The sequence below is a fragment of the Trichlorobacter thiogenes genome, assembly GCF_900167465.1.
GTDB lineage: Bacteria > Desulfobacterota > Desulfuromonadia > Geobacterales > Pseudopelobacteraceae > Trichlorobacter > Trichlorobacter thiogenes.
In genome coordinates this window covers 1-115,343 of sequence record NZ_FUWR01000004.1, presented here as the reverse complement: position 1 = coordinate 115,343, position 115,343 = coordinate 1, and the positions used below count along the sequence as shown (strand labels likewise).

Here is a 115,343-nt window from a genome sequence, read left to right as displayed (position 1 = left end):
ATCGGTCAGGCAGACCAGCGCCCACATCTCTTTACTGAAATCAAGCTCTGTCACCGGGGCAGGCAACGGCTTATCCCGGTCGATCTCACGATCAAAAAAGGTGACCGTCCCGGGGGTTTTACCGGCACAGAGATCTGCGGCCTGAACAGCAGCAGCGGTGGTCAACAGAGTAGCCAATACAGCAACAGCCAGTGCAAGTCTCTTCATCGTCTGATCTCCTTTCATACGCGCCTATTTGGTTATCTCCGTCCCGATACCGACGTCCGTGAAGATCTCAAGCAGAACCGAATGCTCCATCCTGCCATCAATGATATGGGCCTTCTTCACGCCATCGTTCAGTGCCTCGCCACAACAGACCACCTTCGGTATCATACCGCCGGTGATTGATTCATCTTCAATCAGGCCATGCATCTGAGCAACACTGATCTTCTGGATCAGTTTTTTATCCTTGTCCAGCACACCAGGGGTGTCAGTCAACAGGATCAGCTTCTCCGCATTGAGGGCCGCAGCAACCCGTCCAGCCACCACATCGGCATTGATGTTGTAGCTTTCCCCCTCAAGCCCGACACCAACCGGCGCAATCACCGGCAGGTAGCCGCCCTGTTCAAGTGCCTTGATCAGATCGGTATTAACCTTGACCACATCACCCACATAGCCGATATCTATCTGCTCAACCGTGCCGTTCTCGCTGGTTACTTCCTGCAGCAGCTTTCTGGACAACAGCAGACTGCCATCCTTACCGCACAGGCCAACCGCCTTGCCACCATGCAGGTTCAGGTAGCCAACCACCTCTTTGTTGACCTGTCCCACCAGCACCATCTCAACCACCGACATGGTCTCGCTGTCGGTCACCCGCATACCACGTACAAATTCAGAGACGATCCCGTACCGCTTCAGGGTTTCATTGATCTGGGGACCACCGCCATGCACAATCACAGCATTGATTCCCAGCGACTTGAGCATGATCACGTCCAGGGCGAAGGACTCCTTCAACCGCTCATCTGACATTGCATGGCCGCCATACTTGATCACAAAGGTTTTACCGGCAAAACGCCTGATATAGGGCAATGCCTCCATCAGATTATTGGCTTTTTCTATCAGATGCTTCACTGTTTGATCACTCCTCTAAACAGCTGAGATTAATGGTTACCGTTGTTCCCTGACCTGGTTGACTACTCAGCGCTATCGAACCACCATGCTGCCTGATTATTTCCCGAGCACAAAACAGGCCCAGACCAAAACCAGGAATCTGGCCCGTGGCATCCGGGTCAACCTGATAAAACCGTTCAAAGATCTTGGGCAGCTCATCTTCAGCAATACCACAACCAGAGTCTCTGACAATGATCGTGGCATGCTGACCGTCAGACGCCAGGCCAATCGCCACGGAGCCACCCTCGCTGGTAAACTTAAACGCATTTTCAAGTATCTGTTGCAGCGCAAAAATAAGTCGGTCACGGTTACCACGCACTGCAGGGACAGCTTCCAGATCAAGCGTCAGAGTAATGCCACTCTTGGCAGAGGCCCGTTCCACTGACTCTGCGGTACTTTTCACCACCTCAGACAGGTCGCAGCTGACCTGACCACTACCCGGTGCTCCCAAGGCCTGATGCATACGGACCAGCGATGTCATCAATCCAGAAAGCGCACCCAGGTCTTCCCGCATGGATGCCAGCCGCAGGTGGCAGGCCTCTGTCTGGTGGAGTCGAGACGCATACCGTTCAAGCTCTTCAAGCCCCAGTGACAAGGAGGTCAAGGGTGTCTTCAGCTTGTGGGAAACAAGCGAAAGAAATGCCCCTTTCAGGCTGTCAAGATACTGCATGGCAGCCAGTTCTTCCTTTAAGGCTCGCCTACTCAGGGCTTTTTCAATTGCTGTCTGCAGGTGCAGCAGATTAACCGGCTTCTGGATAAAGTCATCGGCATCAGCCCGCAACGCCTCCAGCACCGTCTCTTTGTCACCAAAGCCGGTCATAACCAGAACCAGGGCATTGGGATCAATCTGCTTAATCCTGCGCAGCAGGTCAATTCCACTGCCACCGGGCATCTGTATATCTGTTAGAACCAGATCAACCGGTTGACTGGTATAGCAGTCCAGTGCCTCTTGAAGCGAGCCTGCCTGCAGAATCCGATACTTCCTCAGCCCCTTGCTACAGAGGTCGCGGATGACCAGTTCATCATCCACCACCAGTATCACAAGCTGTTGCCCGGAGCGATTTGGCATCGGCTACCCCATAAGTTCTGCTACGGCAGCAAGGGCTTCCGGCAACTTCTCCGGCTGGCTGCCACCGGCCTGAGCCAGTTCAGGCTTGCCACCACCCCGACCACCAACAATCGGCGCCAGTTTACCCACCAGCTCACCAGCCTTGAAACGGTCAGTCAGATCCTTGGTTACCGTGACCAGCAGGTTGGCCTTGCCATCCAGCTCTGCCCCCAGCGCAACGACACCTGATCCAAGCTTGTCACGTAACTGGTCAGCCAGATCTCGCAGCGCCTTGATATCCGCAACCTGCACCTGCACCGCAAGCAGCTTCACCCCGGCCACCTCCTGCGCCTGACTCAATAGATCGCCGGACTGGGCTGCATTCAGCTTACCCTGCAGCGCCTCAACCTCCCGCTGCAGTTCACGTTGACGTTCCACCAGTTTTTCAACCCGGTCAACCAGCTTGCTGCTGTCAGCCTTGAGCAGCTCAGCCACTGTCTGACGTTCACCTTCAAGACGGCGGACAAAATGCAATGCATTAAATCCGGTGGCGCCTTCAATCCGGCGCACCCCGGCAGCAATCCCGCCTTCGGACAGAATCTTGAACAGACCGATATCACCGGCTGCCCGCACATGGGTACCACCACACAGCTCGGCACTGACCTCGCCGATCCGCACCACCCGTACGGTGCTGCCGTACTTTTCATCAAACAGTGCTGTGGCGCCGCTCTCCACCGCTTCCTGCATCCCCATTTCACGTATGTTCAGCTCGGCGTTTTCCATGATCCAGCCATTGACCAGATCCTCCACCTGTTGCTGATCTTCGTTTGTCATGCCGGTAAAATGGGTAAAGTCAAAACGGAGCCGATCAGGCTCAACCAGCGAACCAGCCTGCTTGATATGCTCGCCCAGTACCTTGCGCAGGGCAGCCTGCAGCAAGTGGGTTGCGGAATGGTTACGGGCGGTTGCCCGTCGCTCTGAGCTATCAACGGTCAGATTAACGGCGTCTCCGGTCTTGAGAGCCCCCTCTTTAACCAGGACATGATGCACCACCAGATCAGTGAAAGGCCGGGAGGTTGCCAGCACTTCAAGGTAAGCACTTCCGGAGGAGATCAGACCAGTATCGCCAGCCTGGCCACCAGACTCACCGTAAAACGGGCTGGTTTCACAGATCAGATCAATCTTGTCTCCGGCGGTTGCTGACTGCACCTTGCTGCCATTGCGCAGCAGTGCAGTGACCGGTGAAAAGGCGGTCAGGCTGCCGTAGCCGACAAAATTGGTACGCAGGCCATGGTTGTGCAGCTCCTTATAGACATCGGCAATACCGGCAGCCCCGGAACCTTTCCAATGCTCACGCCCCAGCTCCCGCTGATGCTCCATACAGGCCTCAAAACCCGGTTCGTCCACACTGAACCCTTCGGCCCGCACAATATCCTCTGTCAGATCAACCGGAAAACCAAAGGTATCATACAGCTTGAACAGGGTCTCACCCGGAATAACCGAGCTGCCGCTGGCACGCAGGCTGGCGACCTCCTCATTCAGGATAGCCAGGCCACGGTCAAGGGTCTCGTTAAAACGTTCTTCCTCGGCCAGCACCACCTTACGGATATAGGCCTCACGTTCTGCCAGCTCAGGATAGGCATTGCCCATCATCTCCCGCACCGCATCCACCATCTTGCACAGCAGCGGCTCTGCCACCCCCAGCATCTTGGCATGGCGGGCTGCCCGGCGCATGATCCGGCGCAGCACGTAGCCGCGGCCTTCGTTGCTGGGCAGGGCACCGTCGCAGATCAGGAAGGTCACTGCCCGGCAGTGGTCAGCAATCACCCGCATTGAGACGCTGTCCTTCTCGTCATCACCGTACTTTTTGCCGCTGTGACGCTCGATATGACGGATGATCCCCTGCAGCAGATCAGTATCATAGTTGGAACGAACTCCCTGCATCACGGTGGTGATCCGCTCCAGTCCCATGCCGGTATCCACGGCCGGCTTGGGCAGTGGATGCAACACACCGTCTGCAGTGCGGTTGAACTGCATGAAGACGTTGTTCCAGATCTCCATGTAACGGTCGCAATCACAGCCCACGGCACAGTCCGGTGAGCCACAGCCCACCTCCGGGCCGTTGTCCCAGAAGATCTCGGTGCAAGGACCGCAGGGGCCGGTGTCACCCATGGACCAGAAGTTATCCTTTTCACCAAAACGGTAGATCCGGTCGCGAGGTACCCCTTCCTGCTGATGCCAAATGTCGGCAGCTTCATCATCATCGGTATAAACCGTTACATACAGACGACTGGTATCCAGCCCCAGATCCTTGGTCAGAAACTCCCAGGCAAAGGCGATCGCCTCTTTCTTGAAATAATCACCAAAGGAGAAGTTACCCAGCATCTCAAAAAAGGTATGGTGCCGCGCTGTCCGTCCCACGTTTTCCAGGTCATTGTGCTTGCCACCGGCCCGAACGCATTTCTGGGAAGAAGCGGCCCGGTAGTAGCCCCGGTCCTCCATCCCCAGGAAGCAGTCCTTAAACTGGTTCATACCGGCATTGGTAAACATCAGGGTCGGATCATTTTGGGGAATCAGCCCTGAGCTGCCCACCACAACGTGTCCTCGATCCTCAAAATACTTCAGAAAACGTGCGCGAATCTCATTACCGGTCATGTACTATACCTCTGATAATTTTATAGAACGTACTCATTCAAAACTACTCGATGCCCTGTTGAGCAACGTCATTACAACCCTGGAAGGGAATCCCCTCCGTTGCAGAAAACCAGCGATCCGACGTCGCTGGCGATCATCTGCCACCTGCGGATTGAAGCCGGCATAGCGACGTTCAATCAGCTCTCTGGCTCGCATAAGATCATCTCCGTCATCAGGAGCATCCTGCAACACCTGTTCAACCAGCTCGGCATCAACCCCCCGACGACGCAGTTCCTGCCGCAACCGGTAGCCGACATACCGCCCACTGTTCCGAGCTGCGGCAACAAAACGTTCAGCGTAGCGCTGATCCTGCAGATAGCCTTCTGAAATCAGCCGTTCAACCGCCTGCTGTGCTTCTTCAGCAGAAAACCGTTTCATCTGCAACTTACGTCTCAAAGCGGCACAGGTATAATCCTGTCCGGTCAGCAGCCTGAGCGCTGCCAGATAGCAGTCGCTAGGCTGACTAGAACCGGTCAACGTTGATCTTATCCTCGTTCAGCACCTCATTAACCTTTTCTTCTTTGTTATCAAAGTTATCCCAGGTTGCATCAGAGGTAGATGAAATACCGGACACCTTAAGGGCAAAGTCATCGGGGTTGGAGCTCTGGCGCAACGCCTCTTCATAGGTAATCAGTTTTGAGGTAAACAGCTTCATCAGAGACTGATCAAAGGTCTGCATACCATAGGAGACAAAGCCCTGGGCAATGGCATCCTTGATCTGCTTGGTCTTGTCCTTGTCGTCAATACACTCTTTGACCCGTGCCGTACCCAGCAGTACCTCAACCGCAGGCACCCTGCCCTTGCCATCAGCCCGGGGCACTAGGCGCTGGGAGATAATCCCTTTGATGATACTGGCCATCTGAATCCGCACCTGCCGTTGGTGGTACGGAGGAAAAACCGAGATAATCCGGTTGATGGTCTCCGGCGCATCCATGGTATGCAGGGTGGACATAACCAAGTGGCCGGTCTCGGCAGCGGTCATGGCGGTTTCAATAGTCTCGTAATCCCGCATCTCACCCACCAGGATAACATCCGGGTCCTGACGCAGGGCACCTTTCAGCGCGCTTGAGAAGGTAGGGGTATCAGTACCCACCTCCCGCTGGCTGATGATACACTTGTTATCACGATGCAAAAACTCCACCGGGTCCTCAATGGTGATGATATTGCTGGTCCGGTTATTGTTGATCTCATTGATCATAGCAGCCAGGGTGGATGACTTACCGGAACCGGTGGTGCCGGTCACCAGAATCAAGCCACGCTCTTCTGCACAGAGTTTTTTCAACACCGGAGGCAGGTTCAGCTCCTCCATGGTCGGAATCTTCATTGAGATCGCCCGGAAGACCAGGGCAATGGTCCCCCGCTGGCGATAGCAGGCCACCCGGAAACGCCCCAGGCCTGGCACCGCATAGGCCATATCCACCTCGGAGTTCTCCTCAAAGATCCTCCGCTGGCGGTCATTCATCATCATATTGGCAATACTGGCAACCACATCTGGCCCAAGCCGTTGGGCATTGGGAATCGGGTGCAGTTTGCCGTCAATCCGGACAATAGGTGGCAGACCGGTCTTGATATGAACGTCAGATCCACGGGCCTTGACAGCAATGGTAAGAATTTCGTTCAGCTCCACGGGGTACCTCCGAAATCCTGCTTTGGTTTATTCAGCTTTTTCTTCCTTGGGTGCTGGCTTGATCAACTCCATCAGTTTTGCTTCAATCTCAGCCAGCATGGCAGGATTTTCTTTCAGGAACTGGCGGGAATTCTCACGCCCCTGGCCGATCCGCTCTTTGTTGTAGGAGAACCAGGCACCGCTTTTATCAACAATATTGCGGTCTACCGCCAGATCCAGCACATCGCCGGTACGGGAGATACCTTCTCCATAGAGGATATCAAATTCAGCCTCTTTAAAGGGTGGTGCCACCTTATTCTTAACCACCTTGACCCTGGTACGGGAACCGATCACCTGATCCCCCTGCTTGAGGGTAGCAATCTTACGGATATCCAGACGAACCGAGGCGTAGAACTTCAGCGCGTTACCACCGGTGGTGGTCTCAGGATTGCCGAACATCACCCCGATCTTCATCCTGATCTGGTTGATAAAAATCACGCAGCAGTTTGATTTTGAGATGATGCCGGTCAGCTTACGCAGTGCCTGAGACATCAGGCGGGCCTGCAGGCCAACGTGGGAATCCCCCATCTCACCCTCTATCTCCGCCTTGGGCACCAGAGCTGCCACTGAATCGATTACCAATATATCTATGGCACCACTACGCACCAATGTTTCAGCAATCTCCAGGGCCTGCTCGCCGGTATCAGGCTGCGAAACCAGCAGATCATCGGTCCGCACCCCCAGTTTCCGGGCATAGCCAACATCCAGGGCATGTTCTGCATCCACAAACGCAGCAATACCACCGACTTTCTGCGCCTCTGCCACAATATGCAGGGCCAGCGTGGTCTTGCCAGAGGATTCTGGGCCATAGACCTCAATCACCCGACCACGGGGTACTCCACCAACCCCCAGAGCCAGGTCAAGAGAGATGGCGCCGGTTGAAATTGACTCAACACCGGGCAACGCCTCATCATTACCGAGACGCATAATGGCACCCTTACCGAACTGTTTTTCAATCTGGGAAAGGGCCAACTCTATGGCCTTATTCTTATCACTCACAGGAGTACCTCCTTGGTACGGGAAAAATTGGAAAGAGTTGCGAAACGTACCACATCAAAACAACCAGCGGCAAGCTAATTTGGGCCTATTCAAGCCGTTTCTGACACCATAAGTCGCTTTTTAAGCATCAAAAGCCCCATTTCTACCGTCTGTTGCCGCACGGCAGCACGATTGCCATTAAACTGGCACCGAACAACCTCGCAGCCATCCTGATCGGCAAGGGCGATATAGACCGTACCGACCGGTTTTTCGCTGGTCCCCCCCTCCGGTCCGGCAATACCGGTTACCGCCAGGGCCAGGTCACTGCCAATGACCCTTCGTGCGCCTTCAGCCATGGCCCGGGCAACCGCTTCGCTCACCGCACCATACTGTTCCAGAAGCGTGCCGGAGACCTGCAGCAACTGCTGCTTCACCTCATTTGAGTAGGCCACAACGCCGCCCCTGAACCAGGCAGAGCAACCTGCGCTATCTGTCACACGTGCTGCAATCATTCCACCAGTGCAGGATTCAGCCATGGCCAGGGTCATCCCTGAGGCCAGAAACAGCCCTGCCAGCTCCTGATCAGCGGTCATGGCCATTCTACCTGCGTTAGAGTTGATGCAATGGTCTGGCATACTATCCTCTGTTCATCAAACTGGCAGCGCAGGCAGCACCAATGCCGTTATCGATATTCACCACGGTAACTCCGCAGGCACAGGAGTTGAGCATTCCCAGCAACGCCGCTATCCCGCCAAACGAGGCACCATATCCCACCGAAGTAGGCACTGCAATCACCGGTCGATCAACCAGACCGCCCACCACCGAAGGAAGCGCCCCTTCCATACCAGCCACCACGATCAAGACCGTTGCTGAACGCAGCTGCTCTATGCGGGACAACAGCCGATGCAGCTCTGCAACCTCAACATTACAGAGCAGTTCTGCACGATTACCCATAAATCGCGCCGTTACCAGCGCCTCACTGGCCACCGGCAGGTCAGAGGTACCAGCTGCGATAATCAGGATAGTGCCCCGCCCCTGTTCCTGCTGGGGTGTTATCTCAAGGGTCAGACAACGTGCATCGGCATGGTAAAAGGCTTTGGGAAAGGCGGCCAACAGTTCAACCGCCCGGGTCTCATCCAGCCGGGTCACTAGCAGATTACTGCCGCGGCTACTGATCGATTCCATGATCATGGCAATCTGCTCAACGGTCTTACCCTGCCCAAATATTACCTCTGGCTGGCCTTGACGCACATTGCGGTAATCTTCAACCGGAAGGTGGCGTAACTGTTCCAGCCCCTGCTCCGGCGTTGTCGCACCGGACGCAATAGCCTGCAGTAGAGCCTGCAATTCTTCTTGATCCATAGCTATCACTCCATCTTCTATCCTTAATTTCTCTACCTGACCTTTTCTTATAGCACCTTCCTGGCAATTTACCATTGCACAGTTCTTCAAAAACCGGTTTATTGATACGAAAACAGGATGTTATCAAACCAAAGCAGTAGACTTGCCGGCCATTTTCTGCTACATCTGTCCAACCTGAAACATCGGAAAGGAAGGACAGAAGAATGGGTAAGACCACTGCAGAAAAGATTTTTGCCGCCCACCTAGTGGATGAGCCGTTCAGCGGTACCAAGGTACTGAAGCTGGATGTGGTACTCTGCCACGAAATTACCACCCCGATAGCCATTGATGATCTGATTGCCAGAGGTAAAGACCGGGTATTTGATCCAACCCGAATCAAGGCTGTTATTGACCACGTTACCCCCTCAAAAGATTCCAAGACCGCCACCCAGGCCAAGATCCTGCGTGACTGGGCCCGTCGCCAAAACATCAAGGACTTTTTCGATGTGGGCGCCAATGGCGTCTGCCATGCCCTGTTCCCGGAAAAAGGCTTTATCCGACCCGGCAACACCGTCATCATGGGTGACTCCCACACCTGCACCCACGGTGCATTCGGTGCCTTTGCCGCCGGTGTTGGCACTACGGACCTGGAAGTGGGCATCCTGAAGGGTGTCTGCGCCTTTCGCGAACCAAAATCAATCCGTGTTAATGTCAATGGACAGTTGCCCAAAGGCGTCTATGCCAAGGATGTAATCCTGACCATTATCGGCAAGATCGGCGTCAATGGCGCCACTGACCGGGTGATTGAGTTCCGTGGCACCACCATTGATGCCATGACCATGGAATCCCGTATGACCCTCTGCAACATGGCCATTGAGGCAGGCGGCACCTCCGGTATCTGCATGCCTGACATGACCACCGTGGAGTACCTCTGGCCGTTTATTCAGGACGAGTTTGCCTCCAAAGAGGCTGCACTGGCTGATTATCAGCAGTGGACTTCAGATGCTGATGCCACCTATGAGCAGACCATTGAGATTGATGCTGCTGCTCTGGTTCCGGTTGCCACCTTTAACTTCAAGCCGGATCAGGTTAAAGCGGTAACTGAATTCAGCGACAACCGGGTTGATCAGGTTTACCTTGGTTCCTGCACCAATGGCCGTTTGGAAGACCTGCGGATTGCTGCCCAGATCCTGAAGGGCAACAAACTTGCCGAGAATGTACGTGGCATCCTTTCCCCGGCCACTCCCAAGATCTACCGTGAGGCCATGAAGGAAGGCTTGATCGATATCTTCCTGGATGCCGGTTTCTGCGTCACCAACTCCACCTGTGGCGCCTGCCTGGGGATGAGCAACGGCGTGCTGGCTGATGGCGAGGTCTGCGCTTCTACCACCAACCGTAACTTTAACGGCCGGATGGGTAAAGGCGGCATGGTACACCTGATGTCACCGGCAACGGCTGCTGCCACCGCCATTGAGGGCAAGATTGCAGACCCTCGTAAGTATCTGTAGTTCACACACTTAACAAGGAGCTTTCCATGAAAACTTTTGGCGGGCCGGTTCTGTTTCTGGATCGTGCCGATATCAATACTGACGAAATCATTCCGGCAAAGTATCTGACCGAGATCACCAAACAGGATCTGAAACCGTACATGCTTGAAGACCTGAAGCTGGACGGATTTGACCCAAAGGGCGAGAAAACACTGAACGCCAGGGTTGTTGTGTCCCGTGAAAACTTCGGATGCGGTTCTTCCCGTGAGCATGCACCATGGGTCTTTGAAGTCAACAACATCACTGCGGTTGTGGCAGAGTCATTTGCCCGGATCTTCCGCCAGAACATGTTTAACTGCGGCATGGCTGCCATTGAGCTGCCAAAGGCAGACCTTGATCTGATATTCTCACATGCCCAGGACGCTGACGCTTCCATGTCTATCGACATTGAGGCTCAGACCCTGACTATGACCGGTGGTGGTAAGCAGAAAAGCTTTAGTTTTGAACTGTCGCCCTTTGACAAGGCCCTAGTTCTGGCTGGCGGCTGGGTGGATTACGCAGACACCAAATATTGATTTTTCATGCAGCACCTGCCATACTCTCGTCACAACGCTCGTAAGGAGGCTGTAATGTTTGGATTTGGCATGCCGGAACTGATTGTTATTCTGGTGATTGTACTGGTGGTATTTGGGGCAGGACGCCTGCCTGAGATTGGTGCTGCCTTTGGCAAGAGTATCAAGAATTTCAAGAATGCTTCAGATGGCAAGGATGAGATTGAGATAAAGCCGAAGAAGGATGATGAACACAAAGCGTAGGTTACGACTATAGATGTTTTTCTGACAGCCGGCAGCCCTGCCGGCTGTCTCTTTTTACAAGCTCTGCATCAATACAATTCAGGACTTCCAATTTACGGCGTGACCAGTCCGGCGCAACAAGCTCAGTGCGACCATCCCCCATCAGGCGATGAATCAGAATTCTAGGATCAAGCAGTTCCAGTGCATCCACCAGCAGCGTAACGTAGGCATCACGGTCCATCAGTTGTAGTGCTCCGCTTCTGTACTGTTCCTCCAGCAGACTGCCTTTTAATACATGTAGATGGTGCAGCTTAACGCCATCAACACCGAGGCGATTCAACTCCTCCACCGATGCCAGCATCTGGTCCCGTGATTCACCGGGCAGCCCCAGTATCAGATGGGCACAGATGCGTAATCCCTTCTGCTTACAACGCTTGACCGCCTCTACAAAGCAGGCGTGATCATGCCCACGGTTGATCGCCTGCAGGGTCTGATCATGCATGGTCTGCATCCCCAGTTCAAGCCAGAGATAGGTCCGCTGGTTAAGCTCAGCAAGCAGGTCCAACACAGTATCAGGCAGGCAATCAGGTCGAGTGCCGATAATCAGCCCGACAATGTCTTTGTCGGACAGGGCGGTTTCATACAGCTGCCGCAACTCATCTGCTGCTGCATAGGTGTTACTGTAGGCCTGAAAGTAGGCCAGAAACTTTTCAGCCCTGAACTTTTTAACCAGATACGCTTTGCTCTTCTGCAACTGCTGCTGTAACGGCAGTTCAGTAGGAACACCTACCGCCGCAGCTCCACGATCTCCACAGAAGGTACAACCACCTGTTCCCAGGCTGCCATCACGATTGGGACAGCTAAAACCTGCATCCAGGGAAACCCGCTGCACCCGGCAGCCGAATTGGTGCCGCAGCTCTTCTGTAAAGGTTGTATAGCGTTTAGTGGTCATGGCAATAAAAAAGGAGCGACATTGCTGCCGCTCCTGTATTCCTCGGTTGTGTTAGCTGTGTTACTTGCGTGCAGCCTTGCCGGCTACCTGCATCCGAATCAATGCACGTTCCAGCGCAGCTTCGTATACTTTGAACTGCTTGTCCTCTGCTGTCAGCTTCTTAAGGGCATCCTCTGCGCGGCCAAGAGCAGCTTTGGCACGCTCAAGATCGATCTCGTCAGAGCGCTCGGCAGTTTCCACCAGGACAATAATCTTATCATCCTGAACCTCGAAGTAGCCCCAGTTAAGAGCCATGCTGACAGCAACACCATCTTTTTTGTAGCAAAGCTCACCGATATTAAGTGAGGTCAGAAAGGGTGCATGACCCGGCAGTACGCCAAACTCACCCATTTTACCGGTTGCGGTCACTTCATCCACCAGCTCATCCAGCACCTTGCTGTATGGTGTGACTATTTCAAGCTTCATCTTTTCAGCCATTGTATGGAGCTCCGTTGGGACAGAGGTTCTGCCCTGCCAGGTAATAAATTATACAGCTGCCAGTTTAGCGGCTTTTTCAATCGCCTCTTCAATGGAACCGACCATGTAGAAGGCCTGCTCAGGAAGGTTGTCGTGCTTACCGGCAACGATCTCCTGGAAGCCTTTGATGGTATCTTTCAGTTCAACGTACTTGCCTGGTGAGCCGGTAAATGCCTCAGCAACGTGGAATGGCTGGGACAGGAAGCGCTGAATCTTACGGGCACGGGCAACAACCAGCTTATCCTCTTCGGACAGTTCGTCCATACCAAGGATGGCGATGATATCCTGAAGATCCTTGTACTTCTGCAGCACGTACTGTACGGAACGGGCTACTGCATAATGCTCATCACCGATTACCTGTGGATCCAGAATCCGTGAGGTGGAGTCCAGCGGATCCACTGCAGGGTAAATACCAAGTTCTGCAATCTGACGGGAAAGAACGGTTGTTGCGTCCAAGTGAGCAAAAGCCGTTGCAGGAGCGGGGTCAGTCAAGTCGTCAGCAGGAACGTAGATAGCCTGAACCGAGGTAATGGAACCCTTCTTGGTTGAGGTAATACGCTCTTGCAATTCACCCATTTCAGTTGCCAGCGTAGGCTGGTAACCAACCGCAGAAGGAATTCGGCCAAGAAGGGCGGAAACTTCGGAACCGGCCTGGGTAAAGCGGAAGATGTTATCAATGAACAGAAGTACGTCCTGGTTCTCTTCATCACGGAAATATTCAGCAACAGACAGAGCGGTCAGAGCAACCCGTGCACGGGCACCTGGGGGCTCGTTCATCTGGCCGTACACCAGAGCGGCTTTATCAAGAACGCCGGACTCTTTCATTTCCATCCAGAGGTCGTTACCTTCACGAGTCCGCTCACCAACACCGGCGAACACGGAATAACCACCGTGCTGCTTGGCGATGTTGTTGATCAGCTCCATAATCAGAACGGTCTTGCCAACGCCGGCACCACCGAACAGACCGATCTTACCGCCCCGAGCATAGGGAGCAAGCAGGTCAACAACCTTGATACCGGTGGTAAAGGCCTCAACCTTGGTAGACTGGTCTTCAAAGGCTGGTGCTTCACGGTGGATACCGTACTCTTTTTCATTGCCGATCGGGCCCATTTCATCAACAGGCTCACCGATAACGTTCATGATCCGGCCCAGGGTCTTGCGGCCAACCGGTGCGCAAATCTGCTTGCCGGTATCGATTACAGCCTGGCCACGCTTGAGACCGTCGGTGGAATCCATGGCGATGGTACGAACAGAGTTCTCACCCAGATGCTGTGCAACTTCAAGCACCAGGTTGTTCTCACGGTCATCAATGGCCGGATTGGTTACTCTCAGGGCGTGATAAATCTCCGGCAACTTACCGGGCTCAAACTCGACGTCAATAACTGCGCCGATAACCTGTGAAATTTTACCGATATTTTGACTCATGGAACCATGTCCTCCTGCGGCCCTGGGGCCTCATATAGTGATTCGTTTGTAATTATCCCTTAATCGATTCAGCGCCTGAGATGATTTCCATCAGCTCGGTGGTAATGGCAGCCTGACGCGCACGGTTGTACTGCAGGGTCAGCTTGCCAATCATCTCTGAGGCGTTCTTTGATGCACTGTCCATGGCGGTCATACGAGCGCCATGCTCACCAGCCACCGACTCAAGCATCGCCTTGAAGATCTGTACTTCTATATTCTTTGGCAATATTTCAGTCAGCAGGTCGCTAACTGATGGCTCATAGATAAACTCAACACCGACTTCATCAACCGTAGCCTTTTCTTCAGGTTCAATCGGCAGCAGCTGCTGGAAGGTAATATCCTGGGTCATAACGGTACGGAAAGAGTTGAACAGCATGACAACCTGATCATACTCTTCCGAGAGATAGCCCTCGATCACATCCTGAGCAAGCATTGCTGCTGTCTGATAGTTAGGCTTGGAAAGGATGTTTGAGAAATTTTTGTAAACCGTATGACGGTTTTTCAGAAATTCATACCCTTTACGGCCAACCGTCATGATCGAGATCTGCTCAAACTCGGCCTGTTTCTCTTTAATGTAACGCTCACCAGCCTTGCAGAGGTTTGAGTTAAAACCACCACAGAGACCTCTGTCAGAAGTTACAACGATCAGAAGCAGTTTTTTTGCATCGCGCTTTTCCAGAAGGGGATGCAAATCACCTTCCAGGTTACCGGCCAAAGACTGCAGCACTTCTCCCATCTTCTGGGCATAGGGACGTGCAGCTACCACGTTCTCCTGTGCGCGGCGCAGTTTGGCAGCCGAAACCATCTTCATGGCTTTGGTTATCTGGCGCGTATTTTTTACGGATACAATCCGTTTTTTAATGCTTTTAAGGCTCGCCATGTCTCAAACCGTCCTTGTTTAAGCGGTAAATTCCTTCTTGAACTGATCAAGGGCACTAACCAGCTTGGCCTTCAGGTCATCACCGATTGCCTGCTTGTCACGCAATTCAGCGAGTACATCTGCCTGACGGTTATCAAAGAATGCGTACATTTCAACTTCATAACGCTTCAGTGCTGATACTGCATAGTCATCCAGGTAGCCGTTGTTGGCGGCAAAGATAACCAGAACCTGCTTCTCGTTCGGAATTGGACGATATTGAGGCTGCTTAAGGATCTCAACCAGACGCTCACCACGGGCAAGCTGCAGCTGGGTAGCGCGGTCAAGGTCGGAACCGAACTGGGCAAAGGCAGCCATCTCACGGTACTGAGCCAGGTTAAGACGCAGTGTACCGGCAACCTGCTTCATCGACTTGGTCTGTGCAGAACCACCAACCCGTGAAACCGACAGACCGACGTTGATCGCCGGACGTACGCCGGAGAAGAACAGGTCTGATTCAAGATAAATCTGACCGTCAGTAATGGAAATTACGTTGGTCGGGATGTAAGCGGAAACGTCACCTGCCTGGGTCTCAATGATAGGCAGGGCGGTCAGAGAACCGGCACCGCACTCATCGGACAGCTTACAGGCGCGTTCCAGCAGACGACTGTGCAGATAGAAAACGTCACCAGGATATGCTTCACGACCTGGCGGACGACGGAGCAGCAGGGAAAGCTGACGATAAGCAACAGCTTGCTTGGAAAGGTCATCATAGATGATCAGAGCATGCTTCTTGTTATCGCGGAAGTACTCACCCATGGTTACGCCGGTGTACGGTGCGATGAACTGCAGCGGTGCGGACTCGGAAGCGGTGGCGGCAACAACAATGGTGTAATCCATTGCGCCGTGCTCGGTCAGCTTGGAAACAACCTGTGCAACGGTTGAACGCTTCTGGCCGATGGCAACATAGATACAGACAACATCGCCACCCTTCTGGTTGATGATGGTGTCAATGGCTACAGCGGTCTTACCGGTCTGACGGTCACCAATGATCAACTCCCGCTGACCACGACCGATTGGAACCATGGAGTCAATCGCCTTGAGGCCGGTAGCCATCGGCTGATGAACCGATTTACGGGCAACAATACCAGGTGCCTTGATCTCTACCTTGCTGAAGGTGCTGGTGTTGATCGGACCTTTGCCGTCAATTGGCTGACCAATGGCGTTAACAACGCGGCCTATCAGTGCATCACCAACCGGTACCTCGGTAATCCGGCCGGTACGTTTAACCGTATCGCCTTCTTTGATCTCGGCAAATTCACCAAGAATAGCGGCACCGACGTTATCTTCCTCAAGGTTGAGAACCATACCGGATACGCCGCCGGGGAATTCCAGCAGCTCACCGGCCATGGCGCCAGCCAGGCCATGGATACGGGCAATACCGTCTCCGATGGAGATAATGGTACCGGTCTCCGATACCTCTACCTCTTTGCCATACTCGTTGATCTGTTTCTTGATGATTTCGCTAATTTCTTCGGCTCTGAGTTCCATAGAAGCGTTTACCCCTTCTGTAGTATATCGTGAATCCGTGCTAACTGAGTTTTAACACTGCTATCATAGGCGATATCGCCGATCTGGGTAACAACACCACCGATCAGAGATTGGTCAACTTGTACCTGTGGCACTACCTTCTTACCGGTCTTCTGCTCTAGCGCACCTTTAATGGCATTGATCTGGGTATCATCCAATGCAAAGGCAGTCGTAATTACCGGACGAATGACACCGGACTGTTCATCAGCCAGCTTCTCATAGGTCTCAACAATTTGCGACAGACAGGCAACCCGGTTTTTATCCACCAGCAGCAACAGGAAGTTTGCCACCAGCTCCGAGCATTGCATACGTGCAATCAGGTCACGCATGATCTGCTTCTTTTGATCAGCAGTAAAGGCAGGATTACCAAAGGCTGCTCGCAGTTCTGAACTACCAGCAAACACCCCGTCTACCACCTTCAGCTCCTGACTGAAACGATCAATCAAATCTTTTTCCGAGCCAAGCTGGACCAGCGCCTTGGCATACCGTCTGGCAATGGCGTTATTGATCACAGTTGCACCACCTTCCCAAGGTAATCCTGTACAAAGCGGTCATGATCAGCCTTCTGCACGGCACCACCAAGTTTACCTCCGGCCAGTTCAACCGCAAGCCGGGCAGCCTCTACACGCAGTTCTGTGCGAGCCTTCAAGACCTCTTGATCAGCAGCCTGAGCAGCCTGCACCGCAACCTTGGCAGCAGCAGCCTGAGCTTCAGCAACAATACGCTGCTTCTCGGACTCTGCCTCCTTCAACATGGCGGCACGCAGTGCATCAATCTCCTGATTAGCCTTTTCAAGCTTGTCAGTATATTCTTTCAGCTTGGCCTCAGCAGCTTCACGAGCCTCAGCAGCCTCACGAAGATTTTTTTCAATCTGCTGCTGACGCTCAGCCAACGAGCCTTTTACATTAGCCTTTTTCAAGGCCCAGACCATGATACCAACAAGCAGCGCAAAATCGACTACCCGCCAGCCAAAGTCTTTCAGCTGTGCACCGCTATCAGCATGATGCTCACCACCGCCTGAAGCAATGGCCAGCACTGGAACCAGGATGGCGACAACAACAGCCAGACCGGAGAGGATTCTTTGCATACGGCGATCATTCTGAATCAGCATGGGCTTACAGACTCCTCCCCAGAATTTTCTCACAAATATCGCCAGACAGGACGTCCACCTGCTTTTGCAGCAGGGTGCGTGCCTCGGCAGACTCTTTGGCTACCCGCTCACGAATCGAAGCGATTGATGCCGCAGCATCCTGGCGTGCCTTGTCCAGCAACGACGCCTCTTCTGCCTGAGCTTCTTTCACCAGTTCAGCCCGCTTGGCGCCGACTTCAGCTTTGGCATCACGCAGACGAGCCTCGTACTGAGCTACTTTTTCCTGCACCTGCTGATCCACAGAGACTGCACGCTCACGGGCAGACTGGATCTCCTGCCGACGCTGGGCCAGCAGTGCCCTGATCGGCTTGTACAGAAAGATATTCAGAACAAGAACCAGAAGTCCGAAGTTTACAATCTGGACAGCAAATGCGAGATCGAGATTGATCACGGCCTACCCCTTAACCTACGGTGAATTGTATACTGTATCCCACAAAAACATGCCTGACTGAGTGGTCAGGCGTAAACGTTGGTTAGCTATCATGGTTAAACACAGACTGTCAATCAAAAAAAGCTGTTTTTTTGTTGTAGCAACGGGTTACGACTGCAACAGGTCAATAATGCGGGTCAGTTCATCCGATGAATTGAAGTGTATTTCCAGCGCACCTTTTCCACCACTGTTACGACGAATGGCGATCCTGGTCTGGAACTGTTTCTGCAGCTGCTCCTCCAGAGAAACCATCAGAAGGTCAGGCTGACGGGCAGGCTTCTGAACAACCCGCGTGCCCCGCTTAAGCTTGTTAACCAGCTCTTCCGTGGCCCTGACACTCAGCATCCTGTGCAGGATTTCATGGCGTGCCTTTTGAATCAGCTCTTCACTGTCAAGCCCCAGCAATGCCCGGGCATGTCCCATGGAAAGCCGCTCTTCAACCACATCCTTCTGAATTTCATCCGGCAAGCGCAGCAGACGCAACGCATTGGTGACCGTTGTACGATTTTTACCAACCCGTTTTGCCACCTCATCCTGGGAGATACCGAAATGCTCCACCAGTGATTTGTAGGCCTGGGCCTCTTCAATGGCGTTCAGATCTTCACGCTGGATGTTTTCAATCAGGGCCAGCTCCATGACCGCATCTTCGCTGGCCTCACGAATCACCACCGGCAGTTCGCGTAGCCCGGCCTTTTGCGAAGCGCGCCAACGACGCTCACCGGCAATGATCTCGTAGTAGCCATCCTTCTTGGTGACCACCAGCGGCTGAATAATCCCTTTTTCGCGGATTGAGGAGGCCAACTCCTCCAGCTTATCGGCAGTAAACTGCTTGCGGGGCTGATTGCGATTAGGCCTGATCTGCTCGATTGGACAGAGGAAATAGTTTTTATCTTCAGCAACCGACATCACCGGCAACAGTGCCGCCATCCCCCTGCCCAAACCACCTTTTTTAAGCATTGGCAACCTCCCGCTGAATCAGCTCACGGGCCAGCTGCAGATAGGCAGTGGCACCTTTGGAGGTAATATCATAATAAATGATCGGCTTACCATGGCTGGGAGCCTCTGAAAGCCGGACGTTACGGGGTATTACCACCTCAAATGCCTCTTTGGGGAAGTGAGTCCTGATCTCATCCTCCACATCCTTGGACAAGCGGTTACGGGCATCAGCCATGGTCAACAAGATACCCTCAATCGTAATGCGGGGATTCAAACCTTTTTGCACCAGACGGATGGTATTAAGGATTTGAGACAGCCCTTCCATCGCGTAAAATTCGCATTGCAGGGGAATTAAAACCGTATCGGCAGCGGTCATGGCGTTTACGGTCAAAAGACTCAAAGATGGCGGACAATCAATCAGGATATACTGGTAGCGATCCTGCAACAGCGACAAGGCGTTCTTTAACTTCTGCTCACGCCCGCTCTCGGTGGCCAGTTCCAGCTCCGCACCGGCAAGATCAGCGGTGGCCGGCAGGATATGCAGATAGGGGTGACCGGTATCAACCACCAGCGAAGCTGGCTCTGCGTCGTTAATCAGCAGATCATAGACCGAGTGCTGCAGCTGGGTCTTATCAACTCCAACACCACTGGTTGCGTTACCCTGGGGATCAATATCCACCAGCAGAGTTGGCCGCTCAGCAGCAGCCAGCGCAGCAGCGAGGTTGATGGCGGTGGTGGTCTTGCCCACACCACCTTTCTGATTTGCAATGCAGATAATTTTTGACATAACCTATTGTTCGATCTGAGGAAATTTGGAATTGAACGAGTCAGGTGCGAGTTCGGAACCCTACCATAAAGCAGTGGAGCCTGCAAAGAACTTTTTATGATGTAAGCGCGGTGTCCCAGCACAGACCACACCGCGCAATAAACGAGCAATCCGGCAGCGCCTCCAGGCTACAGGGCTGCCCGTTCCGTCCGGCAAACCGCAACCCGACACAGTGCAGCATGAGTCTTTCAGACACCAATCCACCGTAGGTTGTATCACCCACAATCGGCAGGCCGGCTGCAGAGAGGTGAACCCGAATCTGGTGTGTACGACCAGTGCGCGGGAACGCCTCAACCAGTGCCAGCCCGTCTGCCTGACTCAGCAGACGAAAATCGGTCAGGGCTGCCCGGCCTTCAGGCATGATCCCCCACCGCGCACTGCCCAACTTACCGATCGGTCCATCTGCTGACCAACGCTGTTCAGCAGACTCACCGGCAACTAAGGCTAGATAGCGCTTATGAATGTCGCCCTGCTTGAACAGCTCCGAGAGCCATGCTGCTGCCTGACGATGCTTGGGAAACAGCATCAGCCCCGAGGTACCCCGGTCAAGCCGATGCACCACCCGCACCGGTTCCTTAATCCCCTGACGGGCAAACTCTTCGGCAACCCAGTACTCCAGCGTCCCTTTCAGCTGATAAGGGGTGCGCTGACTGGCAACCCCGGATGGCTTATTGACTGCCAGCAGATCCTTATCCTGATAGACGATCGCTTCAGGCGGCAGCACCAAATCCTTAAACCGGCCCTGCTCCATAAAACCAACTGTCAGCTGATCTTCGGCCTTCATGCCGCGGGAAGCCACCCGCACCATGGACTGGTTGACCGCACAGCCGCCCCGGTCAATGATCCGCCGAGCCTCACCCTTGCTGATTCCTGCCAACTGCGCCAGGACTTCGTCAAGGCGCTGGCCTGCCATAGTTGATGACACACTGAATATCTTGATCATAGCCCTCTCTACCACGAAGCACGCTTAAATCGCAAATAAACCTGTTGGCAGCTGCCCGATGAGTTTGCTACCCTGCCTGCCCATGTCAGATCATCTGTCCCCATACCCTGCCCTGCGCGGACCGGTCCCGCTCAGCCATCTGCTGCTGCGCCGCTTCATCCAACCCGGCAACCGGGTCGCTGATGCCACCTGCGGCAATGGCAAGGACACCCTTCTATTGGCCGATCTAGTTGGAGAAACGGGACATGTCTGGGCCTTTGACATCCAGCAGGAAGCCCTGAACCGCACAGCCCAACGCCTGGCAGAACTAAACCTGCAGCAACGGGTATCCCTGTTGCATGTAGGCCATGAACGGATGCTGGATCTGGTGGAGCCACCACTGCATGGGGTTATCTTTAATCTGGGCTGGCTACCAGGTGCCCCCCGGGAGGTTGCCACCTGCACCACCACCACCCTGACCGCCCTCGAAGCATCGTTACAGTTGCTGGCACCGGCAGGGCTGGTGCTGATCACCTGCTACCCAGGCCATGCGGGTGGAGACCAAGAGGCAGCCGCAGTACAGGAATGGGCAACGTCTCTCTCCTCCCGCAGCTATTTTGTCTGGCGGATGGGACAGCTGAATGTAACCTCTGATGCACCATTCTGCCTGCTGATTCAAGATGGAAGGCCCTCTGATGTCCGCTAATCTGCTGCCGTTTATCGCCATTCTACCTGCCAGCATTTATTCACTGCTCACGCTGTGGTGCGGCTGGCAATTTTTTAAGGATCAAGGCGTTCCAGCCAAACAACAGGACACGGCGATCTCAATCCTGAAGCCGGTCAAAGGGATGGATGAAGGCAGTTATGAAAACTTTGCCTCCTTCTGCAGACAGGACTACGCTGCACCGCTGCAGTTGATCTTTTGCGTGGCCGCTGCCGACGATCCCGCTGTTGAGGTCATCCAACAGCTGATGGCTGATTTCCCCCACCACGACATCAGCCTGAATATTGACCCGACCATCCACGGCCCTAATTACAAGGTCTCAAACCTGATCAACGCCTTTCCCAGGGCAAGGCATGACCTGCTGATGATCTGCGATAGCGACATCAGGGTGGAACCGACATTTCTGCAATCCGTCACTGCCCATTTCTCCACACCGGAAGTCGGCCTGGTCACCTCCCCCTACCGCAGCTCAACCGTGCATGGTGCCGTCACCGCCTTTGAGGCACTGGCCTTTACCTCTGAGATGGTTCCTAATGTGGTGACCGCGCTGAAACTGGAGGGGCTCTCCTTTGCCCTGGGGGCAGCCATGACCTTCCGCAGACAGGCGCTACAGGATATCGGCGGCCTGGAAGCATTGGTGGACTATCTGGCAGATGACTACCAGCTGGGCAATCAGATCCATCGCGCTGGCTGGCAACTGAAGTTGGATCATCAGTTTGTGGAAAGCATGCTGAAACCTGAAAGCCCGGTCACCATCTTTTCCCGCCAGCTGCGCTGGGCCCGTACCATGCGGGTCAGCCGTCCTGGTGGCTACCTGGCCTCCGGCATTACCTTGCCGGGCCTGGCAATTGTTGCCGCCTTCCTTATCGGACCGCCTCTCCAGGCTCTGTCTGCCATCTGCCTGTTCTATCTTATCCGTCTGACAGTGACCTCGCTCTTCAGTCGCCGGTACCTCCGCGACAATCTGCTGCCTGGCTGGGCCTGGCTGCTCCCCCTGAGGGATCTGCTGGCCTTTGGCACCTGGCTGCTGGCCTTTGCCGGAAATCGCGTCAACTGGCGTGGACACTGTTTTTTGATCTCATCAAACGGAAAACTTAAAGAGCTATAATCCTATTACTTTACAACGCCGTAACTTCCCTCTATAGTATCCAGTCGCTTAAATCAGACTAAAGGTATCCAACACAGCAGATGACCAATTTTTTACGGGCAATAGGTCGCGGGACCATTAAGCAGCTGCAAGAACTGGGCAATTGCGGCCAGTTTCTGGCCTATGCCCTGTACTCCATCCTGCGCCGTCCCGGTCGGCCGGTACATATTCTGAAGCAGGTCAACTTTATCGGCACAAAATCCCTGTTTGTGATTGTGCTGACAGCCGCGTTTACCGGCATGGTACTGGGGCTGCAAGGGTACTACACCCTAACCAAATTCGGTTCTGAAGGGATGCTGGGCACCGCCGTTGCCCTGTCACTGATCCGTGAGCTGGGGCCGGTTCTCTCTGCCCTGATGGTAACCGGTCGGGCAGGCTCGGCCATTACCGCTGAAATCGGCATCATGCGGATCAGCGAACAGATCGATGCCATGGAAACCATGGCGCTTGATCCCTACAAATATCTGATATCGCCAAAATTTATTGCTGCCATGATCTCAATGCCGCTGCTCTGCGCTATTTTTGACGTGGTTGGGATTTATGGTGGCTGGGTAGTGGGCGTTAAGCTGCTGGGAGTCAACCCCGGAGCCTACTTCAGCGAAATGTATAAAGCTGTCGAGTGGAAGGACGTCTATTCAGGGTTCGTGAAATCGTACTCCTTCGGCATCATTATCGCCTGGATCGGTTGCTACAAAGGCTATTACGCTGGACACGGTGCCGAAGGGGTCTCCAAGGCAACCACAGAATCAGTGGTACTCACCTCCGTCCTGATCCTGGTTTGGGACTACTTCCTGACCTCAATACTACTATGATCGAACTTATCAATATCCATAAAAGCTTTGGCAGCCAGACCGTCTTGAACGGCCTGAACCTCACCATCCCGGTTGGCAAGACCACCGCCGTGATCGGCCCCAGCGGCGAGGGCAAGAGTGTGCTGTTAAAGCATATGATCGGGCTGCTGCAACCTGATCAGGGTGATGTACTGGTGGATGGCAAGAGCATCGTGGGGCTACGCCGCTCACAGCTCAATCAGGTGCGGGAAAAATTTGCCATGGTGTTTCAAAATGCAGCACTGTTTGACTCCATGACCGTCTATGAAAATGTCGCCTTTCCGCTGGAGGAAAAAACATCCTTAAGCCGGAGCGAGATCGAAGAACGAGTGGCCATAGCCCTGCAGGAGGTTGGCCTGAAGAAGGTGAATCATAAATATCCTGACGAACTTTCCGGCGGGATGAAAAAGCGGGTTGGGCTGGCACGTGCCTTGCTTTTACAGCCACAGATTGTGCTGTTTGATGAGCCAACCACAGGACTTGATCCGGTCATCCGGCGTGCGATTCATCAACTGATCAAGGAAACTCAGGAGAAATTCGGTTTTACCGCTGTCATTGTTTCCCACGACATCCCTGATATCTTTGAGGTAGCACACCATATTGCCATGCTGTACCATGGTGAAATCCTGCAGTTTGGTACACCAGAAGAGATTCAAAACTCTGATCACCCGGTTGTACGTCAATTCATCAGCGGCAGCCTTGATGGCCCGATCAATAGCGGAGTAGCATAACTTATGAACAGTGCAAAACTTGAACTGACCGTTGGTATCTTCATGCTGATCGGCATCCTCTGCCTGGGCTACCTGTCCATCAAACTGGGCAAAATGGAGCTGATTGGTAGCAACAACTACCGTATTTCAGCACGATTTGACTCGGTATCAGGACTAAAACCTGGCGCGCGGATTGAACTGGCTGGCGTTGAAGTTGGTACGGTTGAGCGGATCGGCCTTTCAAATGCCAGTGGCGATCAGGCTGAAGTAACCATGAAGATCAAAGACGGCATCAAAATAACTGATGATGTGATCGCTTCAGTACGAACCAGCGGCATTATAGGTGACAAATTCATTAAACTGAAGCCTGGCGGCTCTGACCAACTGTTAAAAAATGGCGGCAAAATCCGGGAAACAGAATCTGCCATTGATATCGAAGAGCTGGTAAGTAAATTTATCCACGGTAAAGTGGATTAGGAGCATAGAGAACAATGAAACGGTTTACACAGCTTCCGCTGACTGCGTTACTCACGACTATCCTGGCGGCTTCACCCGCCCTGGCTGGCAGCCCTGGCCATACCACCCTGGTGCTGGATCTTGAGTCCTGCATCAGCACAGCCCTGCAGGCAGCCCCTGAAATCGGCGAGGCCCAGGCTGACCTTGCCCTCACCAGCAGTAAACTTGATGAAGCAAAATCATATCGCTACCCACAGATCAACGTCATGTCACTTTTTGGACCAGCACCAGGCGCTCATAAGGAAGACCTCAACCCGATCAACACCAATAAAAGCTTTTCCATCAAGGACCTGACCTGGTTTGCCAGCACCGATCTGCTGGTAACCCAGCCACTCTGGACCTTTGGCAAGATCAGTGAAAACATGAAGGCTGCAACCCATGGCACTGAAGTTGACAAGGCGAAAAAGCAGCAAAAGGGGAGTGAAGTTGCCCTTGAGGTCAAGAAGTACTACTACAGCGTGCTGCTGGCCCGTGAAACCCAGGGCGTTCTTACTGAGCTACAGCAATATATGCAGCAGGGGAAACAGAAGATTCAGGAGCTGATTGACAAAGAGTCTGATTCCGGCGACCCGATGGACCTCTACAAGATTGACGCCTACGCCGGCGAGATCAACAAATATATGGAAGAGGCATTAAAAGGCGAGCGCCTGGCTACTGCGGCCTTGAAAGCCAGACTGGGCCTGGCTGATAACGTTGATGTTAGTGTTGCAACGGAGCGACTGGAGTTACCAAACGACACTATCCCTGAACTGAACGGTGTTATTGAGAGAGCAAGGACACAGCGGCCTGAATTCAAGCAACTGAAAGAAGGAATGGCAGCTCGCACGGCCTTGGTCGAGGCAGCCAAGGCAAACTACTACCCGGATGTTTTTCTGGCCGGCATGGTTTCCTGGGCCTATGCAGACAACCGGGACCGGATCAAAAACCCCTACATCAGCGACACCTTTCAACACACTTACGGCGGTGTGGCACTGGGACTGAAATGGCACCTTGATTTCGGCATTACCTCCGCAAAGGTTGCCGCCGAGCAGGCCCAACTTAACCGCCTTTCCAGCACCAAGTCCTACGCCGACAGCTATATCCCCTTGCAGACGCAAAAGGCCTGGTTAGAGATGCAGGAGGCAAAAAAGAATGTCACGATCACCCAGAACGCATTCCAAAGCGCCAAGAAATGGGGAGCTGCAGCACTGGCAAACTTTGATTTTGGCATCGGCAACCCCCGTGATGTCTTTGATGCCGTTGGCATCTATGGCAAGATGAAGGCTGCCCACTATCAGGCAATCTTTGACTACAACATGGCCAAGGCCAATCTCGAGTACGCAATGGGTGATACTCCGGTCGCATCCAGCAAATAATTTAACTGCCCACAAGGAGTCCAATCAATGTTGAAACGTATAGCTCTGCTTGCAATCCTCTGCCTTTTTGTTGCCACCACCGCCTTTGCTTCGGTAACTGACACCATCAAAAAGACAGTTAACGATGTCATCCATATCGTGACCGATAAAGAGTTAAAAAAGAAAAGCAATGAACAACGGCGGCGTACGGCCATAAAGAAATCAATTGCCACTATTTTTGACAGCCAGGAGATGGCTAAGCGGACCCTTGGTAAACATTGGAATCAACGCACACCCGCTGAAAAAAAGCAGTTTGTTGATCTGTTTGCCACCCTGCTGGAAAACTCCTATGCCGGCAAGATTGAGTCTTATAACAATGAAAAAATTGTCTACACCAAAGAGACCCTTGACGGCGATTTTGCTGAGGTAAAATCCAAGGTCATCACCCCGAAGCAGGATGAGTACACCCTTGATTACAAGCTTATGAAACATGGAAACGGCAGCTGGATGGTGTATGACGTGGTGATTGAAGGGGTCAGCCTGGTATCCAACTACCGCACCCAGTTTAACAAGATTATTTCCACCAATGGCTACGCTGAACTGGTCAAGAAATTACAGGCCAAGAGTAACGAACTAAAAATGTAGCCAGCTCAATTATCTTGACAGCCACATCGTGTTATGCTACAGGGACGCAGCGATAAGTTTCGGACGTGACAGCAGTACTCACGAAGCACCCGCTGGATTGGCCTTGCTTGGCGACACTCCTGCAACAGCTCCGGAAACTTAGAAATCTTTTTGATCCGGCGCTGTCCGGCAACACACGAAGGAGGAAGTAAAAGATGGCTCAAGGCAAGGTCAAGTGGTTTAACGACACCAAGGGGTTTGGCTTTATCGAGCAAGAAGGCGGCGAGGATGTTTTCGCGCACTTCTCAGCTATTCAAAGCGAGGGATTCAAGTCCCTGGCTGAGGGTGAGTCTGTAAGTTTTGACATTGTTCAGGGTCCGAAAGGTCTGCAGGCTGCAAACATTGTAAAACTGAAGTAAATTCCAGACACAAACCAACCAGAACGGCCCGTTGAGCAATCAGCGGGCCGTTCTTTTTTTCTGAGGCCCTTTTCTCTGGCGCTGTTGCTGCCCCCCGCCGGATTGCTGTCCTTCATCAAGCAGCCTGAGCAGATCTGCCCGCCCCAATTCCCGCAGCAACTTAACCACACGTTGCCGTTCCTCAGGCAGGTGCCAGAGCAGGATCGACTTCTGCAGGATCTTCTCCCGATCAGTTCGAGCAACATAGACCGGCTTGCCGCTGTCCGGATCCAGTCCGGTGTAGTACATACAGGTGGCAGCCGTACCAGGCGTGGGAGTAAACTCCTGTACTTGCTCAACTTTAAGCTTTAAACGCTGCAACTCCTTCAGCAGCAGCACCATCTCATCCACCCGGCAGCCGGGGTGGCCTGACATCAGGTAGGGCACCACCGCCTGAACCTTGCCTGCCTTGCGACTTTCATCTCTGAAACGCTCAAGGAAGCGGGCGAACAGCGCTTTGCCAGGCTTACGCATCAGCGTGGTAACGGCATCCACCAGATGCTCCGGTGCAACCTTTAAAAGGCCACCAACATGCTGTTCAATCAACGCTTTACAGTACTCAGGCTGCAGCTCCAGAAGATCATTACGAATACCCGAGGTAACCGTCAGGGTCCGCACACCGCTGCAACCGGATGCTTTGCGCAGCAGGGCCACTGCAGGACGATCATCAGCCTTCAGGTTTGGACAGGGCTTGGGATGCAGGCAACTGGGTCTCCTGCAACTGTTGCCACCATCAGGTGCACCACAGCAGGTACCGTACATATTGGCTGTCGGGCCGCCCAGATCACTGATCGTACCACGAAACCAGGGCTTTTTAGTCAGGATCTGCAGTTCTGCAGTCACCGAACCAGTAGATCGTGACTGGATAAATTTGCCCTGATGTGAGCTGATGGCGCAAAAAGAGCAGCCGCCATAGCAACCACGATGGCTGGTCAGCGATGTCTTGATCTGCTCAAAGGCAGGAATTGATTCACGGTAGGAAGGATGCGGTTCACGGCTGAATGGCAGGGCATAGACCGCATCAAGCTCTGCGGTTGTCAGCGGCAATGCAGGCGGATTACAGACCACGAAACGTTCAGCATGGGCCTGCACCAATGTCTTGCCACAATAGGGGTTCTGTTCAGACTCTGCCTGACGAAACGCCTCCAGATAGATCTCTTTTGAACCACTCACCTGTTCAAAGGATGGTAGCTCAACACAGTTTTCAGGCAATTGTTTGGCAGCATAGACCGAGCCTCGCAGATCACGGATCTGCTCAAGTGGCTCCCCACCCTTCATCCGCCTGGCAAGCTCAAGCAGCGGCTGTTCTGCCATGCCATACACCACCAGATCGGCCTTGGCATCTAGAAGAATAGAGCGCCGCACCTTGTCGTCCCAGTAATCATAGTGGGCAAGCCGACGTAACGAGGCCTCTATGCCGCCCAACACCACCGGCACATCCCGATACGCCTCTTTGAGGCGAGAGGTATAGCTAAGTGCCGCCCGGTTAGGGCGAGCGCCGTACTTGCCGCCCGGGGTGTAGGCATCATCGTGACGCAGCTTCTTGCGGGGGGTGTAGTGAGCCACCATCGAGTCCATGGCACCGGCTGATACGCCAAAGAACAGACGGGGACGTCCCAAGGCCATAAACGGCTCTTTTGACCGCCAATCAGGCTGCGCAATGATGCCAACCCTGAAGCCATGGGACTCCAACCAACGTCCTAAAAGTGGCACACCAAAGGCCGGGTGGTCAATATAGGCATCGCCGGTCACCAGAACAATGTCCAGCTCATGCCAGCCACGACCGCGGGCTTCATCCAACGTTATTGGCAGGTGACGGCTCAAGGGAAGATCGCAAGCCCTTCCAACCCGGCGGTTTCAGAAAATCCGCTGATCAGGTTCATGTTCTGGATCGCCTGACCGGATGCCCCTTTGACCAGGTTATCAATGGCCGAGACCACCACAATCCGATTGGCTCGGCTGTCCAGGGTGATGCCGATATCACAGAAGTTTGAGCCCCGCACAAAGGCAGTAGCAGGAAACTGCCCCTTGGCTAGCGGACGCACAAACGGCTCATCCTTGTAGGTATCAGCATAGAGTGCTACCAGTTCATCAGTCGTCACCGTTCTGGTTGGTGTGGCATAGATGGTGGAAAGGATACCTCGATCCATCGGCACCAGATGAGGCGTAAAGGTAATAGTAACCAGTTTACCGGCAAGTTCAGACAGTTCCTGCTCGATCTCGGGGGTATGACGGTGGGCACCACCCACGCCATAGGCCTTAAAGGAATCGTTGACCTCACAGTAGAGTGAATCAACCTTGGCACTGCGTCCGGCTCCACTGGTACCGGATTTGGAATCAGCAATAATGGTGGTTATGTCAATCAGACCGTTTTCCAGCAGTGGCTTCAGGCCCAGGATCACACTGGTGGGATAACAGCCGGGATTGGCCACCAACCGCGCCTGTTTGATGCTCTCGCGACGCAGTTCAGGCAGACCGAAGATCGCTTCCGGCAACAGTTCAGGGTTCAGGTGGGGTTCATACCAGGCGCCGTAAACCGCTGGATCATGCAGACGATAATCGGCTGACAAGTCGACCACCTTCTTGCCAGCTGCCAGAAAGTCAGGCACCACCTTCATGGCAGCCTGATGTGGCAGGGCAGTAAAGATCAGATCAGCCTTGGCTGTAATGGCTGCCGGATCCAATGGTTCCAGAATCAGGTCGCAACGTCCCCGCAGGGTCGGAAAGATCTCAGAAATCCGTTTACCGGCACTCTGTTCAGAGGTAACACAACTGATCACCACACCGGGATGACGATCCAGCAGACGGATCAATTCAAGGCCGGTATATCCACTGGCTCCGACAATCGCAACATTCAACATGGTACTATTCTCCCGATTCAGAAACATACGGAGCCGCAGCAGTGGGCACCGGTTCAATCACATACAGTTCATACAGAATGGCCAACAGCAGTGGGCCAAAGATGGCACCCAGCACCCCGAAGGCTGCCAGACCTCCAAAAGCCCCGAGCATGATCGGTAATATTGGCAACGTGACCCGGCTGCTCATAAAGATCGGCTTAACCACGTTATCTGACATACCGACGGCAAGAAAACCCCACAAAATAAGTATAATAGCCTTGACTGCTGATCCTTGCAGGTAGAGATACAGGGCAGCTGGCAGCCAGATAATGGCCGTACCCACCACCGGAATCAAGCCGCCAATGGCGGTTAACACTGCAAGTAACAGCGGAGACGGAATACCGAACAGTAGATAGGCTGCCCCAGCCAGAATCCCCTGCACTAGACAGGTCAACAACGTACCAAAGATAAAGCCGGACAGCACATCCCGCACTACCCTGGACAGCTTTTCCTGCAGGCCACTCTCCATAGGTAGCCTTCTATGTAACCAAACCAGGGCCCGTTCACCATCAAGATAGACAAAAAACAGAATAAACAGCATAAAGACCATATCCATAAGAAAACTGAATGAGTTTGCCAAGATAGAGGTCAGAAAGCCAAGCAGCTTTGCCAGTCCCTCCTTGGAATTGGCCATGACACTATCAGTTAGATTAAAGCTGCTACTACCGATCAAAGACTTTAGTTTAGCCACGTAAGGGGCTAACTGAGGCTGAGCCGACCACTGCTGGAGCAGCTTGTCTGCACCACCACTGGTTAATGAACTGCTTACAAACTGATAGACCTGGGCAACTTCCTGCGCCAGGACCGAGAGCAGGCTGATCACCGGCAGGACAAAGATCAGCATAACCGCCAGGGTCATCAATCCTGCTGCCCACCCCTCCCGCTGTTTCAAAAGCCCAAGCAGGCGGCGATAGGCCGGAAAGGTTATGATACCGATGATCAAGGCCCAGGCAATGGGGGATAAAAACGGTAGCAGGATCTTGCCCAGCAGGTAGATACCAAGCAGGATAGCGACAAAGGCAGACAATGTCTTCAGCAGGGTACGGTCCATGATGACCTCTCAGGCAGATGCAATACAAAAGGGGGAAGATCCTTGCGGATCTCCCCCCGTGTAGCACACCTTGCAGTGTATAACCAGTATCCGATTAGCGCTTGGAGAACTGGAAGCGGGCGCGTGCAGCCTTGCGACCGTACTTCTTCCGCTCCTTAACCCGTGAGTCGCGGGTAATAAAACCAGCCTTCTTCAGCTCTGCACGTTGTTCTGGATCAGCCTCAAGCAGCGCCTTGGTAATGCCATGCTTGATAGCGCCGGCCTGACCGGAGTCACCGCCACCACAAACATTAACGAATACATCGAACTTGCCGACGTTCTCGGTCAGTTCCAGTGGCTGACGAACAACCATCTTGGAGGTTTCACGACCAAAGTACTCATCAAGGGTCTTGTTGTTAACAACGATACGACCTGCGCCGGGCTTGAGCCAAACGCGAGCTATCGAACTTTTTCTTTTGCCAGTGCCGTAGAAGCTGACTGCTGCCATATCTTTATCTCCTCAAAAATGAAACGTGTAATCTGTACGGTTACAGGGACAGCTGAGCTGGCTGCTGTGCCTCATGGGGATGGCTGCTGCCACTGTACACTTTCAGCTTCTTCAGCATGTGACGTGCCAGCTTGTTCTTGGGCAGCATACCCTTAACAGCCTTGCGAAGCAGCTCTTCAGGCTTTTTAACCAGCAGCTCACCAGCGGTAGTGGACTTGATACCACCGGGAAAACCGGAGTGGCTGTAATACACCTTGTCGGCAACTTTATTACCGGTCAGAGCGATCTTCTCGGCATTCAGCACCACCACAAAATCACCGGTGTCTACACTGGGGGTATAAATCGCCTTGTGCTTACCACGCAGTACGTTAGCAATCTGGGTAGCCAGGCGACCCAGCACAACATTTTCAGCATCAACCACAAACCACTGGTGGTTAACGGTTTCTTTTTTAGCAACTTCTGTTCTCATTACGAACCTCACACACGGTCTCGACGAGCTTTACAGCTGGGTCGTAGCGCCGCCTTAGTTTTACGAAGAGGTGTACCATACGTGACCACCAAAACAGTGTCAAGCAAAAAATATATCCCGCATCCCGAACGCAGTTGCCAGGAAAGTGGGTTCTGTGCTACAGAGACAGAACTTTTACCGCCGTTTTTGCAAGGAATCAACCATGAGTATCAATCAGCACGAGATAGAACATGTGGCAAAGCTTGCCCGACTTTCACTGCGGGATGACGAAAAGCAGCTCTTCACCGGCCAGATGGAGGCAATTCTGGCCTATGTCGAGACCCTGAACGAGCTGAATACCGATGGCATCTCCCCCACCTCCCACGCGGTACCGATGGAGAATGCCTTCCGTCCTGACTGCGTGACCCCGTCCATTGGCCATGATCGCGCCCTGGCCAATGCCCCTGACAAAAACGAGACCTACTTCCGGGTTCCCCCGGTTATAGAATAACTACGAGAATACATCTATGGAACTCTACGAACAGACTATCCATGACCTGCAGGGCCAGTTACAGGCACGCCAGGTCTCCTCGGTTGAGATCACCAATTCTTTTTTAAACCGGATTGAATCCACCGACCCGTCCATTAATGCCTTTATCACCGTCACCAAAGAGCAGGCACTGCTTGATGCAGCGGCAGCAGACCAGCGGATTGCATCCGGTGACTGCTCCCCCCTGACCGGCATTCCGGTGGCGCTGAAAGATATATTTCTGACTGAAGGGGTACGCACCACCTGCGCCTCAAAGATGCTGGACAACTTCATCGCCCCCTATGATGCCACTGCCTGGGCCAGAATGAAGTCCCAAGGCGCCGTCCTGCTTGGCAAGCTGAATCAGGATGAATTTGCCATGGGCTCCTCCTGCGAGAACAGTGCCTTTGGCCCGACCCGCAACCCCTGGAACCGCGAGCATATCCCCGGTGGTTCATCCGGCGGTTCTGCAGCCGCCATTGCCGCGCAACAGGCCGTAGCCACCCTGGGCACTGACACCGGCGGCTCCATCCGCCAGCCTGCCTCCCACTGCGGTTGTGTTGGCCTCAAGCCTACCTATGGCCGGGTCTCCCGCTACGGCGTAATAGCCTATGCCTCCTCACTGGATCAGGTCGGCCCCATGACCCGCGATGTGACTGATGCAGCCCTACTGCTGAGAGTCATTGCCGGACACGACCCCAAGGACTCTACCAGCGTAGACTGTCCGGTGCCGGACTACATGGCAGCACTGAAACAAGGCGTCAAAGGGCTTAAGATCGGCCTGCCCAAAGAGTATTTTATAGAGGGGCTTGATCCTGATGTGCAACGAGCCATGGATCAGGCCATTGCGGTCTATCGCCAGCTTGGTGCAGAGTTTGTAGAGGTTTCGCTGCCCCACACCAACTATGCCGTGGCCACCTACTACCTGATCGCCACTGCTGAGGCCAGCTCCAACCTGGCCCGCTACGAAGGGGTCCGCTTTGGCCACCGCGCCAAAGAGAGTTCCGGCCTGATCGACCTGATGATGCAGTCCCGTTCAGAAGGATTCGGGGCTGAAGTCAAACGCAGGATCATGCTGGGCACCTACGCCCTCTCCTCCGGCTACTATGATGCCTACTACATCAAGGCACAGAAGGTGCGCACCCTGATCCAGCAAGACTTCATCGAGGCATTCAAGTCCGTAGACCTGCTGCTGACCCCGGTGGCCCCCACCCCGGCCTTCAAGATCGGTGAAAAGACCGCTGACCCGCTGCAGATGTACCTGTCCGATATCTTCACCATCCCGGTTAACCTGGCCGGTATCTGCGGCATCTCGGTTCCGGCTGGAATAAGTGCCAACGGCCTGCCGATCGGCCTGCAACTGCTGGGACGCCCCTTTGGCGAAGAGAGCATCCTGCGAGCGGCTTTTGATTTTGAACAAGCCACCCAGTGGCATACCAAGAAGGCAGCATTATGAAATTCCAACCGGTTATCGGACTTGAGGTCCACGTACAACTGAAGACAGACAGCAAGATCTTCTGCGGCTGTTCCACCCGTTTTGGCGCTGAGCCCAACCTGAACACCTGCCCGGTCTGCCTGGCCCTGCCCGGCGCCCTGCCGGTGCTGAACCAGAAGGTGGTGGAGTTTGCCATTATGGCCGGTTTGGCCACCAACTGTTCTATCACCCCCACCAACATCTTTGCCCGCAAGAACTACTTCTATCCTGACCTGCCCAAGGGCTACCAGATCAGCCAGTTTGATCTGCCGATCTGCCTGGCCGGTCATCTGGATATTGCGGTGGGTGATCAGACCAAGCGGATCGGTATTACGAGAATCCATATGGAAGAGGATGCCGGCAAGCTGGTCCACGGCCAGGGGGGCGGCTCCGGGGTAGACCTGAACCGGGCAGGAACTCCTTTACTGGAAGTGGTCTCTGAGCCGGATATGCGCACTGCCGATGAGGCGGTGGCCTACCTGAAAAAGCTGTACCAGATTGTGACCTACCTGGGGATCTGCGATGGCAACATGGAGGAAGGCTCCTTCCGCTGTGATGCCAACATCTCGGTTATGCCGGTTGGTTCCGACACCTTCGGCACACGGGCAGAGATCAAGAACGTCAACTCCTTCAAGTTTGTCAAGGCCGCCATTGAGTACGAGATTTCCCGGCAGTGTGAACTGATCGAGGATGGCGGCAAGGTGGTACAGGAAACCCGCCTGTTCGATCCCAACAAAGGGGTCACCCGTTCCATGCGGGGCAAGGAAGAGGCCCACGACTACCGCTACTTCCCAGACCCGGATCTGGTGCCGGTGGTGATCTCTAACGACTGGATCAAGCGGGTCAAGGGCGATCTACCTGAGCTGCCGGAGACCAAATTCAACCGTTTCCTGACTGACTACAGCCTGCCGGAGTATGATGCCGATGTGCTGACCTCATCACGCCCGCTGGCCGACTATTTTGAACAGTGCGCCCAGTCCTGCAACAATGCCAAATCAGCTGCCAACTGGATCATGGGTGAGCTGACCCGTTCTCTGAATGACAACGGGATTGCCGTTGAGAAAAGCCCGGTCTCCCCTGTTCAACTGGCTGATTTGATCAAGCTGATTGATGGCGGCACTATTTCTGGTACTATTGCCAAGAAGGTCTTTGAAGAGCTGTGGAAAAACGGCGGCGAAGCAGCAGCCATTGTTGAGCAGCAAGGGTTGGCCCAGGTCTCTGACACCGGCGCCATAGAGACCGCCATAGACCAGATCATGGCCGCCAACATGGGACAGGTTGAGGAATACCGTGGCGGCAAGGACAAGGTCTTTGGCTTCTTTGTCGGTCAGGTGATGAAGGCGATGAAGGGCAAGGCCAATCCGGCGGTGGTCAACGACCTTCTGAAACAGAAACTGGCAGGATAGTCCCTCTGGAGAACACCATGCCTCAAACCGTCATGATTGTCGATGATGCCCTGTTCATCCGCACGGTCCTGCGTAACATGCTGGAAGACTGCGGGTATCACACAATAGCTGAGGCTGGCAGCGGCCTTGAGGCCCAACGATACCTGCACACGGTCACACCTGATCTGATCTTTCTGGATATCATCCTGCCTGATGCCAACGGCATCGAGATACTGGATGATATCCGTTGCAGTCTGCCGGCAACAAACGTCATCATCTGTTCCTCCATCTCCCAGGAACAGACCATCCAGAAGGCGCTGCAGCATGGTGCTGCAGCCTATCTGCAGAAACCGTTTACCCAGGAAACCGTTGCTGCCGTACTTAAACAACTGGAAGCCCACTAGCCATGGATATCTCCCGCTACCGGGACCTGTTTGTCAGTGAAGCCCGTGAACATCTGACCACTCTTGGCACATTAAGCATGCGCTGTGAAGAAGGAGCTGCCGACTCCGACAGCATCAACGAGATGTTCCGCCATGCCCACTCCCTGAAGGGGATGGCTGCCACCATGCAGCTTGGCCCGATCACCACCCTCTCCCATGCCCTGGAAGACCTGCTGTCCCAGATCCGCGATGGCCATTTCAGCCCTACCCGTAACACGGTGGACCTGATGCTGGCTGCCATTGACACCCTGGAGCAGTTGGTGGCGCTGGTGGCACAGGGGGGAGAACTGCCGGACAGTGACGATCTGGCCAGCCGGATCCGCAACCATACCGCAGCGGCAGAAGAGGCAGCAGCGACAGATCCCACGCCTACTGCCAGCCAGATCAAACCGGCAGCAGAGCCAGCTGAGTCTCTTTTCCGCGCCAGCGATGAAAACAGCACCACCCGGGTCCGCACCGCGCTGCTTGACCGACTGGTCACCATTTCCGGCGAGCTGCTGACGGTACGTCACACTCTGGAAGACTGGACCAACCACAATCAGGCTGACCAGCTTCAAGCGCCGCTAAAAGAGCTTTCCACCCTGCTCAGACAACTCCAAAACGAGGTATTCCAGGCCCGGATGCTGCCGTTTGGATCAATTGCCGAGCGGTATCCCCGCATGGTACGGGATCTGGCCCGCAAGAGTGGCAAAGAGATCACCTTCCAGATCTACGGTGACACGATTGAGCTGGACCGGGGAGTACTGGAGCAAATCATTGAACCGCTGGTACACCTGCTGCGTAACGCCGTTGACCACGGATTAGAGACCCCGGCAGAACGGGTGGCCTGCGGCAAGCCACCGGTCGGCAGCCTCTCCCTCAGCGTCAGCCGACTGGCTGACCAGGTACTGCTGGAGGTTCGGGATGACGGACGGGGTATGGACCCGGCACGAATCCGCTCCAAGGCGATTAGCCAGGGCCTCTTGAATGAACAACAGGCAGCCGATCTGACAGCACAGGAGATCCTGCTGCTGATCTGCAGCCCCGGTTTTTCAACCGCCGCAACCGTAACCGACATCTCAGGCCGGGGTGTAGGGATGGATGTGGTTCAAAATGCGATCCAGACCATCGGTGGCACCCTGACCATTGACTCCACTCCGGGGCACGGCTCCATCATCACCCTGCGGCTGCCGATCAGCGTGGCCATCATTCATGCCCTGATGGTAGCCTGTGGTGAGCTCCAGCTGGCAGTGCCGGTCAGCGCCATTACCAGCACCTGCGAGGTACAGCGCAACGAGATTATCCAGAAGGGGCGCGATCTGTATCTGCTGCGTGATGGCACAGAGATACCGCTCCGCAACCTGCCCCGTTTTTTCCGGCAGCGTGAAACCTTGTCAGACAACGCAATACTGCCGATACTACTGGCTGAATCAAACAAGCAGCCGATCGGACTACTGGTGGATCGTCTGCTGGGCCAGCAGGAAATCTTTACCCGCCCCCTGCGTCATCCCCTGACAGATCTGCGCGGCATCTCCGGCTCCTGCCTGCTGGGCAACGGCCAGATTGTCTTTATTGTTGACCCAACTGCCTGCGTCGGCAGGCTTTGTACGGAGAACTAAACCATGAAACAGCTCATCAGCACCTGTGTACTTGCCGTTTTACTCTGTTGCAGCTCCAACCCGGCCCTGGCTGCCGAGGCCACCCTACAACAGGTCATCGCCACCCTGGAACAAGGCTATGCCTCACTGCAGGACCTGCAGGCCAGCTTTAGCCAGACCACGGCTCTGGCCGGATTTCCCAAGCCCCAGAAAGGGCACGGCGAACTGGCCCTGCGCCGTCCCCCGCAGGGGACCGCCCAGTTCCGCTTTGATTATATCGTGCCCAAGCAGAGCATCATCTCCAACGGCAAGCAGGTCTGGTTCTACCAGCCGGAGAACAAACAGGTACTGGTTTCCTCACTGGAAGGGATGATGAAGGGGGGCAACAGCATCGGCATGGCCTACCTGACCGGACTGGGTAACGTATCAAAGGATTTCAACGCCGTATTTGCCAAGCCGAACCGTGACAAACAGGGCAACTACCTACTTGACCTGACCCCCCGCAAGCCAACCCCGATCCTGTCCCGGTTACGCCTGACCATCCACGAAGAGGCGGTCAATGCCCTGTTGGCTGATGGCCAGACAAAGGAGGCATTCCCGGTGGTCGCATCAACGGTAGTTGATGGCAGCGGCACTGAAACCCGGATCAGCTACAGCCGGATACGGACCAACAGCGGCCTTTCCGCTGCAAAATTCAGCTTTAAAGTGCCGCAAGGCGTCGAAATTATCAAACCGTAGGAGGAAGTCCATGCCATCATTTGACATTGTATCAAAGGTAGATATGCAGGAAGTAGACAACGCAGTTAATCAGGCCATCAAAGAGATTGGGCAGCGCTACGACTTCAAGGGTTCCAAGAGTGAGATCACCCAGGAAAAGGACAGCGTCAAGGTCCTCTCTGAAGATGATTACAAGCTGAAGGCAGTGATCGATGTGCTGCAGACCAAGTTCCTGAAGCGCAATATCTCAATCAAGGCGTTACAGTACGGCAAGATAGAGCCTGCCTCTGGCGGCATGGTGCGCCAGATCATCTCGGTTCAACAGGGCATATCCAAGGAAAAGGGCAAAGAGATCATCGCCGTGATCAAGGAAAGCAAACTCAAGGTTCAGGCCCAGATTCAGGATGATCAGGTACGGGTCACCGGCAAGAACCGTGATGACCTGCAGGACACGATCCAGCTTCTGAAGGGCAAAGACCTTGATGTAGAGATGCAGTTCACGAACTTCAGGGAATAGGGGATAGACTCCGTGAGTAATCAGGCAAAACAAAAAGTAAGCATGGTCAGCCTGGGCTGCCCCAAAAACCTGGTGGATGCCGAAGTAATGCTGGGGGTATTGTCCCAACAGGGCTATGAGATCACCATGGATGAAAAAGAGGCCGACGTTATCATCGTCAACACCTGTTCCTTTATCAAAGAGGCACGGGAAGAAAGCGTCGACGCCATTCTGGATCTGGCAGACCGGAAAAATGACGGCAACTGCAAGACCCTGATCGTGGCCGGCTGCCTGCCCCAGCGCTACCAGGAGGAGCTGGCCAAAGAGTTGGAAGAGGTGGATATCTTCATCGGTACCGGTGACTATCCCCGTGTGGCAGAGATCCTGGCCGAACATACGGCCCAGACAGGACAGATCTGCTATGTGGGCGATCCCAACTACATCTATGATGAAAACCTGCCACGGTTGAACTCATCACCAGGCTGGTACGCCTATCTCAAGATCGGTGAAGGCTGCTCCAACTGCTGCACCTACTGCGTGATCCCCTCCCTACGTGGTCCGTACCGTTCTCGCCCCATGGATGCCCTGGTGGCTGAGGCGGAACGGCTGGTAAAAGGTGGCGTGCGGGAACTGATTCTGGTTTCCCAGGACATCACCCGCTACGGCACTGATATGGATGGTAGCAGTAGCCTGGCCGAACTGATCCGGCAACTGGCTGCCATTCCTGACCTGAAATGGATCCGGCTGCTCTATGCCTACCCGGACGGCATTACCGATGAGCTGATTGAGCTGCTGAAGACCGAGCCCAAGCTGTGCAAATATCTGGATATTCCGATCCAGCATATCAGCGACAACGTCCTGAGGCAGATGAAGCGCCGCAGCAGTGAACAACAGGTCCGCGATCTGATTGAGCGCCTGCGAGCTGAAGTGCCGGGTATTACCCTACGCACCTCCCTGATTGTCGGCTTTCCCGGTGAGACGGTGGATGACTTCCTGAACCTGCTGCAGTTTGTGGAAAAGGCCCAGTTTGATCGGCTGGGGGTCTTCTGCTACTCAAAAGAAGATGGCACTCCGGCAGCAGAGATGCCGGATCAGGTCTCAGAACGGGTCAAACGGGAGCGTCACCGCAAGCTGATGAAGGCCCAGGCGCGGGTCTCATTCCGCCGTAACCGGGCCATGGTGGGCAAGATCGAACAGGTGATTGTGGAAGGCTACAGTGAAGAGACCGAACTGCTCCTGAAGGGGCGCACCAGCCGCCAGGCACCGGATATTGATGGCCAGGTCTACATCACCTCAGGCCATGCCGATATCGGCGATATTGTTACCTGCAAGATCACTGACTCATCGGATTATGACCTGGTGGCGGAGATGGTTGAAGAATAGACCTGAAAACAGCAGTCCATATCCACGAAGGACACGAAGTTTCACGAAGATAAAGCATTTACAGCAAACAAATGATTCCCAAAAGGTGACTGCTCTTTTGTTTTAAACAATACGTTGTCCTTCGTGTTTCTTCGTGAACTTCGTGGACAACTGCTTTTACAGGATAATTCACGTTTCAAAAATTCCAACAAGAAGGCCCTTACCAGATCGGTAAGGGCCTTTTGTTTTCAACAATCATCTTCCTTGCAGAACACGATCAGAACTTACCGATCACGTTAAAGAACCAGCCATGACTGCGGTAGGAAAGATCCGTCATATCATCGGAAAAATCAGTAAAGTTATAGCCGACACCGGCCTTAAAATTCTTATGCAGGTGGTAGTAGACGGCGGTCAGGAAGCCGCTGCGCATATCCTTGGCCTCGGTAACGGCCAGGGTGCGGTACTCACCCATAATGTCCCACTTTCTGATCAGATGGAAGTCTGCCCGGGCAACCCCCAACACCGCATGGCTGTCAAACCACTCCCCGACGGTCTTGCTGGGCTTCAACTGGCTGTAGCGATAGCCAACCTTACCACCCACTGACAGATACTTGCAGAGATCATAGATGGCATCTGCTGCCACGACATGGCTACGCTGAACATAATCTGCAACCTGGCTGCTGGCGGTCAACTGACCGGCTGTGGGGGTATCCTGGAAATAGGTATACTTGAACAGGGCATTCAAACGGTCATTCATCACGGGACGATAGGCCGCGCCGGTCACCAGCTCCACAAAGTCGCCATCGTAGAAGGCACCACGGTTGTTACGGCTGATGGAGAAGTTCACCTTCTGGAACCAGCGCCAGTCCTTATCAACCTGATAGGAAAGCGAGTTGCGCACCAGCCAGACATGACGTTCACTGGTGCTACCGTCTTCATGGCGATACTCCAGGTTACCGGCATATTTGATCTTGTCCTTCTTGTAACCCAGCGAAAAACCAGCCACCTGCCGCTTCAGGTCACCTGCCACGGCATCAGAGACAACGCCGATCTCACCCTTAAAACCGTAGGTCCAACGATCATTGGGGGACAGATCAAGACCAAAGGCATTCACCAGGCTTTCTGATCCGGCCCCACTGGTGGCCTTGGTTTCGCCATAGATTGCCATCTCATCACTAATCCGGTACTTGGTACCGGTTACCGCCGTGCTGTAACGGCCACGGGCATTGGTGTCAGGACGTTGTGACTCCATGCTGTAGGTCAGGTAGACGTTACTACGGTCGTTCACCCGGTAATCACCACCCAACAGACCGCCCATACCGCCATCGCCGCCAGACACCTCGGCATTCAGACGTAACCGGTCAGTCACCTGCCAGCCACCACCCAGACCACCGCGATCATTATCACTGCGGTTGCCGGTTTTCTCCGCAGTACCTTGCAGGAAGCCGTACAGATCCCAGTTGCCCGGCTGCGGCTTACCATCTTTCCCGACAGTCAGCGGCTTATAATGTACACGGCCCTGGATATCGGTCCGCTCGCCGTTTTCCGACAGGATTGAGCTGGCATTGGCAACGGCGGTCCAGCGATCATCATGGCGGGCAGCAAGCCCAAGTTGCCATTCCGGTAACATCTGCCAGCTGATGGTACCCTCAAAGCTGCGGGCGGTCTGTGAATCAGCCTGACGATCATCAACCTTCACGTCAGCATCCACACCTGGCACAACCGGAGCGGTGATACGTCCGCCCTGCTTGCGCTCCGCCTCACTTGAGGCGCTGATCTGACCGGGACCGGAGAATCCTTTGTCCTTGTCCTGCCAGTACACACTGGCCTTACCCTGGGCGCCTGCAGCCAGATCGTTCAGATCCACCTGCGCCTCAACCCGCTTGGCATCGGCCTTGTCACCAACGGTTGCGGAGCTGCTGTAGGCAAAGCCGCCATCAACCGAATTCTGCTGGCCTGATCCCGGCCCTTCTGAACGGGCTATCTCTGCCTTGATGTAGGTGTTCTGGGTATAGCGTGCCATGACATCAACACCACCAAGGCGTTGCTGCTGCTCATTTTCCCCCTGCCTGAATCCGGTTACCCCCAACCGCAGATAATCACCTACCCACCAGCGCCCCTGGAGACCGAGGGAATAGCCATCAACCGCCGTAACCCCCGGCACATATTCGTAGGTGGTCACCAGATACATCGGGTTGCCGGACAGATTGGCCGTAGAGATCCAGGAACCGCTGCCACTGACACTGGAGAGCGGACTGGTCAACAGCAATCGGCCCTGCAGATAGTTCATCTCGTAATCCTGGGCAGGCACCAGCTGTTTACGCTCCAGCACCAGACCGGAATCCTTGTCCCGCACTTCAACCCAGATATTTTCAGAACCCTGGGTAATATCAAGATGCCGCAGGTAGTAGAGCGATCCACCGGTACCACGGAACTCATCACGGGATTGCAGGGTGCCCGGCTCAGCAGCAAAGGCGCTCAGATCAAACTTTTTCTCACCGAAAGAGGTGATATCGGTACTCTTGAGTTTCAACTGGGCACCGTACAGCGCACGGCTGAACTGGGTCAGCTCCGTGCCGGTCCACTGGGTCTGGAAATTACCCCACATGATCTGTGAGTCTCCCCGTTCCAAACGGACATAGAACTTGCCGTAGGTGGGGGCATCCTCCACCATGGTGCTGTCGTCACCGTAGACCGGGTAGTAGCGGTCAGCATCAATCCGGCGCAACAGGTAGCGGGGATCTTTGGATGAGAAATTGCGGAACAGGTCTTCAACCGGCTGCTCGCCGGTATCGGCAGCAGCGGTCAGCAGGTACTCACCCTTGATCAGGCCTTTCAGATAAAAGGCACCCCGTCCATCAACATAGGTCTTGGCATCATAATGTTTGGTATCGGCATTCACCAGTGCAGCCGGGCCACTGGTATGGTTCTGACCCACGGTCAGATCGCCGATAGCCACATAGAACCAGTCCTGATCAGCAATGGTCAGGTTACGGGAAAAGGTGGCCTTGCTGCCGTCTGGATCAGTAACCGACACTTTGACCGTATGGGGACCGGCAGGCAGGATCTGACGCACGGCAAACTTGCCGTCCTTATCCACCGGTACCACGGTGCCAAGGCTTTCAACCCGTTGACCAGGACGGATGTTTTTACCGTTAACGGTTACGGTACCACCATGTACCGGTATGGTTGCCAGGGCACGGGAATCCTGGCCCCAACCTATCAGACGCTCCCGCTCCGCCTTTTCTAAATCGTTATGGGGACGTGACTTGTCCAACAGCCGCAACGGCTTGGGAGCGGTCTCATCAAAACGGCCGGAACGGTCATAGACCCGCAGCAGGAAGACCATCTCCTCCGGCGCATTCAGCGGCGCTGTCCAGCTGACCATGGTATCCCATTTGGCAGGAATCACCGCCAGCGGTTTGCCACTGGGACGCTTGCCGCTAAAGACCCTGATTTCAGCGTTCTTGATCCAGGCCTGATAGTTGGCATAGGCGCCAAACTCAACTGCTGTGCCACGTACCACACCATCGGGATAGGACCAGGTATTCAGGGCCGGTTTTGCCTCCAGAGGGTCAAAACGGACCTGGATATCGTTCTTGTCCAGGGCCACGTCAACACAACGCTGACGATCTGCCTCAGGCATCAGATTATCTTTACCAACGGGCTGACCATCCACGGTAATACGGAACGGCAGATTATTGATATCTGAAGGACCTGCTGCGCCACACGGTCCCCGGGGAGGTACTGGCGGCACAATGCGCGGTCCGACCGAAGCTGTCGGCACTGCCGGTTTGGCAACCGCAGTGGCAGGAACAGGCAACTTTGCCGGTTCTGCTGCCGGTGCCGGAGTCGCTGGCACAGCAACCGCTGCCTGTTGCTTCGGCTGCTGAGCAGTCGGCTCCTGCTCATCTTCATACCAGATGGCTATTTCAGTTCGGCGATTTCGGGCTCGCCCAGCTTCAGAACGGTTATCGGCAATCGGCACCGACTCTCCCTTACCGCTACTGGCAACTGCAGCATCCGGCACCTCCAGCGCCTTCTGCAGATAGCGCGCCACCGCAGCGGCACGGGCCTCAGACAGCACCTGATTGTTGGCAAATATCTTTCTGGTCTTTGCTGCAATCCGCACATTGTCGGTGTGGCCAACCACCTCAATCCGGATCTGCTGCTTGCCCTTCAAGCGGGCCACAATCTGGTCAAGGTGCTTGATCGCAGCGGGCAGCAGGCGATCCTTGCCGGACTCAAACAGGGCACCGGTCATGGTGTCACCCATCCGGGCCACCACTTTGGGGGCCGGAATAACCGGGGCAGCTTGTGCTGCAGCAGCCTTTTGTCCAGTACCTTCCGCAGCAACGGGTGGTGCCGCAGGCTTTGCCGGTTCAACCGCCGTTGCTACCGTCACCGGGGTGGCAGGGGACGCCGCCGGGGCAACAACCGCTGTCTTCTGGTTACGGGGCATAAAGACCGAACCGGGCAGTGAAGCCCCAAACGGTGTTGCCCGTTCACTGCTGGGTGGCAGGAATTCAAGATAGGTGCGGCTGTCATCCACCCGCTTGCCGCTCTGATCAAAGGTAGCTGGCGGCTTTACAAGTTCGCTTTCCGGTATAATTGCGTACGCTTCAAGCTGTCCACCCTTTTTCATGCCTGCCGCCTCTTTGCTGGCGGCAGCTCTACTGGGAAAATCACCAAAGAAAACACTGGTCAGACCATGCACCGTCCTGCCCGATGCTGCCTTGACCCCCTTCTTCTCCAGCTTGTCCAGCTCTTCGTCGACATACTGCTGCTGGGCATAGGCACCCACCTGAATAAAGTACCATTCAGCTGACGCAGCGGTCAGCAGGGGCAGGCTGCACAACAGGGCCAATGTTATCGTGATCAGTGTTCTGTGGAAGATGGTTTTCATTTCGCCACCTCCAGCAGTTCATCTTCAATCGAGAGCGGGTACTCTTCGTCCAGCGCCTCCCATTTTCGTCGCAGCATACTGGTCAGTTCCTTCAATCGTTCTTTGGCCTTTGATTCATCCTTCACACTCTGACGGAATACCAGACGGACCACACTGGGCCGCGACCGTAACTGCTCTGGCAACGCTTCGAAGCGCTTCTTCCATTCCTCTTTCAGCTGGACAGAATCCTTTTCAAATGCCTCGCCACTCACCTCAACCCGCACCACCCGGTGGATGGTTGCACCAAAGTTCAGCTTCACCATCTTGCCGCGGGTAGCCCGGACAACACGGGGGTTCTCGGTGGTGACCCGAAAGCCGCTGGGCAGGGTCCGCTCATCCAGCTTCATGATAAAGTTTGAACCACGGTCCATCTGGGGAACTACCGCACAGGGCACATGGAACCGCCCTTCAGCATCGGTGGTTACCAACCAGCCCTTGGCTGTGGCAACTCGTATATTGGGGATACCCGGCTCACCGCTGTCCTGATACCCGTTGGCGTTCTGATCATCAAACACCTTGCCGATGATATCGGTACAGTCAAAGGTAGGATCAGGCACCACCCTGACCGTGGCTGTGGCCACGTTGGAAACCGCGCTGTTCACCAGATTATTCAGCGCCCAGACCCGGTTGACATACTCGCCGTCACCCACACCGGAACCAACCACCAAAACCATAGTCAGGGTCTTGGTCTCGTTCGGGGCAAAGGTCAGGTTAGGCCAACGCAGCACCCTGCCGCTGGCCTGCGGTTCAACCGCCAGACCGTTCAGGCGTGCGCTGCCGCTGCGATACTTGAAGCCAGGAGGGATCTCGTCGACCAGATCAATGTTCGGAATGCTGGCAGAAAGGGTGTTGCGGGCCTGAATGGTGTACGGCACCAGATCACCGCGGGGTACGTTCACCTTGGGGGTGGTCTTGGTCACAAAGATCGCCCCACCCAGGATCGGGTCGATCGGCAGGTGGTTGTTGACCACATTTGCCGAAGCGGCATTCAGATTGATGGTCAGATAATAAGTGGTGCTCTGGGCGCCGGTTGGAGCCGCTGCCTGGGCTTGAACCTCATAGTTGCCAGGTCCGGCAGGTGGTGTCAAAGCGGTGGTTACCGCAGGAATAATGCTTGAGGCTCCGGGCACATAGCCGGCCGGTCCGTTGACTGTTAGCGTATAGGTACCGGCTGGTGCTGCAGGCAGCAGCAGGAACTGGTAGAAACCGCTGGCATCAGTAGTCTGACTCTGGTTTGTAGCTCCACCCACCAGATGGGTAGCAGCATTGAACCCGGATGGGCCGGCAATGCTAACCGTTGCACCGGAAACCGTTGCACGGGTAATGGAGTTATAGACCACCCCGGAAGGGTCGATCGGCAGGTTCTGCTGCACCACGTTGCCGCCAGAACGCAAGGTCAGATTAGCAATGGTATGGGCCGTATAATCAGGTGCTGAATCGATATAACCAGGATCCTGAGACACCGGATTCCCGTAGATCGCGCTGTTTAGCGGATGGCGATAGCGGATCTCATAGCTGGAACCTGCTGCAAGTCCACTAATTGTCCAAGTGCCATCTGCAGCAGAGGTTGCTGTCCCACGCACCACACCACCATGCACAACCTCTACCCGCCAGCCGGGCAGACCCGCTTCACCCGGCTGCTGAATCTGGTCACGGGTGATACTGTTGTACCAGACCTTACCTGAGAAACTGCCTGGCATACCAGTCCGCTCACCAAACAGATACCCCGTTACCAAAGCACCGCTTGCCAGATTAATGTTACTAATTCTATTCTGCGCCGGGGCAAGTGTAAATGAGCCGTTATCAACCGTTCCACCTGCTGTTCCAGCCGTTTCTCTTCCGTCTTGGTAGATAACCGGCTGAATTTCAGTCAAAATATAGGTGCCTTCAAGTAGCTCTGCAAAGCTGTAACTACCATCCGCCGCAGTTATTGTAGTTGCACTAACTGATATCCCATTAACATCTGTACCTGTCAGGGCAATAGAAACACCTGCAATACCTGCTTCGCCAGCATCAAAAACACCATTATTATTACCATCAACGTAGACAGCACCGCTAATTCCTGAACGCTTTTCGCGAAAATTATAATGAACACCATCCTTACCTGCGTTCAGGCTGATAAGGTTTATGATATTAACTCCGACAGTGCCGTTCAGGACACCATCAACCGTTCCAACAGCAGTGCCACTCGTCCCACTAAAATCACCATAACCTGCGGGCTGGGTCTCGGTTACAGTGTAACCGCTGCCATTAGATGCGGGCAGGCCTATAAAGCTGTAATTACCACTTGCATCGGTGGTCACCGTGCGACTGACAGCACTGCCGGAAGCATCCGTACCGGCTAAACTGATAACAACACCAGCAATGCCAGTCTCCCCAGCGTCCTGACTACCGTTGGCATTTACATCAACATAGACGGTGCCAGAAAGGCTACCCAGCCGTTCACCAAACAGATAGTTAGTTGCGCTGGTTCCTGCAGTAAACATAATCGCAGAAACCACGTTTACACCAACAGTACCACCGGCTGTACCGGCAGTTAGCTGGCCATCGCCATAGTTAACCGGCTGGGTCTCGGTTACGGTATAACCACTACCGTTGGAGGCAGGAAGATTACTGAAGCTAAAGTTGCCGTTTACATCTGTGCTCAGCGTACGGCTGACTGCAGTGCCGGAGGCATCCGTACCGGTCAAGGTAATTACAACACCGGCAATACCGACCTCACCAGCATCTTTAGCTCCGTTATTGTTAGCGTCATAGTAAACGGAGCCGCTCAAACCACCCAAATGCTCCCCAAACAGGTAACCGGTGGCATTAGTCCCTGCAGGAAAATTAATCGCCGACACCACATTTACGCCAGCTGTACCACCAGCGGTTCCGCTGGTGGTCTGACCATCGGCATAATTGACCGGTTGGATCTCGGTTACGGTATAACCACCACCATTGGAGGCAGGAAGATTACTGAAGGTGTAATTGCCGTTTACATCTGTGTTCAGCGTACGGCTGACTGCAGTGCCCGAGGCATCCGTACCGGTCAAGGTAATTACAACATTGGCGATTCCCACCTCACCGGCATCTTTCGTTCCGTTGTTGTTAGCATCATAGTAGACGGTGCCGCTCAAACCGCCCAGACGCTCACCAAACAGGTAGTTCGTTGCATTGGTTCCCGCAGGAAAGTTAATCCCCGACACCACATTTATACCGGCAGTTCCGCCAGCGGTTCCACTGGTGGTGGAACCATTGGCATAATTGACCGGTTGGGTCTCGGTTACGGTATAACCACTACCATTGGAGGCAGGAAGATTACTGAAGGTGTAGTTGCCGTTTACATCTGTGTTTATCGTACGACTGACTGCAGTGCCGGAGGCATCCGTACCGGTTAAGGTAATCACAACACCAGTGATGCCCACCTCACCGACATCTTTAGTCCCGTTATTGTTAGCGTCATAGTAGACGGTGCCGCTTAAACCACCCAAATGTTCTCCAAACAGGTAGCCGGTGGCATTGGCACCACCTACATAGGGTATGCCTGAAATACTATTTACACCAACAGTGCCACCAAGACTGCCTGCCGTCACAGCACTATCAGCATAGTTAACCGGCTGAGTCTCAGTCAACGTATACCCGGAGGCATTAGCATTGGGGATATCCGTAAAACTGTATGCCCCAGAAGCATCGGTGGTTGTAATGCATGTTGCAAGAGAACAGACACTAACATTCGAAGCGGCGTTACCTGACAAGGTAATCGTCACACCTGCAATGCCCGGTTCCCCGGCATCTCTCAGGCCGTTATTATTACTATCCAGATAGACACTGCCAATCAACCCGCCCAGACGTTCGCCAAACAGATAATCACTGCCGGACGCACCAGCTGGAACCGTAATACCGCTGATGGTGTTTGTACCAACCGCCCCGGCGATCCCTCCCAAGGTTCCTGCAGTCTGCATCCCCGTAGCATAGTTAACCGGCTGGGTCTCTGTCAGCGTATAACCACCCGCACCACTGGCTGCAACACCGGTAATGCTGTAGTTACCAGCCGCATCGGTTACCGCAGTACTGTTAACAGCGCCACCAGAAGCATCGGTACCGGTCAGGGTAATCGTAACACCGCTGATACCAGATTCTCCGCTATCCTTCAGACCATTGTTATTGGCATCAACATAGACGGTGCCGGAAAGGCCGCCAAGGGTCTCACCAAAAAGGTAGTTGGTGGTTGCAACACCGGCGGCAAGAGTAATTCCGCTGATTGTACGCACCCCAGGCAGACCGGCTGTGCCGCCAGAGCTGCCGGCAACCTTCTTGCCATCGGCATAATTAACCGGCTGGGTAATGGTCAGGGTGTAACCGCCTGCACCACTGGCGGCAAGATCAGAAAAGCTGTAGTTACCGCTTGCATCAGTCAACGCGGTTTTATTTACCGGATTACTGGAGGCGTCGGTACCGCTCAAGGTGATAGTAACGCCACTGATGCCCACTTCACCCGCGCCTGATTTGGCACCATCGTTATTAACATCGTAGTAAACGGTGCCGGAAAGGCTACCCAGGGTCTCGCCGAACAGATAGTTGCCACTGTTTGCTCCAGCTGCCAGTACAATCCCGCTGATGGTTCTGGTGCCGGGCAGACCGACGGTGCCGCCGGAGGCTCCAGCCGCCTTCTTGCCATCGGCATAGTTAACCGGCTGGGTAATGGTCAGGGTGTAACCGCTGCCATTGGACGCTGGAAGATTACTGAAACTGTAGTTACCGCTTGCGTCGGTGGTCGCTGTCAGGCTCACCACAGCAGAAGAGGCATCGGCACCACTCAGGGTAACCGTAACACCGCTGATACCCACTTCACTGGCACCTGATTTGGCACCATCGTTATTTGCATCGTAGTAGACCGTACCGGAAAGGCCACCAAGGGTCTCGCCAAACAGGTAGTTGGTGGCCGTGGCACCACCGGCAAAGTGAATCCCGCTGATGGTCCGTGTACCGGGTGCATTTGCAGTACCGCCGGAGCTACCGGCCGCCTTCTTACCATCAGCATAATTAACCGGCTGGGTGATGGTCAGGGTATAACCGCTGCCATTTGAGGCTGCAATTTCTGTAAAACTGTAGTTGCCACTTGCGTCGGTTACCACAGTTCTGGTAACAGCACCGCCGGATGCGTCAGTACCACTTAGGGTAACCGTAACGCCACTGAGGCCCACTTCACCGGCGCCTGATTTCGCACCATCATTATTTTCGTCAAAGTAGACCGTGCCAGAAAGACTGCCGAGGGTCTCACCGAACAGGTAGTTGGTGGCATTGGCACCGGCAGCAAGAGTAATACCGCTGATGGTTCTAGTTCCGGGCAGGCCGACCGTGCCGCCGGAAGTCCCGGCTGCCTTCTTGCCGTCGGCATAGTTGGCAGGCTGGGTGATGGTCAGGGTAAAGCCTGCGCCGTTGGAGGCAGGCAGATTACTGAAGCTGTAGTTACCGCTGGCATCGGTTACCGCCGTGATGTTAACAGCGGTACCAGCAGCGTTGGTGCCGCTCAGGGTAACGGTAACACCGCTGATACCGATTTCACTGGCTCCGGACATGCTACCGTCATTGTTTGCATCATAGTAGACCGTGCCGGAAAGGGAAGCAGCATACTCACCGAAGTTATAATTTAAGGCACTTTCCCCGACAAGCACCTTAATACTGCTGATCTTGTCATTAACCGCAGCACTACCCATGCTAGCACCGTTCACCGTACCCACTGATTCTGCGCCATCACCGTAGTTGGTCAACGGCGCAGCGGTCTGCAGCTTCTCGGTCACTGTATAGCCACTGCCATCGCTTGCCGGCAGACCGGCAAAACTGTAGGCCCCGTTCACATCGGTGGGAACCGTACAAGGATTGGGAGATATGGCAGTGCAAACAGACGTACCGGCACTGGTAAGACCGGAAAGCGTAACCATAGAGGTACCCTGGATTCCAGGTTCTCCAGCATCCTTACTGCCATTGCGGTTACTGTCGATATAGACATACCCGGACAACCCCTGGCCGGTTTCACCAAAGTTGTAGTTAGTTGCCGTGTTACCTGAGTTAAGAGTAATTGCGGAAATTGCGGTGTTACCAATGCCTGGAACTCCGGTATTCGCTGCCCGCACAACACCGGCAATGGTGCCGCCGTTGCTGCCTGCGTAGGCGCCGGTATGGGTAACACCGGTCGGTAGCGTCTCGGTTACGGTATAACTACCCGGCCGCAGGCCGGTAAAACTATAGGAGCCGTTCACTGCTGTGTGTGCATCCGGTGGCCCGACAGCTGCTCCTAGGTCATCGGTACCGGTCAGGGTAATGGTTACCCCGGTTAAACCGGCGGTTTCATCCCTGGTTGCATTGCCATTGGTGTCGATAAAGACATAACCGCTGATGGTGGCTGGAAGCAGTTCACCGAAGTTACGGTCACTGTATGTCGTGCCGGTGGCGATATTTCCGATACTGATGACATCGGTTGTTTTGCTACCGACAATCATATTGGGAAGCCCGGTTCCGTTCTGGTCCAGACCGTCAAAATACCCCCCAGGTTGTGCCATTTCTGTAACCTGATAGCCGGTTCCAGGCGGCACATTACTAAAAGTATAGGCACCGTTCGGGTTAGTGCCAGCGGTCAAGGCATCCGCCGGAGCATAGGCAATACCACGATAATCGGTTCCCCTCAGCCGGATAGTTACCCCGTTGATGCCGTGTGTACCGATTTCGAGAGCACCTGACCGATTACCATCATTATTGGCATCATGGTAGACATACCCGCTCACGGTGGCATTTTGCAGTTCCTGAAACAGGATATTCGACAATGTCAGACTATTATCTTTCGGGAAGATAATGCCGGTGATCTGGTTATGGGCAACGGCTGCTGAACAGTTATTGGTACCATCACAGTTTGTAGACGGCGCAGTACCGGCTGACTCACCCCCTGGCGTAGCAGAGAAGGTACCAACCTTCTCCAGCCCGTCTGAGTAGCCGTCAAGTGCCGTGTCTTGCGTTTCAGAGACGGTGTAGGTGCCAGGTGGCACATTATCGATGGTGAATACACCGCTGGCGTCGGTATTTGGGGCCGTAATGGACACTACCTGCCCCAGATACGCATCTGTACCAACCAGTGTGACCTGAACGCCACTGATCCGGTTTGCTGTCAGTACCGGCGGATTATTTGCCGCCGTATCATGGAAGATATACCCGGTAACCGTGTTTTTCCGCACCTGAACATTAACCGTCTGCGTATTATTGGTAACAACAGGATCAAGTGATATGCCGGGCAGCACAGCTACCGAAGCAGTATTGGGAATATCGGTATTAAAGGGACCGCTGAACGGATAGGCAGCACGCACCGGGATGGTAACGGTCACCTGTTTTGTAGCATCAATTCCAGTAGCATCAACCGGAACCGGACCGAGGTTACAGGTCACCGTACCATTGCTGCCGACAGGCGGAGCCGTACAACTGTTGGTAGCAAGCGTGACACCACTGCCCGGTGTTACCGTTACCGCCCCGGTCATGACAAAACCAGCCGGCAGAATGTCGGTCATCTTTAGCCCCGAAACATCTGACGGCCCTTTGTTGCCAACCTTCACCGTGTAGGTAAACGGCTCATTAATATCCACCGTGCCTTTTGAGACAGTTTTACTCACCAGAATCAGGTCGGTCTTGGGTAGTACGGTGGTGGTTTCCGTCACGCTGTTATTGCCGGGCAGGCTGTCATAGGTGGGAATGTTTGTGGTCTCGTATGAGCTGACGGTTGCTGTTGTACCATAGGTTAGTGACCCTGCAGGTGTAGGCCCTGACGTACCGAATTTAAGATTAAAGGTCTGGCTGGTGTTGGCAGCCATGATACTGTGGGCCTGATCTACTCCCAGATAACAGATAACATTAGTACCATCCGCCCCGCCAGGCTGCGAACAGGTCGCCCCACTAGGCAATACGCTGCCAGCCAAATCAAACGGCATAGTATAAACCCCTGGCGGCTTGGGGGTTACCGCCAGCTTGAAACCGGTGGCCTGGGATGGCCCGTTATTCTGGACCTTGATTTCGTAGACGATTGGATCGCCAAAGGCAGTCGGATCATAGCCGGGATCGTTATCAGTAACCGTTAAATCCAGTGCCTGCATGGTGATGTGTGCGGTATGGCTGGCACTGTTATTGGCATAACCGGGAGCATCGCTCTCAACCGTGGTGGTTGTTATGGTGGCGGTACTTATGTAGGTGTTCGGCACACCCCCTGGATACGGGTAGATCGGAATCACCTTAAAACCAAGTTGGTATGAGGTATCATCCCCCAGACTGAAGCCACTGCACTCAATACCGGCCTGTCCGGCATAGGGACCGCTGCTGAATGAAGTAACATAACTGCAGCTACCAGGCCCGGTAAAGGCTATGGATCCGCTCACATAACTAACTTTTAAGGGGTCTATAGTCTGCCTCAAAACCACACCGGCAGCGGCACTGGGACCAAAATTTTTGATGGAAGAGGTGTAGCTCAGCTCAACCCCTACTTTGACCGGGTCCGGCCCTGCGGCAATGCCGGTCACTGCCACATCAGCAAGTGGGTCAACAATTACCGTTGCACTGGCTGAGTTATTTGTGCCGTTCGTGTCAATGGCATCAGGGGTTGATACCGTTGCTGTGTTGCCCAGAGTACCATCCTTAAAAGGTCTGTTCAGGGTAACCGTAATGGTACGGGGTGCGCCGTTGGCCACATTCTTCAGGGTACAGCTTACGGTGGAACCAAAGCTGCAGGACTCTCCCGCGCCTTGCCCGATAATAACAGCACTGCCGCCAGTTGTACCGGCGCTGCCGCTGTACCAGATACTGCTCAACGGGTCGCTGACGGTGGCGGTTGGAGCTATGTCCGTCCCTGCATTGGAAACGGTCAGGGTGTAGCTGACGCTTGCATCAGTGGTCAGGATATGTGTTGGCGAAGGGATACTGGCGGTCTTGGTGATACCCAGGTCTACATTCCGGTTGGTGCCGGTCACGGTGGCGCTCTGGCAGTTACCGGTGCTGGAGTTGTCTGCCGGTGTATGGGGAGAGACCGCAGACAGGCCGGTGCAGGCGGTGTTGCTGATAGTTCCCAGATAACCGGTTTCTGCCTTGGTAATTATGACCAACGCCGGCAGCGAGGCCCCCCGCGCCAGGTTGGCACCGGCATAATCGCAGGTAACTGTCCCGGTAGCATCAACGGCAACACCTGAACAGCTCCAACCACTGCCACTGAATGACTGGTAGGTTTCATGGACGTCCAGCACGTCAGTAACCCGAATCGTACCGGCGGCAGCGGCTGTTGAACTTAATGAGTTGGTTACGACAATGGTGTTAGTGATCATACCATCTGCAGCAACCGGGGTGGGCCCCTTGGACTTGGTCAGGGTTAAATGGGCAAAGGATGTAACAATGGTGTAGTTTGCGGTTGCCGGACTGTCTGTCCCGCCGGTTGGCAAGGTCCTGCTGATGGACGCACTGTTTGAACCGGCCCCCAGTGTCGGGCTGGCAACCACGGTCAAGGGAATGCTGAAACTACTGGTGGCGCTACTGTTCAAGGTTGCAATGGTACAGGTAATAACCTGACCTACTTTGGCACACTCGGAAGGCAGGGGGCCGATGGCAAAATCTACCGGCACGGTATCGGTAATGGTTATTCCGCTGGCCACCTGGGTGCCGCTATTGGTTGCCGACAAGGTCATGGTGACGGACTCATCAGCCGTAAAGGTAGTCAGACCAGTTACTGAAGAAACCATGGTCTTGCCAGCCTGCAGGTTTGTCCCAGCGGTTACCGTTACCACCACCTGGGAAGGACCGTTGTTCCCGGAAACCGGGTCACCGGTGTTACCGTCGGTGGAGACTATTGATGCTCCGTTGGTAATGGTACCTGATGAGGTAATAAGCTTACCTGTCAGAGTTATCGCCGGTGCATCACTGCCTGCAGGTACGGCTGCCCCACTATAATCACAGGTGACGGTTGTACCGGAAACGCCACAACTCCAACCACTGCCCGTGGCGTTTTGATAGGTAAAGTCAACCGCAGCTGGCAGGTCATCAGTTATCCGAAAGGTCGTTGCTGCATCAGGGCCGTAATTGTGGGCTGTAAGGGTAAAGCTGATAAACGAGCCGGCTGCGGCAGTAGCCGGACCGGTTTTGGTGATACCGAGGTCAGCTCCGTTGATGACGGTAACCGTTTTTGTCAGAAGATTATTACCACCATTGGGGTCCGTAATTGAGCTATCTGTAACGGTAGCCGTTGTATCCTGCGCCCCGGCACTGAAGCCTTTGCCACTGTAGCTGATATCCCAGGTACCTTGTGCAACAAGTGAAGAGGGCTTGGTACACACAAGTTGTTTGGGAGAAGCAGCCAGGTTAAAGACACACTCACTGGAAGCAGTTCCGGCACTAAAATCAACGTTGGATGGAAGTAGAATTGTTAATACCGGCGTAGCAGCAGCCACACCGGCATCATTATTGGTAACCGTAACAGAAAACGTCGAGTTTCCGTTATGAATAACAGGATTAGGTGACCAGGTATAGGCAGAAACACTGAGATCAACATCAGCTGCCCACGCAGCCCCCGCAACAACCAGCAGAACCAGTACCGTTACAACCAGACGCCCGACCTTACCGATTACACTTTTTCTCATTACACCCTCCACTTCCAACACCGCCACTGATCAGATTTAACAAATCTCAGTAGTCAAGCCAGAGCAAACATATATTTATTCTAATAATAATATAATTAACAATTTTGAAGCGTTGGAATATACACAAACAAACTGGACAAATACAGCCAAATTTACCGTTTTTAACAAAACATCAGAATTCGTCAGATAGATTAGAAGCAGATAGCAGATGCGCCTCCAACCGGTATTTGCCGGGGAGACGCATGCACAACATCATCACTTGTTATTCACAGCTAAAGTTAGCTTCGATACGTCTGTTCTTTGCTTTTCCTGCAGCGGTTTTGTTATCGGCAATCGGCTTGGTGGGACCAAAACCTTTGGCGGTGATCCGGCTGGCATCAACAGCTGAATGCTTGATGATGTAGCTGCGGACGCTTTCAGCGCGGCGCTGGGAGAGCTTCATGTTGGCCTTCTTGTTGCCAACGCTGTCGGTATGTCCTTCAATGCTGCCTTTGGCGCTTGGGTTGTCTTTCAGGAAGGTGCCCAGTTTTGCCAGTTCATCCTGATAGGCAGGCTTGATAGCAGTCTTGTTGGTGTCAAACTTGATATTCAGCACGGTGGGGCTGCAGAGCTGTGCAGCAGAGGCCTTGGCTGCAGACTGTTCCACCACCGGAGCAGGCGGTACAGGTTGCACGACCGGAGCTGCCTTGACCGCAACAGCTGTCTTGCTGGTTGCCTCACCGCCTTCACCCTTGCAGGTCAGGGTGTATTCCGTATCTGCTGTTGGGGCAACCATGGTGAAACCACTAAGTGCAACTGCACCGATGGCAGGTTGAATGGAGCATTTTTTTGCATCGCTTGAGCTCCACTGCAGGGTGGACTGTTCACCGCTGGTGATGTTTTGCGGGGTCGCATGCAGGAAGGCCTTTGGAGCAACTGGCGCAGGTGCCACAACTTTGGCCGGCTCCGGAGCAGGAGCCACCTCAATCGGCTTGACAGCCGGGGCAGCTCCGCCAAATGGAATATGAGCGCCTACGGTGTACTCAACGTTATGAGTCACTGTCTCGCTCAGGTTATACATGATGTGCCGTACATCGGCCCGCAGGGCAAAGTTTTCATGCAGAAAGTACTTGGCACCAACACCATAATCAGCTGCACCATAGGTATTTTTTGATGAGGCATTGGCGCCATCAAACTTCAATCCGGCAAACCCGGCAGCAATATAGGGCACAAAATTGTTGTCCGGCATAAAGTGATACAGCAGCTCACCGCCGTAGCGGTACATGGTGATATCTTTCTTGCCGCCGGTCAGTTCAGGATTAACATAATCAAACAGCCCTTCAATCCCCAGCTGTTTGGTGATGTTGTAGCCAGCCCTGCCGCCAAATACCAGATTGGTGCCCAGATGCTGTTGCCCTTCGTAGGTGTAACCGCCAACCACCGGTGACAGGGAGAACTGTCCTTGCTGAACTCCGGCAAATGCGGTGGATGCCACCAGCAGCAAACCTACCGGCAAGATACGTTTCAGTTGTTTTTTCATGCCCTACTCCTCTTTAGTTTGATTTAGAGTGTGATTACCCTGCGTAACCACCGGTTCACCTCATTTTTACGGGAAACCGGATTGCTGGGCACTATCAGGCATAGCAAGGGCTAAAACAACCGATCAAATCGAAGCAGTTCTGACCAATTCTGATGTTGCAGAGGGAAGCGACAAGCGAAGGGGAAAAGACAGCAGAAAAGAAGACGGGACAGAAGACGCTACAGCAGGCAGATTCAGATATACCGTAGTGTTGCAGAAAAACAGTAACCAACCGCGTGGACCGTCTTGATCGGCACCGGTACATCCGTAACAGACATAATTTTAACCCGCACCCGACGCACTAGAGAATCAAGGGACCTGCTGGTGTACTCATCATGACGCTGATACAGCTTAAGCAACAATTCTTCTCTGGCAGCAGCCTTGCCAGGGTGCGCGGCCAACAGCTCAATAAACTGCAGCTCCTTGCCGGTCAGCTGAATCTGGGTTCCATCCGGCGACACCAGTGCCCACGAACTTTGGGCAAGCCCCCAGAGATCACTTGAAGGTGTCAGATTCTGGGCCGGGGCCTGCTGGGCTACACGGCTACAATAGCGCTGCGCTTGGCTGGTAATGGCTGCTGACAGCTCGCGACAATCAATCGGCTTGATCAGGTACAGGTCTGCACCGGCATCATACCCTTTGACACGATCATCCAGCGCATCACGGGCAGTAAGGATAATCACCTTCATGTCAGTATTGGCACGTACATACTCAACCAGCACAAAACCGGATTGATCAGGCAGACCGATATCAATTACCACAACGCTCCAGCCCCCCAGGGCTATAGCCTGATAGAACTCGGCAGCGTTCCTGACACCACTGACCTCAAAACCGGCCATGGCAAGATATTCAACAACGCTCTCACGCAAATCCTGATCATCTTCAACAATGAGAACCTTGAACCCTGTACCCATGCCTTTTCGGCCTCCTGTTTTTTGCAACCACACCAACATCTATTTCAAGCAATATCAGATAATTATGTCCTTAACATAAATGTCACAAAAAAGTCTATTCGGGAAACCCCTTATACAAGATAGGGAAAACCCTTATTGGAGTCCGTTGCCCCAATCCTCACCATCTTGATAACATCCATAGATTGCAATTGAAATAGAGCATAAACAACAAGCGTTAACCAGCCATGAATGCAATCAGCTCACTGGTCAATGATTTGGGATAGAGCAACCGGGACGGAATTTTTTCTCCTCCGAAAAAATCAACCCGCCAGGCTTGACGTCGTACCCAGGCCATCAGCTGCTCCCAACCATGCCAGCTCAGAAAATCTACGTCACAAATATGGGTAATACCTTCAAGAAATCGTTGTTGTTCCATGAGTGTCATGACTCTATTCTCCTGTTGCTAAATTGAACATGTATCCGAGTAGCGAGCCTGCACACACGACCCGCCTGAGCAGGTGCAGACCAGATACTGACCACTGCAGTCAAACATGACCACTTCAAAACCGGCAACCGACAGATACTTCAGAGGCACGTCAAACAGTTCCACCAACGCTGACAATGACAGCCCTTTAAGCATCTCGGGGCAAGGTCTTTTCTTGGTTGCATCTGTGTCGTAAGACTGTGTTGTCATGCCATACCTGCCCACTGGAACTATTATAGAAAACCTGAATTCACGAACCGCCAGTACGGTTTACTGCACGATAGCAAGCAAACTGGCCAAGCTTCAACCAATGAGAAACAATCAATTGTGACAGAATCTGACGAGGAGAAAAGGAGGAGGCTTACTGGTGCTGGCAGAGTGGCAGGCTGATGGTTGCTGTGGTGTAGTGACTGTCATCACTTGTCAATGTCACGCTGCCACCAAGTTGCTCAATGATTTTACGTACAAGATAGAGACCAAGTCCGGCCCCTCGGGTGTTGACGCTGCTGCCGCCCCGGTAAAACTTGTCAAATACCCGCTCAAGCTCTTCCGGCGCTACTGTTGTTCCCTGGTTGACCACCGAGACAACCGCCTGACCGTCCCGTTTTTCAAGAAAAACCCGTACCGGTTCCTGTACTGCAGAGTATTTTACCGCATTATCAATCAGGTTCAGCACGGCGGTCTTCAACATTAAGCGGTCGCCGTGGACAAAACATCCTGAACAGCCGCCACCGTACCGTTCAAAACGACGCTCCGCCCAAAGTTCACCTGATTCCGCAAGCAGCGAATCAAGAAAAGATGAGAAATCAATATCTTCGCTCGTCGGCTGTGCTGTCCGGGCCTCTTCAAGCCGTTGCCGTCCCAGCGAGGTCTCCATCACCTCAACCAAGCGGGAAACCGCACGCTTCATCTTGGAGAAGTTCCCGGATAGCTGTCCACCCAGATCTTCGTCCTTCATCTCAAGGATATCCAGGTTGGCACGAATAATCGCCAAGGGGGTACGGTACTCGTGGGAAAGCATCTCAACAAACCGGATCTGGCTATCAAGCGCCTCCCGCTCGGTCTTCAAGGCGCTTTCCAGCTGTTTATGCAGCCCCAGCAGTTTGGTGGTCATGCCAACCTGACGACCAATCTTGGCGTTGATGCCACCTTCAGACAAAAAGCCGAACAGTCCGCTACCTGCCACCTGTTCCGGGGCTTCATTGGCATCACGCCCCAGCAGGGCAGTCATGATCTCATATTCATGGTCAAGTTTTCGGGCCGCACTATCCAGACGGTACAGATAGACCGCAGCGAATATGACGCTGAAGGCGACCAAAAAGAGGGAGGGAGAAACCCACCAGTGAGCAGCAGCAAGCAGAGCAAAGGCAGCCAGCAACGTCACAAAAAGACTCAGAATCCAGATCAGAACCGCCTGTTTCTCATCAGATCTGGCCAGCACAACCGCCAGTAGAAACGCAGTCAGCAGCGCAGCAAAAGCCCGCAGAAATCCGGGCAGTTCATGTATGCTGCTCTTGTCAAGCAGGTTGTTCAGGGCATTTGCATGCACCTCAACACCGGGCATCCGGTTTCTGGTTTGACTGAGGGGAGTTGATACTTCATCAAGAATACCCGGCACGGTCAGCCCTACCAGTACCAGCTTGTCTTTGAAATAGGCTGGCTGGACAGTCCCATCAAGCAGGTCTGCCAATGAAATCCGCGTAAAGGCACCTGGCGTACCGTAATAGTTGATTGTGTGGTGATCCTGCTGAATCAACCTGCCTGTGGTCGAAACAGGGGGGGGCAGACGAAGCAGAGGCTGTTCAGAGACGGCCTCATACATTTTGGAGGACAGTGACGGCAACAGCTTGTTCGCGTAAACACTATGGAACAGCTCTCTGGCGGTATTATCAACCCCCAGTTCAATATGGATATGCCCGGTTGCTGCAGATGCAAAACGATCAAGCGGCCCGATCGGCTGGGCAGCGGCACCGACATAGACCGGCAATACCACCTTGCCATGCCGCTTGATTGCTGCCTCCAACAGGCCGTCATCAGCGGTCTGCTCCCGCAGCAGCAGATCAAAACCTACAACAGCGGCCTGATCAAGCCGGCCAAGCAGCTCTGCATAATGGCGTCGCCTGATCGGCCATTGTCCAAACCGGTCCAGCGTCTTTGCATCCACCGCGACAATGACAATCCTGTTGGAAGTCGGCCTGGTTCCCCTCAGGCGCAAAAACGTGTCATAGAAATAGGTGTCAACTCCGGCAAATGCTCCCAGATAATCAACAGACAGAAGAATCACAAGCGTTGCTGCCAGCAGGAGCAGGAAGCGCAGATTACGCGTAACCGGATGAGTAGGCATGGGCTATCGGCTATCCTTACAACAGTACCAGCAGCAGAGCCAGACCTACCCCGCCAACAAACCCAAGCGCCTCATAAAAATAAGACTTTGATTGCTCGATCTCAAAACTGCCAGACTTTGAAAACGCGCTGGTCTCCTGATCGGCATTCCGTGCAGCAACACGCATGTAGTATTTTCCCGGCTCCGGCGGATTTTCCAGCACCAGTTTTGATTCACCCGGTTTTTGATCAATGATAATGGTGCCAAAGGCCTCATCCCGGGCAATCTGCAGATGATAGCCGGTGGCACCTTTGATCGGCTCCCACTCCAGGTAGAGTTTATTGTCATTACCGTCCGGCTTATGCAGTGAGGGGGGCAGAAGTTTAACAACGCTGAATGCACGGGTAGCGGACCAATCCCCGGCATAGCCATCTTCAGCCAGCGACCTCACCCGCAGATAGTAGGTACCTCCCTGCAGTTCCTTTGAGCTGTAGACGGTCTTTTTAAGGTCACCGGATTCAATCAAGGCGCCTGAAAAATCAGGAGTGGTGGCGATCTGAAGCTGATAGCCAGAGACGCCAATCACATTATGCCATTGAGACTTCAGAGGCATTTCAGGCAGGGTAGCCTTATCCACGGGCAAAACGATATCCGGTGGCAGCGGTTTCCGTCTGACTTTCACCTCATACGGCTTTGACAGGGGACCTTCCAGCCCTTCCTGGCCGATACTGGAGGCCAGCAGATAGTAGCCCCCATCTTCAAGTCCCTCAAACACAAAGGGATCATCGGGCTTTATAACCGCAGTTTTGACAGCGTTTTTACCTTCCTGATCCCGCGCCAGCAGCACCCGGTACTGTGCCGCGTTCTGCACAGGGGAAAATCTGATTTCACTGGATGCATTACCATATATCGCTGCAAGAGCTTGTGGCTCTGGCGGACCAAGCAACCTGATCGGTGCAGAAGGGGCTTCATTGCGACGGGCAAGCGATCCTTCACCCTCCTTAAGGGAAACCGTCGTTCCCATTGCCGAGAGATCAATCCGGCTTTCCAACATTTCAGCCCGGGTAGTTCCCTGTTCATCAACCGCAACCCGGTAATGGGTCCCCCGCGCAGCAGCAAGGGCCGAAGGGGTTTCGATCTCAAAGCGTGAATCTTTACCGGTGGCGGACTTTACCCTGGAAATGATCTTGCCACCTTCAAGCCGCAGTACCCGCAGAAGATGCAATGGCCCCTTCTTTGCGGCCTTAACCGATACCAGCGACTGTTCCCGCAGTAAGAAGCTGGTACCATCTTCAAAGCTGATCTCAAGGGCACTATTGGCTGCCGTCTTAAGTGAGCTGCCTTCCTTGACACTATCCCGCAGTTGCAACTGACGCCATGCAGAGTTGCCTGACGATTGCAGGTACGCCTCTCCTTGCAGAAAGGAGACGACGCCATCCATCGGTAGTCCTTTCAGTAAGGCAACCGGTACGATAATTTTCTGCCCTGGAGCTATGTAGTTGGAATCGGGAAGCCGATTGAGTTTTGAAACCTGCGGCCATTTTTCCGGGTGGGTAAGATATTTTTGACATAGACCGATCAGGGTATCCCGGCTGGAAACACGGATTTCAACGGTCCTCTCAGCATCCTGGCCGGCAGCAGACAGAGGAAGCGACATCACGCTTAATAACAGCACCAACCAGCAGATTATTTTATTCATTGTTCTACCTCAACAGACAGCCCTGTATCGTATAAACAAACAGGCCAGCCTATCCCTGAAGGTTGGTCTGAGAACAGCTCCGTATACCAAAGCACAAATCATCGCTTAATTCTGTCAGCACTTTGCACTCCTGCGGTGTAAATGCCGCATTCTCAGGAGCGAACAGGGCCAACGCACCCCAGACGGCATCATCCACCTTTAATGGAAGGGCGATGACCGACTGATACCCCCGCTGCTTTGCATCGGCTCTGCAGGGGGACATCTGGGGGTCACTCAAAATATTGTTCCGGACAACCGGTTGACCGGATCGGATGGCTTCTCCCACGGCAGTCATATTGTTCCCGTTTTCTCCCCAGGTAATATTCAGCTTTTCAATAAAACCGTTATTGAAGCCATGAAATGCCACCGGACGGATGTTTTTGGCCGTATCCTGCTCTGCAAAACCGACCCAGGCCATACGATAGTTGCCTGCCTCCACAGCGGCCTGACAAACCTCCTGAAGAAGATTCTGTTCATCATCCGCATGGGCAACAATCTGATTCACCTTACTCAAAAAACGCAAAGAGCGATTGACCTGGCGCAATTCAAGCTCTGCCTGCTTAAAGGCGGAAAGGTCAAAAACAGTGGCAAAAAACAGCACTTCGTCACCAAACGTGATCGGAGCAAGCGCAACATCAACGGGGAAAAGGGTACCGTCCTGGCGCAGGCCATGCCGTGGCAGCCCGGTCCCTTTGGGACAGGTTGACGGATTCTTGCAATAATCATACAGCAGCTCATCATGCAGTTCCCGCCTGTCCTTGGGAATTAACAGAGCAAGCGGTTGTCCATCCAAGCTGCCCGCGGCATAGCCGAAAAGCAGTTCAGCAGCATGATTTGCCTGTAGTATCTGTGCGTTAGCACCAACCAGAATGGCTGCCGAAGGGATATGCTGCAGGGTTGCTACGAGATGTTCGCGCATAGAGATAACTTCCTGATTTTTATTAGTACTATCAAGCAACGGCAGCACTAGGACAAGCGACTAAATCTGACGAAATGCCACAAAATACTTCAGCAGGACAATTTATTACTGCAGCATGAAGGTCTCATACTCCAGTTTCCCAAGGTCGTAGTCAAGCAGGGCCATACCCACTGCAATGGTCACTATCAAGGCCAGGGCAAAACCGTAGCCATAATAGTACGGCCCCATCCAGATCGAGAGCAGGGTAAGCCCCAGGTTCAGCACCGTAAACAGGGCGGTCAACAACAGTACCCGATTCCGCTTGTCCAGGTAGAAAAAGATGTTCAGCAGCCCCAGCAGCACCACCTGAAAACCGGTTGCCACCACCTGAATCGAAAGCAGCGGCAGATGGATTTCAGATATACCGGCCCAACGCAACAGATGACGGCCGGCCACAATTACCACAATGGTGGCAATGGCCTGGATCTTGATAATATCATACAGACCTTCCCGGGCCACCCGCACCATCTCGTCCTTCATCTCCTGAATGTAGGAAAGCGAACCCCCTTCACGCACCGCATCATAGAAGCGATCGTAGTATTCAACAAAGTCGGTCTCTATCCGCACCAGAAAAACAGCCATACCCGGTATAATTGCCAGGTAGGCCAGAAAGACCGGCAGATCATATACCAACGAAGCCCTGAGAGGACCGATGACGTTTGATCCAGTAACCGGATGAATCCAGAAGATGAACTTGTCCATCCAGATCCCCAGGTTATAGAACAGGCCGGTCAGCATCAGGGAACGGTACATCCTGCCTGATCCCATAAAATCAAACTCTATGAATATCCGGGAGGGATAGCCACGGAAGACAACCCAGAACATCCCCAACAGCAGGATGAATTGGCCGGCCAGGAAGGCCAGCAGCAGTCCTTCCAAGTTGCCATGTCGCAGCAAAAAGGCAAGCAGCAGGGCGGAACCATAGCCAAAGGCAAAGTTAACCAGTATCGCCTTGTAGGCCTTCAACCCCGACAGCAGAATAGCGGTAACCCATACGCAGCAGAGCACCACAAAGGTTGCAGCAAACAGCAGCCTGAAAAACAGGCTTTGTTGGGGAAAGGCCAGAAGTCCGATCGGATAGGAAAAGAGGCCGCTGACCGCAATGACAACCAGCAACAGACCGTTCAGATTGGGCAGTAACCGGTAATGTTCCTTTTCAAAGATCCGGTCTGCAGAGTAGCGGGTAAAGGAGAGCTGCACCAGCCCGGTCAGTATGAGACTGAAGGCGATCAGATAAGTAACCACGGTCTGAAACTTGGAGACCAGCATTGCCGGTATGACCACCGGCAGCGAGATCACGCCGATCAACAATACGGCGATAATAGAGAGTATCCAGGGGCCTGAACTGATAATACCGGCATAGGCATAGGCCATCAGCAACGAGCTGTAGCTGTCGCCCTTCATCAATTTACGCAATTCAAATCCGATACCGGCCATTTAGCTCAGCGCCTCCTGATACAACGCATGGTAGCGGGCAAACATCTGCTGTTGGGTATAGAAGGTTTCAACCCGGGTGATGGCCGTCTGACTGGCCTGATCCCAGGCCTGTTGATCTTCCAGCAAGTTACGACAGGCCCCGGCAAGGGCCTGGGGGCTATTGATCGACACGACAGCGCCGGCCACTCCCAGTGCCTGGTCCGACTCACCAACCCCTTCTATCAACTGACGACAGGCACCGACATCGGTGGAAACCAATGGCACTCCGGCAGCAAACCCTTCAAGAGCCACCAGCGGCAGGCCTTCGCTGATGGAGGAAAGCACCAGCAGCCCGATCTGTGGAAACAGATCCACCGGATTCATGAAGCCGGTAAAGCGGACACGATCTGCAAGATCCAGACTCAGGACCAGGGCACGGCACTCTGCCGCATACTCAGGATCTTCACCATCCGGCCCCACTACCCAGCCTTCCAGATCCGGGATCTGGTTCACCAGAATACGGATCGCACGGATGTAGGTTTTAACATCCTTAATCGGCACCACCCGCCCCAACAGTGCCAGCACCACAGGGGGACGGGACGGTCGTGCAGTACGCAGTGATGCAAAACGAGCCACATCAATCCCGTTGGGTACGACACTGATCTTTTCCGGCAGGGCTCCGTCACTAATCTGGCGTTGGCGCACCCCCTCATACAACGAAACGATCTGCCCTGCTGCGTCATAGCAGAAACGTCCCAGCGTTTCAAAAAACCTGATCCAGAGATCACGGAAGTAGCTGATCTCGGTTGGGTCCCGCTGCAGGGCGTTGCGGTTATCCTGAATCCATTCATTATTAAAGATATCAATCCGGCGTTCCTTGGTATAGATGCCGTGTTCTGAAAGCATCAGAGGGCGCCCGGTATGGTGATGTAAAAGTCCCCCTAAAAATCCGGCATAGCCGGTGGAAACGGTATGATATGCCCGGGCCGGGATTAAGCTGCCGGCGATGGCAGCCAGTTGCCAGATCGGGGCATGCATATTGCGGACGGTCCAAAAATAATCAACAAATGAAGGATCGGTACAGCGTTCACGATATAAGGAACAGATATACTCCCAAGATCGATCAGCGTACAAAAACTGGGAATAATCAACGCCTCCTTTGGCCTTCAGATAAAAGGAGGCCTGCTTCAGCTCCGCAGGTAACCCATCAGGATGCGGGTTGGCAAACCAGCCATGCAGACGCTGCAGAATTTCAAACCCCTGGGGATCTCCTGCACAGGGTGCTACCGGCGGGGTAATATGCTCATCATGCAGATAATGCACCTGCAGGTGCTTCAGATTAGGGGGTAAGGAGTACTTGAAGCCATCATACTCATCAGCCTTGCTGCCGATGAATACCGCCCCGAAATCAATCTCGGGAAACCCCTTGATAATCTGGTTAACCCAGCTGGACACGCCACCACTGACATAGGGAAAGGTTCCCTCCAGTAGCAGCATCACATCAACCTGTTTGGCCCTGGGAAAGATATCTTCCATCAGCATGTCCCCCAAAACTGGGCCACCGGCCCGATACCAGGCCTGAAGCGAATCGTTGCATCCTGTTTTAATAGTCTGCGGACAGTCTTGAAATCTCGCTCATAAAAGGCTAGCTCAGCCTGATAGGGCAGCACCTTAAGCGGATCAGCACCTTCTGATAACGCCTTCTGAATGGTCTCTGAAGCCAACTTGTAATCACGTTTTTGCAGGTATATCCGTGCTACCAAAACAAGCAGAGCAGGATTTTTGGCATCCAGCTGTAATGCCTGTTCAGCATATTTAGCCGCCTGTTCCACAAAAAAATCACGCAGATCATCCTGGGCCAGGGCACTGTAGACCATCTCCCAGTAGGAGAAGGCCAGGTTACGGCAGACCGAGGCCTTAAGCTCAGGAGTTTCAGCGGTTTTCAGCTCATGAAGCTCTGCAGAAATGGTCTGCTGTATCTTCTGTTCCTGACGTTCATGGAGGTTAAAGGCCAACAACCGGATTTCATCATCACTGTCTCCGGTTGCATGCTGCAACAAACGACTGGAGTTATGCCCGCTGCTGGTTCCTACTGACAATAACGCCTTTAGCCGCAGCTCACGGGGTAGATCCAGGGTCCGCAAGCGGGACCAAGCCCCCCCCTCCCCCATACCTGACCCGAGATCAGCTGACTCTGCTAGAAAGGGTGGCAGCGGCACATTGGAAAATTCAGTACGCTCTGCTTCTTTCAGAAACCATTTGAAATACAAAAGCAATAGTAACGTCCCCAGTGCGCCAAACACAGGCACAAAAAAATTAAAACTGAAGAACAGCCCCAACAGCCCTTTTCGGGAAGAGATAAAACGCTTGGGAAAGCTGGCCGTTAGCAGCAGGGAAAAGAGTACTGAGGCAAGCAGATGCGCAGCTCCAAAAAAAAGTACCCGCTGCCAGACCGGTTGTGTGCCAAAGATGGACAACAAGGCTGATTGCTCACTCAGCAAAGCATAGATGAGCAGCTTCAGGCTACTCATGCTTCCTCCGTCAGCAGGTTTGCCAGCTGCAGTTCCGGTTCGTCAGCAGAGACCACCACATACTTGAGCGATATCCCCGCGCCCTGCAACGTTATCTTAAACTGGCCTTTCAGCACTTCGTTCAGACGCGCCTGATACCCCTCCATTGCAGTCGGACCGGAAAAAGGCATTAACGTTACAAACTGCACTCCCCAGCCTAAATCCCGGCGCCAGCCATGGTCCAACCCCCGTTGCTGGCGCTCCACCACCTGGCAAAGTTCATCAAGTCGTGGGCCAGGAGGCAGGTTAATCACCACCAGGGTACTCACAATATCCAGATCCCGTTTCAGACGTATCATCTTGATCAGCTCTGCGCCAAAGACAGTCGGACAGTCCGGATAAATAGTAGTCACATTTTTTGCTGTCGCTGCAGCCTCAACATGATCAGCTGCATAGGCCAGCAGAACCCCTAGAATCTGCAAGGTTTCACGGTGCAATGCCATGAACGGCATATCACTTACCAGCACCACCCCCAATAAATGACCACTACTACTGCAAAGCGGGGCTGCCACCAGATAGCTGCTATGCTGACTACCACCAAGACGGTTGGCGGCCTGATAGGCGGTGGTGCCAGACTCAAGTGCTGAACGCACCAACAGATCGTCAGGCAGACAGGGAGCCCCCTGACCACACTGCGCCAAAGGCACCAGATCAGGCACGCCGTGGCGTACTGCATAGATTGCAGCACTGGAAAGGGAGCAATAGTGGGCGAGAATAACCATCAGTTCGCCTGCCAGTTCCGGGCTGACCACACCACCCTTTTCAACCAGCAGACGACGTAACTCCATCATGGCCTGTCGCAGGGTAACCGGTCTGCTAACCAGGTTTTGTTCAAGCCGATCATGGGAATGGCGCACCATAAAATAGGCACGGGAAAGCTGCTGAAACCGCTCTGAAGCATGACGGGAGAGTTGATCTGAACGTCTCAGCCGGGTTGACCATGATGTGCTGAACTGCCCGGCCAGCAATGCCAGCAAGACTCCCCCCAACATAAAGTGCAAAGGAAAGGCGCCACTGACCAGCCCTACGATAACGGCGCCAAACCAAAGCAGCATTACCAGTGACACCGAGCTTAAAGCAGGAGCAATCCCGTAACGTAACGCCACCAGAAGCGGCCCAAGCCAGAGCCAGGGAAACTCCGCCTTCACAAAAAACGGGTCATCCTGATTCAGTACGACACCTGCAAGTGGAATCAACAGGGTTAATCCCAACGTTTCAAGCCAGGCAATCAGCCTTGGGAAACGGGTGAATATACCGGCTAGCCCAGACATGTTAACGTAACGCGATGGTGCTGATCAACTGCTCAAGAACCTGCTGGGCCACAGCACTGACCGCCTCACGGCTCCAACCGCTTTTACCGGCACTACCGGACCAGAGTACCTTGCCATCATTCAGATCAATCAGCTGCAGGGTCATGCCGGCCACCGGTTCCCCATCCAATCCGACTTTGTAGCGCCACTCCGTAACGGTACCGGCAACGGCATAGCGGACATTCTGTTTCTTTGCCCACTCCAGTCCGGCCTCCCGGCGCTTCAAGCCACGATCAGGCAATGCCTCGTTATCTGCTGCCGGGTCAAGAGGCATGGTAATTACCCGTTGTACACCACGGGCATAGAGCAGTGCCGTGGTGATCGCCTCTGCCCGCTCGGCAGCAAAGGGGGTTTCGGTATTGTTCACAAATGGAATCACTGCCCAGGTCTCAGCCAGCGGCGCAGCCTCTCGGCTCCCCTGATGCAGGGTAGAACAACCAGACAGGACAAACAGCCCGACAATCAGCAGCAGTATTCGTTTCATGCATTCCTCCTTCTTGCTTCCAGTTGTTAATAAAAATAGCGGTAACTGATGCCGATAGTGGTAGTCAGGTCACTGATGCCGAACTGGCCACTACTTTGCGTTAATTCAAACATCAGCTGATCAACTCCAAAGACCGGACCAACCAGCCCCAGACCATAGCTGAAACCAAAATCAGAATTACTGTTCCAGTCAATATCAGCCTCGGCAAACGGTTTCCAGTCACGGGTATAGCTTGTCTTCCAGGTCTGGCCCCAAAATAGCCCTACCCCCAGATGTCCAAAGCTCTGTGGTACAAAAAAGGATGCGGTGGGATCAGTCTCAGCAGGCACCAGCCCGGCGATGTTAGTGCCCACGACACCATCAGCCTGGTACCCACTGTAGCCGCCGTAGAGCCGGATGCCATAATCAGGCCATGCCCGGGTGAATTGATGCCGCAGGTCTATTCCCACCGACTGTCCCTGACCGAGATAGCCCCGGCCCTGATCATAATAACGGGCTGCAGCCAGTTCAAGGGAGACTGTATCTTTAGGCGTCAGAGTAGCGGTGCCCGTCACTCTCAATCGATCCCGCACCCCACCCACCGAGAGTGCAGCGGTTTCATCTGCCCCGGCATTCAGTTCAAGCCTGGCCCCCAGCTGCAGATCCCGCCAGGGCTGCCATTCGCCTTCAAGAGAGCCTGTTGCAAAGCTGTCCAGACCACCGTTCCTCATTCCCAGTGACAAGGCCAAGTGGCCCCGCTCATGCCGGCGGGTCAGGGTCAGGCTTCCGCCGATATCATGGTCCGGCAGATTCCTTATGACATCACTTTTCAACTGACTGAACTGTCGTTCTGTCAGCTCAGCCAGCAGACTGTAACGGCTGGTAAGCGGCTGGGAAAACGCCAGTCGTGATTCAACCATACCAACACCGGCTTGGTCCTGCAGCTTCAGATCAGCAGCAGCATACCCTGCACGCTCACCAAACAGTTGACGCACCTGCGTGTCCAGCAGATAGTCCTCACGGTTCAGCTGCAAACGCTGCCAGGCATGCTCCTGAGCCAACGGAATGGAGCCTGTCCGTTGAGCAGCCTCAACCGCATCACGATAGGGCAACTGCTCCAGTTTGCTATCCAGCAGATCAGCCATGGTACTGCGATCGTTCTCCTCCAGAGCGAGACCAAGGCGGGCCCATTCAGGCCGCTGAATCGTCCGGGCAAAATGTCTCCAGTACCAGAGTCGGGCCAGGTCGGTCTGTCCCGTGGTCATGGCCCAACCCAGCACCAACTCTTTGCCAAAATCATCCCGCTTGTCTGAAGCCACCAGTCTGATACGTTTTGAGAGTGCATCGCCGGGGGCAAGATGCAGCAACAGTTGCGCCTGAGTCAGCAGCCCGTTTCTCACCTCATCATCTGACAGATCTTTTGAGGCCTGCCGGTGCACCAGCTGCTGCGCTCGACGCCGCGCTTTCCAGGCACTCTCTGCATCGCCAGCCTGCTCTAACGTATCACCAAAGGAGGCCAGCCAGGCCGGATCTGTCTGGCGCTTCGGGGCCAGTGCGCGATAATGACGTAATGCCCGCTGCGTATCCCCCATCAACACCATGGCTGCGGCCAATGGTTCCTGCAGTTCAGGCAGTGCCCCAATCCGTCCTTCCCAATCCCGAACCAGGGGGCGCAGTTCAGCGACCTGCTTCATATCCACCAACAACCAGAGATAGGCACTGAGCAGATCCGCATCGGAAGGGGCTAACCGGGCAGCGACTCTGGCAGCAACGAGGCTGGCAGGCTGATTGCCGGTTGCACGATAGACCTGAGCCATGGCCATCCAGGCACGTGCGTCTTGAGCGATAATAGTGCGTTCATCTGGCCGCATGTTATTAAAAAACAGCGCCAGCTCTCGCCCCTTGCCGCTACGCAGGCCGGTATCGACCATGGCATACAGAAAGACTGGCCGCTGCAACTGTTTCCACCCCTGTAAAGCATAGCCGTAAGCCTTTTGCGGGTCTGACTCTCCATACAGCTCCTGCAGTCGCTGATAATCTGCTTCAGTGGCGCTTCCATGTTCAATCAACATCTCAGCCGCTTTGATGGATGCGTCGTTCTTCTGGAGTGTCCAGGCCAGGTCGGCATAGGTTCGCCAGAAGTCAGTGGCTGTTGCCGGAGCGGCATGCTCCGCCATCAACAATGCCTGCCATGCCTGCAGTGTGTCACCCTGCCCATACCAGAGCGATGCCAACCTAAGAGATTCATTGGTCTCAAGCGGCTTCAATCTGGCCCGTCGTTGCCATGCTCTGATTGCATCTGCAGGCCGTCCAAGCATCTCGGCAAGCCTTGCCTGCTCGCTCAGTAGCCAGACCGGATCAGCACCGCGAATCGTGTCTGATGCGAACAGATCATAGGCCCGCTGCGGCATCCCCATCCCCTCTGCTACATACAGATACTCCTTCAATAGCTCAACCGGCGCATCCTGCTGAACCACCATCTGTTCCAGCAGTTTCATCCGTAGTGGAAATTCCTGCAGTGCCCTGGACAGACGCAGGACAGATTGTTCGCCCTCGCTATCACCATGTTCGGCAAGGTAGAACCAATGTTCAAGGGCCAAATCAGGGCGTCCTGCCCATTCCGATGTCTGGGCTGCCTTTTTACGCCAAACCTTATCTGCAGGGCGTGCCTTCACCGCACGTTCAGCTACTGACAAAGCCTCCTTGACATTACCATTTGCCAGAAAAACCGTATGAGCCAGTTCAAAAAGATCCTGTTCAAAATCCACCCTTATTTCTGACACAGGCTGCACAGGTGGTTCAGCCAGCGCCTGCCCTTGTCCAGACAGAGCAGCAACCGCTGCAACAAGCGCAATATGTTGTAAGGTTATTTTCACGGTTTAACCCTCGTTTTATCAACATCCGAGGAATACCCCAGAGCCCTCCTTACGTACAACTGAGCTTTATCGGGACGGTTTGCTGCCAGCGACAACGTAACCAGATATTTCAAAATGCTACGATCCTTGGCCAAGTCACTTGTCAAATGTACCTCGGCTGCGAGCAACGCCTCCTGCACCAGATTACCTGATTGCAAGGCTCGTACACCGGCAAGGAACAGGCTCCGCTTTTGATCTGAAGAACTCGTCTGCATTCCTTTAAAGTAGTGTGCTGCTGCCCCCCGATAATCGCCTTTGCCCAGAGCGATAGCAGCCGCAACCTCTGCCGATAACGGATCTGCATCACGACCCAGCACCCTCTCAAGCCTCTGCACGGTAATTCCATCTCCCAGCCTGCGTGCATCTGCCAGATAGCGGGCTAAGTCCTGTGACGTTGCGCCGGCCTTACGCATCTGCTCTATCTGGGCAGCATAGTTCTTTCGAGCTATCTCCCAGCCTGGTTCATTAAGACTCATCCATTCAAGTTCCTGACGCCTCAATTCATACTGTAACGCCATAACTGTTTTTAACTGTTCAACAGAAAGTCGCCCTCTTTGGTGACTTAATGCAGCAGCAGCCTTTTCCGTACACCCCGCTGCCAAGTAACTACGCACCAGCGGGATTACCAGCTCTGTATCACCAGTACGCAGGTGCAGCAGGGCCTCAAGGTAACGCTGTTGCGCCGGACTACTTACTTCAGGATTTTCAAGTAGCTTTAAGAGACTTTTTTCAGGGTACAGCACCAGTAGAAGAAGCAGGCCAGCCCCTACCAACCCGCCAATGGCCAATGGCCCGGCGAAACGCTCACGCGATTTATGAGCATTATCTGCAGACAAGTTCAAACCCGTATTGCCCAACCGACAAAGGTGCCGTCAACAGGCCAGAATCCTGCTTTACCGCAAGCGAACGACCGTCTGGCACCAACTTGCAGCCGGAGGCACCACCGAAACGTATGAAGCCATTGGCATCGGCTGTCACCTTCAGTTTCATGCCTTTCGGCGTCCAGGAGAAGCTCTCTACTTCAGCCGCTGCGGCAGACAGCCATGCCCGCTTAGGGGGAAGGGGAGTCATGACAAGGAATGCCTCGCCTCCTGGAGCCAAGTGGATATAGCGTTGATCATTATGATCCACAAATCCGATCACACCGCGACTGGCGACCAGATCAGGATATCCCGCACTAATTGGCAGCCGTAACTGCCTCAGGTCACCCTTGTTGCGGACTTGCCAGCCGTTACCGTTTCGGGCAATGGTTGTTCGGTTAAAATCAAGCACTTTATCAACATAGGCAGAAGTATAGACAGGAAACAGCTCCTGCTGCATCGCCCAGTTGTAAACATCCAGCAGTGCCTGTAGCGAGGCCAGCTTACTGGCAGAATAAAAATGGTAATAGATATTGACCGGCTTGAGTCTGCGGGGGGCGTCGGTCATTTTGAAGGTCTCAATCACACGCCGGAAACCATAAAAAGGCCCTTTCCAGTCATTGGTATAGACATTTTCGTTCTGATTGGGGGCAAAGACCTGAAACCATCCTTCCTTTGCCACTCCTAACGACGCAACAGAGGTTAGGCTCGGATTTGATACCGTCATAACGGTATCGCCGCTGTTGATGTTTCTAATGCCAGCAGCATAGGTCAACCTGATCGCCTCAGCAGGCGGTGTACAATCACCTGACCATTGCATCAGAGTCACCTTTTTGCCAGGAGGCAGAAGGCGGCTATTGATAAAATTGACCGATCCGATCACTTCTGTCTCATAATTAAGTGCATAACCGGGTATGTTAAGGTACCGCTCTGAATACATCTTGCGGCCCTCTGCACTGTCCTGCCAATAGTACGGGTGGGAATAGGTATGGGTTGCAGCCTCAATCCAGGGCAGGGCCAGGGTCTCCCGGAACTCTTTCTGCAGTTCTGCAGCCTGGGCCGGGTACAGCCCCTTCTCATCCACTATCCCGGTGATGACCGAAACCGCCGTGGGAATTTTGTACCGCTTAAGGATCTTCTCCCGCATCTCGACACCGGCATAGCGACCACCGGGCCACTCTGCATAGCTCTCAAAACCATCTGCATCAATATGGGCCAACAGCAGGCGCACACCGTTCTCTGTGGTGGGGTCCGGCGCAACCGGTTGCTCAAGCCCGAGTGCTTTGGAGAGCAGACTGAATGGATTGACGACCCAACGGGCCTGATCCTGCATAACTTGCATAACACCGTAGGGATACTGTACGTAGCCGCCCCAGGGAGTAATCCCCACTGCATCATACACCTCCCCCCCCTGAGCTGTAAGGGTCAGCAGCGGTTCCCCTTCCTTGATTTTTAACCGGGCGAAAGCAGTTGTCTGCAGGGGCGGTTCTGCCTCAAAACCGATATCCTGCGTACGGCGGATAATCTTGAGCGACGGAAGTCCACGTCGTGCCAGCCGACGATATTCAAGCCCCAGCACATTTGACACCTGCTCAGGCGGCATGCCGAATCCATCAACAAACAGCAATTTGACACCATCATCAATCTGTCGACGCACCCATAGGGCAAGGCTGTTCTTGCCGTCAACGTTTTCGTTGTGGGGCCAGACCACCACCCCGGCATACCGTCCGGCCAATATCCCGGACGGCAACATTTTACGCAGATCCTGCATCTCCAACTGGTAGCCGAGATAATTGAGCGGAGTCGCAATATGATGATGCAGGTCAGAGTTGGCCGGGTCATTAACACTCTGTCCATCATACAACCCCAGCACCTTACGTGGCAGTACCTCAACGGCTCCGACACCCAACGAGGAGATGTCTTTGTCAGTCACCCAGGGAATGATACCCAGGCTCTTGATCTTGTCGGCGGTCTTGCGGGCACGTTCACGCTCCTTCGGGGCAACATAATCAATGGCAATCACCGGCAGACCAGCTTTCTGCACTTCAGCAAACTTGCCAAGCAGCCACTGGCGATCATGCTCTTTTACCTCGCCATAGGCTCCGGTAATGGGATCAAACTTTTGGAAAAGTGACTCGGCCGCCACGGCAAAAGCAGCACCTTTTACCCGATCAAACACTTCAAAACCGCGATTCAGAATCAAACGGGCCTCCGGATGGCGCTGTTTGATGCTATGAATAATCTCCACGAGTCCAGCCTCAAGTGCCGGATGCTTTTTCACATCCTTAACCAGTAGAAATGAGTCCAACGTATCCAGGAAAAACCCTCGGTAACCGGCAGCCCAGAGCGGTTCCACCACCTGATCCAGAAAAAAAGCTCTCCAGGCAGGATTAGCAAGGTCAACCAACTTGCTTTTCCAGGCCGGGTTATCGCCAAGTAACCATTCCGGCTTGATCTGTTTATAAGATCGACGCTGCGGATCAGCCTCACCAACGCTGACATAGGCAAACAGTTCGCTATGCCTACTTTTATACTGTTCAGGCTGAATGCCGACATTATCAGGATCAACAACGACAATATCAAAGGCATACAGCTCATCAAGCGGTGGTTTCTCCGCATAATAAAAAGCGACACTAAACGGCGCTGCTGAAGCAGCTATCGCTTGTGTTATCAATACCACGGCCATTAAAAACAGAATAAAAATACACCGCATACGCCACCTCAAACCACTTAACTGTCATATTACAATTATTTACCACACTATTAACAAAACGCAACTTTCATGATCCTATTAATCCTGACAAGCTTTATCCTTGACAGCAGATACAGTTTCTGTTAGTGATTGCCGCCTTTCGCAGCAGCCTATACTCTTAAAACTCTCTTTTGATGGAGTACGTTACGTATGGCAACGACCAAAACAGCAAAGAAAACCGTGCAGGAAAACACTGCGCCCGCTTCTCCACCAAAAACAGCTACTGCAGTTAAAACAGCCGCTTCCAAGAAAGAAACGACAGCGCCCACCAAGACGCCTGCCAAGGCTGCGGCTCCACAACCAGCTACAAAAAAAGTGATTGAACCAAAGCCAAAAGCAACACCTGCCAGCATTGACAATGCCGCACCAGCTGCCACTGCAGCGGTTTCAGCAGCGCCTCCCGTTGGCAAATGGAAAGAGGTTCAACAGATTCTGCTGGATATGAAAGAGCAGACCCTGCTTGAAATCAAACGTTCCATCAAGAAGGGTTCCGAGACCTCGGTGGGTGAAGAGCCGACTGGCGATATCTACGACCAGGCATCATCCGAGCGTGACCGGGAGTTGGGACTGCTTTTGAATGATCGTGAGCGTGAAAAGCTGCACAGCATTGACGAAGCGCTGCTGCGGATCGCCGAGGGTGAGTATGGCATTTGTGAAGAGTGCGATGAAGATATCCCGATGGGCCGTTTGAAGGTGCTTCCCTTTACCCGACACTGCGTCAAGTGCAAATCTGACCTGGAAAAGTTCCAGGCCCAGACCCGCCGAATTGAAGAAGACCGTGCGTATCGGGAGATTCCGGTTGGTGATGAGGATGAGGGTTAAACCGTAGCAGGGTTGTTGCAACAGAGTCAGAACAGACCCCGTTGTGCTGCAAGTTCACATTCCGGCACCATTAACAAAAATCAGAGCGCCCTGAATCAACTTTCAGGGTGCTTTTTAATGACATGACCCACAATCCGTCTTCCCGAAACGACCGTCATCATCGCTAACGCATTTGTGTAGGCTCACCAAATCTACAACAGCCCTCTTGCGTTTTATTCCAGTTCAGTTACACTACCAGCAGCGGTTCACAGGCACTTTGCTTCGGGCACGGGGTCCCCATGAAATCAGACACCATGGAACATTACGACATTTCCCTGCTCTACGTTGAGGATGAGCGGGTCACCCGCGAGCAGATCTCACGGATCCTCCAGCGCATCGTCACAGAACTGTACGTTGCTGAAAATGGGCAGGAAGGCCTTGAGATCTACCGGGAGAAACGTCCTGATATCATTATGACTGACATCATGATGCCGGTTATGAACGGCCTTGAAATGGCCCGGGAGATCCGGGCACTGGACCGCGACAGCCAGATCATCATGCTGACCGCCTATAGCGATACTGAATACTTACTGGAATGCATCAGCTTGAGCATCAATCAATATGTGCAAAAACCGGTAGATTTTTCTCAGCTGGCAACCGCCATTGAGACCTGCAGCAACTATGTCCTGTTGAAGCGCAAACTGCTGCAGCAAGAGAGCAAAATCCAGATGCTGTCTCAGGCAGTGGAACAGGCACCGGCTCCGGTGATGATCACCTCGCTAAACGGCTCCATAGAATATGTCAATGCCATGTTCACCCGCCTGACCGGTTATCAGGCGACAGAAGTGCTTGGCCGCAACCCCCGCCTACTCAAATCTGACCTGAACTCTGTTGAGGTTTACCGTGATCTTTGGGATACCATTTCAAGCGGCAAGGAGTGGAAAGGGGAACTGGCCAATAAGCGGAAAAACGGTTCTATATACTGGGAGATGGTCAAAATCTGCCCTTTACGTGATGTTGACAACACCGTTACCGGCTTTTTGAAGGTTTCTCAGGATATCACTGATCGGAAGCAGTACGAAGAAAGTCTGCAGTATCTGGGTACCCATGATCCTTTAACCGGCCTGTTTAACCGTGCCTATTTTGATACAGAGTTGCAGCGGATTGAATCCAGTCGGGAATACCCGGTCAGTATCGTCATGGCCGATATTGATGGCCTGAAGGGGGTCAACGACTCTTTTGGACATGATGAGGGGGATCGCCTGATTAAAGGAGCTGCTGAGGTGTTGCTGTCAGCCTTCCGTTCCGGTGATGTGGTTGCCAGGATCGGTGGCGACGAGTTTGCGGTCCTTCTTTCCCGCACCGACCATGATGCGGTTATGGCGGCGATTCAGCGGGTTAAAGGCTGTGAGTCAGACCGGCTGCTAGGAACCTTTGCCCGTTCGCTGTCACTGGGAGCAGCTACCGCTGAGCACCCGGATGATCTGCTGGACACCATGAAAACGGCTGATCGATTGATGTACAAAGACAAGGCCGAGCGCAAACGCCAGCATATACAAAAGAGCACACCTGATTGATTAACGATTTCCGCAACTGCTGCAACCGGGATTTACCGCAACCGGCACCTCTCTGAAGCGCATTCCCAACAGGTCAAACGTCAACAGACGGCTCGTCAGAAGCGTTCCTATCCCCACGATAAACTTCACCGCCTCTGCGGCCTGCAGCGTCCCAATCACCCCCGGCAAAATACCCAAAACGCCATCCCGTTCACAGGCCTCACGATCTTCTTCTGGAGGCAGTTCAGCAAACAGGCAACGATAGCAGGGTGACACCCCAGGCAACACGGTCATGGTCTGGCCACTAAAACGCAAAATCCCCCCATGGGAAAAGGGAATCCCCTGGCTGACACAGATGTCGTTAATCATGAACTTTGCAGCCAGGGTATCGGTGGCATCCAGCACAAAATCATACCGCTGCACCAAGCTGGGCAGATTATTCTGATCAAGCATAACCGGAATCTGCTCCAAACGGCAGGCCGGATTGAGCGCCTGAAGCCGCTTGGCAGCTGAAGCCACCTTCAGCTGCCCCAGCGTAGTACTATCGTGAACAACCTGACGCTGCAGGTTTGACAGCTCCACCCGGTCACCATCGGCAATACCGATCGTGCCAACTCCGGCCGCGACCAGATACAGGGCTGCAGGTGACCCCAGACCTCCGGCACCGATGATCAGCACCCGACTGTCCCGTAGCCGCTCCTGACCCTCCGGCCCAACTTCCGGTAACATCAGGTGTCTGCTGTAACGTTCCTGTTCCTCAGCAGTCAGCATGGCTGCTCTGCCCCGGTTATCCTGCCTGCCCCAAGCACCTCATCCCCCTGATAAATCACCACGGTCTGTCCCGGCGTGACTGCCCGCTGTTGCTCATGAAACAACACCCGCATCCCGGCCCCATCCTGTGGCTCAACCCGACAGGGAACCGGAGCATGGCGATAACGGATCTTGCAGTGCGCCTCAAACGGCGCAGCGGGTTCCTGCCCAAACCAAACCGTCTGGTCTGCCAACAGACCCGGCGCATAGAGGTACTGCTGTTCACCAACTACAACCCGGTTACGGGCTGCACTGATCTCAAGCACATATAACGGCTCGCTCCAGGCGATCCCCAACCCTTTACGCTGACCTACCGTATAACGCCAGAAACCGTTATGGCGCCCCAGCAGCTTGCCTGAACGATGCACAATCAGCCCCTGTGCCACCGGGTTAGTCATGCGCCCTTCTAAAAAGTCACCATATCCGCTGTCCGGCAGAAAACAGACATCCTGACTGTCCTTTGCTGCTGCCACCGGCAGGCCGAAATCACGGGCCAGCTGACGTACCTGCTCCTTGCCTGACATCTCGCCCAAGGGGAACAGGGTCTGTTGCAGCGCCTCCTGACCGATGGCTGCCAGAAAGTAGGATTGGTCTTTGCGACGATCAACGGCAGCATGCAGGTGTGCCCTGCCATCGACATCCCGCACCACCTGTGCATAGTGGCCGGTCGCCAGCCTGCCTGCCCCCAGCTGGTGGGCCTGCTCCAACAGCAGCCCAAACTTGACCAGACGATTACAACGTACACAGGGATTGGGGGTTTCACCGTTAAGGTAGCTGGTTACAAAGGGGGTAATCACCTGTTGTTCAAAGGCGGCAGTCAGGTCAATACGATGCAGGGGAATACCCAGATGTGCAGCCACCTGCTCGGCTGCATTGTTTACTGCAGCACAAGGCAGCAGATCCATGGTAATCCCCACCAGCTGATGCCCCTGCTGCTGCAGCAGGGCCGCTGCAACCGCAGAGTCCACTCCGCCGGAAAGGGCAACCGCAATTAATGATGATGAATCAGGCTGGTTCATTGGTTAAAACTGGATATTGGGACGCAGCACCAGCGTAAAGTTGGAGGCACTGGTATCACGCAGGCTGCCGCTGTAACGGGAGGGGTCTTCCCATATCACACCGACATCAAGTTTGAGGGCAACCCCCCAGGATTTGATCGGAAACTTCTTACCCAGGACATACTCCTGACGCAGTAAATCGCCATGCTTGGCCCCGATATCCCAACGGACATCAAAACTGCTGTTACGCAGAAACTCAAACGGATTCACCCTGAAATCCAGGTTACTCCGCCGGAATCCGACATAGAGGGTATTGGCGATATTAGGATTTTCATGCACCTTGGCCCCCAGCCGAAAACTCCAGGAAAGTTTCTCATCCTTAAAGCTGCGCTCCCCCTTCATCTTCCACTCCGCCTCAAGGGAGTGATCAGGAATCAGCACATTATTCTGTATATGCTGATTTGAGTAACTGAAAAGGTAGCCCATATAGCCCTTGTTGGATGAAAGCCGCTCTTCACCCGGCTTGTTGAATTTAACCATGTCTCCGAAAAAAACAGAGAACGCATAGGGTTCCTCAAAGCCGGCAGTCAACCACTGGATCACATTCTGGTTACGACCGATGTCGGCAATGCCGTAGAAATCCTTGGCATACTCCTTCAGGGCGACTCCTGCCAGTGGCAGTGGCATGACCGATGCTTCAACCAGCATAAAGCGGGGGACAAGGGAATTAAGCCATAATCTACTGTAAATCTCAAACTCACCCTGATCTGTCGCCGTGGGGATAGGCGAACCATCCAGCGGGATGTTAAGTGAAACGTTTGAGTAGTAAAGGTCCGTTTCCCAGTCAAGATCAGCCCAACCAAGTTCTTTACTCCCAAAGAGGTACTCCTTGAGAGTCCGCTCAGAGGCCGGTGTCTGCAGGGATTTGGCAGGCTCATCGGCATAGGCGGGCATACCACCACAAGCCAGCAGCACAACACAAAACAGCAGCAAGAACCGTTGTCGCATCACACCTCCCCTTCCTGCAGCCCCGCTGCCAGCTTCAAGAACGTCCTGACACGATACCCTGCAGCTGCAGCCAGTGCGGTAAGCTCCATCACCGGCACCAGGTGTACCTGTTCATCCTGTGCAGATTCAAAAGAGACCTGCAGCGCCAACCAGACAAGCAGTTCATCAAACCGTTCCTTGTTAAACCAGAGCGTACCACCATCATCATGGACCAGCAGGAACGAGCTGATCTGTTGGTTGTCAAACAACTGAGCCAGCCGGTCTGTAGCAGCCTCTGTTAACCAGATCCCGCAACCCAGCCCAACCGCACTGGTCAGTTGGCTGATCCAGAGCTCGGACTGATGATCCTGTCCCCCTTCGCCAGAAACAAAGCCAGCCAGAGGGCGACACAGGCCATAGCACTGCAAGGCATCATCACATAACGGCAGCGCCAGTAGGCGGGTCAGCAGGATGGCCAGTGCCTGGCGACGGTTCTTCTGATCAAGGGACAACATCTTTCTGGAAACGCCGCTCTTACGCAACCGTCGTAAGGTCTTGGCAGTAACATCCGGCTGGTGCGCCGCGACCAGACTGACCAGCAGAGCCTGCCGGTCTATTTCAGAGGCGGCAACCGGTGGCAGCTCTGCACAGTAGTTCTGTAACGCCGTCTCCAGCAGGCGGGGCTGCTGCAGTGTCTGCAGACACTCGCCAAAGGCACCAATCAACGGCTGGTTGAGCAACTGAATCCGCTCATCCTCAAGGGATGCAACGCCCCTGCCTGCCAGATGCCCACACAGCGCAGCCCACTCACCGTCCGGCGTATCTTCAAGTATCCTGAAATCAAGGAAGACATGAAACTCATACTCTGAAAGTTCTGCGTACATCCCACGCTGGCAGATCTCAGCAGCGTTGCGCAGATATTCATGCTGGGTGGAAATTTCACGGAACGCCAGAAAACAGCGGGAATCATCAGGCACTGCCAAGGCCTGCCCCAGGGAGCCGGTGTAGAATTCCGTTGTATCGCCGCTCCCCTTTACCGCAACCGGCGTGGCCATCCTGATCCAGCCAGAGGTTGCACCATAGCGGTTGTTGTACAGCACCAACGCACGCTGTTCACCCAAGCGGTTACTGTAGGCAAAGACGTTTTCATCCACACTACCGTCATGGCAGTAAAAATCATACAGGGCAAAGTTTTCTGAACCGGAAAAGAGCTTGCGCCGCTTCAGAAGCGGGAAGATCCAGAGTTCATGCCCCCGTACCAAGCCCTGGTCAACCGACTCATTCCAATAGGCCTTACGGTACTCCATGCCGTACTTTTCATGGAATCCCTCAATTTGGCCGTGTCCAAACATCGGCAGACCCGGCATGGTGGAAAGCAGCACGCAGGCCCCAAAATATTTGCCCTGGGCACCAAACTGCTCCACCGCCGTTTTCTCATCCGGGTTGTTCATGAAGTTGACAAACCGCTTCAGGATCTCTGGATTGAATTCCAGCACGTTCTTGACCGTCTGACGGTACTTGGCGTTCTCTTCCTGCTTGAGCATGTTCATGAAGGCAGAATTGTAGACCCGGTGCATCCCCAGGGTACGAACAAAGTAGCCTTCCATCATCCAGAACGCCTCGGCCAGCAGCAAGGTATCCGGCGCCTCCTGCGCCATCCGGTCCACCACTTCACGCCAGAACTCCACCGGAAAGACCGCATCAAACTCATCCCGCCCCATGGCATGTTCAGCGCGGGAAGGGATACCGCCCCCCAACCCCCGTTGCGGGTACCAGAGCCGCTGGTAATGCTTCTTGGCCAGGGTCATGGCCGCATCAAAACGGATGATCGGGGTCAGCCGGGCCACATGCAGGATAGTCTGAATCACCGTCTCACGCACCTGTGGGATCAGGTAGTTCAGCTGGGCCGTGTCGTTCCAGGGGATACTGGTGCCGTCATTACCATGGTAGATGTAGCGGGTACGACCATCCCGGCGATCAATCATCCTGAAGACAACCGCCGCATCCTGTTTGTTCCAGTAACCATCCTCCACCTGAAGTGTGACAGACGGGTCGGGGGAAAGATCTTCGCCGTTAAACTGGTAGGTGGGAAACGGGGCATAGTCAGTCTGAACAAACCAGTCAGGATGTTCCAGCACCCAGCGGGAAAAGAGGCCGGTATGATTGGGGACCATGTCGCTGGCAAGGCGAATACCACGCTGCCAGGCCCGCTGTTTCAGATTCAGAAAGGCAGGCTCACCGCCCAGGTCAGCTGCGATGGTATAATCATACAGCGAGTAGGCCGAAGCATGGGCCTCTGGATTGCCGCATAACTGCTTGATCCGTTGTGAGGCGGACGAGCGCTCCCAGAGGCCGATCAGCCAGAGACCGGTAAAGCCCCAGGCCGCCAGACGGTCAAGTTCGGCATCCGGCACCTGATCCAGGCGGGTAACGGGACGGGCGTAGGTCCTGGAGAGCTGATCCAGCCAGACATGGGTCATCTTGGCCATCATCACCACGTTGGACATCCAGTCGGCATCGGCAGAAAAGGCCTCGTACTCCGGCTGATCATAACCGGCATGGTGACCGGCGCCATGGTAGATACTTCCAGAAACACCACCGGAAGCGACATCTGCACCAGCAATACCCGGCAGGCCAAAATGGAGTACTTCAGCAGGACCGCTACCGCCATCAGACCATTGTCGCTGTTCCTCATCCAGGATATCAAAAGCGGTCAACACCTCCTCCAGCAACTCCGGCGGCAAAGCCTCAGCCCACTGCTCCCGAATATAACCTAACTGCCCTGCCAGGGAATCCGGAGCAGCGGCAAGCGGCGCATGTAACGCCTCAACCAGCGTCATCCCGAGACCAGGCAGTACAGGACCTTTGGCAAGCACCCGTTCAATCCCGGCCACCACCTGACGGTATGGTGCAGCGTCTGCCAGTTGCCGGTCATCCAAAAGCACACGGAACGGATCAACTGCCCGGTTATGGGCAGCCAGATTAAGCAGCAGCAGCTCACGCAGCAGCAGATACTCGCGCTGGTCCCCTCCCAGTGAGGCCAGATCACAACCGGCCGGAAACAGATCCACAAAAGCAGCACAGGTCTGTCTGACCTGCGTGCCTGCAGGGTCCAGCCCAGCCTGCTGTAAAGCATCAGCCAGCAGACTCCGCTGTTCCCCCTTGCCCACCTCATCCACCAGATGGCGGTAGATACGCAAAAGCGAGGCATACAGATTGAGTTGTGCAGCGGTTGTTACGTCAGGCACACCACCTGCCCGGGCCATACCTGCAGCCAGACGGCGGTAGAACAGAATAGGAGGGTAGCCGGCACCATGGTGGGAAAGCAAAGCCTCGGCACCAAACTGTTCCTGGGCATGGACAGTCAGTTGAATCGTAAAGGGGAAATATTCCGGCAGTGATAATGAAGGCATGGTCACGGCTCGAGTCTGTATGGGTAGGTACTGCCAGCTGCTAAAAAAGGCGGCCAGAAGGTACTGGCCGCCGACGGTCTGTTAGTGAGACTTTTTCTTGGCTGGTGTCTTTGCCTTGCTGGACTTTGCACTACTTTTCTTGCTTTTCTTGCTTTTACTTTTCGTCCCCTTTTTCGACTTGCCAGCCTTGCGGGGGGCCGGGTTGAATTCGTCCCGAATATTATTCAGCAGAACCGAGGTCTCTTCCATGTTCGGATCCGCTTTTTTAGCCGCTTCAAGTGCCTCACGAGCCTCTGAAAGGCGACCGGTTTTCATATAGACCCGACCAAGGGCATGCAGGGCACGGGCATGGTCCGGCTTTAACTCAGCCGCCTTCTTATAACTGGCAATGGCGTTATCATATTCTTTCTTGAAATCGTAAATCAGGCCAAGCTTGTAATGATTATTGGCATCGTCAGGAGCCAGCTCCACCGCCTCCTGCAGCAGTTCGACCAGCTCATCATACTTTTTATCTTTGACATAGATGGCCACCAGAGCATTACGGCTCTCACTGTCATCTTCCTGCAGCTCAAGCGCCGCAGTGTAATGTTCTACCGCTTTGTCGGTAGCACCTTTGGCACGATAGACAGCAGCAAGTTCCCGGTTCGCCTCGACATTATCAGGAGCAAGCTTCAATACCGCCTTGTAAGATTCCTCGGCAAGACTCAGGTTCTTGTTTTTTACAAATATCCTGGCAAGTTTCAGGTGGATATCAGCACTTTCAGGCTTCAGCTTCAAAAACTCAACATACTGCTCAACCGCTTCCTGGGTGTTGCCACGTCCCAGACGAATATCAGCCAGCTTCAGGCGCGCCTCGGCGAAAGTCGGCTTCTTTTCAATGGCCCGCTTGTAGGAAACCACCGCTTCATCCAACTGGTTACGTTTTTCATAGAGCTGGCCAAGATTATAATACACTTCAGCATTGGAAGAACCGAGATGAACCGCCTCGCGGTAGGCAATGATTGCATCAGCTTCACGACCTGCACGGAAATACAGGTTGCCCAGTTTTTCATGGGGCTCAATTGCATCAGGCTGCTGCTGAAGCACAGCTCGATAGGCATCGGCAGCCTTATCAACCTCCCCTTTGGCAGCCAACTGATCACCTAACGCAAAACCTTCCGGCTTTGCGGGTTGCTCCTCAACCACGGCCGTCCCCTTTTTGCCCCCCAACAGCCGCTCGTAATCGGCCTGTTTGGCATCACCCTTCTTGTCATAAATATCAGCAAGCATCAGGTGCAGGCGGCTGCTGCGAGGATTTGCGGTTGAAGCCTTTTTCAGCAGATCCAGTGCGGTATCCTGCTGATTCTGCTGCAGGTAAATACCAGCCAGAGAGAGCGTTGCCTGTTCGTGGGAAGGATCCAGCAATAGCGCACGCCGAAACTCATCGATAGCCCGATCGGTCTGTCCCTGGGCAGCGTAGACCTCAGCCTGGCCAGCCAGCACACCAGCATCGGACGGTTGTTTGCTTCCTGCCTCGCCATAGTGATACAGGGCAAGTGCATAAAATTTCTTATCCGTCATAATCTTGGCCAGGGCCTTATGATAGGCCGGCACTGGTTGACCGGACAGCCCCTTGGTCAAGGCAACGGCCGCGTCATCCTGCAGCCCCTTTTGCAGGTAGAGTATCCCCAGGTTACCAGAGGCTGCGGCAAACCCCGGTTCCTTTTGCAATCCACGCCGATAGGCGGCAATGGCACCATCAATGTTTCCGACCCGCTCCGCCTGAAGTCCCTGCACAAACTGGGCAGCAGCGCCATCAGGGCAGTTCGCCAGAATCTGGGCTTCCTCCCTGGTTCTGGTGGCATCATCACTGATGGCAGGGAGCTTGTTAGCCAGCTCAAGGGCATCCCTGCACTTGTCTCCCCCAAAATTCCAGCTAAAGCCGGTCAACAGAAAAAAAGCTCCGGCAAGGAGCGGCAAAACTGTCGTCCTTTTTCTATACATAGTTAATTTTCCTTTTGTTTGGCAGCAAGATTGAGGGGGAGTATACAGACAAAACCGTAAAACTTCAAATAATTCTGCCGAACTGCTTGATTCTTTACAGTTTTATGGAATAGTATGACGCACTTGATATGCAACCGTTGTACACAGAACTACAGGGGAAACAGCATGAGTAAAGACCTGGAGCAGATCATCATGACGGCTGGCGACCTGCCGACCATTCCGGTGGTTGCCACCAAAGTAATGCAACTGATGGATGATGAGAACTCCACTGCTGATGACCTGGCCCGAGTAGTTGCCTCTGACCCGGCAGTTGCCGCCAGGGTGCTGAAAATCTCCAACTCCTCATTTTACGGTGCCCAACGCCAGATCCAGACCCTGCCCCATGCCATTATGATGCTTGGCTTTGTTACCCTGAAAAGTGTGGTCGTAGCCGCATCGGTCAAACAGGTCTATCATCCCTATGGTCTCACTGAAAAACTGCTTTGGGAACACTCGTTTGGCGCCGGCCTGGCAGCCCGCCTGATTGCACTGGAACTACGCCAGATCAATCCGGACGAAGCATTTCTGGGGGGACTGTTCCACGATATCGGCAAACAGATCATGAACTTTCTGGACAAAGACAAATTTCAGGAAGTAATGCAGCTTTGTTATAATGAAGGGATGTCGTTTGCTCAGGCAGAGCAGATGCTGTTCCACTACACCCATGAAGATGCCGGAGCACTGGTTATTAAAAAGTGGAATTTCCCCGAACACCTGATCAAGGCGGTCCAGGCCCATCACAGCCTGGATCTGGGTGAGGATGCGGACCCCTACCTTTCCAATCTTACCAATGTGGTCAGCCTTTCAAACCTGTTCTGCCACCGCTACGGGGTTGGCACCCTGGCCGCAGAGGAAGAGCTGGATGTCGCAGCAAGCCTGCCGGCAACACAGCTTGGTTTAAGTGAAGAACGGACAACAGCCCTGCTGGAGCGGTTTATCGAGGCCTACACCAAGGACCAATCATTCTTCAGCTAGCGGCGGATACTACTCATCATCTTCAATATGCTCCAAAATCGACTTGCGGTAGGTCCCGTCTGCTCGCTTACGTGCCTCATCAGAGATATCCACGCTATCGTCCTCTTCAGCTTCATCGCGATTATGGGCCATATCGCCGTAAAGTCGCCGCAAACGCTCCTGCGTTGCACTGCGTCGACGTTCAACCCCATCTGTCTTTACAACTCCCTGTATCGGCTCTGTCATTTATTCACCCCGCGCAACATAGTTGATTTTGTTGCTCAGAAATTGATATAAAGTATCGTTAAACATCTTACCAGACTACGAGTACGCAGACCATGATTCGTCCCATTCTCACTTTTCCTGACCCGCTTCTCAAGCAAAAATCAGCACCGGTCACCATTATAACCGATGAGATCATCCAGCTTGCCAAAGACATGGCTGAAACCATGTATGATGCCCCTGGCGTCGGCCTTGCAGCTCCGCAGATCGGGGTCCTGCAACGGGTAATCGTCATTGATGTTGCTGCCAAACATGATGCGCCGCAACTGATCACCGTGATTAACCCGGTGGTTATCCATGGCGAAGGGGAGACCTTCGAAGAAGAAGGCTGCCTCTCGGTTCCAGACTTTTCCGCCAACGTCAAACGCCATGAGCAGGTGGTGGTAAAAGGGCTTACCCTTGAGGGACATGAGCGGATCTGGCATGCCAATGACCTGCTGGCCGTTGCCTTTCAGCATGAGATCGACCATCTGGATGGGATCCTGTTTGTGGATCGGCTCTCGCCGCTAAAGCGCGACCTGTTTGTCAAAAAGAGCAAAAAACGGAGCGCCCCATGACCGGCTGGCGGATCATCTTTATGGGTACGCCGGAGTTTGCCTGCCCCACCCTGCAGACCCTGCTTGATCGTAATGAAAACGTGGTAGCCGTCTTTACCCAGCCTGATCGTCCCAAGGGCCGCGGCCAGAAACTGCAACCACCACCGGTGAAAGAGCTGGCACTGAAGCACGCCATCCCGGTCTATCAACCACCCAAGGTGCGGGCACCAGAGGTGATCGAACAGATTCGTGAGCTGCAGCCCGACCTGATCGTGGTGGTAGCCTTTGGTCAGATCCTGCCCAAGGCGCTGCTGGAGATCCCGCCACAGGGTTGCGTCAATGTCCACGCCTCGCTGCTGCCCCGTTACCGTGGTGCTGCACCGCTCAACTGGTGCATTGTCAATGGCGAGACCGAGACCGGCGTCACCACTATGCTGATGGATGTGGGACTGGACACCGGCCCGATGCTGCTGAAGAAGGCAACGCCAATCGGGCAGGATGAAGGGATTCAGGCACTGCATGACCGGATGTCGCAACTGGGAGCAGAGCTGCTAGGAGAGACCCTGGATGGTTTGAAGGCGGGAACAATCACCGCCCAACCCCAGGATGACAGCCTGAGCTGTTATGCCCCGCTGCTAAAAAAAGAACATGGCCTGATCAACTGGCAGCGTCCTGCAACCGAGCTGCACAACCAGATCCGCGGCCTCTCAATCTGGCCAGGGGCTGTCACCTTCCTTGAAGGTGCCCCGCTAAAGCTGTACCGCACCACCCTCTGCCATGGCTCCGGTCTGCCCGGAACCATCATCGCCACCGGGAAAAACGGTATTGAAGTCGCCTGTGGTCAAGGTTCTCTGGCTATTCAAGAGCTACAGGCCGCTGGCAGTAAGAAAATGGATGCTGCCAGCTTTCTGGCTGGCCATCCCCTGGCGCTTGGCACATTGCTAACGCCACATGAGGTATCTGCATGAGTGATGTTCAGGAACAGACCGCAGCCCCCCGCAAACGACTCTTTATCGCCCTGATGGGGCTGACCTGCATAGTTCTGGTGGTACTGATTTTTCTGGCCTGGTGGGTTCCCAGCCGTGGCCTGGCGAACATCCACCCTGATCTGCCCCGGATTGTCGGGCTGGTGGTACTGGCCCTGTCCGGCGTCGCTATCCTGGGTACCGGCCTGCTGGTGCTGACCACAGCGTTGGGTAAGGATATCTTCTTTACCCGCTTCATGCGTCTGGTGGTAATCAAGTTTCTGCTACCGATGATTGAATTTGTGGGCAGGGTGTTGGGGCTGGATAAGGACCGGATCCGTCAGTCCTTTATCGCCATGAACAACTCACTGGTGATCTCACAGAAGTACAAGGTAAAACCGGACCGGATTCTGATCCTTTTGCCCCATTGTATTCAGCTTTTTGATTGTGAGATCAAAGTAACCGGTGACATTTCCAAATGTGTGCTCTGTGGACGGTGCGACATCAAGGGATTGGTGGAAATCGGCAGAAAGTACGGGATTGATATCTCGGTGGCCACCGGCGGCACCCTGGCCCGCAAGGTGATTGTTGAAAAACGCCCCAAACTGGTACTGGCCGTGGCCTGCGAGCGAGACCTGACCTCCGGTATCAAGGATTGCTATCCGCTACCGGTGATCGGCGTGCTTAACCTGCGTCCCCATGGCCCCTGTTACAACACCATTGTTGACGTAAACGCCATTGACGCTGCCCTGCAGCAGGTGCTGGATTTACCCCAATAGTCACCCGCTATCAGGAACTATCCCCATTTCAAATCAAGGATGAGATCAAGGCGGCGAGGAATTCAGCGACGCAGGCGTACATACCAGTACGCTGAGGAGTTGAAGACGAGCCAACGAAGATATCGCCTTGAGTTGGAATGGGGATTAAATTCTGAACTGCTCCAGCTCATCCTCCTGCAAATCATTCAGCACACTGATCTCTGTTTGTTTTCCATCGACCTGTAGACTTAAACGTGCAGGCTCACCTTTAGGTGCCTTGGTGTAGCGCATCAGAATCCGCCCAGCCTGTCGAAGATCCGTTTCCAACGGTTCCCCCACCAGCAGCACCAGCGGGCTGGCACCATCCATCCAGCGCAGGGTGGTTTCTCCTGCCCCGATTGAGGCCAGAATCTTCTCATTATCGCTGCTGTCCCGCCCAACAACTGCCTTGCAGGTCTCAGACAGCCGAAAGTGCCTGCCGGTCCGCAGCAGATCAAAATCCCTGATCACCGGCACGGTCTGGTGATCCAGCAAATCCTTGACCTTGGGAATGTAGCTCTCCTCGGTCAGCAGGCAGCCACCGCCCGGCGCCGGATACTCATCAACCCCAAGCTCGGCTGCCAACCGCATCTGATCCTTACGTCCCCGCCCCTTGATGGCAGGCAGTTGCTCCCGATTCACCCAGCCCTCAGCCTCCGGGATGGTCACCTTCATATACTTTGCTGAAAGCGGACGCAGCAACAGGCCGGCAATGCCGCAATCCCGCTCAATCAGACGCAGGGTATCCTGGCGCTGGCTCATGGGACGCTGCCCCACCACCTCACCGGTGATTACAAAGTCAGCCTGCAACTCCTGCAGCAGGGCACCGGCACAGCGCAGCATAAAGGTCTTGCAGTCAATGCAAGGATTGAGGGCACTGCCATAGCCATGGCGGGGATGCCGCAGCATCTCAATAAACTCAGCCCCCAACGGAATGGAACGAAACGGAATAGCATAACGCCGGGCATATTGGGCTGCCACTGGCTCACCGTCAAGGATCGGTGAACAACCAAAAAAAGGTGACGTAAAGTTGATGGCCAGCACATCAACCCCCTGCTGCTGGATCACCTTCACCGCCAGGATTGAATCCAGGCCACCTGAAAATAACGCTAATGCTCGACGTTGCATCTATCGCAAACTCCTTTGGCAACTTTTTAAAAGGGCAGCATCTGTACCACATCTGCAATGGTTGACTCAACAGCATATCACGTTACAATAGCATCTATTCCTCAGCAGCAGAAGGGAGCCCTATGCCGATCAATGTCAGGGAAGGCACGCTGGGTGCCATCCTCTATAACTCACGTATCATCAGTGATGCCGACATCACCGCCGCACTTGAAGAACAGCAACGTAGCGGATGCCGCTTTGGTGAAGCACTGGTTATTCTGGGTATCGTCACCCAGGAGGATATTGACTGGGCACTCTCCAATCAGTTGGATATTCCTTACATCCGGCTTAAACGCGAGATGATTGACCCGGATGCCCTGATGCTGATTCCTGCAAACATCTGCAGAACACATCAACTGATACCACTGATAAAAGCAGGGGATGAGCTATCTATTGCCATTGCCGACCCACTCAGCAAAGAAGCTGTTGCCGCTGCTGCCGAGGCGTCAGGTTGCCGGATAAACCTCTCGGTTGCCCTGGCCCGTGAAATAAACGAAATGCTTGACCAGTGCTACGGCCTGAGTAAAGAAGAACAACTTGGTTTTAGCTCAGGTCAGTTTACTGCCGAACAGCTTTCCTCCATCAACTCAGATCTCAGCGGACAACAGCTGCTGAACAACCTGCTTGCCTACAGCATTCAGCACCAGCTAAGCTCCTGTTCCTTTATGCCTTTGGATACGGCAATTGCCATCACCGCCCGTAGTGGCGCAAGCAACCATGAGCTGGGGATGCTTGCAGCTGATCACTATACAACGGTCTGCAGCCTGATCCGCAAAGCGGCTACACTACCGTTCTCCAGTGAACCCTCACTTAGCGGTTGCATCAGCTTTCGCCATCATGAACGGGAACTCTGTTTTCAGGTCCTGTTGATGCCTGGCAGACAGGGAGACTACATCACCATCCGTCGGCATATAACGGCCAACATTCCTCACACCCTGTCCCGATTACAACTGTCGTCATTCCAGAGAGAGCAATTTACCCGCCTCACAACCGTACGCCACGGCCTGATTCTATTTGCATCCCGCTCGTTGCAGGAACGTTGTCGTTTTATGGATCTGCTACTGGAGGAGCTGGACACCACCAACAGGTCTGTGCTGATTCTTGGCAATGAACCAGGGAGAATGCTCAAACAGTTCCCCCGTATCCCGCTACCAGAATCAGAGGCGAGCCGTGGTCGGCTGATTATGGACAGCCTTGAGCATGGCCCGGATATCATGGTGATTGAAGACGGCACCGCTCTGGAGCCATTTACCGCTGCAGCACGGGCTGCCATGCGGGGCAAACTGGTGCTGGTGGGCATGGATATCCGCGGCACCCGCAACCTGTGCGATCACCTGATCCGCTACCGTCAGCGCAACGCCTTTTTGACCCCGTTTCTTTCCGGCATTGTATCATTCAAAGGTATCCAGCTGCTCTGCCCCTCCTGCAGGCAGACCGCCACCCTGCCGCAACAGGAACTGCTCGGTCTTCAGCTGCAGCCACCACCTGCAGAGCTGTATCATGCAACAGGCTGCCCTCACTGCAATTTTACCGGTGTCAGTGATCGGATTTTCCTGACCAACTGCATCTGCTTTGACCGTGAATTGCACGCCCGTTTTGATGCCGCTTCTGACGGAAGCAGCTTCATTGCCGGACTGAATGCCGATGGGTATCGCGGAATCAAGGCAGAGGGAGAAGCGTTGTTGAAGGCGGGAGCGGTATCCCCGGAAGAGTTTATTGCAGCAGTAATACAATAACTATCCATCAGCACTATTTCCCCAAAACCGACTCACGCGGAGACACTGAGGCGCGAAGGGGAAAACGACAGAGTATCCGATCTACCTGTGAAGAAAGACAGGCAAAACAGTTCAAAACCATGTCTACTATAATTCGTTCTCCGCGAACTCCGCGGCTCCGCGTGAATAAACTGTCTTTATGAGGTTACTATAATGGCTAAAATAGATGCACTGTTCAAAATGATGAAGGAGCAAGGGGCTTCAGATCTGCACCTCTCATCCGGCAATCCTCCCATCTTCCGTCAGCATGGCGAGATGGTCCGGCTGCAGTTCAAGGCTATGTCCCATGAAGAACTTATCCCTATCCTGTATGAGATCCTGAATGATGAGCAACGGGCACAGTTCGAGACCACCAACGACCTTGACTTTGCCTACGCCGTACCGGATCTGGCCCGTTTTCGGGGCAATATTATGATGACCCACCGTGGCGTGGCAGCGGTCTTCAGGATCATCCCGGCCAAGATCCTCTCCGCAGATCAGCTCAATCTGCCGGAAGGGGTCAGGCGGATGACCAACTTCAAAAAAGGGCTGGTACTGGTCACCGGCCCGACCGGCTCAGGTAAATCAACCACCCTGGCCGCTTTGATCGATCTGATCAACGCCACCCGCCCGGAGCATATCCTGACCCTGGAAGATCCGCTGGAGTTCATCCATGAGAACAAGCAGTCGCTGCTGAACCAACGCCAGATCGGGGCACATACCAACTCCTTTGCCTCGGCCCTGCGGGCTGCCCTGCGGGAAGACCCGGACATCATCCTGGTGGGAGAGATGCGGGATCTGGAAACAATTCAGCTGGCCATGAGCGCTGCCGAAACCGGCCACCTGGTCTTCGGCACCCTGCACACCAATACGGCTGCCAAGACCATTGACCGGATCATTGATGTCTTCCCCAAGGAATCCCAGGATCAGGTCCGCACCATGCTGTCAGAATCCCTAAAAGGGGTAGTCTGCCAGCAGCTGCTCAAGACCGCCGACGGCCACGGACGGGTGGCTGCCCTGGAGATAATGCTGGGCACCCCGGCCATTGCCAACCTGATCCGTGAAGGCAAAACCTTCCAGATCCCCTCCATCATCCAGACCGCCAAGAAGGACGGCATGCAGCTGATGGATCAGCATCTGCTGGATCTGCTCAAGACCAAACAGGTCACGCCGGAAGAGGCCCATAAATGCGCCATAGACAAGAAGCAGTTTGAACAATACCTGCCGCAGACACCCCAAGCATAATCAGCATTCAGACATGAAAACGCCCCGCCGAAAACTCCGGCGGGGCAACAGACAAAGCTACCTCAAGAAGCGAGGATTTTTTCGTTTTGGGTGAGGCAATTGAGCAATGACGCGGAGGCGTACAAAACCGTACGCCGCACAAGTCATTGTGACGATTGACGCAGCCAAGGCGGAAAAGGACCGCTTCTCCGGCTACATCTCCACCCTTGTTACGACCCCCTGTAATTTCGCCGCCGGCAGTTTGTTAAACTGCACAAAGTTGGGGGTCAGCCGCTTGATCACCGAGAAGAACCTCCAGATCAGGTTATTAGTGGCAATATCCTCAATACCGTAGAAGATAACCTTTTCCTGCACCCCGTTCTGGTGCAACAGCTCCTCAATGGCAATATGCTCCATATACCCAGCATGAATCTCAAAGGCATCCAGACCTTGGGCAATGCCGGTCTTCAGCTCGCTTTGCAGGCCGTAGGGTTCATCGGTCCGCACGATGGAGATAAAGACGTTACGCTCATAGATGATGTTGCTGCGGATAATGCAATGCACCACGTAGGGGGGCACCACGTTGTATTCCTTGACAAAGAACAGACCGGTACCAGGGATATTCCTGCCCTTGCTATAGATCTGCTCATAGGCCAGCTGAAAGGTGTCCAGTTCCAAGGGACGCAGAGCCAGATAGAGCGCCCGCTGTCCCTTGGTCCAGACCAGAATGGTAATCAGCGGCACTGAGGCCAGGATCAGGGACCAGTAGCCGCCGTGGGGCAGTTTGTAGAGGTTGGAGACCAGAAAAACCAGATCCATCAACGTCACAAACAGGGCCAGCGGCACCTTCCACTTTTTTTGGGTCCTGCTGAAGATGGTTACCATCATAATGCCGGTGATGGTCATGGTACCGGTCACCGCCAGGCCGTAAGCCGCAGCCAGATGTTCAGATTTCTGGAACACCAGCATGATCATGATCACCAGCCCCAGCAGCAGCCAGTTGACCGAACCGATATAGATCTGGGACTTGAGGTGGGTTGAGGTGTAATCAACCTTCAGAAGCGGCAGGATACGGGTGGTGATCCCCTGATAGACAATGGAAAAAACGCCACTGATCAAGGCTTGGGAGGCGATCACCGTAGCAGTAATGGTCAGGATCAAAAACGGGATATACAGCAGGGGAGCCTGCCACTTGACCATACTGAACAGGATGTTCTTGGCCTCAGGATTATTCAGAAGATATGCGCCCTGCCCCAGATAATTGATCACCAGAGCGACAAACACAAAGTACCAGGCATGGCGGATCGGCTTGCGTCCTAAATGCCCCATGTCGGCATACAGTGCCTCACCACCGGTGGCGCACAGAATCACCTCGGATAGTACAAAAAATCCGGCAAGACCGTGATGCATTAAAAAATTGATGGCATAGTGAGGGCTTAAGGCCTTGAGAATACCAGGATGGGAAGCAATGGCGATCAGACCGGAGACCGTCAACGCCCCAAACCAAAGGATCATGATCGGCCCAAAGGCCTTGGCCACCTTGTCAGTGCCCTTGTCCTGAAAGATGAATAACCCCACCGCAATGATGGCGGCGATCAGGATCAGCACCCCCTGTTTGGTTGCCTCCAGGCCGGGGATCAGCACCATCCCCTCCACGGCTGAGAGGATCGAGATGGCAGGCGTAATCACCCCGTCACCCAGCAAAAGCGCCACACCCAGAAAGGAAAGAATGCCGATCAGAGCCAAACCTTTACCCGGCTGCAGCATCCGGGTCAGGATCTCCTTCAGCACGATAGTCCCCCCCTCACCTTTACGGGAGAGGGACATGGCAAGGATCGAGTATTCCAGGTGCACCAAAATTACCAGGGTCCAGAAAATCAGGGAGACGATTCCGAAGATGTTGTCCGGGGTCGGTTTAGTAATGGCAAAGATAACCGTCAGGGTATAGATCGGGCTGGTGCCGATATCGCCAAACACCAATCCCATGGACTTTATGACACCACCCCAGAAGCTTTCAGCGTCATGTTGTTGCATAACTGCCCCTTTCCCTCAACACACCGGGCTTGGAAGAAAAAAACGCCCCCGGCAATGGCCGCAAGACGTCTGTCCTGTCCGATGCCCCTTCAAATGCCTACGAGGTTAGCTGACGGGCTTGAGGTTGAAAGTCCTCTAACCAGCTTGCGCTGGAATACGCCCCAACTGATCGGGTCCCCCGCATCCATCGGCCTTTATCGCGATGAATCTCGGCTGCTGTCTTCTGTGGCGGAAGATACTCTTTTTCTCAAAGCTGTCAAGTATTCCTGGGCATGCGCAAGACGCCTGTCAGCAATACTTGTTTTGATACAAACAGTAGTTGGAGAGGAATCCAAACGGCGAGGTCTGTTTGAGATTTTGGTGGCGTGAATCTAGGTACGCACCCTGATCGGCAAAATAACGGTGGTCAGGCCGTCCCACTGCAGGCGGCGCTGGATGGCGAAGGCCGTCTCGTTGTGCAGCAGGCGATGGTAGAACTTCTCCAAACGGAAGGTGAGCTGTCCGGTAAAGACCGTTGAGCGGGGAAACTCTCCGGCAATCTGTTGACAGAGCGTCGTAGCTCCCTCCACCACGTCGGTTCCCACGGCCATACGGTAGTCGGCGGCAAAGCCCAGTTTGCGGGCAAGGTTTACATACTGTTCCAGTCCGAACCGGACTGATTGCTCCAGCGCCTCAATCTCTTCGGCGCCTTTAAAGCTGCCGGAATCGATCATGGCCACTGAAACGAAGATCACGTTTTTATAGGTCTTGGGAAAGGTGGAAAGGATGGAAAAGAGCGTATGCACACCAAATCCGCTGTAACCGGAAACCAGCTGAATGGCAGTAGCGGCATTGTGATCGATGGCAGGCGGTTCACCATGAGCGCTGACCGGCACATCCAGCAGGCTCTGGTCCAGATCGGCCATACCGAGCCGTACCCGTTTGTAGTGCCCCTTGATCAGATAGCAAAGCACGATTACCACCGAGGTAATCAGAAGCGTCATCCAGCCCCCTTCGGTGAATTTTTCAAAGACGGTGACCGCCAGGATGGTCACACACAGCACCAGCCCCACCAGGTGGACGGAAAGATGCCGCATCCATTGCGGGTCTTCTTTTCTGCGCTGAATGAAAAACTTTGACATCCCCAGTTGTGACAGCGAGAAGGTGACAAAGACGTTGATGGAGTACATCACCACCAGGGCCGAGACTGAGCCACCGGTATAGAACAGCAGGGCAATGGCCGCGACCCCCATCAGCAGGATGCCGTTGCGCATGGTCAGCCGAACCGAGAGCGCCGCAAAACGGTGGGGAAACCAGGAGTCAATCGCCATGTTGGCCATAACCCGTGGACCGTCTACAAAACCGGCCTGGGCAGCCACCAGCAGCAGCGCACCTTCAGAGAAGATGGTGATGAAGGCGATGGTGCTGCCCATGGGCCAGCCTGCAAAGAGTCCGTCAGCCAGCACCGCGTTGAGGGTCTTACCCTCCACCGGCTTGATGCCGACCAGGGCATAGCAGAGGAACAGTACCCCGGCAGTGAAGGCCAGTGAGGTGGCCATGTAGAGCATGGTACGCTTGCCGGTTTGCACCCGCGGTTCACGCATGATCTGCAGACCGTTTGAAACCGCCTCAATACCGGTGTAGGTACCACCACCCAGGGAATAGGCCCGCAGAAACAGCAGCATGATGCCAAACAGACCAATGCTTGAAAGGTCATGCTTGATGCCGGTGGAAAAATCACCAGCCAGCGGCGCAAACCGCTCGGTGTGGGTAAAGACACCGTACAGCAGCATGATCAGGTGGCTGATCACAAAGATGGCGAAGATGGGGGCCAGAACCGTAATGGATTCCTTCACCCCGCGTACATTAAGGATGATCAGCAGCAGGGTCAGGACACAGGCAACCGGTACCTTATAGTGGTGATAGTGCTGGGGGACATAGCTGAACAGTGCGTCACAGCAAGAGGCGATCGAGATGGTGATGGTCATCACGTAATCCACCAGCAGGGCGCTGCCGGAGACCACCCCGGCCTTCTCACCCAGCATATGGGTAGCCACAATGTAGCCACCGCCGCCATGGGGGAAATGCTCGATGATGCGGGAATAGGCGTAGGAGATAATGAAAACCGTCAGGGCAGTGGCAAGCCCCAGCAGAACCGCCAGGTAGGTATGGTTTCCCAGGGCGCGGAACGCCTCTTCCGGACCGTAGGCCGAGGATGACAGGCCGTCAGCACCCAGACCGACCCAGGCCAAAATCGGGATCAACGCCATCTTGTGAAAGAGGTTGGTATCCTTCAGATGCTTGGGAGCGCCAAAGATGGCACGGATACATTTGGCAAAGAATCCCTGTCCTGATTGTTGTTCCGCTGGTTCCATGAATAACGCGCCCTCGCAATGAGATACTGCCAGCGTATCAGGCTGTGCATCAAGAGGGCATCAAGATCAGATCAAGAGGTATCAAGAAGGCATCAAGGCAGATTACCGGGACTCAGACAAGACGATAACCTACACCAAGTTCTGTTGTAATATGAAGAGGTTGCGCAGGATCTAGTTCTATTTTACGGCGCAGATTGCTGATATTGACCCGCAGCACATGGGGCTGTTCCAGGTGGGATGGCCCCCAGATCTTGTTCAGGATATGGCGATGGGTCAGCACCTTGCCAGCCTGGCTGACCAGCAATTTCAACAAATCATATTCCGTTGGGGTAAGCTGGACATCCTTTCCCTTAACCATTACCCGCCGCAGCTCCAGGTTTACCTCCAGATCATCACTGATAAAAACCGGTTCTGGCAGTTCCTGCTGCAAACGACGCATGGCAGCCCTGATACGGGCCAACAGTTCTCCCACCCCAAACGGCTTGGTCAGGTAATCATCAGCCCCGGCATCCAGTGCAGCAATCTTGTCTTCTTCCCGCTCCCGTACCGAAAGCACGATGATCGGCACCTGCGACCAGTCACGGATCCTTTTGATCACCTCCAAGCCATCCAGATCGGGCAAACCGAGATCAAGCAGAATCACATCCGGGCGGACTGCAGCCGTAAGCGACAGGCCGGTATGGGCATTCTCCGCCTCGTACAACAAAAATTCCTCACTGGATAGAACCGTACGCAGAAACTTGCGGATGGCCACTTCATCATCAATGATCAGAACCCTTGGGAGGTTACCCGACGTACTCTCAGCGATCATGCCTCTATTCCTTTTCCTGTTGTCCTGTTTTGGCCAGCGACAGGCGGATCTTTATCACCAGCCCCCCGTCGGCACGGTTTTCAGCCCTTATAGTCCCACCGTGGGCCTCAACAATCCCTTTGCAGATGGAAAGCCCCAGACCGGTGCCACTAACCCCTTCAGGAACCGGAATCCGGTAAAACTTGTCAAAGACCCGTTTCAGATCCTGCTCCGGCACACCGGGACCATGGTCGGCGACCTCCAGCACCAGCCAGCCATGTTCCTGATGGGAGCTGATTTCAATAGCACGCTCCGGCAAGGAATACTTCAGCGAATTATCAAGCAGATTCACCAGCACCTGGGTCATCAACACCTGATCCATAAAAACCATGGGCAGGTCATCGGGAAGGCTGATCGTTATCAGATAACTCCCGACACGAGGCTTGATGGCCGCCATGGCACAGCCCACCAGATCCTGAATATCGCACAGCTCCAGATTCAGTCTGATGGCTCCGGCCTCAATCCGGGTCATATCCAGCAGGTTGCCCACAAAGCGATTCAACCGTTCTGCCTCGCCGCAGGCGGTATCCAGTAGTTCACGACGGGCCTGATCGCTCAGATGCATCCCCTCATCACGCAGACTGGAAAGTACGCCGGTTACGGAGACCAGCGGAGTACGCAGGTCATGGGAGATGGAGTTCAACAGGGCGCGCTCCAGATTCTCACGGGCCTGGAGGATCTGGGCCTGTTCAGCCTGATGGGAAAACTGAACCCGCTCGATGGCCATGGCCGCCTGGGTGGCAAAGGCATCCAGCAGACGGCGGCTCTCCTGCGAACGGTAGTCATATTCATCTTCCATCCGTACCCCCAGCACCCCCAGCTGGCTGGCCGGTGTCTGCAGCGGCAGATAAATCAACTCTGCCGAGATCAGGGTATCAGTGCCACGTCCGGCCGGATGCCGGTTACGGAAGGCCCAGTCCGCCACCGCCTGTTCCTTGCTATCCAGAATCAGCCCATCGCTGGCCGTCAGCATCTCCAGCCGCTCTCCCTCCGGCAAAAAAATGACTGCCTTGGCGTTTAGCGCCTCCTCTACATTTCTGATCACTGACGTTAACACCTTGGTGATATCAGCAGCCGCAGCCAGGTCACGACTAAGGTAGTAGAGCGAGGCGGTCTGGATCTCCCGCACCCGGATTACATCAGCCCGTTCCCGTGAACGGGCCACCAGGTTGCTGATCACGATCCCCACCGTAAACAGTCCGGCAAAGGTGATCAGGTACTGGGTATCTGCCACGGCAAAAGTCAGGTGGGGCGGGATAAAGAAAAAGTCAAAGGCCAGCACCCCCAGAAAGGCGGTCAGCATGGCCGGTCTGCGTCCCAGCCGGACCGCAGCCACCACCACCGCCAGCAGATAGATCATCACCAGATTGGTCGGCTCCAGGAAGCGGCTGACCAGCCAGCAGAAAATGGTTGCAACGGCCACCAGAGCCGCAGCCAGAGGATATCCCCAAGGATGGAGATGATGGCCGCGAGGGCTACCCTTTTGCAGTGGTGGCGTTATCCCCTCAGTATTGATACGAACCACAAAGACATCACTGCTACTGCTGCGACGGATGATCTGATCCACAATCGACGGGTGCAGCAGTTCATACCAACGGCTATGGGTAGGCTTACCCACCACGATGCGGGTCACGTTATGGCGGGCCGCATACTCAGCCACCGCATCCGGCACAGAGGTGGCGGTGACGGTGGCCACCTGGGCCCCCAGGCTTTCAGCAAAACGCAGGTCCTGCCAGACCCGTTCACGGTTCTGGCGAGTGTGGCGATCACTGCCCGGCGTCTCAATATAGACCGTATGCCAGGGCGCCTTCAGCTCCTCGGCCAGCCTGCGGGTAGCCCGGATCAACTGCTCACTGTAGGGACTGCCGCTGACGCAGACCAGCAACCGTTCTGCAGTGGGCCAGGGACCGGCAATGGACTGGGTCTCCATATAGGCCCGCATCTGGTCATCCACCCTAGCTGCGGTACGGCGTAGCGACAGCTCCCTGAGCGCCATCAGGTTACCGGGGCGAAAGAACTTCTCAATCGCCTTGGCTGCCTGATCAGGGATATAGATCTTGCCTTCCTGCAACCGCTGCAGCAGGTCTTCCGGCGGAAGGTCGATCAGCTTGATCTCAAAGGCGATATCCAGCAGCCGATCCGGCAGGGTCTCCCGCACCGTGATGCCGGTGATCTGAGCCACCACATCATTTAAGCTTTCAAAATGCTGAATATTGACGGTGGTATAGACATCTATCCCGGCCGCCAGCAGTTCCTCAACATCCTGCCAGCGCTTTTCGTGGCGCGAGCCGGGCACATTGCTGTGGGCCAGCTCATCCACCAGCACAATCTGCGGCTTGCGGGCCAGAATGGCATCCAGATCCATCTCCGGCAGCGTGACGCCGGCATAGGAAAGCTGACGGCGGGGGATCAGCTCCAACCCATCCAGCAAGGCATCGGTCTCACTGCGACCATGGGATTCCACATAGCCCACCACCAGATCACGGCCATCTGCCTTGCGCTTGCGTGCCGCCTCCAGCATGGCGTAGGTCTTGCCAACGCCAGCGGCATAGCCCAGAAACACCTTCAGCCGGCCCTGTTCGGATTGGACCTCTTCCGCTTGGGCCAGCTTCAGCATCGCCTCTGGCGTGGGGCGTATGTTGGTGTCCTGGTTGGTCATGGAGTTAGTGTATCTAATTTCAGATTCACCGCAAGCACGTTTACCCGCGCTGCGCCTAATATCCCCAGTTGCGGTTGTTCTGTAGCGGCATCTATCTGCTTCTGCACCATGGTCTCCGGTATGCCACGGGCCTTGGCGATCCGTGGCACTTGCAGCCTGGCTACCTGTGGTGAAAGGTGAGGATCAAGTCCACTTGCCGAGGCCTGTACCAGTTCAGCCGGGATCGGGCCGGTGATGCCGCTGTCCCGCAGCGCCTTGACCCGTTCTGCCACGGTCTTCAGATAATCCGGGTTGGTGGGACCGCTATTGGAACCACCGGATGCAGAAGAATTATAGCCAAACTCTGCCGTGGCAGAGGGACGGGGCCAGAGGTATTTGAGATCAGAGAACGGCTGACCGATCAGGGAGGAGCCGATCTCTTTGCCGTATTTATCATGGATGAAGCTGCCCTTGGACTGGTCGGGGAACAGGGCGTGGGCTATGCTGGTCACCAGGGCCGGATAGATGCCGCCGCAGATGACGGTGAATACGATGAACAGCAGGATGGCTGGTTTTATATCCTTCATGGTTTGGCTCCTAAAACCTTTAATGGCACGCTGATGACACGGATTGAGCGGATTAGCACGGATTTAAAGCTTTAAAAACTTTGATTTTGTTTTAAGACTTGAATCAGTTGACTTTATCTGCGGATATCCGCCCAATCAGCGTTATCCGCGTGCTATCGCCTTTACTTCTAAACAAAGACCGCGATCAGCATATCAATCGCCTTGATCCCCGCAAACGGCGCGATGATGCCGCCCAACCCATAAATCAGCAGGTTATGGATCAGCAGCTTTTCAGCAGGCATGGCACGGAATTTCGTCCCCTTCAGGGCCAGCGGCACCAGCATCGGGATGATGATGGCATTGAAGATTACCGCTGAAAGGATGGCACTGTAGGGGCTGGCCAGCCCCATCAGATTCAGCACCCCAAGTTGGGGATAGATTGAGAGCAGAGCGGCCGGGATGATGGCAAAATACTTGGCAATGTCGTTGGAGATGCTGAAGGTGGTCAGGTTGCCACGGGTCATCAGGATCTGCTTGCCCACCTCCACGATATCCAGCAGCTTGGTGGGGTTGGAGTCCAGATCAATGATATTGGCAGCCTCTCGGGCCGGTTGGGTGCCGGTGTTCATGGCCACCGCAACATCAGCCTGGGCCAGTGCCGGGGCATCGTTGGTGCCATCGCCGGTCATGGCCACCATATACCCCTGTTCCTGGTACTCCTTGATCAGACGCAGCTTTTCCTCCGGCTTGGCCTGGGCCAGAAAATCATCCACCTGGGCCTCGGCGGCAATGGCCGCTGCAGTCAGCGGGTTATCACCGGTAATCATCACGGTCTTGATCCCCATGGAGCGCAGTTGCAGGAAACGCTCCTGGATACCGGCCTTGACAATATCCTTCAGGTTGATCACCCCCATGATCTCGTTGTCACGGCTTACCACCAGCGGCGTGGCTCCGGCCCGGGCAATCCTGTCCACCAGATCAGCCAATTCAGGGGGGATGCTGGTTGCACCCAGCCCTTTGACAAAGGCGATGGTGGAGTCGGATGCCCCTTTACGGTACTGATGTCCAGCCAGATTAATGCCGGAGAGACGGGTATCTGCGCTGAACTCAACCACTTCGGCATCCTTGGGGGTCTCCCTGACCAGTCCGTTGTTCTGCTTTGCCAACAGAACCACGCTGCGTCCCTCCGGGGTCTCATCAGCCAGGGATGCCATCAGGGCAGCCTCGGCCAGTTCCTGCTCACTGTGGCCACCCACCGGGACAAAGGCGGTTGCCTCACGGTTGCCGTGGGTGATGGTGCCGGTCTTGTCCAGCAACAGCACATTGACATCACCGGCCGCCTCAATGGCCCGACCCGACAGGGCGATCACGTTTTTTTGGAACAGGCGGTCCATACCGGCAATGCCGATGGCAGGCAGCAGGGCGGCGATGGTGGTGGGGGCCAGACAGACAAACAGGGCGGTCAGGATGGTCAAAGAGACCGGCGTACCCTGCCCGGCTGCCTTAACACTGTAGCTGGAGAGCGGCGCAATATTGGCGCAGACCAGCAGAAAGACCACGGTCAGGGCGATCAGCAACACCTCCAGGGCCACTTCGTTGGGGGTCTTACGACGCTTGGCCCCTTCAATCAGGCCGATCATCCGGTCCAGAAAGGTCTCGCCGGGATTGGCTGTAATCCGCACGATAATGCTGTTGGCGATCACGCTGGTACCGCCGGTCACCGCGCTGCGGTCGCCGCCAGACTCACGGATCACCGGGGCTGATTCACCGGTTACGGCCGATTCATTGACCAGGGCTGCGCCTGCAAGCACATCACCGTCACCGGCGATCATCTCGCCAGCAGCCACCAGGATGCAATCCCCCTTGCGAAGCTGACTGGCGCCAACCGTGGTAAAGGCGCTGTTAAAATCTGGTTTGGCAAGCAGCTTGGCAGTTACGTTGGTCCGGGATGAACGCAGGGAGGCGGCCCGTGCCTTGCCCCGCCCTTCGGCCAGTGCCTCGGCAAAGGTGGAGAAGATCACGGTCAGCCAGAGCCAGGCTGAGACTGCGCCGGTAAACCAGGCCGGTTCCTTGTTAGCCCCAGAAAGTGACAGGACAAAGGTAACCAGGGTTATCAGACTGGCAATCTCAACGCAAAGCATAACCGGGTTGCGCCAGAGCTGGCGGGGATCAAGTTTTTTCAGGGACTCCAGCAGTGCCCCCTGCAGTAGTGCTGTATCAAAGGCCGATTGCGGCTGTTGGGTATGTTTGGACATTGTTGTCTCTCCAGAAGGGGCTTAGTTAGGCCCAGTACCTATCAGGCTTACCGCATGGTCAGATGTTCCACTATCGGCCCCAGCGCCAGTGCCGGGAAAAAGGTTAAAGCACCGACGATCAGGATCACCAGGGTCAGCCAAACCGCAAACGGCAGCTTGTCAGTGGGCAGGGTACCCAGGCTGGGGGGAATGTACTTCTTCTCTGCCAGGGAACCAGCCATGGCCAACACAGCCACTGCCGGGATATAGCGACCAATGGTCATGGCCAACCCGCCCAGCAGGTTATAGAACGGTACGTTGCCATTCAGACCAGCAAAGGCGCTGCCGTTGTTGTTGGCCATGGAGGCCACGGCATACAGCACCTCTGACAAGCCGTGGGTGCCGGGATTGCTCATGGAGGCCACCGCAGAAGGGGTTATCATGGCCAGACCGGACAGGATCAGCACCACCACACCGGCGGTCAGGATGGTGATGATCGACATCCACATCTCCTGCACCTCAATCTTCTTGCCCAGATACTCCGGGGTACGTCCGATCATCAGGCCGGAGACAAAGACGGCGATTATGGCAAAGGCCAGCATGGTGTAGAGCCCGGAACCGACCCCGCCGAAGACGATCTCCCCCAGCAGGATCAGTGAGAGCGGGATCATGCCACCGATCGGGGTCAGGGAATCGTGCATACTATTGACTGCGCCGCATGAGGTAGCGGTGGTGGTCACGGTAAACAGGTTGCTGGCAACCATACCAAAGCGGGTTTCCTTCCCTTCAAGGTTGCCGCCACTTACCCCCAGCTTGGCCACCAACGGGTTGCCCGCCTGCTCAACCCCCTGCAGCACACCAAAGCAGAGCAACCATAGTAAGATCATTACCCCCAGCAGCATCCAGCCCTGACGGGTATTGCCCACCATCAGACCAAAGGTGTAGGTCAACGAGGCAGGTATCAATAGGATCAGCAGGATCTCCACGAAGTTGGTCAGTGGGGTGGGGTTCTCAAAGGGATGGGCTGAATTGGCGTTAAAGAAACCGCCACCATTGGTGCCCAGCTCTTTGATCGCCTCCTGTGAAGCAACAGGCCCCATCGGAATGGTAGCCTCTTTGGCAATTACGTTCTCCGTAACCGGATTGCCCTTGGCATCCTTGAGCTGAGCCCCCTTGTCGTCCAGCTTGGGCTTGTCATAGCTGACCGACTGTACCAAAGGTACGGTTTTATAGGGGGAGAAGTTCTGGATCACCCCCAGGGAGACCAGCAACAGGGCAGCGATGATCGAGATCGGCAACAGGATGTAGAGCGTGCCACGGGTCAGATCCACCCAGAAATTACCGATGGCAGAGCTCTTGCGGCGGCTGAATCCACGGATCAGCGCAATCACAATCGCCATGCCGGTGGCGGCAGAGGCAAAGTTATGCAGACCAAAGCCTGCCATCTGGGTCAGATAGCTGGCGGCCTGTTCGCCGGAATAATTTTGCCAATTGGTATTGGTGGTGAAACTGATGGCGGTATTCAGGGCCAGTTGCCAGGAAAAGGGTGGTAGTTTTTGCGGGTTCAGCGGCAGCAGATGCTGGGTTAACAGCAGGGCAAACAGCCCTGAAAACAGCACCAGATTAAACAGCAGCATGGACCAGGCATAACGTTTCCAGCCCATTTCATCATCCGGTTGCACCCCGCTGATCCGGTAGAGCAGACCTTCAACCGGGGCCAGCAACGGCGTCAGAAAGGTACGCTCCCCCTGATAGACCCTGGCCATAAAACCGCCCAGCGGTTTAACCAGTGCCAACAGGACCACCAGCAGGAACAGCACCTGCACCAGTTCAAGCAGAGTCTGACTCATTGGTTTCTCCCCAATATCAGTTGACGGACAATGGCTACTGGCAGTAACTCCCACTGTTGAGCTGCAGCATCAAAAACCGGCACCTGACCGGCGCCATACTCCGGCGGGGCAACCGTGGTAACGCCGCCCACATAGGGAAGTGTAGCACTGTCTTCAAAAATTTCACCTTCGTACAGCCCGGTGGCCTCGTTAAACTGGTATGCCTTCATGTTGGTTGACCTCCTGGTGCGCGCTGATCCTGCATGATCAAAGCGTAGCAACCGGGCAATCAAATTGGTGTCAAAACCTGAAGCAAGGCTGTCAAGAAGCCATCAAGATTATTTTACTCTTTGAGCAAACCTGCTACCATGCCCCCCATTTCCACGAATGGAGTTTCAGATGCCACAGCCGGTTGTTGCCCTGAAGATTGATGTTGATACCTACGTTGGCACCCGGGACGGCGTACCGGTGCTGCTTGACCTACTGGCCCGTTACAACGCAAAAGGCACCTTTTATTTCTGCCTGGGGCCAGATCACACCGGCCGAGCCCTGCGCCGTATCTTTACCCACAAAGGGTTTCTGCAAAAGGCGCTGCGTTCCGGCGCACCTTCGGCCTATGGCATCAAGACCATGCTGTACGGCGTACTGCTACCAGGACCGGTGATCTACCAAAAATGTGGCAATATTATGCGACAGACGGAACAGCAGGGGCATGAGGTGGGGATTCATGCCTGGGACCATGCTAACTGGCATGATTTTCTGCTCAAGAGTGATCTTAGCTTTGTTAAATCAGAACTGGGCCAGGCTGCCAAAGGGTTCAAGCAGGTCTTTGATCGGCTGACCACCACCACCGCAGCGCCGGGCTGGACCGTTTCGCCAGACTCCCTGGCCCTGCAGGACCAGATGGAGCTGTCCTACTGCAGTGACTGTCGTGGAACCTTGCCCTTCTATCCGGTGATAAACGGCCAACGCTTCAACACCCTGCAGATCCCCACCACCTTGCCCACGGCCGACGAACTGCTTGGCCGCGATGGCCTGACCCCGGACGACCTGCCGGACTACTATCTCAAACAGCTGAAGCCGGGCCTGAACGTGCTGACGGTTCACACCGAGCTGGAAGGGGGTGTGATCCGCAACTCCTTCAGCCGGTTGCTGGAACTGCTCGCCCAAAACAACATCCCCTGCATCAGTCTGGCCGAGGCCAGGGCACAGATTGTCGATGCTCCGGCCTGTCAGCTCGCCATGGGGATGATTGAAGGACGTTCCTTGCCGGTGGCCCTGCAGGGTGACGAGGTGACAGCATGACGACCCCACGTTTTTTCAAGGTAGAACGCAGCCAGCACGCCTACCTGACCTTTATCACGGAATCCTACGAAGGGCTCTGCACGGTCAGTACGGTTGACAACAAGAATGGCATTGTGCGGGTCATCGCCCCGGAAGGACGGGAAGAGGAGCTGGAGGGATTGATTCGTGCCCTGCAGGAAGAGATCGGGATGGAGGAGGTGGTATGGCCCGCCTGCTGATTGTTCTGTGCTTGCTGCTGTCTGCTGCTGATTCCTTTGCCGGAGTCATTCCCGGCATCGACATCCTGGCCCGCCGCAACTTTGATCTGCTGCAGGGCAAACGGGTCGGCCTGATCACCAACAACACCGGACGTACTCTAAACGGCAGCAGCAGTATTGACCTGCTGGCCCAGGCTCCCGGTGTCAAACTGGTGGCGCTCTTTTCACCGGAACATGGCATCCGGGGTGATTCCGACGTCAAGCTTTCTTCCGCAACCGACCAGCGGACCGGACTGCCGATCTACTCGCTCTACGGCAAAACCTGCCGCCCCACAGCGGAGATGATAACCGGTATTCAGGTGTTGGTCTTTGATATCCAGGATATCGGCGCACGTTTTTACACCTACATCGGCACCCTGCACCATGCCCTGCTGGCAGCCAAACAGCAGGGGATTCCGCTGGTGGTACTGGACCGCCCCAATCCACTGGGGGGGATAGCGGTTGAAGGGGCTGTGCCTGATGCTGGCGAGATCTCCCGTAGAATTGCTGCGGACAAAACCGGCTGCCGCTCCCTGACCGTAACCCACCCGATCCCCACCCGCCACAGCCTGACCGTTGGTGAACTGGCCCGGCTGATCAACGCAGAGGCAAAGATTAATGCAAATCTGCAGGTGGTATCCATGGAGGGCTGGAAACGGGAGCTGCTCTGGCAGGAGACCGGTTTAGCCTGGATCAACCCATCCCCCAACATGAAAGATCCGATCGCTGCCCTGCTGTATTCCGGTTTTGGTCCGCTGGAGGCAACCAATCTTTCCGTTGCGCGGGGCACCGACAAACCGTTCCACAAATACGGTGCGCCATGGCTTGATCCAACAGCAGTCTTAAAAAACCTGCCAAACCTGCCGGGCCTGAAATTCAGTGCCACCAGCTTTACTCCCACTGCCCCCGGCCACACCTACCAAGGCAAACTCTGCAACGGAATTGAAGTGACTATCACCGATCTGAACGTTGCCAATTTGCCGCTGGCCGGACTCTACCTTGTCCGGGCGATCCAGCAGACACACCCCAAACAGTATCATGTTGCCGGTGGGTTCTACGGTATGCTGGGAGATAATCAGGCCTGGAAGATGCTGCGTGATGGCGCGTCACCGGAACAGGTCATGGCACGCTGGCGGGGGGGAATTGAGCAGTTTAGAAAGCTGCGGGAGACGTATCTGTTGTACTAAAAATCAACCAGCCAGCGTTCACCCTCTTTTCGGACAGCCAGCTTGGCAGGCGGCAGCTTTTTCACCCGCGCAACCAGTTCATCAGCACGCTTGCCAGCAAGTGGCGTGGCCTGAAAACCAACCTCGCGGTGCAGGATGTTAACCGGCAGCAGCTCTGCGGACCGTTTGTCACCATCAAAACGTAGCCGTACCAGCAAGGTTCGGTCAGCTATCCGGCTCTTGTGGGCAAAGGCAAAATTTCCCAGACTGTAGAAGATGATCCCCCGTTTATACGTTTCAACCCCTTGCAGGATATGGGGATGGTGGCCGATCACCGCATCGGCTCCGCTATCAATCATCATCCGAGCCAGGCGGGGCTGATACTCACGCAGCCGGGTCTTACCCTCTTCGCCCCAGTGGGCAGTCACGATCACAATGGATGCCTGCTTGCGGGCAGCAACAATATCATCCTTGACCATCTTTTCCATCAGCGGTGCAGTACCGGCCCGTTTATCGCCAGCCCAGAACTCAAGCGGCAGGGTCAGGGAATAGCCAAGCAAAGCCACCTTGGTGCCGCGTATGTCGTAGACAGCTGCTTTACGGGCAGCAGCCAGATTTTCTCCGGCGCCGACATGACCAATACCGGCCTTATCCAACTGCTGCAGGGTGTCCTGCAGGCCAACAGCCCCGTAATCCATACTGTGATTATTGGCCAGGGTAACCGTGGTAATACCGGCTTTCTTGAAGGCAGTTAGTGCAGACGGCTTGACCCGGAAACGATATTTTTTGTCGGTAAACTCTTTACCACGGCCTGTCAGGGGGGCCTCAAGGTTAACCAGCGTAATATCCCCTTTTTTCAGCTCCGACGCAATTCGGGTAAAGGGATGATAATAGCCATCCTGGGACATCTGCTGTTCCCAGAGACCACCCAGCATCACATCACCGGCAGCCTGGATCACCACCTCTCCGGCATAGACCGGAAGAGCAGTAAGCAGCAGCAAAAGCAGAGAGCAAGGCAGAGCCTTGAGTCGGAATTGAAAGCCTGTTTTGCGTTGACGGTAACGGTTCATAAGTGCTAGATAGTACACCTTCATCCTGTTAGAACCAAAGGAATTTCCCATGCTTGACACTAAATTTATCCGCGACAACCTTGATCAGGCCGAAGCCGCCCTTGCCACCCGTGGTGGCAACATTTCTTTGTCAGGCTTTCGAGAGCTGGACATCAAACGCCGTAGCCTGCTGACTGAGAGCGAAACCCTCAAGGCGCTGAAGAACAGCGTCTCCGAAGAGATTGCCAAGGTTAAGGACAAAAGTACGGTCAAAGACAAGATTGCTGAGATGAAAGAGGTCTCTGCCAAAATCAAAGGTTTTGATGATGAACTGAAGACCGTTGACGAAGAGCTTAACACCCTGCTGATGACCATCCCCAACCTGCCCCATCCCACGACACCGGTTGGCAAGTCTGAAGAGGACAACGTGGTGGTTCGCAGCTGGGGCACACCGCCAACCTTTGACTTTGAAGCCAAAGCACACTGGGATCTCGGTGAAGATCTGGACATCCTTGATTTTGAACGGGGTGCCAAGATCACCGGCGCCCGCTTTTGTCTCTCCAAAGGGGCTGGCGCACGTCTTGAGCGGGCTTTGATCAGCTTTATGCTTGATCTGCACACCACGGACCATGGCTATACTGAGGTGCTACCCCCCTTCATGGTGAACCGGGCCAGTATGACCAGCACCGGACAACTGCCCAAATTTGAAGAAGACCTGTTCCGTTTGGTTGATCCTGATTTTTTCCTGATCCCGACAGCCGAAGTACCGGTTACCAACATCCACCGTGACGAGATTCTGAAAAAATCTGATCTGCCGATCAGTTATACCGCCTACACCCCCTGCTTCCGTCGTGAGGCCGGTTCCCACGGTAAGGACACCCGTGGCCTGATCCGTCAACACCAGTTTAACAAGGTTGAGCTGGTCAAATTTGTTCACCCGGATGAGTCCCAGGCTGAACTGGAAAAGCTGACCAGCCATGCTGAAAAAGTCCTGCAACTACTGGAACTTCCCTACCGACTGCTGGCACTCTGCTCCGGTGACATCGGCTTCTCGGCCTGTAAAACCTATGACCTTGAAGTCTGGTTACCGGGTCAAAATCTGTACCGTGAGATCTCCTCCTGCAGTAGCTTCGGCGATTTCCAGGCACGGCGGGCCGGTATCCGCTTCAGGGAAGAAGAGAAGAGCAAGCCAGAGTTTATCCATACCCTGAACGGCTCTGGCCTGGCGGTGGGCCGCACCCTAGTCGCCATTCTTGAGAACTACCAACAGGCCGATGGCTCCATCCTCATCCCGGCGGCCCTGCGCCCTTACATGGGAGGTATGGAAAAAATCACCAAATAGGGGCTTGAGCTTCTGCCCAAAAGTATGCTAGAAAGTCTTTCCTCTGGAGGGGTTGCCGAGCGGTTTAAGGCACCGGTCTTGAAAACCGGCGACGGGCAACCGTCCGTGAGTTCGAATCTCACCCCCTCCGCCATTCAACAATCCAGACTAGTCCAGACTAGTCCCAAAAGCCCTGAGAAATCATGGCTTTTTTTTATTTATACGCATCCCGTGTAGTCCTCACAGAAACACTCAAATCCATAACTTTTGACGGTGTTTTTTACGGTACATATTCAATTAGCAGCTGTCCCCACCATGACGCCGGCACCATTGGCCAAATCAAGCTGCAGTCTTCTGATATCAGCCAGCCCTGCACCAGCCATGATAGTAGTAATCTCCTGCTGAGAGTAAGCCTGACCAGACTGTGTACCAATAAGCATGTTCAATGAAAACAGGGTTGGAAAGAGTGGTGCTGCCTTGTCATCATGCAGGATAAACTCCTGAATCAGCAAAAGCCCACCGGGATTTAGTGCCTTTACCGCCTTGTCAACAATTGCCGAGCTGTTTGCAGGGCTTTCACTATGCAGAAGATGAGAAATCCAGACCACGTCAAAGCCGGTACCAAGGTCATCACTCAGGATATCTCCTGCACTGAATGCTATTCGCTCAGAAAGCCCAAAACGTTGCACGGTCTGCTCTGCAAAGGGGCGGGTTGTGGGAAGATCATAGACAACAGCTTTCAAATCAGGATTCACTTTACAGAAGTGAATGGCATAGGTGCCTGGTCCACCTGCCAGATCAAGTAGGCGGTGACGTCCTTTTAAATCAATCTGGGCAGCGATACGGGGTGCAATCAGAGAAGCAAGATTAAACATCCCCATCAAAAAGCTCTCCCGCTCCTTTTCGCCTGTACCATGGGATGAACTTTTCCGTACCGGCCCGCCTCGCAGCACCGCTTCATCAAGGTGACTCCAGCCTTCAACCAGATAGTGATGATGCATGATAATATGCCCCATGTAGGACTCAGAGCTTTTTGCAAGATAGCTGGCACTGAACTCTGTACATTTGAAGCTGTCACCTTCTTTCTGCAAGAGGTCCAGGGCAGTAAGCCCGTGGAGCAGCATTTCAAGGCCACGTTCATCAGCAACGATAATTTCTGCCAGGTTGGCCGTGGTCATTGGCTTGTCTGCCAGATGGCTAAAGATATCCAGCTTGACCCCGGCATGGAGTGTACAGGTATTCCAGTAGCTTGATGACAGTTGCAGCAATTCCGGCACATTCATAGGACCTCCGCTTGTAACTCGTCTGCAACTCCCTACCTTTTCCAGCTTGAGAAAATCCAAATCACTGCCGATAACGAATACTGAAACCTTTTAAAAGCGGGAGTTGTATGCAAATTTCAACAGATACAGAGTTCAGCTACCACGGTATTTCTTTTGATGAAAGGCTGGCTATTTTCCGTCTTTTTCATGACGATGATGAGCCTGGGACTATTGTGGAACCGTGCTCTGCCGGATTTGTCACTGAAGGATTCGCGCAATGAGCTTTCCAATACGGAGCAAATACCTTTCCCCTCTTGAGCTTCAGTATGCAGAGCTGAAAAAACAGTCTAGTGTTGATCAAAACAACAGCCAAACCCCAAACGGTGCAAAAGAGCGCAGAACAGCCAATATTCCAGACGAAGTAACGCTCTCATCAGTACTAACAGATACTGATGAAGCAACAAAGCGCAAACCGTCTCAACCTGTTACACCTGATGAAATGCAGGCTCTGAGAGGCCTTTTTTCTATTTATGCCTAAGCAGCAAAAACCACACAACGGAATCCATTGCCGACTCTAAAATATCAGCTTCTTCAGCATCTGCAGCACCATAGCAAAAACTCAGGACGGATAAAAGCCGCACCCTTTCTGATAACCAGCCGAGCCCCAATCCACCAGCTGAAAGAGAAACGACCATGTCCGAACAGACCTCGCCCCAAGCTGCTCCCGGTGTAATCCAGGCCATCTTCAGCCTGCCGGTCATCGTTGCTGCGCTGGGTTATTTTGTGGATATCTACGATCTGGTGTTGTTCAGCATTGTGCGGGTTCCCAGCCTGAAGGCGCTGGGGCTGTCCGGCAAGGATCTGGTGGATCAGGGGGTGTTCCTGCTGAACATGCAGATGGTGGGTATGCTGTTGGGGGGTATTCTCTGGGGGGTGCTGGGGGACCGCAAAGGTCGGCTTAAGATCATGTTCGGTTCGATCTTCCTCTATTCAATGGCCAACTTTGCCAACGGTTTTGTTGATTCAATCGGTGCCTATGCCACCCTGCGTTTCATTGCCGGCGTCGGCCTGGCGGGCGAGCTGGGGGCCGGTATCACCCTGGTCAGTGAGGTGCTGCACAAGACCGTGCGGGGCTATGGCACCATGATCGTTGCCTCGGTGGGGGTTTCCGGGGCGATTCTGGCCAATTTTGTTGCCAAGCATTTTGATTGGCGCAACGCCTTCATCATCGGCGGTATACTGGGGCTCTGCCTGCTGGCGCTGCGCTTTGGGGTGGTGGAATCCGGCATGTTCAGCACCATGAAGGTGCAGGAGCAGGTCAGCAAAGGGAACTTCCTGTCGCTCTTCACCAGCCGCGACCGTTTTGGTCGTTTTCTGCACTCGATCCTGATCGGTCTGCCTTCCTGGTTTGTGGTGGGGGTGTTGATCACCTTTTCCCCTGAATTTGCCAAGCTGCTGGGTGTGGCGGGAACCGTCAGTGCCGGTAATGCGGTGATGTACTGCTACCTGGGCTTGGTGGCGGGAGACCTGCTGAGCGGTATTCTGAGCCAACTGCTGAAAAGCCGCAAAAAGGTGGTGCTGTTGTTTCTGATCATCACCGCAGTGGCAGTTGTGGTTTATTTTATGGCCGGTGGCGTCAGCGCTGAGGCGTTTTACGGGATCTGCGGACTGTTGGGGTTCGGTATCGGCTACTGGGCCATCTTTGTCACGATTGCCGCCGAGCAGTTCGGCACCAACCTGCGGGCCACGGTGGCAACCTCAGTCCCCAACTTTGTGCGGGGAATGACCGTGCCGATCACCATGCTGTTTCTGTACTTTCGCAACCATTTTGGCCTGCAGCAGGGGGCGATTATCGTCGGTTGCCTGACCATGGCCATCGCTCTGTTCTCGCTCTGGCGTCTGGAGGAAACCTTCCACAAGGATCTGGACTACTTTGAGGAGTTTCTCTAACCCATAAAAACAAGCTGCCACAGAGGTCACAGAGTTCTCAGAGGAAGAACAAGATACCCCCCATGGCCAGCTTCATTTCAGGTGAGTCACAAAAAACTGTTTTTGTAGTTCTCTGTGTTCCTTGTATGTTCAGCGTGTAGCATCTAATGTTCTTTCAAGTAGCCAGGGAATGACAGCTTGATCGTGTTTTGGGACACCAAGCCCGTCACAGAGCGTAAGGCGTCATTCCCTTCCTCCCAATAGCCCGAACAGTTGACTGGGGACCATCTGGATCCCGCATTCTGCAAGAACGGGAAAGGAGAAAGACTATGGGAAAGAATCTGTTTATCGGCATTGATGTTTCTAAAGCTATTCTTGATGTTGGTGTCATTCCAACAGAAGAAGTAAAACGTTTCACCAATGATGCTGATGGTTGCAAAGCGCTTATCTCCTGGCTGTCTGAAATTGAACCTG

The 115,343-nt window shown here is 54.3% G+C and carries 93 protein-coding genes, 1 tRNA gene and 1 riboswitch (1 of these 95 running past the window's edge); of the genes, 35 read left to right on the top strand and 59 right to left on the bottom strand.

The window, feature by feature from the left end; translation table 11 throughout:
• From B5D39_RS05535 to larB, 9 genes are all read right to left on the bottom strand, one after another.
• Positions 1-207: the beginning of a hypothetical protein gene (locus B5D39_RS05535; RefSeq protein WP_078789404.1), read on the bottom strand. 372 nt of this gene lie to the left of the window's left edge; only the first 207 of its 579 coding nucleotides appear in the window; the start codon lies at positions 205-207; the stop codon falls past the left edge of the window.
• A gap of 24 nt (positions 208-231) precedes the next feature.
• Complete coding sequence (gene argB, locus B5D39_RS05530) at positions 232-1,110, bottom strand: acetylglutamate kinase (RefSeq protein WP_078789403.1); 879 nt, start codon at positions 1,108-1,110, stop codon at positions 232-234.
• 7 nt (positions 1,111-1,117) lie between these two features.
• A complete protein-coding gene (locus B5D39_RS05525; RefSeq protein ID WP_078789402.1) occupies positions 1,118-2,218 on the bottom strand; it encodes a sensor histidine kinase in 1,101 nt (366 codons plus the stop codon).
• Between the two features lie 3 nt (positions 2,219-2,221).
• Positions 2,222-4,852 (bottom strand): alanine--tRNA ligase, encoded by a 2,631-nt coding sequence (gene alaS / locus B5D39_RS05520; RefSeq protein WP_078789401.1) that lies wholly within the window; start codon positions 4,850-4,852, stop codon positions 2,222-2,224.
• A gap of 33 nt (positions 4,853-4,885) precedes the next feature.
• The gene (locus B5D39_RS05515) at positions 4,886-5,368 is read right to left on the bottom strand and encodes a regulatory protein RecX (protein ID WP_078789400.1); all 483 of its coding nucleotides are present in this window, start codon (positions 5,366-5,368) and stop codon (positions 4,886-4,888) included.
• The gene (locus B5D39_RS05510; RefSeq protein WP_078789399.1) at positions 5,355-6,518 is read right to left on the bottom strand and encodes a type IV pilus twitching motility protein PilT; all 1,164 of its coding nucleotides are present in this window, start codon (positions 6,516-6,518) and stop codon (positions 5,355-5,357) included. The genes B5D39_RS05515 and B5D39_RS05510 overlap by 14 nt, the downstream gene beginning before the upstream one ends.
• Before the next feature lie 27 nt (positions 6,519-6,545).
• Positions 6,546-7,556 carry a recombinase RecA gene (gene recA / locus B5D39_RS05505; protein WP_078789398.1) on the bottom strand — a complete coding sequence of 337 codons (1,011 nt, stop codon included), beginning with the start codon at positions 7,554-7,556 and terminating at the stop codon, positions 6,546-6,548.
• An 89-nt stretch (positions 7,557-7,645) separates the two neighbouring features.
• Positions 7,646-8,128: a CinA family protein gene (locus tag B5D39_RS05500; protein ID WP_078789397.1), complete on the bottom strand. Its 483-nt coding sequence runs from the start codon at positions 8,126-8,128 to the stop codon at positions 7,646-7,648.
• A 43-nt stretch (positions 8,129-8,171) separates the two neighbouring features.
• Positions 8,172-8,897, bottom strand: a complete 726-nt coding sequence (gene larB, locus B5D39_RS05495) for a nickel pincer cofactor biosynthesis protein LarB (protein WP_078789396.1) — start codon at positions 8,895-8,897, stop codon at positions 8,172-8,174.
• Positions 8,898-9,100: 203 nt separating this feature from the next.
• Between larB and B5D39_RS05490 the strand changes: the two genes are divergently transcribed.
• Genes B5D39_RS05490 through B5D39_RS05480 form a run of 3 tightly spaced genes read left to right on the top strand, consistent with a single transcriptional unit; the run spans position 9,101 to position 11,178 of the window.
• Positions 9,101-10,384: a 3-isopropylmalate dehydratase large subunit gene (locus B5D39_RS05490; protein ID WP_078789395.1), complete on the top strand. Its 1,284-nt coding sequence runs from the start codon at positions 9,101-9,103 to the stop codon at positions 10,382-10,384.
• A 26-nt stretch (positions 10,385-10,410) separates the two neighbouring features.
• Complete coding sequence (locus B5D39_RS05485) at positions 10,411-10,938, top strand: 3-isopropylmalate dehydratase small subunit (RefSeq protein WP_078789394.1); 528 nt, start codon at positions 10,411-10,413, stop codon at positions 10,936-10,938.
• A gap of 54 nt (positions 10,939-10,992) precedes the next feature.
• Entirely contained in the window at positions 10,993-11,178 is a 186-nt protein-coding gene (locus tag B5D39_RS05480) for a twin-arginine translocase TatA/TatE family subunit (RefSeq protein WP_078789393.1), read from the top strand.
• Positions 11,179-11,185: 7 nt separating this feature from the next.
• Here the strand turns inward: B5D39_RS05480 and mnmL are convergent, their stop codons facing one another.
• From mnmL to B5D39_RS05425, 11 genes are all read right to left on the bottom strand, one after another.
• Positions 11,186-12,109 (bottom strand): tRNA modification radical SAM protein MnmL/YtqA, encoded by a 924-nt coding sequence (gene mnmL / locus B5D39_RS05475; RefSeq protein ID WP_078789392.1) that lies wholly within the window; start codon positions 12,107-12,109, stop codon positions 11,186-11,188.
• Positions 12,110-12,169: 60 nt separating this feature from the next.
• Entirely contained in the window at positions 12,170-12,586 is a 417-nt protein-coding gene (locus B5D39_RS05470; protein ID WP_078789391.1) for a F0F1 ATP synthase subunit epsilon, read from the bottom strand.
• A gap of 48 nt (positions 12,587-12,634) precedes the next feature.
• On the bottom strand, positions 12,635-14,050 hold the full coding sequence (atpD, locus tag B5D39_RS05465) for a F0F1 ATP synthase subunit beta (RefSeq protein ID WP_078789390.1): 1,416 nt from the start codon (positions 14,048-14,050) through the stop codon (positions 12,635-12,637).
• A gap of 52 nt (positions 14,051-14,102) precedes the next feature.
• Complete coding sequence (atpG, locus tag B5D39_RS05460; RefSeq protein ID WP_078789389.1) at positions 14,103-14,969, bottom strand: ATP synthase F1 subunit gamma; 867 nt, start codon at positions 14,967-14,969, stop codon at positions 14,103-14,105.
• A gap of 18 nt (positions 14,970-14,987) precedes the next feature.
• The gene (gene atpA / locus B5D39_RS05455) at positions 14,988-16,496 is read right to left on the bottom strand and encodes a F0F1 ATP synthase subunit alpha (RefSeq protein WP_078789388.1); all 1,509 of its coding nucleotides are present in this window, start codon (positions 16,494-16,496) and stop codon (positions 14,988-14,990) included.
• A gap of 8 nt (positions 16,497-16,504) precedes the next feature.
• The gene (locus B5D39_RS05450) at positions 16,505-17,047 is read right to left on the bottom strand and encodes a F0F1 ATP synthase subunit delta (RefSeq protein WP_078789387.1); all 543 of its coding nucleotides are present in this window, start codon (positions 17,045-17,047) and stop codon (positions 16,505-16,507) included.
• On the bottom strand, positions 17,044-17,622 hold the full coding sequence (locus B5D39_RS05445) for a F0F1 ATP synthase subunit B family protein (RefSeq protein WP_425274627.1): 579 nt from the start codon (positions 17,620-17,622) through the stop codon (positions 17,044-17,046). The genes B5D39_RS05450 and B5D39_RS05445 overlap by 4 nt, the downstream gene beginning before the upstream one ends.
• 28 nt (positions 17,623-17,650) lie before the next feature.
• On the bottom strand, positions 17,651-18,076 hold the full coding sequence (locus tag B5D39_RS05440; protein ID WP_078789385.1) for an ATP synthase F0 subunit B: 426 nt from the start codon (positions 18,074-18,076) through the stop codon (positions 17,651-17,653).
• Between the two features lie 147 nt (positions 18,077-18,223).
• Positions 18,224-19,072 (bottom strand): ParB/RepB/Spo0J family partition protein, encoded by an 849-nt coding sequence (locus B5D39_RS05435; protein ID WP_078789384.1) that lies wholly within the window; start codon positions 19,070-19,072, stop codon positions 18,224-18,226.
• On the bottom strand, positions 19,065-19,838 hold the full coding sequence (locus B5D39_RS05430) for a ParA family protein (protein ID WP_078789383.1): 774 nt from the start codon (positions 19,836-19,838) through the stop codon (positions 19,065-19,067). Before B5D39_RS05430 ends, B5D39_RS05435 begins: the two co-directional genes overlap by 8 nt.
• Positions 19,839-19,932: 94 nt before the next feature.
• Complete coding sequence (locus B5D39_RS05425; RefSeq protein ID WP_078789382.1) at positions 19,933-20,820, bottom strand: RluA family pseudouridine synthase; 888 nt, start codon at positions 20,818-20,820, stop codon at positions 19,933-19,935.
• Between the two features lie 82 nt (positions 20,821-20,902).
• Between B5D39_RS05425 and mnmM the strand changes: the two genes are divergently transcribed.
• From mnmM to B5D39_RS05385, 8 genes are all read left to right on the top strand, one after another.
• Complete coding sequence (mnmM, locus tag B5D39_RS05420; protein ID WP_078789476.1) at positions 20,903-21,505, top strand: tRNA 5-(aminomethyl)-2-thiouridylate-methyltransferase MnmM; 603 nt, start codon at positions 20,903-20,905, stop codon at positions 21,503-21,505.
• Entirely contained in the window at positions 21,495-22,631 is a 1,137-nt protein-coding gene (gene hpnI / locus B5D39_RS05415) for a bacteriohopanetetrol glucosamine biosynthesis glycosyltransferase HpnI (RefSeq protein ID WP_078789381.1), read from the top strand. Before mnmM ends, hpnI begins: the two co-directional genes overlap by 11 nt.
• Before the next feature lie 80 nt (positions 22,632-22,711).
• A complete protein-coding gene (locus tag B5D39_RS05410) occupies positions 22,712-23,482 on the top strand; it encodes an MlaE family ABC transporter permease (RefSeq protein ID WP_078789380.1) in 771 nt (256 codons plus the stop codon).
• Positions 23,479-24,231 carry an ABC transporter ATP-binding protein gene (locus B5D39_RS05405; RefSeq protein ID WP_078789379.1) on the top strand — a complete coding sequence of 251 codons (753 nt, stop codon included), beginning with the start codon at positions 23,479-23,481 and terminating at the stop codon, positions 24,229-24,231. Before B5D39_RS05410 ends, B5D39_RS05405 begins: the two co-directional genes overlap by 4 nt.
• A gap of 3 nt (positions 24,232-24,234) precedes the next feature.
• Complete coding sequence (mlaD, locus tag B5D39_RS05400) at positions 24,235-24,687, top strand: outer membrane lipid asymmetry maintenance protein MlaD (protein WP_078789378.1); 453 nt, start codon at positions 24,235-24,237, stop codon at positions 24,685-24,687.
• Between the two features lie 14 nt (positions 24,688-24,701).
• Positions 24,702-26,081, top strand: a complete 1,380-nt coding sequence (locus B5D39_RS05395; protein WP_078789377.1) for a TolC family protein — start codon at positions 24,702-24,704, stop codon at positions 26,079-26,081.
• A 27-nt stretch (positions 26,082-26,108) separates the two neighbouring features.
• Positions 26,109-26,705, top strand: a complete 597-nt coding sequence (locus B5D39_RS05390; protein WP_139366684.1) for an MlaC/ttg2D family ABC transporter substrate-binding protein — start codon at positions 26,109-26,111, stop codon at positions 26,703-26,705.
• Between the two features lie 194 nt (positions 26,706-26,899).
• Complete coding sequence (locus B5D39_RS05385; RefSeq protein WP_012471216.1) at positions 26,900-27,103, top strand: cold-shock protein; 204 nt, start codon at positions 26,900-26,902, stop codon at positions 27,101-27,103.
• Positions 27,104-27,142: 39 nt separating this feature from the next.
• On the opposite strand, the gene B5D39_RS05380 is transcribed toward B5D39_RS05385, so the two are convergent.
• The 5 genes from B5D39_RS05380 to rplM form a co-directional block, all read right to left on the bottom strand.
• Entirely contained in the window at positions 27,143-28,966 is a 1,824-nt protein-coding gene (locus B5D39_RS05380) for a YgiQ family radical SAM protein (protein WP_078789376.1), read from the bottom strand.
• Positions 28,963-30,003, bottom strand: coding sequence for an N-acetyl-gamma-glutamyl-phosphate reductase (argC, locus tag B5D39_RS05375; RefSeq protein ID WP_078789375.1), 1,041 nt, complete (start codon positions 30,001-30,003; stop codon positions 28,963-28,965). Before argC ends, B5D39_RS05380 begins: the two co-directional genes overlap by 4 nt.
• 4 nt (positions 30,004-30,007) lie before the next feature.
• Positions 30,008-31,093: an AI-2E family transporter gene (locus B5D39_RS05370; protein ID WP_078789374.1), complete on the bottom strand. Its 1,086-nt coding sequence runs from the start codon at positions 31,091-31,093 to the stop codon at positions 30,008-30,010.
• Positions 31,094-31,187: 94 nt separating this feature from the next.
• Positions 31,188-31,580: a 30S ribosomal protein S9 gene (rpsI, locus tag B5D39_RS05365; protein ID WP_078789373.1), complete on the bottom strand. Its 393-nt coding sequence runs from the start codon at positions 31,578-31,580 to the stop codon at positions 31,188-31,190.
• 40 nt (positions 31,581-31,620) lie between these two features.
• Positions 31,621-32,049, bottom strand: coding sequence for a 50S ribosomal protein L13 (gene rplM / locus B5D39_RS05360; RefSeq protein WP_078789372.1), 429 nt, complete (start codon positions 32,047-32,049; stop codon positions 31,621-31,623).
• A gap of 202 nt (positions 32,050-32,251) precedes the next feature.
• On the opposite strand from rplM, the gene gatC reads away from it, so the two are divergent.
• From gatC to rimO, 8 genes are read left to right on the top strand one after another with little or no spacing between them, the layout of a single operon-like run.
• A complete protein-coding gene (gene gatC, locus B5D39_RS05355) occupies positions 32,252-32,539 on the top strand; it encodes an Asp-tRNA(Asn)/Glu-tRNA(Gln) amidotransferase subunit GatC (protein WP_078789371.1) in 288 nt (95 codons plus the stop codon).
• Between the two features lie 16 nt (positions 32,540-32,555).
• Positions 32,556-34,013 (top strand): Asp-tRNA(Asn)/Glu-tRNA(Gln) amidotransferase subunit GatA, encoded by a 1,458-nt coding sequence (gene gatA / locus B5D39_RS05350; protein WP_078789370.1) that lies wholly within the window; start codon positions 32,556-32,558, stop codon positions 34,011-34,013.
• Complete coding sequence (gatB, locus tag B5D39_RS05345; protein WP_078789369.1) at positions 34,010-35,437, top strand: Asp-tRNA(Asn)/Glu-tRNA(Gln) amidotransferase subunit GatB; 1,428 nt, start codon at positions 34,010-34,012, stop codon at positions 35,435-35,437. Before gatA ends, gatB begins: the two co-directional genes overlap by 4 nt.
• A gap of 17 nt (positions 35,438-35,454) precedes the next feature.
• The gene (locus tag B5D39_RS05340; RefSeq protein WP_078789368.1) at positions 35,455-35,820 is read left to right on the top strand and encodes a response regulator; all 366 of its coding nucleotides are present in this window, start codon (positions 35,455-35,457) and stop codon (positions 35,818-35,820) included.
• Between the two features lie 2 nt (positions 35,821-35,822).
• On the top strand, positions 35,823-37,457 hold the full coding sequence (locus B5D39_RS05335; RefSeq protein ID WP_078789367.1) for a chemotaxis protein CheA: 1,635 nt from the start codon (positions 35,823-35,825) through the stop codon (positions 37,455-37,457).
• Between the two features lie 3 nt (positions 37,458-37,460).
• On the top strand, positions 37,461-38,174 hold the full coding sequence (locus tag B5D39_RS05330) for a LolA family protein (RefSeq protein WP_078789366.1): 714 nt from the start codon (positions 37,461-37,463) through the stop codon (positions 38,172-38,174).
• 10 nt (positions 38,175-38,184) lie between these two features.
• On the top strand, positions 38,185-38,670 hold the full coding sequence (locus B5D39_RS05325; RefSeq protein ID WP_078789365.1) for a YajQ family cyclic di-GMP-binding protein: 486 nt from the start codon (positions 38,185-38,187) through the stop codon (positions 38,668-38,670).
• A gap of 42 nt (positions 38,671-38,712) precedes the next feature.
• Positions 38,713-40,032 (top strand): 30S ribosomal protein S12 methylthiotransferase RimO, encoded by a 1,320-nt coding sequence (gene rimO / locus B5D39_RS05320; protein ID WP_078789474.1) that lies wholly within the window; start codon positions 38,713-38,715, stop codon positions 40,030-40,032.
• 256 nt (positions 40,033-40,288) lie between these two features.
• Here rimO and B5D39_RS05315 read toward each other — a convergent pair whose 3' ends face one another.
• The 17 genes from B5D39_RS05315 to B5D39_RS05235 form a co-directional block, all read right to left on the bottom strand.
• Complete coding sequence (locus B5D39_RS05315; protein WP_078789364.1) at positions 40,289-44,917, bottom strand: OmpA family protein; 4,629 nt, start codon at positions 44,915-44,917, stop codon at positions 40,289-40,291.
• On the bottom strand, positions 44,914-55,590 hold the full coding sequence (locus B5D39_RS05310) for an SdrD B-like domain-containing protein (RefSeq protein WP_078789363.1): 10,677 nt from the start codon (positions 55,588-55,590) through the stop codon (positions 44,914-44,916). The genes B5D39_RS05315 and B5D39_RS05310 overlap by 4 nt, the downstream gene beginning before the upstream one ends.
• Positions 55,591-55,852: 262 nt before the next feature.
• Positions 55,853-57,109 carry an OmpA family protein gene (locus B5D39_RS05305; RefSeq protein WP_078789362.1) on the bottom strand — a complete coding sequence of 419 codons (1,257 nt, stop codon included), beginning with the start codon at positions 57,107-57,109 and terminating at the stop codon, positions 55,853-55,855.
• Positions 57,110-57,342: 233 nt separating this feature from the next.
• Complete coding sequence (locus B5D39_RS05300; RefSeq protein ID WP_161947425.1) at positions 57,343-58,062, bottom strand: response regulator transcription factor; 720 nt, start codon at positions 58,060-58,062, stop codon at positions 57,343-57,345.
• Positions 58,063-58,276: 214 nt separating this feature from the next.
• Positions 58,277-58,486 carry a hypothetical protein gene (locus B5D39_RS05295; protein ID WP_244161362.1) on the bottom strand — a complete coding sequence of 70 codons (210 nt, stop codon included), beginning with the start codon at positions 58,484-58,486 and terminating at the stop codon, positions 58,277-58,279.
• A gap of 18 nt (positions 58,487-58,504) precedes the next feature.
• Positions 58,505-58,735 carry a hypothetical protein gene (locus B5D39_RS05290; RefSeq protein ID WP_078789360.1) on the bottom strand — a complete coding sequence of 77 codons (231 nt, stop codon included), beginning with the start codon at positions 58,733-58,735 and terminating at the stop codon, positions 58,505-58,507.
• Between the two features lie 151 nt (positions 58,736-58,886).
• Positions 58,887-60,869 carry a CHASE2 domain-containing protein gene (locus tag B5D39_RS05285; protein WP_078789359.1) on the bottom strand — a complete coding sequence of 661 codons (1,983 nt, stop codon included), beginning with the start codon at positions 60,867-60,869 and terminating at the stop codon, positions 58,887-58,889.
• A 16-nt stretch (positions 60,870-60,885) separates the two neighbouring features.
• Positions 60,886-62,547: a FecR family protein gene (locus tag B5D39_RS05280; RefSeq protein WP_078789358.1), complete on the bottom strand. Its 1,662-nt coding sequence runs from the start codon at positions 62,545-62,547 to the stop codon at positions 60,886-60,888.
• Positions 62,548-62,596: 49 nt separating this feature from the next.
• Entirely contained in the window at positions 62,597-63,505 is a 909-nt protein-coding gene (locus B5D39_RS05275; RefSeq protein WP_078789357.1) for a GAF domain-containing protein, read from the bottom strand.
• 105 nt (positions 63,506-63,610) lie between these two features.
• Positions 63,611-64,981: an exopolysaccharide Pel transporter PelG gene (pelG, locus tag B5D39_RS05270; RefSeq protein ID WP_078789356.1), complete on the bottom strand. Its 1,371-nt coding sequence runs from the start codon at positions 64,979-64,981 to the stop codon at positions 63,611-63,613.
• Positions 64,982-66,496 (bottom strand): GT4 family glycosyltransferase PelF, encoded by a 1,515-nt coding sequence (gene pelF, locus B5D39_RS05265; protein WP_078789472.1) that lies wholly within the window; start codon positions 66,494-66,496, stop codon positions 64,982-64,984.
• Positions 66,496-67,491, bottom strand: a complete 996-nt coding sequence (locus tag B5D39_RS05260) for a tetratricopeptide repeat protein (RefSeq protein ID WP_078789355.1) — start codon at positions 67,489-67,491, stop codon at positions 66,496-66,498. Before B5D39_RS05260 ends, pelF begins: the two co-directional genes overlap by 1 nt.
• Positions 67,488-68,801 carry a PelD GGDEF domain-containing protein gene (locus B5D39_RS05255; RefSeq protein ID WP_078789354.1) on the bottom strand — a complete coding sequence of 438 codons (1,314 nt, stop codon included), beginning with the start codon at positions 68,799-68,801 and terminating at the stop codon, positions 67,488-67,490. The genes B5D39_RS05260 and B5D39_RS05255 overlap by 4 nt, the downstream gene beginning before the upstream one ends.
• A 1-nt stretch (position 68,802) precedes the next feature.
• Positions 68,803-69,324 carry a lipoprotein gene (locus B5D39_RS05250; protein ID WP_078789353.1) on the bottom strand — a complete coding sequence of 174 codons (522 nt, stop codon included), beginning with the start codon at positions 69,322-69,324 and terminating at the stop codon, positions 68,803-68,805.
• A 26-nt stretch (positions 69,325-69,350) separates the two neighbouring features.
• Positions 69,351-72,179, bottom strand: a complete 2,829-nt coding sequence (locus B5D39_RS05245) for a tetratricopeptide repeat protein (RefSeq protein ID WP_078789352.1) — start codon at positions 72,177-72,179, stop codon at positions 69,351-69,353.
• Positions 72,176-73,054 (bottom strand): hypothetical protein, encoded by an 879-nt coding sequence (locus B5D39_RS05240; RefSeq protein ID WP_078789351.1) that lies wholly within the window; start codon positions 73,052-73,054, stop codon positions 72,176-72,178. The genes B5D39_RS05245 and B5D39_RS05240 overlap by 4 nt, the downstream gene beginning before the upstream one ends.
• Positions 73,041-75,791 (bottom strand): bifunctional glycoside hydrolase/polysaccharide deacetylase family protein, encoded by a 2,751-nt coding sequence (locus tag B5D39_RS05235; protein WP_078789350.1) that lies wholly within the window; start codon positions 75,789-75,791, stop codon positions 73,041-73,043. Before B5D39_RS05235 ends, B5D39_RS05240 begins: the two co-directional genes overlap by 14 nt.
• A gap of 189 nt (positions 75,792-75,980) precedes the next feature.
• Between B5D39_RS05235 and B5D39_RS17310 the strand changes: the two genes are divergently transcribed.
• On the top strand, positions 75,981-76,652 hold the full coding sequence (locus tag B5D39_RS17310; protein ID WP_244161361.1) for a TraR/DksA family transcriptional regulator: 672 nt from the start codon (positions 75,981-75,983) through the stop codon (positions 76,650-76,652).
• Positions 76,653-76,930: 278 nt separating this feature from the next.
• Entirely contained in the window at positions 76,931-78,208 is a 1,278-nt protein-coding gene (locus tag B5D39_RS05225; RefSeq protein WP_078789349.1) for a sensor domain-containing diguanylate cyclase, read from the top strand.
• Here B5D39_RS05225 and B5D39_RS05220 read toward each other — a convergent pair whose 3' ends face one another.
• From B5D39_RS05220 to B5D39_RS05200, 5 genes are all read right to left on the bottom strand, one after another.
• The gene (locus B5D39_RS05220) at positions 78,209-78,958 is read right to left on the bottom strand and encodes a HesA/MoeB/ThiF family protein (protein ID WP_078789348.1); all 750 of its coding nucleotides are present in this window, start codon (positions 78,956-78,958) and stop codon (positions 78,209-78,211) included. It lies immediately after the preceding gene.
• Entirely contained in the window at positions 78,952-80,016 is a 1,065-nt protein-coding gene (gene mnmA / locus B5D39_RS05215; RefSeq protein WP_078789347.1) for a tRNA 2-thiouridine(34) synthase MnmA, read from the bottom strand. Before mnmA ends, B5D39_RS05220 begins: the two co-directional genes overlap by 7 nt.
• A gap of 3 nt (positions 80,017-80,019) precedes the next feature.
• Entirely contained in the window at positions 80,020-81,003 is a 984-nt protein-coding gene (locus B5D39_RS05210) for a hypothetical protein (RefSeq protein ID WP_078789346.1), read from the bottom strand.
• Positions 81,003-84,395, bottom strand: coding sequence for an alpha-amylase family protein (locus B5D39_RS05205; RefSeq protein ID WP_078789345.1), 3,393 nt, complete (start codon positions 84,393-84,395; stop codon positions 81,003-81,005). The genes B5D39_RS05210 and B5D39_RS05205 overlap by 1 nt, the downstream gene beginning before the upstream one ends.
• A gap of 81 nt (positions 84,396-84,476) precedes the next feature.
• Entirely contained in the window at positions 84,477-86,354 is a 1,878-nt protein-coding gene (locus B5D39_RS05200; RefSeq protein ID WP_244161360.1) for a tetratricopeptide repeat protein, read from the bottom strand.
• Positions 86,355-86,543: 189 nt separating this feature from the next.
• Here B5D39_RS05200 and B5D39_RS05195 point away from each other — a divergent pair, with 189 nt between their 5' ends.
• On the top strand, positions 86,544-87,392 hold the full coding sequence (locus B5D39_RS05195; RefSeq protein WP_078789343.1) for an HDOD domain-containing protein: 849 nt from the start codon (positions 86,544-86,546) through the stop codon (positions 87,390-87,392).
• Positions 87,393-87,401: 9 nt separating this feature from the next.
• On the opposite strand, the gene B5D39_RS16720 is transcribed toward B5D39_RS05195, so the two are convergent.
• Entirely contained in the window at positions 87,402-87,617 is a 216-nt protein-coding gene (locus B5D39_RS16720; RefSeq protein ID WP_139366682.1) for a hypothetical protein, read from the bottom strand.
• 92 nt (positions 87,618-87,709) lie between these two features.
• Between B5D39_RS16720 and def the strand changes: the two genes are divergently transcribed.
• From def to B5D39_RS05180, 3 genes are read left to right on the top strand one after another with little or no spacing between them, the layout of a single operon-like run.
• Positions 87,710-88,210 (top strand): peptide deformylase, encoded by a 501-nt coding sequence (def, locus tag B5D39_RS05190; protein ID WP_078789342.1) that lies wholly within the window; start codon positions 87,710-87,712, stop codon positions 88,208-88,210.
• Positions 88,207-89,157 (top strand): methionyl-tRNA formyltransferase, encoded by a 951-nt coding sequence (gene fmt, locus B5D39_RS05185; protein WP_078789341.1) that lies wholly within the window; start codon positions 88,207-88,209, stop codon positions 89,155-89,157. The genes def and fmt overlap by 4 nt, the downstream gene beginning before the upstream one ends.
• Complete coding sequence (locus tag B5D39_RS05180) at positions 89,154-89,933, top strand: DUF116 domain-containing protein (protein WP_078789340.1); 780 nt, start codon at positions 89,154-89,156, stop codon at positions 89,931-89,933. The genes fmt and B5D39_RS05180 overlap by 4 nt, the downstream gene beginning before the upstream one ends.
• 144 nt (positions 89,934-90,077) lie before the next feature.
• Here B5D39_RS05180 and B5D39_RS05175 read toward each other — a convergent pair whose 3' ends face one another.
• Positions 90,078-91,079, bottom strand: a complete 1,002-nt coding sequence (locus B5D39_RS05175) for a hypothetical protein (RefSeq protein WP_078789339.1) — start codon at positions 91,077-91,079, stop codon at positions 90,078-90,080.
• A gap of 122 nt (positions 91,080-91,201) precedes the next feature.
• On the opposite strand from B5D39_RS05175, the gene B5D39_RS05170 reads away from it, so the two are divergent.
• Positions 91,202-92,854, top strand: a complete 1,653-nt coding sequence (locus B5D39_RS05170; RefSeq protein WP_078789338.1) for an ATPase, T2SS/T4P/T4SS family — start codon at positions 91,202-91,204, stop codon at positions 92,852-92,854.
• Between the two features lie 192 nt (positions 92,855-93,046).
• Entirely contained in the window at positions 93,047-94,117 is a 1,071-nt protein-coding gene (locus tag B5D39_RS05165; RefSeq protein ID WP_078789337.1) for a type IV pilus twitching motility protein PilT, read from the top strand.
• A gap of 192 nt (positions 94,118-94,309) precedes the next feature.
• Here B5D39_RS05165 and B5D39_RS05160 read toward each other — a convergent pair whose 3' ends face one another.
• From B5D39_RS05160 to B5D39_RS17090, 8 genes are all read right to left on the bottom strand, one after another.
• A complete protein-coding gene (locus tag B5D39_RS05160; protein ID WP_078789336.1) occupies positions 94,310-96,130 on the bottom strand; it encodes a KUP/HAK/KT family potassium transporter in 1,821 nt (606 codons plus the stop codon).
• Between the two features lie 79 nt (positions 96,131-96,209).
• A riboswitch (cyclic di-AMP (ydaO/yuaA leader) is annotated at positions 96,210-96,355 on the bottom strand.
• Positions 96,356-96,501: 146 nt separating this feature from the next.
• The gene (locus tag B5D39_RS05155) at positions 96,502-98,484 is read right to left on the bottom strand and encodes an APC family permease (protein ID WP_078789335.1); all 1,983 of its coding nucleotides are present in this window, start codon (positions 98,482-98,484) and stop codon (positions 96,502-96,504) included.
• Between the two features lie 112 nt (positions 98,485-98,596).
• On the bottom strand, positions 98,597-99,295 hold the full coding sequence (locus B5D39_RS05150) for a response regulator (protein WP_078789334.1): 699 nt from the start codon (positions 99,293-99,295) through the stop codon (positions 98,597-98,599).
• 4 nt (positions 99,296-99,299) lie between these two features.
• Positions 99,300-101,993 (bottom strand): sensor histidine kinase, encoded by a 2,694-nt coding sequence (locus B5D39_RS05145; protein WP_078789333.1) that lies wholly within the window; start codon positions 101,991-101,993, stop codon positions 99,300-99,302.
• Positions 101,990-102,559, bottom strand: a complete 570-nt coding sequence (kdpC, locus tag B5D39_RS05140; protein WP_078789332.1) for a potassium-transporting ATPase subunit KdpC — start codon at positions 102,557-102,559, stop codon at positions 101,990-101,992. Before kdpC ends, B5D39_RS05145 begins: the two co-directional genes overlap by 4 nt.
• A gap of 167 nt (positions 102,560-102,726) precedes the next feature.
• Positions 102,727-104,793 (bottom strand): potassium-transporting ATPase subunit KdpB, encoded by a 2,067-nt coding sequence (gene kdpB, locus B5D39_RS05135; protein WP_078789331.1) that lies wholly within the window; start codon positions 104,791-104,793, stop codon positions 102,727-102,729.
• A 47-nt stretch (positions 104,794-104,840) separates the two neighbouring features.
• Positions 104,841-106,622, bottom strand: a complete 1,782-nt coding sequence (kdpA, locus tag B5D39_RS05130) for a potassium-transporting ATPase subunit KdpA (protein ID WP_078789330.1) — start codon at positions 106,620-106,622, stop codon at positions 104,841-104,843.
• Positions 106,619-106,831, bottom strand: a complete 213-nt coding sequence (locus tag B5D39_RS17090) for a hypothetical protein (RefSeq protein ID WP_078789329.1) — start codon at positions 106,829-106,831, stop codon at positions 106,619-106,621. The genes kdpA and B5D39_RS17090 overlap by 4 nt, the downstream gene beginning before the upstream one ends.
• A gap of 169 nt (positions 106,832-107,000) precedes the next feature.
• Between B5D39_RS17090 and B5D39_RS05120 the strand changes: the two genes are divergently transcribed.
• The 3 genes from B5D39_RS05120 to B5D39_RS05110 are packed head-to-tail and all read left to right on the top strand — an operon-like array spanning position 107,001 to position 109,329.
• A complete protein-coding gene (locus B5D39_RS05120; RefSeq protein ID WP_078789328.1) occupies positions 107,001-107,906 on the top strand; it encodes a polysaccharide deacetylase family protein in 906 nt (301 codons plus the stop codon).
• Entirely contained in the window at positions 107,903-108,124 is a 222-nt protein-coding gene (locus B5D39_RS05115) for a DUF4911 domain-containing protein (RefSeq protein WP_078789327.1), read from the top strand. The genes B5D39_RS05120 and B5D39_RS05115 overlap by 4 nt, the downstream gene beginning before the upstream one ends.
• On the top strand, positions 108,109-109,329 hold the full coding sequence (locus B5D39_RS05110) for an exo-beta-N-acetylmuramidase NamZ family protein (protein WP_078789326.1): 1,221 nt from the start codon (positions 108,109-108,111) through the stop codon (positions 109,327-109,329). The genes B5D39_RS05115 and B5D39_RS05110 overlap by 16 nt, the downstream gene beginning before the upstream one ends.
• Here the strand turns inward: B5D39_RS05110 and B5D39_RS05105 are convergent.
• Entirely contained in the window at positions 109,326-110,378 is a 1,053-nt protein-coding gene (locus tag B5D39_RS05105) for a CapA family protein (protein ID WP_244161359.1), read from the bottom strand. The genes B5D39_RS05110 and B5D39_RS05105 overlap by 4 nt on opposite strands.
• Positions 110,379-110,427: 49 nt before the next feature.
• Between B5D39_RS05105 and serS the strand changes: the two genes are divergently transcribed.
• Together serS and B5D39_RS05095 are read left to right on the top strand one after the other, a co-directional pair.
• Positions 110,428-111,699, top strand: a complete 1,272-nt coding sequence (gene serS, locus B5D39_RS05100) for a serine--tRNA ligase (RefSeq protein WP_078789325.1) — start codon at positions 110,428-110,430, stop codon at positions 111,697-111,699.
• A gap of 45 nt (positions 111,700-111,744) precedes the next feature.
• Positions 111,745-111,832, top strand: a tRNA-Ser gene (locus B5D39_RS05095).
• Between the two features lie 139 nt (positions 111,833-111,971).
• Here the strand turns inward: B5D39_RS05095 and B5D39_RS05090 are convergent.
• A complete protein-coding gene (locus B5D39_RS05090; protein WP_078789324.1) occupies positions 111,972-112,961 on the bottom strand; it encodes a methyltransferase in 990 nt (329 codons plus the stop codon).
• 107 nt (positions 112,962-113,068) lie between these two features.
• On the opposite strand from B5D39_RS05090, the gene B5D39_RS16920 reads away from it, so the two are divergent.
• From B5D39_RS16920 to B5D39_RS05080, 3 genes are all read left to right on the top strand, one after another.
• Positions 113,069-113,221, top strand: coding sequence for a hypothetical protein (locus tag B5D39_RS16920; RefSeq protein ID WP_153304304.1), 153 nt, complete (start codon positions 113,069-113,071; stop codon positions 113,219-113,221).
• Positions 113,218-113,478: a hypothetical protein gene (locus B5D39_RS05085; protein ID WP_078789323.1), complete on the top strand. Its 261-nt coding sequence runs from the start codon at positions 113,218-113,220 to the stop codon at positions 113,476-113,478. Before B5D39_RS16920 ends, B5D39_RS05085 begins: the two co-directional genes overlap by 4 nt.
• 155 nt (positions 113,479-113,633) lie before the next feature.
• Positions 113,634-114,890 (top strand): MFS transporter, encoded by a 1,257-nt coding sequence (locus B5D39_RS05080; protein ID WP_078789322.1) that lies wholly within the window; start codon positions 113,634-113,636, stop codon positions 114,888-114,890.
• The last annotated feature ends 453 nt before the right edge of the window (positions 114,891-115,343 follow it).

Bases quoted from the DNA above. Each gene is read 5' to 3' on its own strand.
- atpG (WP_078789389.1), bottom strand. From the start codon at position 14,969: ATGGCGAGCCTTAAAAGCATTAAAAAACGGATTGTATCCGTAAAAAAT.
- B5D39_RS05425 (WP_078789382.1), bottom strand. From the start codon at position 20,820: ATGATCAAGATATTCAGTGTGTCATCAACTATGGCAGGCCAGCGCCTT.
- atpD (WP_078789390.1), bottom strand. From the start codon at position 14,050: ATGAGTCAAAATATCGGTAAAATTTCACAGGTTATCGGCGCAGTTATT.
- B5D39_RS05155 (WP_078789335.1), bottom strand. From the start codon at position 98,484: ATGGAACCAGCGGAACAACAATCAGGACAGGGATTCTTTGCCAAATGT.
- B5D39_RS05395 (WP_078789377.1), top strand. From the start codon at position 24,702: ATGAAACGGTTTACACAGCTTCCGCTGACTGCGTTACTCACGACTATC.
- B5D39_RS05340 (WP_078789368.1), top strand. From the start codon at position 35,455: ATGCCTCAAACCGTCATGATTGTCGATGATGCCCTGTTCATCCGCACG.
- B5D39_RS05285 (WP_078789359.1), bottom strand. From the start codon at position 60,869: ATGCCTACTCATCCGGTTACGCGTAATCTGCGCTTCCTGCTCCTGCTG.
- B5D39_RS05115 (WP_078789327.1), top strand. From the start codon at position 107,903: ATGACGACCCCACGTTTTTTCAAGGTAGAACGCAGCCAGCACGCCTAC.
- B5D39_RS05390 (WP_139366684.1), top strand. From the start codon at position 26,109: ATGTTGAAACGTATAGCTCTGCTTGCAATCCTCTGCCTTTTTGTTGCC.
- rpsI (WP_078789373.1), bottom strand. From the start codon at position 31,580: ATGGCAGCAGTCAGCTTCTACGGCACTGGCAAAAGAAAAAGTTCGATA.
- alaS (WP_078789401.1), bottom strand. From the start codon at position 4,852: ATGACCGGTAATGAGATTCGCGCACGTTTTCTGAAGTATTTTGAGGAT.
- B5D39_RS17310 (WP_244161361.1), top strand. From the start codon at position 75,981: ATGGCAACGACCAAAACAGCAAAGAAAACCGTGCAGGAAAACACTGCG.
- B5D39_RS05250 (WP_078789353.1), bottom strand. From the start codon at position 69,324: ATGAAACGAATACTGCTGCTGATTGTCGGGCTGTTTGTCCTGTCTGGT.
- B5D39_RS05085 (WP_078789323.1), top strand. From the start codon at position 113,218: ATGAGCTTTCCAATACGGAGCAAATACCTTTCCCCTCTTGAGCTTCAG.
- B5D39_RS05080 (WP_078789322.1), top strand. From the start codon at position 113,634: ATGTCCGAACAGACCTCGCCCCAAGCTGCTCCCGGTGTAATCCAGGCC.
- B5D39_RS05220 (WP_078789348.1), bottom strand. From the start codon at position 78,958: ATGCTGACTGCTGAGGAACAGGAACGTTACAGCAGACACCTGATGTTA.
- rplM (WP_078789372.1), bottom strand. From the start codon at position 32,049: ATGAGAACAGAAGTTGCTAAAAAAGAAACCGTTAACCACCAGTGGTTT.
- B5D39_RS05370 (WP_078789374.1), bottom strand. From the start codon at position 31,093: ATGGACCGTACCCTGCTGAAGACATTGTCTGCCTTTGTCGCTATCCTG.
- pelF (WP_078789472.1), bottom strand. From the start codon at position 66,496: ATGGAAGATATCTTTCCCAGGGCCAAACAGGTTGATGTGATGCTGCTA.
- pelG (WP_078789356.1), bottom strand. From the start codon at position 64,981: ATGGCCGGTATCGGATTTGAATTGCGTAAATTGATGAAGGGCGACAGC.
- gatC (WP_078789371.1), top strand. From the start codon at position 32,252: ATGAGTATCAATCAGCACGAGATAGAACATGTGGCAAAGCTTGCCCGA.
- B5D39_RS05295 (WP_244161362.1), bottom strand. From the start codon at position 58,486: ATGACACTCATGGAACAACAACGATTTCTTGAAGGTATTACCCATATT.
- B5D39_RS05205 (WP_078789345.1), bottom strand. From the start codon at position 84,395: ATGCCTTCATTATCACTGCCGGAATATTTCCCCTTTACGATTCAACTG.
- B5D39_RS05160 (WP_078789336.1), bottom strand. From the start codon at position 96,130: ATGCAACAACATGACGCTGAAAGCTTCTGGGGTGGTGTCATAAAGTCC.
- B5D39_RS05490 (WP_078789395.1), top strand. From the start codon at position 9,101: ATGGGTAAGACCACTGCAGAAAAGATTTTTGCCGCCCACCTAGTGGAT.
- atpA (WP_078789388.1), bottom strand. From the start codon at position 16,496: ATGGAACTCAGAGCCGAAGAAATTAGCGAAATCATCAAGAAACAGATC.
- B5D39_RS05500 (WP_078789397.1), bottom strand. From the start codon at position 8,128: ATGACCGCTGATCAGGAGCTGGCAGGGCTGTTTCTGGCCTCAGGGATG.
- B5D39_RS05325 (WP_078789365.1), top strand. From the start codon at position 38,185: ATGCCATCATTTGACATTGTATCAAAGGTAGATATGCAGGAAGTAGAC.
- mnmL (WP_078789392.1), bottom strand. From the start codon at position 12,109: ATGACCACTAAACGCTATACAACCTTTACAGAAGAGCTGCGGCACCAA.
- serS (WP_078789325.1), top strand. From the start codon at position 110,428: ATGCTTGACACTAAATTTATCCGCGACAACCTTGATCAGGCCGAAGCC.
- B5D39_RS05210 (WP_078789346.1), bottom strand. From the start codon at position 81,003: ATGCGACAACGGTTCTTGCTGCTGTTTTGTGTTGTGCTGCTGGCTTGT.
- B5D39_RS05300 (WP_161947425.1), bottom strand. From the start codon at position 58,062: ATGGGTACAGGGTTCAAGGTTCTCATTGTTGAAGATGATCAGGATTTG.
- B5D39_RS05445 (WP_425274627.1), bottom strand. From the start codon at position 17,622: ATGCAAAGAATCCTCTCCGGTCTGGCTGTTGTTGTCGCCATCCTGGTT.
- mlaD (WP_078789378.1), top strand. From the start codon at position 24,235: ATGAACAGTGCAAAACTTGAACTGACCGTTGGTATCTTCATGCTGATC.
- hpnI (WP_078789381.1), top strand. From the start codon at position 21,495: ATGTCCGCTAATCTGCTGCCGTTTATCGCCATTCTACCTGCCAGCATT.
- argC (WP_078789375.1), bottom strand. From the start codon at position 30,003: ATGTTGAATGTTGCGATTGTCGGAGCCAGTGGATATACCGGCCTTGAA.
- gatA (WP_078789370.1), top strand. From the start codon at position 32,556: ATGGAACTCTACGAACAGACTATCCATGACCTGCAGGGCCAGTTACAG.
- B5D39_RS05385 (WP_012471216.1), top strand. From the start codon at position 26,900: ATGGCTCAAGGCAAGGTCAAGTGGTTTAACGACACCAAGGGGTTTGGC.
- B5D39_RS05170 (WP_078789338.1), top strand. From the start codon at position 91,202: ATGCCGATCAATGTCAGGGAAGGCACGCTGGGTGCCATCCTCTATAAC.
- B5D39_RS05105 (WP_244161359.1), bottom strand. From the start codon at position 110,378: ATGAACCGTTACCGTCAACGCAAAACAGGCTTTCAATTCCGACTCAAG.
- B5D39_RS16920 (WP_153304304.1), top strand. From the start codon at position 113,069: ATGCAAATTTCAACAGATACAGAGTTCAGCTACCACGGTATTTCTTTT.
- kdpC (WP_078789332.1), bottom strand. From the start codon at position 102,559: ATGAAGGATATAAAACCAGCCATCCTGCTGTTCATCGTATTCACCGTC.
- B5D39_RS05310 (WP_078789363.1), bottom strand. From the start codon at position 55,590: ATGAGAAAAAGTGTAATCGGTAAGGTCGGGCGTCTGGTTGTAACGGTA.
- B5D39_RS05410 (WP_078789380.1), top strand. From the start codon at position 22,712: ATGACCAATTTTTTACGGGCAATAGGTCGCGGGACCATTAAGCAGCTG.
- B5D39_RS05470 (WP_078789391.1), bottom strand. From the start codon at position 12,586: ATGGCTGAAAAGATGAAGCTTGAAATAGTCACACCATACAGCAAGGTG.
- B5D39_RS05225 (WP_078789349.1), top strand. From the start codon at position 76,931: ATGAAATCAGACACCATGGAACATTACGACATTTCCCTGCTCTACGTT.
- mnmM (WP_078789476.1), top strand. From the start codon at position 20,903: ATGTCAGATCATCTGTCCCCATACCCTGCCCTGCGCGGACCGGTCCCG.
- B5D39_RS05525 (WP_078789402.1), bottom strand. From the start codon at position 2,218: ATGCCAAATCGCTCCGGGCAACAGCTTGTGATACTGGTGGTGGATGAT.
- B5D39_RS05305 (WP_078789362.1), bottom strand. From the start codon at position 57,109: ATGAAAAAACAACTGAAACGTATCTTGCCGGTAGGTTTGCTGCTGGTG.
- B5D39_RS05120 (WP_078789328.1), top strand. From the start codon at position 107,001: ATGCCACAGCCGGTTGTTGCCCTGAAGATTGATGTTGATACCTACGTT.
- B5D39_RS05090 (WP_078789324.1), bottom strand. From the start codon at position 112,961: ATGAATGTGCCGGAATTGCTGCAACTGTCATCAAGCTACTGGAATACC.
- B5D39_RS05145 (WP_078789333.1), bottom strand. From the start codon at position 101,993: ATGACCAACCAGGACACCAACATACGCCCCACGCCAGAGGCGATGCTG.
- B5D39_RS05275 (WP_078789357.1), bottom strand. From the start codon at position 63,505: ATGCGCGAACATCTCGTAGCAACCCTGCAGCATATCCCTTCGGCAGCC.
- B5D39_RS05485 (WP_078789394.1), top strand. From the start codon at position 10,411: ATGAAAACTTTTGGCGGGCCGGTTCTGTTTCTGGATCGTGCCGATATC.
- B5D39_RS05110 (WP_078789326.1), top strand. From the start codon at position 108,109: ATGGCCCGCCTGCTGATTGTTCTGTGCTTGCTGCTGTCTGCTGCTGAT.
- B5D39_RS05280 (WP_078789358.1), bottom strand. From the start codon at position 62,547: ATGAATAAAATAATCTGCTGGTTGGTGCTGTTATTAAGCGTGATGTCG.
- mnmA (WP_078789347.1), bottom strand. From the start codon at position 80,016: ATGAACCAGCCTGATTCATCATCATTAATTGCGGTTGCCCTTTCCGGC.
- B5D39_RS17090 (WP_078789329.1), bottom strand. From the start codon at position 106,831: ATGAAGGCATACCAGTTTAACGAGGCCACCGGGCTGTACGAAGGTGAA.
- fmt (WP_078789341.1), top strand. From the start codon at position 88,207: ATGACCGGCTGGCGGATCATCTTTATGGGTACGCCGGAGTTTGCCTGC.
- B5D39_RS05480 (WP_078789393.1), top strand. From the start codon at position 10,993: ATGTTTGGATTTGGCATGCCGGAACTGATTGTTATTCTGGTGATTGTA.
- B5D39_RS16720 (WP_139366682.1), bottom strand. From the start codon at position 87,617: ATGACAGAGCCGATACAGGGAGTTGTAAAGACAGATGGGGTTGAACGT.
- B5D39_RS05330 (WP_078789366.1), top strand. From the start codon at position 37,461: ATGAAACAGCTCATCAGCACCTGTGTACTTGCCGTTTTACTCTGTTGC.
- larB (WP_078789396.1), bottom strand. From the start codon at position 8,897: ATGGATCAAGAAGAATTGCAGGCTCTACTGCAGGCTATTGCGTCCGGT.
- B5D39_RS05195 (WP_078789343.1), top strand. From the start codon at position 86,544: ATGAGTAAAGACCTGGAGCAGATCATCATGACGGCTGGCGACCTGCCG.
- B5D39_RS05180 (WP_078789340.1), top strand. From the start codon at position 89,154: ATGAGTGATGTTCAGGAACAGACCGCAGCCCCCCGCAAACGACTCTTT.
- B5D39_RS05255 (WP_078789354.1), bottom strand. From the start codon at position 68,801: ATGTCTGGGCTAGCCGGTATATTCACCCGTTTCCCAAGGCTGATTGCC.
- B5D39_RS05315 (WP_078789364.1), bottom strand. From the start codon at position 44,917: ATGAAAACCATCTTCCACAGAACACTGATCACGATAACATTGGCCCTG.
- B5D39_RS05260 (WP_078789355.1), bottom strand. From the start codon at position 67,491: ATGAGTAGCCTGAAGCTGCTCATCTATGCTTTGCTGAGTGAGCAATCA.
- B5D39_RS05175 (WP_078789339.1), bottom strand. From the start codon at position 91,079: ATGCAACGTCGAGCATTAGCGTTATTTTCAGGTGGCCTGGATTCAATC.
- kdpA (WP_078789330.1), bottom strand. From the start codon at position 106,622: ATGAGTCAGACTCTGCTTGAACTGGTGCAGGTGCTGTTCCTGCTGGTG.
- B5D39_RS05235 (WP_078789350.1), bottom strand. From the start codon at position 75,791: ATGCGGTGTATTTTTATTCTGTTTTTAATGGCCGTGGTATTGATAACA.
- B5D39_RS05435 (WP_078789384.1), bottom strand. From the start codon at position 19,072: ATGCTTAAAAAAGGTGGTTTGGGCAGGGGGATGGCGGCACTGTTGCCG.
- rimO (WP_078789474.1), top strand. From the start codon at position 38,713: ATGGTCAGCCTGGGCTGCCCCAAAAACCTGGTGGATGCCGAAGTAATG.
- def (WP_078789342.1), top strand. From the start codon at position 87,710: ATGATTCGTCCCATTCTCACTTTTCCTGACCCGCTTCTCAAGCAAAAA.
- B5D39_RS05150 (WP_078789334.1), bottom strand. From the start codon at position 99,295: ATGATCGCTGAGAGTACGTCGGGTAACCTCCCAAGGGTTCTGATCATT.
- gatB (WP_078789369.1), top strand. From the start codon at position 34,010: ATGAAATTCCAACCGGTTATCGGACTTGAGGTCCACGTACAACTGAAG.
- B5D39_RS05290 (WP_078789360.1), bottom strand. From the start codon at position 58,735: ATGACAACACAGTCTTACGACACAGATGCAACCAAGAAAAGACCTTGC.
- B5D39_RS05165 (WP_078789337.1), top strand. From the start codon at position 93,047: ATGGCTAAAATAGATGCACTGTTCAAAATGATGAAGGAGCAAGGGGCT.
- B5D39_RS05335 (WP_078789367.1), top strand. From the start codon at position 35,823: ATGGATATCTCCCGCTACCGGGACCTGTTTGTCAGTGAAGCCCGTGAA.
- B5D39_RS05405 (WP_078789379.1), top strand. From the start codon at position 23,479: ATGATCGAACTTATCAATATCCATAAAAGCTTTGGCAGCCAGACCGTC.
- B5D39_RS05430 (WP_078789383.1), bottom strand. From the start codon at position 19,838: ATGTCAAAAATTATCTGCATTGCAAATCAGAAAGGTGGTGTGGGCAAG.
- kdpB (WP_078789331.1), bottom strand. From the start codon at position 104,793: ATGTCCAAACATACCCAACAGCCGCAATCGGCCTTTGATACAGCACTA.